General features: G+C 57.8%; 121 protein-coding genes and 4 tRNA genes (1 of these 125 cut by a window edge). 43 read left to right on the forward strand and 82 right to left on the reverse strand.

Going from position 1 to position 111,030, the window contains the following annotated elements; translation table 11 throughout:
* Window positions 1-586 carry the beginning of an aspartate:alanine exchanger family transporter gene (locus G7Y41_RS08550; protein WP_165315598.1) on the reverse strand. Its footprint begins 983 nt before the window's first position, so the window shows 586 of its 1,569 coding nt (coding positions 1-586); the start codon lies at window positions 584-586; its stop codon lies off the left edge, out of view.
* Window positions 587-655: 69 nt separating this feature from the next.
* Between G7Y41_RS08550 and G7Y41_RS08555 the strand changes: the two genes are divergently transcribed.
* From G7Y41_RS08555 to G7Y41_RS08570, 4 genes are all read left to right on the forward strand, one after another.
* Window positions 656-1,072, forward strand: coding sequence for a DUF2510 domain-containing protein (locus G7Y41_RS08555; RefSeq protein WP_165315599.1), 417 nt, complete (start codon window positions 656-658; stop codon window positions 1,070-1,072).
* Entirely contained in the window at window positions 1,069-1,755 is a 687-nt protein-coding gene (locus tag G7Y41_RS08560; RefSeq protein ID WP_165315600.1) for a hypothetical protein, read from the forward strand. The genes G7Y41_RS08555 and G7Y41_RS08560 overlap by 4 nt, the downstream gene beginning before the upstream one ends.
* Before the next feature lie 115 nt (window positions 1,756-1,870).
* On the forward strand, window positions 1,871-2,842 hold the full coding sequence (locus G7Y41_RS08565; protein WP_165315601.1) for a hypothetical protein: 972 nt from the start codon (window positions 1,871-1,873) through the stop codon (window positions 2,840-2,842).
* A gap of 47 nt (window positions 2,843-2,889) precedes the next feature.
* Window positions 2,890-3,303, forward strand: a complete 414-nt coding sequence (locus tag G7Y41_RS08570) for an RNA-binding S4 domain-containing protein (protein WP_165315602.1) — start codon at window positions 2,890-2,892, stop codon at window positions 3,301-3,303.
* A gap of 86 nt (window positions 3,304-3,389) precedes the next feature.
* Here the strand turns inward: G7Y41_RS08570 and G7Y41_RS08575 are convergent, their stop codons facing one another.
* From G7Y41_RS08575 to G7Y41_RS08590, 4 genes are all read right to left on the reverse strand, one after another.
* Window positions 3,390-6,140, reverse strand: coding sequence for an ABC transporter permease family protein (locus G7Y41_RS08575; protein ID WP_165315603.1), 2,751 nt, complete (start codon window positions 6,138-6,140; stop codon window positions 3,390-3,392).
* Between the two features lie 15 nt (window positions 6,141-6,155).
* On the reverse strand, window positions 6,156-6,905 hold the full coding sequence (locus G7Y41_RS08580; protein ID WP_165216613.1) for an ABC transporter ATP-binding protein: 750 nt from the start codon (window positions 6,903-6,905) through the stop codon (window positions 6,156-6,158).
* Window positions 6,905-7,504, reverse strand: coding sequence for a PadR family transcriptional regulator (locus tag G7Y41_RS08585; RefSeq protein WP_165216614.1), 600 nt, complete (start codon window positions 7,502-7,504; stop codon window positions 6,905-6,907). Before G7Y41_RS08585 ends, G7Y41_RS08580 begins: the two co-directional genes overlap by 1 nt.
* An 81-nt stretch (window positions 7,505-7,585) precedes the next feature.
* Window positions 7,586-8,278: a hypothetical protein gene (locus G7Y41_RS08590; RefSeq protein WP_165315604.1), complete on the reverse strand. Its 693-nt coding sequence runs from the start codon at window positions 8,276-8,278 to the stop codon at window positions 7,586-7,588.
* Window positions 8,279-8,486: 208 nt separating this feature from the next.
* Between G7Y41_RS08590 and G7Y41_RS08595 the strand changes: the two genes are divergently transcribed.
* From G7Y41_RS08595 to G7Y41_RS08605, 3 genes are all read left to right on the forward strand, one after another.
* On the forward strand, window positions 8,487-9,332 hold the full coding sequence (locus G7Y41_RS08595) for an aldo/keto reductase (protein ID WP_165315605.1): 846 nt from the start codon (window positions 8,487-8,489) through the stop codon (window positions 9,330-9,332).
* An 84-nt stretch (window positions 9,333-9,416) separates the two neighbouring features.
* Window positions 9,417-9,827 (forward strand): ACT domain-containing protein, encoded by a 411-nt coding sequence (locus tag G7Y41_RS08600; RefSeq protein WP_165216619.1) that lies wholly within the window; start codon window positions 9,417-9,419, stop codon window positions 9,825-9,827.
* 110 nt (window positions 9,828-9,937) lie between these two features.
* Window positions 9,938-11,257 carry a DUF4921 family protein gene (locus G7Y41_RS08605; RefSeq protein ID WP_165315606.1) on the forward strand — a complete coding sequence of 440 codons (1,320 nt, stop codon included), beginning with the start codon at window positions 9,938-9,940 and terminating at the stop codon, window positions 11,255-11,257.
* A gap of 99 nt (window positions 11,258-11,356) precedes the next feature.
* Here the strand turns inward: G7Y41_RS08605 and G7Y41_RS08610 are convergent, their stop codons facing one another.
* Window positions 11,357-12,670 carry a type 2 periplasmic-binding domain-containing protein gene (locus G7Y41_RS08610; protein WP_165315607.1) on the reverse strand — a complete coding sequence of 438 codons (1,314 nt, stop codon included), beginning with the start codon at window positions 12,668-12,670 and terminating at the stop codon, window positions 11,357-11,359.
* A 222-nt stretch (window positions 12,671-12,892) separates the two neighbouring features.
* Here G7Y41_RS08610 and G7Y41_RS08615 point away from each other — a divergent pair, with 222 nt between their 5' ends.
* Window positions 12,893-13,153 carry a DUF4235 domain-containing protein gene (locus tag G7Y41_RS08615; protein ID WP_165216624.1) on the forward strand — a complete coding sequence of 87 codons (261 nt, stop codon included), beginning with the start codon at window positions 12,893-12,895 and terminating at the stop codon, window positions 13,151-13,153.
* Window positions 13,154-13,195: 42 nt separating this feature from the next.
* On the opposite strand, the gene G7Y41_RS08620 is transcribed toward G7Y41_RS08615, so the two are convergent.
* From G7Y41_RS08620 to G7Y41_RS08650, 7 genes are all read right to left on the reverse strand, one after another.
* A complete protein-coding gene (locus G7Y41_RS08620; protein ID WP_165315608.1) occupies window positions 13,196-13,585 on the reverse strand; it encodes a sterol carrier family protein in 390 nt (129 codons plus the stop codon).
* Window positions 13,586-13,710: 125 nt separating this feature from the next.
* On the reverse strand, window positions 13,711-16,101 hold the full coding sequence (gene purL, locus G7Y41_RS08625; RefSeq protein ID WP_165315609.1) for a phosphoribosylformylglycinamidine synthase subunit PurL: 2,391 nt from the start codon (window positions 16,099-16,101) through the stop codon (window positions 13,711-13,713).
* Between the two features lie 51 nt (window positions 16,102-16,152).
* A complete protein-coding gene (gene purQ, locus G7Y41_RS08630; RefSeq protein WP_165315610.1) occupies window positions 16,153-16,863 on the reverse strand; it encodes a phosphoribosylformylglycinamidine synthase subunit PurQ in 711 nt (236 codons plus the stop codon).
* On the reverse strand, window positions 16,860-17,141 hold the full coding sequence (locus tag G7Y41_RS08635; RefSeq protein WP_165216631.1) for a phosphoribosylformylglycinamidine synthase subunit PurS: 282 nt from the start codon (window positions 17,139-17,141) through the stop codon (window positions 16,860-16,862). Before G7Y41_RS08635 ends, purQ begins: the two co-directional genes overlap by 4 nt.
* Before the next feature lie 103 nt (window positions 17,142-17,244).
* A complete protein-coding gene (locus G7Y41_RS08640; protein ID WP_165315611.1) occupies window positions 17,245-18,207 on the reverse strand; it encodes a phosphoribosylaminoimidazolesuccinocarboxamide synthase in 963 nt (320 codons plus the stop codon).
* A gap of 47 nt (window positions 18,208-18,254) precedes the next feature.
* A complete protein-coding gene (gene purD / locus G7Y41_RS08645) occupies window positions 18,255-19,589 on the reverse strand; it encodes a phosphoribosylamine--glycine ligase (RefSeq protein WP_165315612.1) in 1,335 nt (444 codons plus the stop codon).
* A 319-nt stretch (window positions 19,590-19,908) separates the two neighbouring features.
* Window positions 19,909-21,744 carry a phosphoenolpyruvate carboxykinase (GTP) gene (locus tag G7Y41_RS08650; protein WP_165216634.1) on the reverse strand — a complete coding sequence of 612 codons (1,836 nt, stop codon included), beginning with the start codon at window positions 21,742-21,744 and terminating at the stop codon, window positions 19,909-19,911.
* 427 nt (window positions 21,745-22,171) lie between these two features.
* On the opposite strand from G7Y41_RS08650, the gene G7Y41_RS08655 reads away from it, so the two are divergent.
* From G7Y41_RS08655 to G7Y41_RS08665, 3 genes are read left to right on the forward strand one after another with little or no spacing between them, the layout of a single operon-like run.
* Window positions 22,172-22,795: a DUF47 domain-containing protein gene (locus tag G7Y41_RS08655; protein WP_442984228.1), complete on the forward strand. Its 624-nt coding sequence runs from the start codon at window positions 22,172-22,174 to the stop codon at window positions 22,793-22,795.
* Window positions 22,796-22,798: 3 nt separating this feature from the next.
* Complete coding sequence (locus G7Y41_RS08660; protein ID WP_165216635.1) at window positions 22,799-23,863, forward strand: inorganic phosphate transporter; 1,065 nt, start codon at window positions 22,799-22,801, stop codon at window positions 23,861-23,863.
* A 16-nt stretch (window positions 23,864-23,879) separates the two neighbouring features.
* Window positions 23,880-24,392: a septum formation family protein gene (locus G7Y41_RS08665; protein WP_165216636.1), complete on the forward strand. Its 513-nt coding sequence runs from the start codon at window positions 23,880-23,882 to the stop codon at window positions 24,390-24,392.
* A gap of 156 nt (window positions 24,393-24,548) precedes the next feature.
* Here the strand turns inward: G7Y41_RS08665 and G7Y41_RS08670 are convergent, their stop codons facing one another.
* The 4 genes from G7Y41_RS08670 to G7Y41_RS08680 form a co-directional block, all read right to left on the reverse strand.
* Window positions 24,549-25,601 carry an NUDIX hydrolase gene (locus G7Y41_RS08670; protein ID WP_165216637.1) on the reverse strand — a complete coding sequence of 351 codons (1,053 nt, stop codon included), beginning with the start codon at window positions 25,599-25,601 and terminating at the stop codon, window positions 24,549-24,551.
* A gap of 130 nt (window positions 25,602-25,731) precedes the next feature.
* A complete protein-coding gene (locus tag G7Y41_RS08675) occupies window positions 25,732-28,170 on the reverse strand; it encodes an RNA degradosome polyphosphate kinase (protein ID WP_165315613.1) in 2,439 nt (812 codons plus the stop codon).
* A gap of 24 nt (window positions 28,171-28,194) precedes the next feature.
* Window positions 28,195-28,326 carry a hypothetical protein gene (locus G7Y41_RS10165; RefSeq protein ID WP_269207950.1) on the reverse strand — a complete coding sequence of 44 codons (132 nt, stop codon included), beginning with the start codon at window positions 28,324-28,326 and terminating at the stop codon, window positions 28,195-28,197.
* Window positions 28,327-28,363: 37 nt separating this feature from the next.
* Window positions 28,364-28,996, reverse strand: coding sequence for a hypothetical protein (locus G7Y41_RS08680; RefSeq protein ID WP_165315614.1), 633 nt, complete (start codon window positions 28,994-28,996; stop codon window positions 28,364-28,366).
* A gap of 166 nt (window positions 28,997-29,162) precedes the next feature.
* Between G7Y41_RS08680 and G7Y41_RS08685 the strand changes: the two genes are divergently transcribed.
* From G7Y41_RS08685 to G7Y41_RS08700, 4 genes are all read left to right on the forward strand, one after another.
* Window positions 29,163-29,235 (forward strand) — tRNA-Lys (locus G7Y41_RS08685).
* Between the two features lie 303 nt (window positions 29,236-29,538).
* Window positions 29,539-29,880, forward strand: coding sequence for a GNAT family N-acetyltransferase (locus G7Y41_RS08690; RefSeq protein ID WP_165315615.1), 342 nt, complete (start codon window positions 29,539-29,541; stop codon window positions 29,878-29,880).
* Between the two features lie 39 nt (window positions 29,881-29,919).
* Entirely contained in the window at window positions 29,920-30,291 is a 372-nt protein-coding gene (locus tag G7Y41_RS08695; protein ID WP_165315616.1) for a hypothetical protein, read from the forward strand.
* Between the two features lie 29 nt (window positions 30,292-30,320).
* Window positions 30,321-30,560, forward strand: coding sequence for a hypothetical protein (locus G7Y41_RS08700; protein ID WP_165315617.1), 240 nt, complete (start codon window positions 30,321-30,323; stop codon window positions 30,558-30,560).
* Here G7Y41_RS08700 and G7Y41_RS08705 read toward each other — a convergent pair.
* The gene (locus G7Y41_RS08705) at window positions 30,551-30,988 is read right to left on the reverse strand and encodes a hypothetical protein (RefSeq protein WP_165315618.1); all 438 of its coding nucleotides are present in this window, start codon (window positions 30,986-30,988) and stop codon (window positions 30,551-30,553) included. The two genes, G7Y41_RS08700 and G7Y41_RS08705, sit on opposite strands and share 10 nt — an antisense overlap.
* A 186-nt stretch (window positions 30,989-31,174) precedes the next feature.
* On the opposite strand from G7Y41_RS08705, the gene G7Y41_RS08710 reads away from it, so the two are divergent.
* Both G7Y41_RS08710 and G7Y41_RS08715 read left to right on the forward strand, forming a co-directional pair.
* The gene (locus G7Y41_RS08710; RefSeq protein ID WP_165315619.1) at window positions 31,175-31,552 is read left to right on the forward strand and encodes a hypothetical protein; all 378 of its coding nucleotides are present in this window, start codon (window positions 31,175-31,177) and stop codon (window positions 31,550-31,552) included.
* On the forward strand, window positions 31,542-31,955 hold the full coding sequence (locus G7Y41_RS08715) for an Aca2/YdiL-like domain-containing protein (RefSeq protein ID WP_165315620.1): 414 nt from the start codon (window positions 31,542-31,544) through the stop codon (window positions 31,953-31,955). Before G7Y41_RS08710 ends, G7Y41_RS08715 begins: the two co-directional genes overlap by 11 nt.
* 70 nt (window positions 31,956-32,025) lie before the next feature.
* On the opposite strand, the gene G7Y41_RS08720 is transcribed toward G7Y41_RS08715, so the two are convergent.
* The 22 genes from G7Y41_RS08720 to G7Y41_RS08825 form a co-directional block, all read right to left on the reverse strand.
* Window positions 32,026-32,394 (reverse strand): hypothetical protein, encoded by a 369-nt coding sequence (locus G7Y41_RS08720; RefSeq protein ID WP_165315621.1) that lies wholly within the window; start codon window positions 32,392-32,394, stop codon window positions 32,026-32,028.
* A complete protein-coding gene (locus G7Y41_RS08725; RefSeq protein WP_165315622.1) occupies window positions 32,378-32,623 on the reverse strand; it encodes a holin in 246 nt (81 codons plus the stop codon). The genes G7Y41_RS08720 and G7Y41_RS08725 overlap by 17 nt, the downstream gene beginning before the upstream one ends.
* Window positions 32,624-32,626: 3 nt before the next feature.
* Window positions 32,627-33,394: a peptidoglycan recognition protein family protein gene (locus tag G7Y41_RS08730; protein WP_165315623.1), complete on the reverse strand. Its 768-nt coding sequence runs from the start codon at window positions 33,392-33,394 to the stop codon at window positions 32,627-32,629.
* A gap of 77 nt (window positions 33,395-33,471) precedes the next feature.
* Window positions 33,472-35,220 carry a hypothetical protein gene (locus G7Y41_RS08735; RefSeq protein WP_165315624.1) on the reverse strand — a complete coding sequence of 583 codons (1,749 nt, stop codon included), beginning with the start codon at window positions 35,218-35,220 and terminating at the stop codon, window positions 33,472-33,474.
* Entirely contained in the window at window positions 35,220-35,378 is a 159-nt protein-coding gene (locus G7Y41_RS08740) for a hypothetical protein (protein ID WP_165315625.1), read from the reverse strand. The genes G7Y41_RS08735 and G7Y41_RS08740 overlap by 1 nt, the downstream gene beginning before the upstream one ends.
* An 18-nt stretch (window positions 35,379-35,396) precedes the next feature.
* Complete coding sequence (locus G7Y41_RS08745; RefSeq protein WP_165315626.1) at window positions 35,397-38,111, reverse strand: phage tail protein; 2,715 nt, start codon at window positions 38,109-38,111, stop codon at window positions 35,397-35,399.
* A 24-nt stretch (window positions 38,112-38,135) separates the two neighbouring features.
* Window positions 38,136-38,963, reverse strand: a complete 828-nt coding sequence (locus G7Y41_RS08750) for a hypothetical protein (RefSeq protein WP_165315627.1) — start codon at window positions 38,961-38,963, stop codon at window positions 38,136-38,138.
* Window positions 38,964-38,965: 2 nt separating this feature from the next.
* Window positions 38,966-42,358: a tape measure protein gene (locus G7Y41_RS08755; RefSeq protein ID WP_165315628.1), complete on the reverse strand. Its 3,393-nt coding sequence runs from the start codon at window positions 42,356-42,358 to the stop codon at window positions 38,966-38,968.
* Between the two features lie 267 nt (window positions 42,359-42,625).
* The gene (locus G7Y41_RS08760) at window positions 42,626-43,087 is read right to left on the reverse strand and encodes a hypothetical protein (protein ID WP_165315629.1); all 462 of its coding nucleotides are present in this window, start codon (window positions 43,085-43,087) and stop codon (window positions 42,626-42,628) included.
* A 104-nt stretch (window positions 43,088-43,191) separates the two neighbouring features.
* Window positions 43,192-43,698 (reverse strand): phage tail tube protein, encoded by a 507-nt coding sequence (locus G7Y41_RS08765; protein ID WP_165315630.1) that lies wholly within the window; start codon window positions 43,696-43,698, stop codon window positions 43,192-43,194.
* A 17-nt stretch (window positions 43,699-43,715) separates the two neighbouring features.
* Window positions 43,716-44,135, reverse strand: coding sequence for a phage tail terminator protein (locus tag G7Y41_RS08770; protein WP_165315631.1), 420 nt, complete (start codon window positions 44,133-44,135; stop codon window positions 43,716-43,718).
* Window positions 44,135-44,485, reverse strand: coding sequence for a hypothetical protein (locus tag G7Y41_RS08775; RefSeq protein WP_165315632.1), 351 nt, complete (start codon window positions 44,483-44,485; stop codon window positions 44,135-44,137). Before G7Y41_RS08775 ends, G7Y41_RS08770 begins: the two co-directional genes overlap by 1 nt.
* A gap of 9 nt (window positions 44,486-44,494) precedes the next feature.
* Window positions 44,495-44,815, reverse strand: a complete 321-nt coding sequence (locus G7Y41_RS08780) for a hypothetical protein (RefSeq protein WP_165315633.1) — start codon at window positions 44,813-44,815, stop codon at window positions 44,495-44,497.
* Between the two features lie 11 nt (window positions 44,816-44,826).
* The gene (locus tag G7Y41_RS08785) at window positions 44,827-45,240 is read right to left on the reverse strand and encodes a head-tail connector protein (protein ID WP_165315634.1); all 414 of its coding nucleotides are present in this window, start codon (window positions 45,238-45,240) and stop codon (window positions 44,827-44,829) included.
* Between the two features lie 256 nt (window positions 45,241-45,496).
* Window positions 45,497-46,369 (reverse strand): N4-gp56 family major capsid protein, encoded by an 873-nt coding sequence (locus G7Y41_RS08790; protein ID WP_165315635.1) that lies wholly within the window; start codon window positions 46,367-46,369, stop codon window positions 45,497-45,499.
* 73 nt (window positions 46,370-46,442) lie between these two features.
* Complete coding sequence (locus G7Y41_RS08795) at window positions 46,443-47,129, reverse strand: hypothetical protein (RefSeq protein ID WP_165315636.1); 687 nt, start codon at window positions 47,127-47,129, stop codon at window positions 46,443-46,445.
* 178 nt (window positions 47,130-47,307) lie between these two features.
* Window positions 47,308-48,945 (reverse strand): phage minor capsid protein, encoded by a 1,638-nt coding sequence (locus G7Y41_RS08800; RefSeq protein WP_165315637.1) that lies wholly within the window; start codon window positions 48,943-48,945, stop codon window positions 47,308-47,310.
* Window positions 48,926-50,494, reverse strand: a complete 1,569-nt coding sequence (locus tag G7Y41_RS08805; RefSeq protein ID WP_165315638.1) for a phage portal protein — start codon at window positions 50,492-50,494, stop codon at window positions 48,926-48,928. The genes G7Y41_RS08800 and G7Y41_RS08805 overlap by 20 nt, the downstream gene beginning before the upstream one ends.
* A gap of 12 nt (window positions 50,495-50,506) precedes the next feature.
* Window positions 50,507-51,772, reverse strand: a complete 1,266-nt coding sequence (locus tag G7Y41_RS08810) for a PBSX family phage terminase large subunit (RefSeq protein WP_165315639.1) — start codon at window positions 51,770-51,772, stop codon at window positions 50,507-50,509.
* A gap of 12 nt (window positions 51,773-51,784) precedes the next feature.
* Window positions 51,785-52,294, reverse strand: coding sequence for a sigma factor-like helix-turn-helix DNA-binding protein (locus G7Y41_RS08815; protein ID WP_165315640.1), 510 nt, complete (start codon window positions 52,292-52,294; stop codon window positions 51,785-51,787).
* 185 nt (window positions 52,295-52,479) lie between these two features.
* Window positions 52,480-52,836, reverse strand: coding sequence for a hypothetical protein (locus G7Y41_RS08820; RefSeq protein WP_165315641.1), 357 nt, complete (start codon window positions 52,834-52,836; stop codon window positions 52,480-52,482).
* 2 nt (window positions 52,837-52,838) lie between these two features.
* Window positions 52,839-53,558, reverse strand: a complete 720-nt coding sequence (locus G7Y41_RS08825; RefSeq protein ID WP_165315642.1) for an adenine nucleotide alpha hydrolase family protein — start codon at window positions 53,556-53,558, stop codon at window positions 52,839-52,841.
* 181 nt (window positions 53,559-53,739) lie between these two features.
* Between G7Y41_RS08825 and G7Y41_RS10170 the strand changes: the two genes are divergently transcribed.
* Window positions 53,740-53,868 (forward strand): hypothetical protein, encoded by a 129-nt coding sequence (locus G7Y41_RS10170; RefSeq protein WP_269207952.1) that lies wholly within the window; start codon window positions 53,740-53,742, stop codon window positions 53,866-53,868.
* Between the two features lie 43 nt (window positions 53,869-53,911).
* On the opposite strand, the gene G7Y41_RS08830 is transcribed toward G7Y41_RS10170, so the two are convergent.
* The 23 genes from G7Y41_RS08830 to G7Y41_RS08940 all read right to left on the reverse strand — a co-directional run bounded on the left by G7Y41_RS08830 (window position 53,912) and on the right by G7Y41_RS08940 (window position 64,520).
* Entirely contained in the window at window positions 53,912-54,340 is a 429-nt protein-coding gene (locus tag G7Y41_RS08830) for a hypothetical protein (protein ID WP_165315643.1), read from the reverse strand.
* Between the two features lie 135 nt (window positions 54,341-54,475).
* A complete protein-coding gene (locus tag G7Y41_RS08835) occupies window positions 54,476-55,180 on the reverse strand; it encodes a hypothetical protein (protein WP_165315644.1) in 705 nt (234 codons plus the stop codon).
* A gap of 55 nt (window positions 55,181-55,235) precedes the next feature.
* The gene (locus tag G7Y41_RS08840; protein WP_165315645.1) at window positions 55,236-55,418 is read right to left on the reverse strand and encodes a hypothetical protein; all 183 of its coding nucleotides are present in this window, start codon (window positions 55,416-55,418) and stop codon (window positions 55,236-55,238) included.
* Complete coding sequence (locus G7Y41_RS08845; RefSeq protein WP_165315646.1) at window positions 55,408-55,608, reverse strand: hypothetical protein; 201 nt, start codon at window positions 55,606-55,608, stop codon at window positions 55,408-55,410. The genes G7Y41_RS08840 and G7Y41_RS08845 overlap by 11 nt, the downstream gene beginning before the upstream one ends.
* Window positions 55,605-55,766 carry a hypothetical protein gene (locus G7Y41_RS08850; RefSeq protein WP_165315647.1) on the reverse strand — a complete coding sequence of 54 codons (162 nt, stop codon included), beginning with the start codon at window positions 55,764-55,766 and terminating at the stop codon, window positions 55,605-55,607. The genes G7Y41_RS08845 and G7Y41_RS08850 overlap by 4 nt, the downstream gene beginning before the upstream one ends.
* Window positions 55,763-56,143, reverse strand: a complete 381-nt coding sequence (locus tag G7Y41_RS10280) for a DUF4326 domain-containing protein (RefSeq protein ID WP_165315648.1) — start codon at window positions 56,141-56,143, stop codon at window positions 55,763-55,765. Before G7Y41_RS10280 ends, G7Y41_RS08850 begins: the two co-directional genes overlap by 4 nt.
* Window positions 56,144-56,167: 24 nt before the next feature.
* A complete protein-coding gene (locus G7Y41_RS08860) occupies window positions 56,168-56,899 on the reverse strand; it encodes a hypothetical protein (protein ID WP_165315649.1) in 732 nt (243 codons plus the stop codon).
* Window positions 56,900-56,911: 12 nt separating this feature from the next.
* Window positions 56,912-57,400, reverse strand: coding sequence for a single-stranded DNA-binding protein (locus G7Y41_RS08865; RefSeq protein ID WP_165315650.1), 489 nt, complete (start codon window positions 57,398-57,400; stop codon window positions 56,912-56,914).
* 92 nt (window positions 57,401-57,492) lie between these two features.
* Window positions 57,493-57,948: a hypothetical protein gene (locus G7Y41_RS08870; protein ID WP_165315651.1), complete on the reverse strand. Its 456-nt coding sequence runs from the start codon at window positions 57,946-57,948 to the stop codon at window positions 57,493-57,495.
* The gene (locus G7Y41_RS08875) at window positions 57,945-58,787 is read right to left on the reverse strand and encodes a phage replication protein O (protein WP_196819496.1); all 843 of its coding nucleotides are present in this window, start codon (window positions 58,785-58,787) and stop codon (window positions 57,945-57,947) included. Before G7Y41_RS08875 ends, G7Y41_RS08870 begins: the two co-directional genes overlap by 4 nt.
* A gap of 153 nt (window positions 58,788-58,940) precedes the next feature.
* Entirely contained in the window at window positions 58,941-59,414 is a 474-nt protein-coding gene (locus G7Y41_RS08880) for a RusA family crossover junction endodeoxyribonuclease (RefSeq protein ID WP_165315653.1), read from the reverse strand.
* Window positions 59,411-60,286, reverse strand: a complete 876-nt coding sequence (locus G7Y41_RS08885) for a hypothetical protein (protein ID WP_196819497.1) — start codon at window positions 60,284-60,286, stop codon at window positions 59,411-59,413. Before G7Y41_RS08885 ends, G7Y41_RS08880 begins: the two co-directional genes overlap by 4 nt.
* A complete protein-coding gene (locus G7Y41_RS08890; RefSeq protein WP_196819498.1) occupies window positions 60,283-60,573 on the reverse strand; it encodes a hypothetical protein in 291 nt (96 codons plus the stop codon). Before G7Y41_RS08890 ends, G7Y41_RS08885 begins: the two co-directional genes overlap by 4 nt.
* Window positions 60,558-60,806: a hypothetical protein gene (locus G7Y41_RS08895; RefSeq protein ID WP_196819499.1), complete on the reverse strand. Its 249-nt coding sequence runs from the start codon at window positions 60,804-60,806 to the stop codon at window positions 60,558-60,560. The genes G7Y41_RS08890 and G7Y41_RS08895 overlap by 16 nt, the downstream gene beginning before the upstream one ends.
* Entirely contained in the window at window positions 60,799-61,164 is a 366-nt protein-coding gene (locus G7Y41_RS10285; protein ID WP_442984229.1) for a WhiB family transcriptional regulator, read from the reverse strand. Before G7Y41_RS10285 ends, G7Y41_RS08895 begins: the two co-directional genes overlap by 8 nt.
* 63 nt (window positions 61,165-61,227) lie before the next feature.
* Window positions 61,228-61,428 carry a hypothetical protein gene (locus tag G7Y41_RS08905; protein WP_165316464.1) on the reverse strand — a complete coding sequence of 67 codons (201 nt, stop codon included), beginning with the start codon at window positions 61,426-61,428 and terminating at the stop codon, window positions 61,228-61,230.
* Window positions 61,425-61,697 (reverse strand): hypothetical protein, encoded by a 273-nt coding sequence (locus G7Y41_RS08910; RefSeq protein ID WP_165316465.1) that lies wholly within the window; start codon window positions 61,695-61,697, stop codon window positions 61,425-61,427. The genes G7Y41_RS08905 and G7Y41_RS08910 overlap by 4 nt, the downstream gene beginning before the upstream one ends.
* Window positions 61,694-61,855 (reverse strand): hypothetical protein, encoded by a 162-nt coding sequence (locus G7Y41_RS08915; protein ID WP_165316467.1) that lies wholly within the window; start codon window positions 61,853-61,855, stop codon window positions 61,694-61,696. Before G7Y41_RS08915 ends, G7Y41_RS08910 begins: the two co-directional genes overlap by 4 nt.
* Window positions 61,852-62,547: a pentapeptide repeat-containing protein gene (locus G7Y41_RS08920; protein ID WP_165316468.1), complete on the reverse strand. Its 696-nt coding sequence runs from the start codon at window positions 62,545-62,547 to the stop codon at window positions 61,852-61,854. Before G7Y41_RS08920 ends, G7Y41_RS08915 begins: the two co-directional genes overlap by 4 nt.
* Before the next feature lie 169 nt (window positions 62,548-62,716).
* Window positions 62,717-62,944, reverse strand: a complete 228-nt coding sequence (locus tag G7Y41_RS08925; protein ID WP_165316469.1) for a hypothetical protein — start codon at window positions 62,942-62,944, stop codon at window positions 62,717-62,719.
* Window positions 62,945-63,152: 208 nt separating this feature from the next.
* Entirely contained in the window at window positions 63,153-63,428 is a 276-nt protein-coding gene (locus tag G7Y41_RS08930; RefSeq protein ID WP_196819482.1) for a hypothetical protein, read from the reverse strand.
* Window positions 63,418-64,212, reverse strand: a complete 795-nt coding sequence (locus G7Y41_RS08935) for a phage antirepressor (protein WP_196819500.1) — start codon at window positions 64,210-64,212, stop codon at window positions 63,418-63,420. Before G7Y41_RS08935 ends, G7Y41_RS08930 begins: the two co-directional genes overlap by 11 nt.
* Window positions 64,213-64,274: 62 nt before the next feature.
* Window positions 64,275-64,520 carry a helix-turn-helix domain-containing protein gene (locus G7Y41_RS08940; RefSeq protein ID WP_165316327.1) on the reverse strand — a complete coding sequence of 82 codons (246 nt, stop codon included), beginning with the start codon at window positions 64,518-64,520 and terminating at the stop codon, window positions 64,275-64,277.
* Between the two features lie 77 nt (window positions 64,521-64,597).
* On the opposite strand from G7Y41_RS08940, the gene G7Y41_RS08945 reads away from it, so the two are divergent.
* The 4 genes from G7Y41_RS08945 (at window position 64,598) to G7Y41_RS08960 (ending at window position 66,192) form a co-directional block, all read left to right on the forward strand.
* A complete protein-coding gene (locus G7Y41_RS08945; RefSeq protein ID WP_196819501.1) occupies window positions 64,598-65,041 on the forward strand; it encodes a helix-turn-helix domain-containing protein in 444 nt (147 codons plus the stop codon).
* A 77-nt stretch (window positions 65,042-65,118) separates the two neighbouring features.
* Complete coding sequence (locus tag G7Y41_RS08950) at window positions 65,119-65,502, forward strand: hypothetical protein (protein WP_165316329.1); 384 nt, start codon at window positions 65,119-65,121, stop codon at window positions 65,500-65,502.
* A gap of 301 nt (window positions 65,503-65,803) precedes the next feature.
* Window positions 65,804-65,977, forward strand: coding sequence for a hypothetical protein (locus G7Y41_RS08955; RefSeq protein WP_165316330.1), 174 nt, complete (start codon window positions 65,804-65,806; stop codon window positions 65,975-65,977).
* Window positions 65,974-66,192: a helix-turn-helix transcriptional regulator gene (locus G7Y41_RS08960; RefSeq protein ID WP_165316331.1), complete on the forward strand. Its 219-nt coding sequence runs from the start codon at window positions 65,974-65,976 to the stop codon at window positions 66,190-66,192. The genes G7Y41_RS08955 and G7Y41_RS08960 overlap by 4 nt, the downstream gene beginning before the upstream one ends.
* Before the next feature lie 12 nt (window positions 66,193-66,204).
* Here G7Y41_RS08960 and G7Y41_RS08965 read toward each other — a convergent pair whose 3' ends face one another.
* A complete protein-coding gene (locus G7Y41_RS08965; protein ID WP_165316332.1) occupies window positions 66,205-67,434 on the reverse strand; it encodes a tyrosine-type recombinase/integrase in 1,230 nt (409 codons plus the stop codon).
* Window positions 67,435-67,706: 272 nt separating this feature from the next.
* On the opposite strand from G7Y41_RS08965, the gene G7Y41_RS08970 reads away from it, so the two are divergent.
* Window positions 67,707-68,957 carry a multidrug effflux MFS transporter gene (locus G7Y41_RS08970; RefSeq protein WP_165316333.1) on the forward strand — a complete coding sequence of 417 codons (1,251 nt, stop codon included), beginning with the start codon at window positions 67,707-67,709 and terminating at the stop codon, window positions 68,955-68,957.
* 74 nt (window positions 68,958-69,031) lie between these two features.
* Here the strand turns inward: G7Y41_RS08970 and msrB are convergent, their stop codons facing one another.
* On the reverse strand, window positions 69,032-69,421 hold the full coding sequence (msrB, locus tag G7Y41_RS08975) for a peptide-methionine (R)-S-oxide reductase MsrB (RefSeq protein ID WP_165216643.1): 390 nt from the start codon (window positions 69,419-69,421) through the stop codon (window positions 69,032-69,034).
* Window positions 69,418-71,502, reverse strand: coding sequence for a mechanosensitive ion channel domain-containing protein (locus G7Y41_RS08980; RefSeq protein WP_231367282.1), 2,085 nt, complete (start codon window positions 71,500-71,502; stop codon window positions 69,418-69,420). The genes msrB and G7Y41_RS08980 overlap by 4 nt, the downstream gene beginning before the upstream one ends.
* 244 nt (window positions 71,503-71,746) lie before the next feature.
* Here G7Y41_RS08980 and G7Y41_RS08985 point away from each other — a divergent pair.
* The 11 genes from G7Y41_RS08985 to G7Y41_RS09035 all read left to right on the forward strand — a co-directional run bounded on the left by G7Y41_RS08985 (window position 71,747) and on the right by G7Y41_RS09035 (window position 79,381).
* A tRNA-Glu gene (locus G7Y41_RS08985) sits at window positions 71,747-71,819 on the forward strand.
* Between the two features lie 59 nt (window positions 71,820-71,878).
* Window positions 71,879-71,952 (forward strand) — tRNA-Asp (locus tag G7Y41_RS08990).
* A gap of 27 nt (window positions 71,953-71,979) precedes the next feature.
* Window positions 71,980-72,055 (forward strand) — tRNA-Phe (locus G7Y41_RS08995).
* 274 nt (window positions 72,056-72,329) lie between these two features.
* Window positions 72,330-73,139 (forward strand): ABC transporter ATP-binding protein, encoded by an 810-nt coding sequence (locus G7Y41_RS09000; RefSeq protein ID WP_165316334.1) that lies wholly within the window; start codon window positions 72,330-72,332, stop codon window positions 73,137-73,139.
* Window positions 73,136-73,780, forward strand: a complete 645-nt coding sequence (locus G7Y41_RS09005) for an ABC transporter permease (protein WP_165216651.1) — start codon at window positions 73,136-73,138, stop codon at window positions 73,778-73,780. The genes G7Y41_RS09000 and G7Y41_RS09005 overlap by 4 nt, the downstream gene beginning before the upstream one ends.
* Window positions 73,777-74,553: an ABC transporter permease gene (locus tag G7Y41_RS09010; RefSeq protein ID WP_165316335.1), complete on the forward strand. Its 777-nt coding sequence runs from the start codon at window positions 73,777-73,779 to the stop codon at window positions 74,551-74,553. The genes G7Y41_RS09005 and G7Y41_RS09010 overlap by 4 nt, the downstream gene beginning before the upstream one ends.
* A 45-nt stretch (window positions 74,554-74,598) precedes the next feature.
* Window positions 74,599-75,522, forward strand: a complete 924-nt coding sequence (locus G7Y41_RS09015; RefSeq protein WP_165316336.1) for an ABC transporter substrate-binding protein — start codon at window positions 74,599-74,601, stop codon at window positions 75,520-75,522.
* Window positions 75,523-76,392: 870 nt separating this feature from the next.
* Complete coding sequence (locus G7Y41_RS09020) at window positions 76,393-77,118, forward strand: ATP-binding cassette domain-containing protein (protein ID WP_196819502.1); 726 nt, start codon at window positions 76,393-76,395, stop codon at window positions 77,116-77,118.
* A 16-nt stretch (window positions 77,119-77,134) separates the two neighbouring features.
* Window positions 77,135-78,565 (forward strand): hypothetical protein, encoded by a 1,431-nt coding sequence (locus tag G7Y41_RS09025; protein WP_165316337.1) that lies wholly within the window; start codon window positions 77,135-77,137, stop codon window positions 78,563-78,565.
* Window positions 78,540-78,866, forward strand: coding sequence for a hypothetical protein (locus G7Y41_RS09030; protein ID WP_165316338.1), 327 nt, complete (start codon window positions 78,540-78,542; stop codon window positions 78,864-78,866). Before G7Y41_RS09025 ends, G7Y41_RS09030 begins: the two co-directional genes overlap by 26 nt.
* Window positions 78,863-79,381: a hypothetical protein gene (locus G7Y41_RS09035; RefSeq protein ID WP_165316339.1), complete on the forward strand. Its 519-nt coding sequence runs from the start codon at window positions 78,863-78,865 to the stop codon at window positions 79,379-79,381. The genes G7Y41_RS09030 and G7Y41_RS09035 overlap by 4 nt, the downstream gene beginning before the upstream one ends.
* A 14-nt stretch (window positions 79,382-79,395) precedes the next feature.
* On the opposite strand, the gene G7Y41_RS09040 is transcribed toward G7Y41_RS09035, so the two are convergent.
* Window positions 79,396-79,569: a hypothetical protein gene (locus G7Y41_RS09040; RefSeq protein WP_165316340.1), complete on the reverse strand. Its 174-nt coding sequence runs from the start codon at window positions 79,567-79,569 to the stop codon at window positions 79,396-79,398.
* 159 nt (window positions 79,570-79,728) lie between these two features.
* Between G7Y41_RS09040 and G7Y41_RS09045 the strand changes: the two genes are divergently transcribed.
* The 7 genes from G7Y41_RS09045 (at window position 79,729) to G7Y41_RS09075 (ending at window position 89,118) form a co-directional block, all read left to right on the forward strand.
* On the forward strand, window positions 79,729-84,960 hold the full coding sequence (locus G7Y41_RS09045; RefSeq protein WP_165316341.1) for a DEAD/DEAH box helicase: 5,232 nt from the start codon (window positions 79,729-79,731) through the stop codon (window positions 84,958-84,960).
* Window positions 84,961-85,279: 319 nt separating this feature from the next.
* Window positions 85,280-85,873, forward strand: a complete 594-nt coding sequence (locus tag G7Y41_RS09050; protein WP_165316342.1) for a hypothetical protein — start codon at window positions 85,280-85,282, stop codon at window positions 85,871-85,873.
* Entirely contained in the window at window positions 85,870-86,121 is a 252-nt protein-coding gene (locus G7Y41_RS09055) for a hypothetical protein (protein ID WP_165316343.1), read from the forward strand. Before G7Y41_RS09050 ends, G7Y41_RS09055 begins: the two co-directional genes overlap by 4 nt.
* 254 nt (window positions 86,122-86,375) lie before the next feature.
* A complete protein-coding gene (locus G7Y41_RS09060; protein ID WP_165316344.1) occupies window positions 86,376-87,515 on the forward strand; it encodes an ATP-binding cassette domain-containing protein in 1,140 nt (379 codons plus the stop codon).
* A 152-nt stretch (window positions 87,516-87,667) separates the two neighbouring features.
* Entirely contained in the window at window positions 87,668-88,141 is a 474-nt protein-coding gene (locus G7Y41_RS09065; RefSeq protein WP_165216664.1) for a phage holin family protein, read from the forward strand.
* 2 nt (window positions 88,142-88,143) lie between these two features.
* Window positions 88,144-88,470, forward strand: a complete 327-nt coding sequence (locus G7Y41_RS09070; protein WP_165216666.1) for a DUF3618 domain-containing protein — start codon at window positions 88,144-88,146, stop codon at window positions 88,468-88,470.
* Between the two features lie 399 nt (window positions 88,471-88,869).
* Window positions 88,870-89,118: a DUF3073 domain-containing protein gene (locus G7Y41_RS09075; protein ID WP_165216668.1), complete on the forward strand. Its 249-nt coding sequence runs from the start codon at window positions 88,870-88,872 to the stop codon at window positions 89,116-89,118.
* Window positions 89,119-89,462: 344 nt separating this feature from the next.
* Here G7Y41_RS09075 and purM read toward each other — a convergent pair whose 3' ends face one another.
* From purM to G7Y41_RS09120, 9 genes are all read right to left on the reverse strand, one after another.
* A complete protein-coding gene (gene purM, locus G7Y41_RS09080) occupies window positions 89,463-90,602 on the reverse strand; it encodes a phosphoribosylformylglycinamidine cyclo-ligase (RefSeq protein ID WP_165316345.1) in 1,140 nt (379 codons plus the stop codon).
* 91 nt (window positions 90,603-90,693) lie between these two features.
* A complete protein-coding gene (purF, locus tag G7Y41_RS09085) occupies window positions 90,694-92,322 on the reverse strand; it encodes an amidophosphoribosyltransferase (protein WP_442984233.1) in 1,629 nt (542 codons plus the stop codon).
* A 59-nt stretch (window positions 92,323-92,381) separates the two neighbouring features.
* Window positions 92,382-94,022: an RNB domain-containing ribonuclease gene (locus G7Y41_RS09090; protein WP_165316346.1), complete on the reverse strand. Its 1,641-nt coding sequence runs from the start codon at window positions 94,020-94,022 to the stop codon at window positions 92,382-92,384.
* A gap of 7 nt (window positions 94,023-94,029) precedes the next feature.
* Window positions 94,030-94,425 (reverse strand): monovalent cation/H(+) antiporter subunit G, encoded by a 396-nt coding sequence (gene mnhG / locus G7Y41_RS09095; RefSeq protein WP_165316347.1) that lies wholly within the window; start codon window positions 94,423-94,425, stop codon window positions 94,030-94,032.
* Complete coding sequence (locus tag G7Y41_RS09100; RefSeq protein WP_165216676.1) at window positions 94,422-94,805, reverse strand: MrpF/PhaF family protein; 384 nt, start codon at window positions 94,803-94,805, stop codon at window positions 94,422-94,424. The genes mnhG and G7Y41_RS09100 overlap by 4 nt, the downstream gene beginning before the upstream one ends.
* Entirely contained in the window at window positions 94,802-95,341 is a 540-nt protein-coding gene (locus tag G7Y41_RS09105; protein ID WP_165316348.1) for a Na+/H+ antiporter subunit E, read from the reverse strand. Before G7Y41_RS09105 ends, G7Y41_RS09100 begins: the two co-directional genes overlap by 4 nt.
* The gene (locus G7Y41_RS09110) at window positions 95,338-97,263 is read right to left on the reverse strand and encodes a Na+/H+ antiporter subunit D (protein ID WP_165316349.1); all 1,926 of its coding nucleotides are present in this window, start codon (window positions 97,261-97,263) and stop codon (window positions 95,338-95,340) included. The genes G7Y41_RS09105 and G7Y41_RS09110 overlap by 4 nt, the downstream gene beginning before the upstream one ends.
* Complete coding sequence (locus tag G7Y41_RS09115; RefSeq protein ID WP_165316350.1) at window positions 97,260-97,811, reverse strand: Na(+)/H(+) antiporter subunit C; 552 nt, start codon at window positions 97,809-97,811, stop codon at window positions 97,260-97,262. Before G7Y41_RS09115 ends, G7Y41_RS09110 begins: the two co-directional genes overlap by 4 nt.
* Complete coding sequence (locus G7Y41_RS09120) at window positions 97,808-100,867, reverse strand: Na+/H+ antiporter subunit A (RefSeq protein ID WP_196819503.1); 3,060 nt, start codon at window positions 100,865-100,867, stop codon at window positions 97,808-97,810. Before G7Y41_RS09120 ends, G7Y41_RS09115 begins: the two co-directional genes overlap by 4 nt.
* A 305-nt stretch (window positions 100,868-101,172) precedes the next feature.
* On the opposite strand from G7Y41_RS09120, the gene G7Y41_RS09125 reads away from it, so the two are divergent.
* Window positions 101,173-103,653 carry a (Fe-S)-binding protein gene (locus tag G7Y41_RS09125; protein ID WP_165316352.1) on the forward strand — a complete coding sequence of 827 codons (2,481 nt, stop codon included), beginning with the start codon at window positions 101,173-101,175 and terminating at the stop codon, window positions 103,651-103,653.
* Here G7Y41_RS09125 and G7Y41_RS09130 read toward each other — a convergent pair.
* From G7Y41_RS09130 to dcd, 3 genes are all read right to left on the reverse strand, one after another.
* Window positions 103,650-104,540 (reverse strand): hypothetical protein, encoded by an 891-nt coding sequence (locus tag G7Y41_RS09130; protein ID WP_165316353.1) that lies wholly within the window; start codon window positions 104,538-104,540, stop codon window positions 103,650-103,652. The two genes, G7Y41_RS09125 and G7Y41_RS09130, sit on opposite strands and share 4 nt — an antisense overlap.
* 129 nt (window positions 104,541-104,669) lie before the next feature.
* On the reverse strand, window positions 104,670-105,959 hold the full coding sequence (locus G7Y41_RS09135) for a hypothetical protein (protein ID WP_165316354.1): 1,290 nt from the start codon (window positions 105,957-105,959) through the stop codon (window positions 104,670-104,672).
* Window positions 105,960-105,996: 37 nt separating this feature from the next.
* Window positions 105,997-106,578 carry a dCTP deaminase gene (gene dcd, locus G7Y41_RS09140; RefSeq protein ID WP_165316355.1) on the reverse strand — a complete coding sequence of 194 codons (582 nt, stop codon included), beginning with the start codon at window positions 106,576-106,578 and terminating at the stop codon, window positions 105,997-105,999.
* A gap of 174 nt (window positions 106,579-106,752) precedes the next feature.
* Between dcd and G7Y41_RS09145 the strand changes: the two genes are divergently transcribed.
* Window positions 106,753-107,592, forward strand: coding sequence for an HhH-GPD family protein (locus G7Y41_RS09145; protein ID WP_165316366.1), 840 nt, complete (start codon window positions 106,753-106,755; stop codon window positions 107,590-107,592).
* A gap of 58 nt (window positions 107,593-107,650) precedes the next feature.
* On the opposite strand, the gene G7Y41_RS09150 is transcribed toward G7Y41_RS09145, so the two are convergent.
* From G7Y41_RS09150 to G7Y41_RS09160, 3 genes are read right to left on the reverse strand one after another with little or no spacing between them, the layout of a single operon-like run.
* Window positions 107,651-109,072 (reverse strand): ABC transporter permease, encoded by a 1,422-nt coding sequence (locus tag G7Y41_RS09150; protein WP_165316356.1) that lies wholly within the window; start codon window positions 109,070-109,072, stop codon window positions 107,651-107,653.
* A complete protein-coding gene (locus G7Y41_RS09155; RefSeq protein ID WP_165316357.1) occupies window positions 109,069-109,851 on the reverse strand; it encodes an ABC transporter ATP-binding protein in 783 nt (260 codons plus the stop codon). Before G7Y41_RS09155 ends, G7Y41_RS09150 begins: the two co-directional genes overlap by 4 nt.
* A gap of 2 nt (window positions 109,852-109,853) precedes the next feature.
* Window positions 109,854-110,915: an efflux RND transporter periplasmic adaptor subunit gene (locus tag G7Y41_RS09160; protein WP_196819504.1), complete on the reverse strand. Its 1,062-nt coding sequence runs from the start codon at window positions 110,913-110,915 to the stop codon at window positions 109,854-109,856.
* Window positions 110,916-111,030: the final 115 nt, after the last annotated feature.

The following is a 111,030-nucleotide window of genomic DNA, read 5'->3' on the forward strand; positions in this document are numbered from 1 at the left end:
CGTCGCGGGTGACGCGCACAGTCACGGTGTCCAGTCCCTGACCGGCAAGCGAGGGCGTGTCTTTGGTTCCCACCCATGTCCGCGTGACCGTCATCGTGACAACAAGGATTCCCACGATGACACCGATGGGGTATCCGAAGGCATAGCCAACAGCCGCGTTGGGGTCTGCGGTGACTCGGGTCGCGGCGTCGAGCGCGGGGGCGGCGGTCAAGGACCCCGTGAAAAGTCCCATTGTCAGACCCTTGGGAAGTTCCAAGAGGTGGCCTCCAACGATTGCCACGACGGCCCCAAGGATGCAGACCACTGCGCAGGACATCAGGAGATTGGTCTGTTTGCGCAGGTCAGCGAAGAATGTTGCCCCCGCTCCGATGCCAACGGTGTACACGAAGAACGCCAGACCGATCTGTTGAACGATCTCCATTCCGTTGCCGACTTGCGGATTCCATGCCGACACCGCGAGCCCAACGAATAGGGCTCCTGCGGCACCAAATCGCAGCGGACCACAGCGGATTGCCCCGAGGATCGCGCCGATCCCCACGACAAGGAATAGCGTCAGTAGTGGGTTGCCTGCGAGTACGGATGCCATGTACTCAGCCTATCGGCTCCTGAACTTTCGGTCGTCATGCATCCTGATTTCAGGCTAGTGTGAGGACTCGTGAGTACACCGGAACGGGGATGGTATCCAGACCCCGAAAATCCCCGGAAGATACGCTGGTGGGATGGCGATTCCTGGACGACTCAGGTTGCGGATCTTCCCTCCAGCGCTTCAGCGACCTCGGTGGAGTCCTCATGGGATGGGGACGAGGACGAGGCCGCGGCTTTCCTCACGCCCGGAGGCCACGGCGCGTCACCGGTGACTCATCAACGCAGGCGCTCGACCGCAAGCACTGTCATCTGGGTTTTCGCTGTTTTTTCCCTGGTTGTTGCAGCAGCACTGTGGGGACTGTCCCTCGTTCTTGACTCTCAGATCAGTCGCGCCGAATCTGAGGAAGAAGCGGCACAGTCAGCGCTCGAAGCCGCTCAGTCTGGACTTGATGCTGTGAAACAGCAGCTAGAAAAGGAACGCCAATGAGTCGTGCCTTAGGGAATCTGCTTTTGCGGGGATGTGGCGTGCTCGTCCTCGTCACCGGACTTGGTGCGAGCCTCGTGGGAGGTGCCCGCGTTGCCACGACCTACGCCACGCTCAACGAAGTCACCCAGCGCACATCGCAGACCCAGGCGGAAGTGAGGTCACTGACGCAGGAAACAACGCAAGTCCGCGATGAGTTAGCTGACGTGTTAACAACGAAAGCGGCACATCGCTGGTGCTCGCAGATGACTCGGGAGAATCGCGAGAATCTCGCCGAATTATCTGATGCGTACGCCCGGGCTTCTGACCTTGCGCAGGACCGCACCCAGGAAACCTGTGCTGATTTAGTGGCTCTCGCACAAGCTGTGATCAAGGCTCCGCTGGAGTCACTGCTCACTCAGGAGATCACCTCATGTCGGCTAACCTCTGACGCAACTGCGACGATCACCGGGACGGTTTCGGTGCAGACCTCAGATGCGTTCTCACGGTTCACAGCGGTCGATATGTGGGTTGATGCGTTGGTCTTTGCCAGCAACGCCGACGATACCCCCATTGCGTCGACGACGGTTGAGGTGGATTCAGTTCCTCTCGATGGGACGCCCGTTGCGTGGGAGACACAGATTCCGATGAGCGTCCCCGAGGCTCGCTACTGTTCGACGAAGCTGTCGTCCTGGTGGCCGCACTAGACATCCCCCCCCGTCACCCTCAGAGTCGAGGGCGAGCAGCCCCCCGATATTCCCCACCGGGTCCACTCGGCACAGTCAGTTCTTCGCCCCCTCAAATCCGCAACGAAAGGATGCTATGACCCTCAAAGGCACGATCGGACACATTCAGCCCGCCGAGGGCGACGTTGACCGCATCGATGCGGCCCTTCGCCTCATCGTCAGCGATCCTCAAAAGGTGCTGGTCCCCGTTGAGCAGTCCTACCCTTCGGCATGTATTGACGGTCGCCCCATGATCGTGTCCCAGACGTCTGCTTCGGGGGACACCGTGACCAGTCGCGCCGCACTGCGCCCGCGCCTCGCCGGTGGGACGCTGTCAACGTGGATCGTCGACCTTTTACTCACGCGGGTTTTTCGCCCGTCATCCCTGGCATCCGCGCAGGATCTGACGCGCATCCCCGTGCAACGCGTGTCCCATGATTTCGAGCAGTGGAGCCCCTCTTGGTTGTCCATGCTCTGCTCGTCGTTGCGCGAAGCTGGGCACGACGTTTCCTGTCACAGCGCCGACGCCAGCGCGGGCGATGACTCCGGTTGCGGCGCTCTCGATTCCCTGGCCTCGATCATCGCGATCATCGGGCAAGTTCCCGACGCCGTCGCAGAGCTCATGGCGGCCTGGGGGATCCCTCTGACGGATGTTCCCGAGCAGGTGTTCACCGCGTGTTCCTCAGTGTCGTTGACTCTTCCCACGGGTGCCGATCTTGCGGGAATCATTTCCGCCTACGCGTCCACACCGATTCCCGTTGCCGCTGGTCCGCACGCAGAAGTTGCCGTCATTGCGAACCGTATTCCTCGAACAACTGTGAATCCTCAAGCTCTCCATGAGGTTCTTGGCGGGCAGGCCTTCGTTGTCGACGTGTGGGCGGCCGACGCTATCGCCGATTTCTTCCTGACCGCTCATAGCGCGGATCTCCCGCAGGGGATGTCGACCGGGGATTCTCATCGGGCAACGCGCAAGGCCATCATCGCGACTGTGTGCGCTTTCAATGCCGCTGCGGTGCTTGCGCTGTCAGGACCCCGAATGTGTGTGGGGACTCTGAGTCCGCAGATGTGACTTCGCCCCCAAGGACGCGCAGTGGTCGAGTCAACTACGATCAGAGCATGACCTCGGCTTCTCCCTCGCATCCTCTCCCAACGGGCGATTCCGTGCGTGTCGACACGTGGCTGTGGGCAACGCGGCAGCTGAAGTCTCGATCGCAGGCAACGTCGGCGGCGCGTGCCGGTCACGTCAAAGTCAACGGAGACACCGCAAAGGCCTCGCAGAAACTCCGCGTCGGTGACGAGGTACGGCTGCGGGTCGACGGTTTTGACAGGGTGTTGCGCGTCACGGGACTTCTCCTCAAACGCGTCGGAGCACCCCAGGCACGTGAATGCTACGAAGACCTCACTCCCGCTCGCTCGCGTCTGCCCTTCATTCCTGTGGCGACCCGAGAGCGCGGCACCGGTCGTCCCACGAAGAAAGAACGTCGCGAACTCGATCGCCTCCGTGGGCGCGATTCGCGGCAACGCAGCTAAGAAGAGGTCTCTGCTCACGATCCTCACGCCAGATTCACCGTTCCCATCTGCGCAGATGGTGAGTGGTGACGAGGACGAGGACGAGGCTAGTCCACCCGGCGTTCGAGGGGCCGGCGACTGGGTGTCAGCACGATCGCAACGAGAGCGGAGAGCACCGGAATTCCCACGAGGAGCGTGGCAAGAATTGACCAGGGAACCACCGGAATCATGTCACTGAGCTCGGGGATCAGCCCCGCCCTCGACACCGTGATCGTCGCGAAGAACCCGACGAATAGTCCCGAAACAACGGCCACGGGAATACAGTTCATCGCAAGAATGAGCCCTTGGAACACCGTCACCTGCTGACGTAACTCGGGGAAGGCCCCGATGACGTCAAGGGTTTCCAAGTGGGTTCTAATGTCCGAAGCCGCGAGGGTGACAACCAGGGCAATGGTTGATGCCGCTGCAATGATGGCAAGAATAGCCGCGAGATAGGGGACGAGGAATGACAGTGTCGTCGGAGAGATCACCGTGACGTCCCCTCCCGGGGATCGGGCTTCAATCATCACCTCGAAAGAGCTGGCAGCAAAAGCACTCACCGGATTGCGCAGCTCAAGCAACTGTCCCAGAGGGCGTGCCGGAACGCGGAGTTTCGTTGCCGCCTCGGGGGACAGAACCACGACGTTGAGATGGGTGAATACCTGCGCTGGGAATGTCTCTTCCATCAGGTGAATGGTCTTAGACTTTGCCTGAATGTCCGTGTGCGCGGTGCTCATCGACATTCCCCGCAGGTTCAGGGATCTCACGCGGGCTCGTCCGTCGCTGATCAGGCCGTCTTCTGGGACCAATACACCACCGGAGCGAAGCATCTGGATCGCCTGGGCTTTTTGAGCGCCCCGAGCAATTCCCGAACGTTCCAGGTAGGTTCCGTCGTCAACGACGTACACCAGGTCGAGTTCGCGCATGGGCGAGGCCTTGGCCGACAGGCTCACCGGTGTTCCACCGTTCGGGGGGATCACTTCGACAGCGTACGGTGGTCCGTCGATTCCAGATGTCCACGCCATCCCACGCAGCTCAGTCTGACTGTCAATCTGAGTGACTGCTTCGATTGAGCGGATTGTCCGTTCCTGCCGTGTCCGCATCCCTGCGACGGTGTCTGATTGGTCGATATCCGACACAAAGACCTCGCCCTGGTGGCCGAGGTGAGCGTCGGAGTTCCACACGGCGGAATTTGCCGAGTGACAGCCAATGAGCATCGCACATGCAAGGAACACCGTCGTCATCATGGAGGCCATCGCGGGGAAGGTTCGATGACCGTTGCGTACTGCGTCGCGGATCGCGATGCGGAAGCCAACGGAGACACGACGCATGCGGAAGCGCCAGCGATTGAAAAGATATGGAATTGAGCCGATGAGACCGGCCTCGAAAAGGAGAAGCCCGAGAAGGAAGACCCACAGGTTTCCGCACCACGCGGCAATGAGGATAAGGATGATTGCGCCAGATAATGCGATCGGATACCACGCGTGTCGACGGACGAGACGCGATGGGAACCATGTCCTGCCTGACATGATGCGCGCGGCGTCAATGTGTGAAGCAGAACGCGCCGGACCCACGGATGCAGCCAGTGAGACTCCAAGCGGAGTCAGCAGAGCGTGGACAGCCGGTGTCCAGTCAATAACGAAGAGACCGACGTGAAGGACCGACGAAATGATGAGCCCTGCGACAACGATGAGGAGGAGTGTTACCGCCGAGGCAATGAGTCCGATGAGTAGACCGTAGGTCAGCATCATCCACTGGCGGACCCGTCGGTCACCGCCGTTTGCCGAAATAATCGCCAGGGTCCGTGTCAAGGACCGCTGTTGAGCGGCGTGGAGGGGAGAGACCAGCATGAATAGTTCAAGGAACAGAAGTGCGAATCCCCCGATTTTCAGGGTCCGCGACCACGAGAAGTATTCCGTCCCTCCCGTTGTTGCCTGTCCGAGGCCGTTGGACAGCTCCGAGCGCGGTGGCGGGTTTGTTAGCACAGCACGGGAGACCACAATGAAGCCGAGCTCATTGAGCGATCGAACGTTTTCCCAGGTGACCGGCGTTCGGCCTTTGACGTACCAGAGGGAGTAGTTTTCGGCTGCCACCGCCATCGGATCGAGATTGAAGGTGCCGGATCCGAAAGCAAGGATTCGTTCCCCGTCGACGATCTCAGCGATCTGTGCTCGAGTGAGCATACGTTTAGGCAGTCCCCCAGATTTCACCGTTGCAGACAGATGAATCCGATCTCCCGCGGACACGTTGAGTGCGGCGGCAACGTCCTGCGAAATAATCGCCTCTCCCGTTGACAGGGATTCCCGGCTCGCCGAAAAGTCGAGACCTGGGACGTTGAGATCCCCCAGCTGAGTTGCCGAGGGGAAAACGAAGGGGTTCTCCGCGTCTTCGGTTGTCGCTGTGACATGAGATATCACGTCGACTTCGCTGATCGAATTGCTGTGCGGTAGAACGTTGAGCAGGTCCGGCACCGTGAGGTCCACGGGGAGTCCATTGCGCTGGGACGGGTCAAAATGCATCGAGGAGCGATCCCCTTGTCGCTCCAGCGCAGCTTGGAGCGCCGGGTCGCGACTGAGGAGTTCCGAGGACACCCGAAGGACCGCGGCCTGTACGTCATTGGAACGGCCCAGCCATTGGGATGAAAGAAAAAGGGGCGAATTCATCGCATCCCAGACAGTGAGGGCACCGAAGACGAGAGCGACTGGCACAGCGATGAGGAGGACGACCACGGCCGTGCGTTTCGGGTTCTTGCAGAGGTCGCGTCGGGCAATCCGCGCAACGGCGACGTACCGTGAAAAACACGAACGATCACTGCTCATCCGCATCTCCAGCCCTTATTCGCCGTGGCGGAAGCGGCGATCCATTGACTCCAGACGCAGGTTCTCAAGAGAATCACTGCTTAAACGGTCAACGAAAAGCCCATCCCGCAGGAACACCGTTCTGTCTGCCCACGCCGCATAGCGCGCCTCGTGGGTCACGAGGATTCCGCCCGCACCACGGTCGATACGCTCACGAAGAAGCCGCATGATCTGCTCTGAGTTGCGTGAGTCTAAAGCGCCCGTGGGCTCATCGGCCAGAATGATCGCCCGATCACCGACGATCGCTCGGGCGATCGATATTCTCTGGCGTTGTCCGCCCGAAAGGCGATCAGGAAACTCGTGAGCGAGATCCCCAACCCCGACCTCGTCCAGCGCCGCGAGCGCTTCTTCCCGTGCGCGGCGTCCGGGCACACCGTTGAGCTGCAACGGTATCTCAACGTTTTCAACGGCGGATAGCGACGGAATGAGGTTGAACTCCTGAAACACATACCCGATCGTGGAACGTCGAAATGCTGCGCGACGCATCGCATCCATGTCGCTGATCTTGTGTCCGCAAATGAACACATCACCCCAGCTGGGTTTTTCCAGTCCCCCAACGAGGTTGAGGAGAGTGGATTTTCCAGAACCTGACGGCCCCATGACAGCAACGAACTCTCCCGGAGCCACGGTGAGATTGATCCCCGTCAAAACGATATTCCGGGTGCGACCGTCCTCATACTCATGGCCAACATCAACGATGCGTACGAGATCCGGGGGAAGAGTCATCAGACACCTTGCGACTGCGCGATAACATCCTCAGACCAGGTCTGAGTCCGTCCCTTCGACAAAGCAAACGCCGCCCGACGTGCAGCTTCATTGACTGCACCGGATTCGATGTGGTCAAGCCAGTGAAGCTCAGCCTCGAGGTCGAAGATGTGGCGCTCAAGGATGAGCTGCCAGGCGAACTCACCCTCATCCGCACTGGCCTTGAGCCGAGTGACATCGCGCAGAGCCCCCAGCGTTGCACGACGCTGAGTCTGGATGAGACCGGCAACGTCCACAGTGGGGTCAGCTGCGGCGACAGCAAGCTTCATGACAAGCTCATCTCGCTCGGGCTGATCGCGTGACACCGGGGTGCACCACCATGTTTCCAGCAGCTCGCGCCCCGCATCCGTCAATTCGAACACCTCGGAGTCACGACCTGCGTTCGTCTCCGCATGTGACGTCACAAGGGAGTCACGTTCGAGTCGGTGCATCGTCTGATACACCTGACCGATGTTCAGGGGCCACGCCCCACAGGTCTGTTCCTCGAACCTCTGCTTGAGTCGATACACACCCGCAGGCTGCTGGGCGACAAGTGCAAGGAGGGCGTTTCTCACTGACATTCGGTACTCCATTTCACGGTGACCATCGCATGCTTGCTGATCAGTTGCGGTACAAGAGTAATTATTTTATCGAATGAATGCTCAAGACTCTTGTTGAGAACGACACGAAAATTCTTCAAGTTCTTGGAGAGCACGCATCCACGTTCCATAACGCTGTCGAACGCTCGCAAGCGACGGCACCTCCGCACGTCCGCGTTCCCGTTCACTTCCCGACCAACGTCCGTAGCCATTAAGCGTCACCGGTTCCTGCTGTCGTTGACAAAACTCTAAGAATTCCGCGAATGCCGACCGGAAACTCTCCGAGGTAAAGCGTCCGCTTCCTCGCTGACGACCAACCGGAGATACGGGGATGTCAAAGCGCCGCAGCGCATCTGCCCAGTTGCCATCACCGAGCCTCACCGCAATAGTTCGACTCCTCGGAGGCCACACCAGTGCCCCTCTGTGAGATTCCACTCGCCAACGCGCGAGAATCTCCGCCCTCGCCGCATCAATTTTCCCTACCGATACGCTCGGGCATTCTTTCACGGCCGCTGACTGACGTGCCCAGGCGATCAGTGCGAGGATGAGTGCGCGCTCGTCCTCGTCCACCCGGTTCTTTTCACACAGCGGAAGGATTGCCTGCTCGTCCTCGTCCCGACGTTCCTGCGTGCGCGCCCAGCTGACGATCTCCTCGCGCTCGGCCGCGCTCGTCCTCGTCCATCCCACAAGAAACCAGAATCCCAATTCGATTTGCTGATCCGTAAATGCCGGAACCCGCCCACTCGTTCGTGCCATAGTTTTACTCTACGCATGTACGCTCCTCGCCGCCGCACATTGGCGAGCCACTCTCATCCTCAATTCGGATTGACTCCCCATCCCCAGCGCTGCCCGCGACCCCAACGCCACCCGCGACCAGGCTAGGCCGGTGCTTCGCAGCTATCCTGAGACACAAGCCGCAGCCAGGAAACCCGCAGCCGCGTCAGCCGATCCCCCAAGGAGCCTCATGTCCACGCCGTCGATCCCGACACTGCAACTGCCAACAGGGACCCCGATCCCCCAATTCGGTTTCGGCACGTACAAAGTGACCGAGGGCGTGTACGAGGCTGTATCCCACGCCCTGTCTGTGGGATACCGTCACATCGACACCGCGCAAATGTATGGGAACGAGGCCGAGGTCGGACGAGCGATCGCTGATTCGAGGATCCCTCGCCAGGACCTGTTCATCACCTCGAAACTTAACAACGGCAATCATGAGCCCTCCGACGCACGTTCGTCATTTGATCGTACCCTCGCTGATCTTCGGACCGACTACGTTGACCTCTTCCTCATTCATTGGCCGATGCCCCTGCGATACAACGGCGATGTCGCCTTGCCCTGGCCAGTTCTCGAAGAGTTCTACGACCAGGGGCGAGCCCGCGCCATCGGGTTGTCAAATTACGAGCCCGAACACATTGATGCCGTCCTTGACATCGCGCGGATCACCCCTCACGTCTTACAGATCGAAGCGCACCCATTCTTCGCGAATAACCAGACCCGACACTACGCTCGGCAGCTGGGGATGGTCACCGAGGCGTGGTCTCCCCTGGCACGCGGACGCGCCGCATCGGACCCGACGCTGAGCGAAATTGGGAACGCGTACGGGGTGAGTGCAGCTCAGGTTGCTTTACGTTGGGCAATTCAGCGCGGGGATGTTGTCTTCCCCAAGTCCGTCACTCCCAGTCGCCAGGAACGCAACCTCGATGTCTTTTCTTTCGAGCTCAGCGCAGCCGACATCGCCCGTATTGACGCATTAGACGAGGGAGAAGAGGGGCGAACCGGTTCGCATCCACGCACCCTTAACCGCATCTAGGGATCCATTGTGCGCTGGTCAACATGTGGACCAGAAGAAGTCCCCGAAGCGACTGTGACCCCAAGTCCGCGATAGAGTCACCATATGGCTCAATCCCCGGATCTTGATTATGCATTGTCAACTCTTAAAGCAACTCCCGGAGACGAATATGTCTTCGCCCACCTCGATCACGTTCCCAGCGGAATTGATCCCTTCGCCGTCATTCACGACGACGACGGCTACACCATTGTTGTTGAGAAGTCTCAGGCCCAATCCATTGGCCTTGACGTATCAAAGACCTACGCGCAGGTCATCCTCGGCCTCGACGCGAACCTGGATTCCATTGGAATCACGGCGACTATCGCGCAGCTGATGACGGCACGCTCGATTGTTGCGAATATCATTACCTGCGTCCATCACGATCACCTCTTCGTTCAAGCTGATCGGGCGAACGAAGCCGTTGCAACCCTCACCGACCTGGCAAAGAACGCGCAGGGGTGGCTTCCTCGCGGCTAACGACGCCGCCGCAGTCACGCCCCAAGGAACGCACGTGGCGAATAGGGATCTTCGCGACGGCGGGCAAGAGATCGCAGGAAACACCGGAGGGAACGAGTAGGCTGAGGGATATGGCAAAGGAGCTTTCACGTGCCGACCGTGCGATCGTGCGATTGGCTGACGGAACCGTCAAACAGCAGAATCTCCTCACCGGAACAGAGGTGTGGACGGTACCCGGACGCGGACACCGACCACTGTCGACTCCGCATCCAGATCCAGCGCCAATCTCCGCCGATCGTCACGGTGAATTCTGCGCGTTCTGTGAGAAAAAGTATCTTGAGACACCTCCGGAGAAGTCTCGGCTGATTACGCGCGAGGACGGATCATGGGAGGAACTCTCTCACCTACCCGCCGAGCAGCTCTCCCAGACAACAGCGCAGTTCCGCCGCATCCCGAACCTCTTTGAGATCGTGTCGTACAACTACTGGCACCTCAATCACGGGCACGTTCCCTCCGAGGCAGAGCAGACCCGGATGGCGGAGTACCTCGCCTCCCCCGCCGGTTACGACCACGTCATGCGACTCGTGCGGGCTCGCCTCATGGCATCGGGATCCTCCCAGGAAGAATTCGATGCGATGTCTGATTCCCAGAGGCTCAGCCACGCCAACGGTTTCTTCTCCGGGGGACACGACCTCATTGTTGCGCGGCGTCACTACGTTGACTCAGCTACGGACAACACGCAGCTGGCAAGTTCGGGCACACTGACGCCTGAGGAACACTACTACTACACGGACTACACGGCCCGCACAATGCAGGACCTGTATTCCCTTGACCCGGCGGTGCGCTACGTCGCGACCTTCCAGAACTGGCTCAAACCCGCAGGAGCTTCCTTCGATCATCTCCACAAGCAGCTCGTGGCCATTGATGCTCTCGCCGTTCAGACTCAGGCTGAGCTTGACCGACTGCGTTCGGAGCCGGGAATCTACGATGAGATTTTCAAGGTCGGAGCCACCCGCAAACTCCTCATCGCACAAAACGATCACGCCGTTGCCTTTGCGGGCTTTGGCCATCGTTTCCCAGGGATCGCGGTGTGGCCGCTGGGAAGCCCCCGCAACCCGTGGGAAGTATCCGACGAGCAGATGCGAGGGATTTCGGACATTCTTCACGCCGCCCACGCTGCCACCGGACACGAGGTTCCGTGTAACGAAGAGTGGTATCACCGTCCCCCAACGGTTCACACGCCAATGCGGTGGCGGATCCTCCTCAAATGGAGGATCTCAACTCTTGCCGGATTCGAGGGTGGAACGCGCATCTACCTCAACACAATCGACCCGTGGCAAGTTGTTGAACGCACCGTGCCTCGTCTTCTGCAGATGCGCGAGGCCGGCCTCGTTGCCCCCATGCGCATTGGTGAGGAATGCCGCGTGACACCGGAAATGCTCCGCGATTAAGTCACCGGCAGTACCTGAGCTCTGCGTCTCTTCACCACTTTCAGCTGTGCGTCCTTCTGCTAGGCGTCGCCCGGGGCGCTGAAACGGGGTCGTTGCGTTTTAATGTGCTGCCAGTCCCCTGGCCCACAGTTCACCCCATGTGGCTGTTGCCTCAATCGCCGCGGAGTCGAGATCGCCAACTGAAGGGTCGGCCGTGAGGAACCACTGCGCGGCGGTATCGGCGCGCACGTCCTCGTTCATTGGATCGATGGCACCGGCAACGGCGAGGCTTCTTTGCGTTCGCCGAGTACTCAGCCACGCAATGAAAGACTCTGCTCCGTCACTGGCCGCAGGTCCCGATGCGACATACAGGATGCGCTTGACGCACGTCGCGGGAATCGGCGCGGCAACACTTTCGCTTCCCGAGTTATTGAGTGCGAGGGTCGCAAGCGAACGTGGCGCAACAACAAGAGGGATTGACGAGGGCGAGGCCGCATCTTCCTCGGCCCGGCTCGAATGTCCGGCGGAGTCACCCTCGGACGTGCTCAAGGCAGGTTTGTCAGATGCAGCCGTGTCCCCTAAATCTCCGGGGACCGGGGAATCGTGGGCACCGATACCCGGGGTGAGCGCCAGGCGGGTCCAATAGGCTTGAGGAATCACCCGCGCGCCGGTCCATGCTCGAATCGCATCCGCGGCGGTGGGGGTCACGGTGAGTGCGTGCTGAGCGTTCTTCACCCAGTCGTCGACTGTGCCATTCGTTGCCATCCCAATGGATTGGGTGAAAGAACGTCCAATACTTGTCACTTTCGGATCCGGAACACTGAGTTTCGGTGCGTCCGCTGCTGACAGCTCAGCAAGGCTCGTTGGCAGGGGCAGAGCATTGGCACTAAACCACCGGGAATCAGCGATGACGCACACGTCGTCTCGTCCGTAGGCAACACCGGCGAGAGCCTGCGGGAGTTCAGTGCCTTCCGGGGTCCGCGTATCCTCGGGTGTCGTTGACGCGATTGTTCCTGCGCTCGCTGCACTTCCCGCATCCGTTGCATCAAGCCCAGCGACGACATCGGCGTGAGCATGCTCCAGGTCAGCTGCCGATTCCACTTCCACCACCGACAGAGTAAATCCCGTCTCCGCTGTGAATTGTTGAGCGACTTCCTCGGGGAGGCGAGCACCACCGATGAGGGCGAGAGTGACCTCACCGTGTCCTTTGCGTGGGTGAGGCTCAGCGGATTGGCCGCTCTGTGCGCCGTCGGATCCCGCTGCATAGCCCCCGGGAAGGATCGCGTGATCAAAGGGGTTATCGGGGGCGTTCGAGGACACCGACGGGGAGCATCCCGCAACAATAAGGCTCAGGGCCGAGGCCGAGGCGCCCACACGCAGAACCGACATCGCTCGGAGGCGCTCGGCCAGTGTTTTTAGTGGTTGAGCGATCATGCCTTTGTCCTCCCTCGGTTCGGTGGTGACAATGCGCGTTGGGACAGGCGGTCGTGGGGATACCAGAGTGGGCAAACGACCGCGTCCTCGTCCCTGCCAGGCACAGTGTAGGTGGGAGCTCAGCAAAATCGGCGGATCTTCCTCGGCGTGAAGCACTGTGAGCCATATTGCGGCATGATTAGATGACGAAGTGAATTCGTTGGTATTGACGGAAGGAATATCATGGAAGATCTCGGTTGGAAGATCGCCAGTGCTGCTGCTCTCGGTTTGTCTGCCCTCGTTGCATCGAAAGTAACGGAGTTTGGCTGGAAGGCCGTGACAGGGCACGATATTCCGCGTGAAGACCAGGATGAGGCGTCGCTGGTCTCCCTCGTCCTTTTCGCTGCTGCCTCCGCCGCAGTTGTTTCCGTTGCGCAGCGTTACGCGATTCGTGGTGCGAAGAAGTGGTACGGACCGGGTAATCAGCCCGGTATCGAGGCCTAAGCGGTGTGGTGCGCGCGCACCGCACCCACCATCATCGGCCCTCTATGCCTTGTGCTCCCCGGGCACGCCGATGCCGTCGAGGGGAAGGTAAGCGGACAGGTCGGTTCGCTCCCCTGATGCCACGACACGCCCGTTTTTGGTGACTTCCGCCCAGTCGGTGTGCCCCGTGACCAATTCCAGCCACGTGTGGGGATCCGTTTCGATAACCGCCGGAGGGGTTCCCCTCCGGTGTGTTGTTCCCTGAAGAATCTGGACGGCGCCAGCGGGGGGCACGCGAACTTCAACGCTGCGGCCCGGATAGAGGATCCCCAATTCTTCGAGGGTAAAACGCACTGCGGTCGCCAGTGTGCGCCGAGCAGTGTCGTCCCCTTGCTCAACCCACGCGGCCACAGCCCTCATCCCATCGGCTGGATCAATTTTTCTCTTCGCCACGACTGATCCTTTCGCCACATCCACTGACTCCACCGCAGGCGCTCATCGCTCCTATGGCATCGCAGCGTAGGGGCGCCAACGGTTCGGGGGCCGGGTCACCACACGTGACCAGCCCCCGAACTGTTTCAGCGATGAGTGCTCTCTGAGAAGCGAGTGCGCAGCGCAGACTCCGACTGAGAACGCAAGTCCTCGATGGAGACAATCCAGCCGGTCTCGAAACCTTCCTCTGCCAGGAGGTCGGTGCCGGTCACAGCCAGCATGTCGCCACCGGTCGTTCCGATGCGCTGTGCTGTCACGCCTTCGGCTTCGGCCGCAGCAACGACCGCGGGGAGCGCTTCCTCGGCAACAGCAACGATGGCGCGTGCCTGAGATTCGCTGAGCAACTTCTCAAAGTCACCCATGCCGTCAGCGCCGGCGATCTGCGACAGGTCAAAGGAACCACCGATACCGAAACGTAGGCACGAGTCAACGAGCGTCTGAGCGAGGCCGCCATTTGACAGGTCGTGAGCTGCGCGCACGAGGGGACGACCATCGGGCCCGTCATGTTCGCTGAGCGCACGGATGACATTGCCCAGGGCAACTTCGGCCTGGAGGTCGACCTTCGGCGGGAGCCCGCCGAGGTGATCGTGAACGATGCGCGCCCACGCAGACCCATCAAACTCGTCGTACGTGTCTCCCAGGAGGACCACGGCAAGCCCTTCCTCGGTGAAGCCCGAGGGATTCGCACGGGTCACGTCCTGAAGGATGCCGAGCATACCAACAACCGGCGTGGGGTTAATTGACGAGGTCGGCAGCCCTTTCTCGGTGCCGGATGAGTTGTACAGCGAGACGTTACCACCGGTGACCGGGATCCCCAGTTCAACACATCCATCGGACAGGGCGGTCATCGCGGTGACCAACTGCCACATCGCATCCGTATCCTCGGGGTTACCGAAGTTCAGACAGTCGGTGATCGCCACTGGCTGTGCGCCAACAACGGCGACATTACGGTAGGACTCAGCCAGCGCTTGCTTCGCTCCCTCAGCCGGATCGAGCTTCGTGTACCAGCCGTTCGCGTCGGTTGAAAGTGCAACACCGAGGCCAGATTCCTCATCAACACGGATCACACCCGCGTCGTCGGGCTGAGCGAGGGCTGTGTTGCCCTGAACGTAGCGGTCGTACTGGTCGGTAATCCAGCTCTTCGAGGCCTGGTTGACGTTCGAGAGAACAGCGTTGAGATCTTCGATGAGCTTCACCGCAGTATCCGGGCGAGCCAGTCGCTTCGAGGAATCGTCCTGAAGGGCGTCCTGCCAGGCGGGGCGCGCGTAGGGGCGATCGTAGACGGGTCCGTCGTGGGCAACGGTCTTCGGATCGACGTCAACGATGCGCTGACCGAAGTGGTCGATGGTCAGGCGTCCATTTCCCGTGAGGTGACCGATGACGGCGGCTTCAACATCCCATTTGTCGATGATCTCGAAGAAACGGTCGCGGTCGTCGGGGGTGACGATCGCCATCATGCGTTCCTGGGATTCCGACATGAGGATTTCACCGGCGGTCAGCGTCGGGTCACGCAGGAGAACATTTTCGAGGTCGACGTGCATGCCCGAATCACCGTTGGACGCAAGCTCCGAGGTCGCGCAGGAAATACCTGCGGCACCGAGGTCCTGAATTCCTTGAACAACACCTGCGTGGAAGAGTTCAAGGCAACATTCGATGAGGACTTTCTCCATGAAAGGGTCGCCGACCTGCACGGATGGGCGTTTCGCTGGCATCCCGTCTTCGAAAGTTTCCGACGCGAGGATCGACGCACCACCAATGCCGTCGCCGCCGGTGCGCGCTCCGAACAGCACAACGAGATTGCCTTCACCGGTGGCGTTCGCCAGGTGAATATCTTCGTGGCGAAGCGTTCCGATGCATAGGGCATTGACCAGGGGGTTGCCCTGGTAGGACGGGTCAAATTCGGTTTCACCACCGATGTTCGGCAGGCCCAGGCAGTTTCCGTAGCCACCAACACCGGAGACAACGCCGTGGACAACGCGGGCGGTATCAGGATGATCGACGGCGCCAAAACGCAGCTGATCCATGACGGCAACAGGGCGGGCACCCATCGAGATGATATCGCGGACGATTCCGCCGACACCTGTGGCTGCACCCTGGTAGGGCTCAACGAAGGACGGGTGGTTATGGGATTCAACCTTGAAGGTCACAGCCCATCCGCGGCCAATGTCAACAACTCCGGCGTTCTGGCCCATGCCAACGAGGAGGTGACGACGCATCTCATCGGTTGTGCGGGCGCCGAATTGCTCGGCAAGGTGTTTCTTCGATGACTTGTAGGAGCAGTGTTCCGACCACATCACCGAGTACATGGCGAGCTCGGCGTTCGTCGGACGGCGGCCAAGGATGTGGCAGATCTTGAGATACTCGTCCTCTTTGAGGCCGAGTTCCTTCCACGGCATGTCCTTGGTTGGGGTTGCTGCGGCATCCTCAACGGTGTCGGGATGCTCGCGTGAAGTAGTGGGGGTGGATTCAACGGTCATGTGCTTTCCGTTCGTTTCTACGCGGGGACGAGGACGAGGGTTGGGCAGCGCTTAGCCAACAAGAGCATGAAGAACGGACTGGAAGATCTTCAGGCCTTCCGTGCCGCCGTGCCCGGCGGATGCGCCATGCTCATCGGTACTCAGCGGACCAAAGCCAGCCTCGATCGCATGCTCAGGGTGAGGCATCAGGCCAACGACGTTACCGCGGTCATTCGTGATTCCGGCGATGTCATTGGCGGAACCGTTGGGGTTGAGATCAACGTATCGAAACACAACGCGTCCTTCACCTTCAAGCCGCTCAAGCTCCTGAGGCGAAGCCTGGAAGTTTCCTTCGCCGTTTTTCAACGGAACAGTGAGGATCTCATCTCGTTCATAGAGCGCTGTCCACGCAGTATCCGGGTTTTCAACGCGAAGAACTTGATCACGGCAGAAGAACTTCTGATGATCGTTGCGAATCAGCGCGCCGGGAAGCAGATGAGATTCACACAGCACCTGGAAGCCGTTGCAGATCCCCAGAACAGGCATACCTGACTTGGCGGCGCGCACGACCTCCCCCATGACGGGAGCAACCGCGGCGATCGCTCCGCAGCGCAGGTAGTCGCCGTAGGAGAATCCACCCGGGAGAATCACGGCGTCAACGCCTCTGAGGTCTGCGTCCTTGTGCCACAGGGCAATGGACTCGCCACCTGCGAGTCGAACCGCGCGTGCCGCGTCGCGGTCATCAAGAGTGCCGGGGAAGGTGACTACACCGATTCGGGTCACTTGGTGCCTCCCGCGTAACGCGGGTCGTCCTCGTCAATAGCCTCAACACGGACGACGTCTTCAATGATCGGGTTGGAGAGAACTTCCTCGGCGGCGCGACGTGCGTCAGCGAGAAGCTCGTCGGTGACGGGGCCGTCCACGGACAGGTGGAAGCACTTGCCCTGACGAACGGCAGTGAAGCGAGAAATCCCCAGCCTCGGCAGCGCCGAACTCACTGCTTTCCCCTGCGGGTCTAGGATCTCCGGCTTCGGCATCACTTCCACGATGATTCGCCCCACGGCGTTCCTCCTTGTTTTGGTGCTTCCTAATTTCGGTGGTGGTGTTCTTGACCAACAGTCTGATGATGTCATCGCCGCCGGCTTTCGGCATGCGGTGTCGGACTCATGAGAGAACCGGCTCTGTGCCGGTAATCCTCTTAAAGGCTTCGATGTAGCGGTCTCGCGTGGCAGCAACAACGTCTTGAGGTAACTGTGGTGGCTGCTCGGAGCTGGATTTCTCCCACCCGGATGCGGGTGATGTCAACCAGTCACGCAGATACTGCTTATCGAAGCTCGGAGTTGCGTGTCCCTCGACCCACTGGTCGGCCGGCCAGAAACGCGAGGAATCGGGGGTGAGGATTTCGTCAGCGAGGACGATCTTTCCGCTTTCTGGATCGATACCGAACTCGAACTTCGTGTCAGCGAGGATCACCCCACGCTCAGCGGCAATCGATCGCGCTTTGTCGTAAATAGCCAAAGAGAGGTCGCGGAGCTTCTCGGCAACGTCGCGGCCAACCATCTGTGCGGCGCGGTCAAAGGTAATGTTCTCGTCGTGGTCGCCAACCTCGGCCTTTGCTGCGGGAGTGAAAACTGGCTGCTCAAGACGGGATGCTTCGGTGAGACCGGGGGGAAGGGGGACGCCGCATACCGCGCGCTTTTCTCGATACTCCACCAGCCCCGACCCGGTGAGATAGCCGCGAACCACACATTCGATGGGGATCATGTCGAGGGCCTTGCAGACAACCGCACGGCCGGCAACCTGCTCGGGAACATCGGGGGCGTCCGTCGCAATGAGGTGGTTGTCCACGATGTCGCTCATCTGACCCATCCACCAGATCGCCAACTGGTTGAGGATCTTGCCTTTGTCGGGGATCAGCGTCGGAAGAATAACGTCATAGGCGCTGATCCGGTCCGTTGTCACCATGAGGAGACGGTCATGCGCTGCGCGGGGCGCACCGGCGTCCACCGACGTCACGTCCTCGCTGTGAGACGTGGCCCCCTCAGCGGACGTGCTCGCGGGGACGTAAATCTCACGGACCTTCCCAGCACTCAGATGCGTCCATCCCGATAGTTCCAGATTGTCCATCGTGCTCTCCTTCACGTCCCTTGCCCCGGTGAGTCTGCGATCTGCGGTCAGCTGCGGTTAGCGTTCAGTTCCTCAGGCCACGTTGCGATATCACTGCGATGGTGTTCTCCGTCGAAGTGAATAAGCGCAACACCTTCGTAGGCGGTGCGCCGCGCATCCTCGACACTCGAACCGCGCCCAACAACGTCGAGCACGCGACCTCCCGTGTTCACCAGGCGCACATCGGGCTCGAATCCACAGCACCCCGCGGCAACATCCGCGGGATCCGAAACGATGGTTTCTCCCGTTCCTGCGTGGATCACGTGGACACCGGGAAGTGCCTCGGCCTGGGAAATCCCTGAAATTTCATGACCGGTGTCCGTTGGCCCTGGGTATCCACCGGACGCCATGACAACGGTGACCGCCGCATCTGAACTCCACACGGGAGCAGGAAGTGAGTCGAGGGCTCCCGTTGCCGCGGCGTACAGCAGCTCACCCAGAGGTGAGTCCAAGCGTTCGAGGACGACCTGAGTTTCCGGATCGCCGAAACGGACATTGAACTCAACGACGCGGATCCCACGCGATGTCATTGCGAGGCCGCAGTAGAGAAGCCCCACGAAGGGTGTCCCACGCTGCGCCATGCGGTCGACCGTTGGCTGAGCAACCGTGCGCACAATCTCATCGACAGCGTCCTCGCGCAGCCACGGCAGCGGTGAATATGCGCCCATGCCTCCCGTGTTCGGTCCCTCGTTGCCATCTGCGACGCGCTTGAAGTCCTGGGCGGGAACCAAAGGAACGACGTTCTGTCCGTCACTGAGACAGAAGAGAGACACTTCGGGACCGTCAAGGAATTCCTCAACAACCACTTTTCCACCCTCGCGCGTAAGACATGCCTGCGCGTGCGCGCGTGCCGTCTCACGATCGGAGGACACAACAACTCCCTTGCCCGCGGCCAGAGCATCATCCTTGACAACAAAGGGGGCTGCGAAGTCATTGAATGCCGCGTCCACCTGGTCAAGAGTCGTGCATGTGTAGGCGCGCGCCGTCGCGACTCCGGCCTCGATCATGACGTCTTTCGCGAAGGATTTCGAGGCCTCAAGCTCAGCGGCGGCTTTCGTTGGACCAAAAACAGGAATTCCGTGGGCGAGGACGGCATCGGCAACACCGGCGACAAGCGGGGCCTCCGGACCAACAACAACGAGGTCGACGTTCTCGCTCGTTGCACGGAACACGACGTCTTGAGGGTCAAGAGGGTTGAAAACAACGGACCGTCCCAGGGGTTCTAACCCGGGGTTACCCGCCTGAACAACAAGTTCAACGGGGTTCTGGTCGGTTGACGTACGTACGAGCGCTCGGGCGAGCGCGTGCTCGCGCCCCCCATTTCCTACGAGAAGGACCTTCACACCCATAGGCTACCTGTGGCTGGGGCCTCTCCGTGCCGCATGAGACACTTCCCGGCAGACGTCACATTTTATTGGGCACTGCCGACGGCTGTTTTTGCTCGAAAAGCGACGTTCGGCATCACTGCGGCACACCGCGAAGGTAGGGCTATAGGCCCGAACGTATGCGACATGCGACGCAGCCCCCGATTCACAAGCAGAGGGCCTGTGGCCGGGTTTCCCCGGCCACAGGCCCTCTCAGGTGAAACACCTACCCCCTCACGCAGTTACTGTCACGCACATGATGCGCGGCCGCAACCAACAATGTGGGATCGGCAGTCTCTCAGGCGCGAGCAGCTTCGATGCGCTCGCGGAACTTCGCCAGCTGCTCGGTGATCGCTGCGGGCAGCTTGTCACCGAACTGCTTGAAGTATTCTTCGGTGTCGTCCATCTCGTTTGCCCAAGCGTCGGGGTCGATCGCGAAGAGCTTCGCCCACTTGGCTTCGTCGATGTCGAGGCCATCGAGGTTGAAGTCCTCGAACTTCGGGTAACGACCGGTCACACCGTCGATCGCCTCAAGTTCGCCAGCTGCGCGGCGGACGATCCAGTCCAGGACGCGGGAGTTGTCGCCGTAACCCGGCCACATGAACTTGCCGTCTTCGTCCTTGCGGAACCAGTTGACCTGGTAAACCTTCGGGAACTTCTCGCCGAGTTCTTCCTGCATCTGGAGCCAGTGACCCCAGTAGTCGGCCATGTTGTAGCCGCAGAACGGCAGCATGGCGAAGGGGTCGTGACGCAGCGAACCGGCCTTGACGTCGGTCGCAGCGGCGGTGACCTCGGAGGCAACCGAAGCACCAATGAAGACACCGTGAGCGGCTTCGTACTGCTCGGCAACGAGCGGAACGTTCGTTGCGCGGCGGCCACCGAAGAGGATCGCGTCAACTGCAACGCCCTGAGGAGCTTCCCAGTCGGGGCAGATGATCGGGCACTGCTCAGCCGGAACGGTGAAGCGGCTGTTGGGGTGCGCAGCCTTCTCGCCGGACTCGGGGGTCCAGTCGTTGCCGTGCCAGTCGATGAGGTGAGCGGGAGTTTCGCCGTCAATGCCTTCCCACCAGACGTCGCCGTCATCGGTCAGAGCAACGTTGGTGAAGATCGAGTTGGCACGCATGGTGTCCATAGCCATCGGGTTCGTATCGTAGGATGTGCCCGGTGCAACACCGAAGAAGCCTGCCTCGGGGTTGATCGCGTAGAGACGGCCGTCGGGGCCGGGACGCATCCATGCGATATCGTCGCCCACGGTCTCGACCTTGTAGCCGGGGATCGTTGGCTGGAGCATCGCGAGGTTCGTCTTGCCACAGGCTGAGGGGAACGCAGCGGTCACGTGGAACTGCTGACCGGTCTCTTCGCGGGTCAGACGGAGGATGAGCATGTGCTCGGCCATCCAGCCGTCGCGGCGAGCCATCGTCGAGGCGATACGCAGCGCGTAGCACTTCTTTCCAAGCAGCGCGTTGCCGCCGTAGCCGGAGCCGAAGGACCAAATCTCATTGGTCTCGGGGAAGTGGGTGATGTACTTCTCGTCGTTGCAGGGCCAGTTGTCATCAACGGCGCCATCAACGAGCGGAACACCCACGGAGTGAACGGCGGGAACCCACGGCTTGCCTTCGGCAATGAGATCCATCGCCTTTTGACCCATGCGGGTCATGATGCGCATGTTGCACACAACGTAGGGGGAGTCGGAGATTTCAATGCCGAGCTGGGAGATCGGACCACCGAGGGGACCCATCGAGAAGGGGATGACGTACATCGTGCGACCAGCCATCGCACCGGTGAACTTCTCCTTGAGGATGCCCTTCATTTCCTTCGGGTCAGCCCAGTGGTTCGTGGGGCCTGCGTCCTCTTCCTTTTCGGAGCAGATGAAGGTACGGGACTCAACACGAGCAACGTCGGACGGCTTAGAGCGGGCGAGGAAGGAGTTCGGGCGCTTCTCCTCGTTGAGCTTGGTGAACATCCCGTTCTCAACCATGAGCGAGGTGAGACGTTCCCACTCTTCCTGCGACCCATCGGAGAACTCAATGGCGTCAGGCGTCGTCAACGCGGCGATCTCAGCGACCCACTGAATCACATCTTCGGGAGCGTTTGACGGAGCGGCTGCGCGCACATCCTGTTCAGTCACGGACATTTTGCCTCCTGAGGCACTCGGGATCAAAGGACGCGGATGCGCCTTTGAGGTACGTCTCAATCATCCCTGATTTTGCGTCAAAATGCGCGGGCGATTAGTCCCAAGTTCATTCATACCCAAGGAATACGCACAAATGACCACTCATCCAAAACCCGTATTCACATGCGTCAACGTCACTTCTCACCCACCGCCCCGGTCACTACCAGCTCAGAACACCGCAAGTGGGACAGACATCACATATCCGGATTCTGAAATTCATCGGTGGACATTCGGCGCACATTCTTGGGTCCAACGCACACCTCGCCGCAGTGATTCACTCCGAAGATTCTTTCTGAGACCAACAGGGAACGAAAAGTGATCTACTCTGTCCTTGCGGCTGGTGAACAGCCGGCTGGACCACTGAATTCATCGGAGGATATCCGTGCGCTTGAAAAAGTCTGAAGGCCCATCGTTCTTTGATCTATTCTCGCAGCAGGCAGCCAACCTTGTAACTGGCTCCGCGCAGCTCGCCTCACTTCTTAACGCATCCCCAACCGAACGGGTTGCCATTCGCGATCAGCTTCACGAAGTCGAACACTCCGGCGACGACATCAACCACACCATCATCCGAAGGATCAACGCATCCTTTGTCACGCCCTTCGACCGCGAAGACCTCAACCGCCTCGCATCGAACCTCGACGACTGCATGGATCACATCGACGAAGCCGGCGACCTCCTCGTTGTCTACGGAATCGGCGAAATCCCCAGTGCCGTCTCATCGCTGCTGTCCGAACAGGTGGCCATCATTGCTCGATGCGCTGACCAGACGGCCCAAAATATGCCCAAACTCAAGTCGCCGCTCGATATGCGCGATTTCTGGATTGAGATCAACCGCCTCGAAAACGAGGGCGACCTTGCCTACCGGCGCACCCTGACCGCGCTCTTCGACTCGGGCCTGGACCCGGTGACAATTATTAAATTCAAGGACATCATCGAGGTGCTGGAAAAGGCAACGGATGCCTTCGAGGATCTCGCCAACGGAATTGAGACCATCGCGCTGAAGGAGTCCTGAGCCGTGGATCTCAACCTGATCCTCGTTGTCCTCGTCATCGTTATTGCCCTGGGCTTCGACTACACCAACGGTTTTCACGACGCGGCGAACGCCATCGCAACATCGGTGTCGACGCGTGCTCTGACCCCGCGAGCCGCCCTGCTCATGGCCGCGATCATGAACGTCATCGGTGCTCTTCTGGGAACGGAAGTCGCCAAAACCATCGGCGAAGGCATTATCGACATCGCCCAGTATTCCGAATCCACCGTGACGAGCGTCCAACGCGAAGGCCTCGTCATCGTCCTCGCCGCTCTTGTGGGTGCGGTCGTGTGGAACCTCATTACCTGGTGGTTTGGGCTGCCGTCGTCCTCGTCTCACGCACTCATCGGTGGCCTCGTGGGAGCGGGTTTGGCCTCGGCAACAACCGTCAAATGGGCCGGCATCCTCGAATCCGTCATCATCCCGATGTTCGTTTCACCATTCATTGGTTTCTTCCTCGGTTTCGTCCTCATGAAAATCCTCATGTGGGCGCTACGCAGACTTCCCTACCATCGAACGATGCGAAAATTCCGTATTCTCCAGACAATTTCTGCGGCAGCAATGGCTTTGGGCCACGGCCTCCAGGACGCCCAGAAAACAATGGGGGTAATCGTCATGGCCCTCGTTGCCGGTGGCTACGGTGAACATCATCAGATTTTCGACCCGGTCACCGGAGACCTCACGATCCCCCTGTGGGTGAAAATCGCCGCGGCAGGCGCAATTTCGCTGGGGACCTATTCGGGTGGCTGGCGCATCATGCGCACCCTGGGACGCAAAATCATTGATCTTGATCCCGCGCGTGGTTTCGTTGCCGAATCGGTGTCCGCAGCCGTTCTTTACCTGTCTGCTTTCGCTCTTCACGCCCCTATTTCAACAACCCACACGATCACATCAGCGATCCTCGGTGTGGGGGCGACAAAGAGATTCTCCGCGGTTCGCTGGGGGGTTGCCGGCAACATCGTTGGCGCGTGGTTCCTCACATTGCCCGCGGCGGCAGGGGTTGCGGCTGTTTTCTTCTGGCTCATTCACTGGGTAGTTGTCGCCCTCTAGCGGGCATACTAGGGTCATGCTTTCCGTGTGTCACAGTGAATCCTCCCCCGCGTCGTCCTCGTCCCCATCATTGACGAGGACGAGCGCGCCTTCTCCTCGCCGACGCCTTAGTGTGGCGGGAGTACTTCTCCTTGCGGGAGCGGCGCTGACGCTTGCGGGGTGCTCGTTTTCATCGGTGATGAAGCTCTCCGCGGGTGACTGCATTGAACTTCCCCAAGACTCAACCGCGGTGACCGTTGACGTGCGTTCGTGCACGTCGGATCACAATGCTGAGGTGTCGAAGATTGTGTCGGTCAAGGATGACGGGGAGTTCCCGGGGGATGCGGTGCTCAATGAGCGCGCGGAAAAAGAGTGCGTTGATTCTTTCGAGGACTACGTTGGCACCCCGTACGTGACATCGGCTCTGGATGTGACGTGGCTGATTCCGACAAAGAACTCGTGGGAGCAGAATGACCGTTCCATTGTGTGTCTCGTTCATGCGATGGATCGTTCTGCGCTGACGCAGTCGGTGAAGGATTCGCAGCTCTAGGACGAGACCAACGATCAACGCGGGGAGGGAGCGAAGAACACAGGCGCTCCCTCCCCGTGTTGCGTGTGCGTGGGGACGATCTCGCATGTTTACGCAGCCGCCAGGTGTGTGGCGCTTTGGCGCGTGGACGTGCAGATTCGCCCTCGTCCTCGTCCCTTAGAACCCGAGGACATCCTTCGTTCGCGTGCCGTGGCGCTCAACGGCGAGAACGCGAGGCTCTCCCTGTGTCAACGCAACGTGAACAACGAGGACCTGAGCTGTACGCAGCCACGGACTTGAGCGAGGAAAGTGCGCATGTATGGACGCGGGAGCAGCGTCAATAAGCGGAGCGAGGCACACGGGGATCGTCGGACGATGAACGCAGATGACTGACGGCACGTGATGCGCAGTGAGCATCGACGCAATGAAATCGCGAGCATCATCGGGACGGGAATCAACCGCCCATTCGGTGAGCGCAGGAACCTCCGTGACCGAAAGCCCGGCGACACCGGCCCACGGAGCAAGAGTCTGAGCGCAGCGCTGCCACGGCGACGAATACGCTTTCTCGATGCCGAACGCGGAGAGAATATCCACCAGGTCAAACGCCTGGCGAACTCCCAGACGACTCAGCGGACGGCTCGCCTCATCACCCAGCCAGCTCTGGCGCGACTCAGCCTTCGCATGACGAGCGAGCATGAGAGTGCTCGTCACCAGAGTGCCGTCCTGCGCACGACTGAGCAGCTCCGACAGGAGCCGACGGTCCCCGCGCCGAGTAAGCAAACTCTCGGCCTTACGCGGGGATGCCCAACGGTTCGTGTCAATTTCCGAGGACGGAGCCCGGTGCACCGGGACTCGGGTTCTTCGCGGCGCCCCACCCGAATCCGATGGATCCTCCGGCATGAGGGTTCCCACCCAATACAGGACTTCTTTGGTCTGCCCCGATCCCAGGCGATAGCGCTGAGTTGTCAGCGGGGCTCCGAGGATCACGGGCAGGCCCGTCTCCTCTTCGACTTCCCGCACAGCAGCCGAAGTAATCGGCTCGTTAAGTTCAGCTTTCCCTTTGGGCCACGACCAGTCCTTGTACTTGGGACGGTGGACCATGAGAACTTCGATATCGCGCGGATCAATGACCTCACCGGGACGGGCAACACGCTGACGATCAACGAAACGCCACACCACTGCTCCGGCGGCGCGCACAAGGCGCGACGGAACGGGCGAGGGGCGAAGCATTCGAGGCACCCTCTAAGCCTACCGGCCAAAGGCCATCTCGACTCATCAACCGTCCACCGGCTCACTCGCATCTCTTCTCAAAGGCCGCGCGTCGCCCTCGTTAATGACAACGACCCGTGACGTGAGTGATCTACTCAGCGGAACGGCCAATAACGCGAGACGATGCCTCCTTCATGAGCTGAGTCTGAATGTCGTGGAGCGCAGTACCATTCTTGCCGTACTGTCGACGCTTCCACGTGCCATCCTTACGCAGCGCCCACGACGTTGTTGCCGGTGAAACCCCCGTTCGCACGAGGTTTGCAAGGTAGGAGATGTGCTCGGGATCGGCGATGCGCACAAGAGCCTCAACGCGACGATCAAGATTGCGATGCATCAGGTCGGCAGACCCGATCCACACTTCTTCCTCACCGCGCGGCCCGAAAGCATAGATCCGAGAATGTTCAAGGAAACGCCCCAGGATCGAACGAACACGAATGTTGTCCGACAGGCCCGCAACCCCGGCGCGGATCGCGCAGATCCCCCGGACCTCAACATCAACACGCACCCCCGCTTGGGATGCGCGGTACAGGGCATCGATGACGGCCTCATCAACCACGGAATTCACTTTGATTCCGATCCACGCACCCAGCCCGGCTTTCTGGCGTTCGATCTGTCCGTTGATGCGCTCAATCAGGCCATCACGGATCGACAGCGGAGCCACCAGGAGCCTGTGGAAGGTTGACCTGGGCGCATAGCCGGACAGCTGATTAAACAGGCGCGTGAGATCTTGAGCAACATCGCGATCGCAGGTCAGCAACCCAAGATCTTCGTATCCGCGAGCAGTCTTGGGATGGTAGTTGCCCGTACCGACGTGGCAGTAGCGCCGAAGCCCGTCAGCTTCCTGACGAACAACAAGCGAGAGCTTGCAGTGAGTTTTCAACCCAACCATGCCGTAGACAACGTGAACGCCCGCGCGTTCAAGTTTGCGCGCCCACCCGATATTCGCCTCCTCATCGAAACGCGCCTTGATTTCAACGATGGCGACAACCTGTTTGCCAGATTGAGCCGCCTCGATGAGTGCCGAAACAATCGGAGAATCCCCGGATGTTCGATAGAGAGTCTGCTTCATCGCCAGAACGCTCGGGTCGCGCGCTGCCTGCGTGATGAAGGCCTGCACCGAGGTTGCAAACGAGTCGTAGGGATGATGAACGAGGACGTCGTGGGAGCGGATCGAGGCGAAAATATCGGATGCGCGCGCCGACTCAAACTCTGCCAGGCCCGCAGCGGTGACGGGCACATACTTCGGATATTTGAGGTCGGTGAGTTCTAGGTCGTGGAGTTCATTGCAGAGCGTGAGGTCAAGGGGAGCGGGCAAGCTAATGACATCCGCGTGCGAAATCTCCAGCTTTTCCACGAGGAACTCACGCACGAAGGGAGAAATGGTGTCTTCAACTTCGAGGCGCACAACGGGCCCGAACTTCCGGCGAAGGAGTTCTTCCTCCATCGCGGTCAGAAGGTTTTCGGCGTCGTCCTCTTCCACCTCGACGTCCTCGTTACGCGTCACCCTGAAGGAATGAGCTTCGACGATCTCAACGCCGGGGAAGAGATGCTCCAGGTGCGCACGAACCACATCTTCAAGGGTGACGAAAGTTGCGCCCTGCTCCGTGTCGATGTAGTCCTCGGGAACCCCGCCACCGGCTACGGAATCAACGTTAATCAGGCGAGGAAGCGAGGGCGGAACCTTGACGCGAGCAAAATGTAATTTCCCGTTCAACGGGTTGCGGACAACGACCGCGAGATTGAGCGACAGTCCTGAAATGTAGGGAAACGGGTGCGACGGATCAACAGCTAAGGGCGTGAGCACGGGGAAAATTTGGCGCCGGAAGTAGCGCGTAAGCACCGACTTGTGTTCCTCGCCGAGACTATCCCAGCGGGTCAGGTGAATACCCGCATCTGCGAGCGCCGGAAGAATCTCCGTCTGAAAGCTCTCCGCTTGACGTGTTGTGAGCTCGCGGGTGCGCGCCTGGATTCCCTCAAGGACCTGTCGCGGTTCCAAACCGGAGGCGGATTTCTTCGCGATTCCCGCGGCAATTCGGCGTTTAAGGCCCGCGACGCGCACCATGTAGAACTCGTCAAGGTTTGAGGAGAAAATCGCCGAAAACCACGCGCGTTCAAGCAGCGCAAGCTGGGTGTCCTCAGATTGCTCAAGGACCCGCTGGTTGAACGCCATCCACGAGATTTCTCGGTCCCCGAAGCGTCCCTTGGGCAGGGGTTTGTCCTCTCCGATCGGCTCGGACATGTCAACGCACGGGGTCAGTGGTGGTGTCTGAGGGAGACGTTCGTTGATGTCGTCGTCGTATTCGGAGTCCTCATGTTCCACGCCAACAAGTTCAGCTTGTTCGGCTCCGCGGACAAACATCTCCTCAGCACGTGCGCTCTGCATGGATTCGCTTTGCGCATACGGAGTCGCGTACGAGGACGAGGTTGCGTACGAGGACGAGGCCTGGCCCTCGGCCTCGTCAGGCACCTGAAGTTCGGGGCCGGGCCACGATTCGTCGGGGGCGGAGAAGTGCTGTTCGTCGGTCGACATGTGTTCCCTTTCAGGGTGAGGTCGTCATCGGGGTGTTCGTTCCCAGGCGAGCACTGACGTTCCAGGACGGTCGCTGGAGTTCCAGGACGGTCGCTGGCGGTCCAGGGCGCCGAGGACGAGGACACCACCGATGACGGTCACATTTGTGACCATCATCGCAAATTTTTGAGCCCGATACGAGTATCACCGCTCACTAGTTGAGCGTTCCCACTTCCGCTTCTCGCGCAGCCGCATCAAGTTCGTCAGCGGTCCTGACAAGTGCCTGGATCCGTGTGGTCACGGGATAGGCAAGGGCATCGGAGGGGTCAACGATCCATCGTCCCGAATGGGAATGTCCGGCTGCGAGGACACGAAGAACGCGGGCTGCTGCGCTGAGAATCCAGTCGAGATCATCGTCGCTCAGATCACCGCGTAAAAGCGCGTCGACCTCGTCAATGACACTCTCAAGGAAGCGCACGGCAACGGGAGCCTCCAAGCCGGGAATGTGAGCACTCTGGCTTCCTTCGTCATAGCGACTCTGGACGTCAGCAGGGTGACGGTGATACCACGCAGCCAGCAGATAGAGCCGCCACAGCGCACCAGGGAGCGTGAACTCGGGGCTGCGCGACCACACGTGAGCAACAACATCCACTCCCTGCGAGCGCACAACCTCACGGAGCCGAGCAATCTCAGCCTCCCCGAAAGTGTCGTCTTCAACTCCGAGCAACGCCCACGCCGTCGAATGGGCAACGGCAGAAAGCTCGGCGGGATCTTCGTCACCGATGATTGCCTCCGCCCGGGCAGCGTCAAGAATCGCGGGGCGACGCGGCGTTCGTGCCTGGCTCATCACAGTTCCTGTGGTCGGTGTTTGCGGGTTGCTGCCCGCAGATGGGCTGGGCACATCGAGGCTCCCGCGCAGGTGTCAACGGCGTTTTCGAGATTCATCGGGAAAAATTTCTGCATTTACTCGTCATTCTCTTACAATAGATGAGGTCCCTGACGCTCAGGGGCTTGGGCCTATAGCTCAATTGGCAGAGCAACGGACTTTTAATCCGTGGGTTCGGGGTTCGATTCCCCGTGGGCCTACCGCAAATAAACGGCCCGGATTCAACGAAAAGTTGGTCCGGGCCGTTGCGCATTTTCGCTAGTTTCTCCCTTACTGTAGCCAATGCTGTAGCCATTGGTACCCGATAAAAATGAACCGCCGTTTACCCGTTGAGGTAGCTGGTGAGTCGGTGAGTTGGTCCGCCAATTTAGGTGTTTCCCTCAGAATGTTTGCGCACCCGGTTAATTTGTGTCAAGCATCACACTTAATGGTAGTGTTCTAGCTGTACAGATATGTCCACAGGGTGTACACTTTAGGTATCGACATTGAAAGGGGGAACGAAAATGAACATCGAGCAGACGATCGGCACCTACTACGACGAGCCAGAACTCCTTGACATTTTCACTGCCTTCGATGACGACGAAGCGGTTGGTTCTATCTACATCAACCGAGACCACAAGGTCATCATGAACATCGAGGTTGATGAGGACCGCCAAGGCGAAGGAATCGCCCGCGCGCTTTTCGAAGCAGCCGATGAAGCCCTCCGCGGGATCTACCACGCTCCGGCGTGGGCATGCACCGATGAAGGCAGGGGCTTCGCCCTGGCGATGGGCGGCGACATCATTGACGACGAGACAATGGTGGCCATCACTGGTGCGGATCTCTCAATTTTCGATATCGACTGAATTCACAAACCCCACCCACCCAAAGAAAGGCCTTTGATAATGGAACTTTCACTCGACACCACCGCGTATCTCAACGGCGAGGGCACCGCGACTCAGCAGGAGCTTTTTCAGCGTGCCGCCGATAGGATCGTCGAAAGATGGCAGTCCCGCTACCCCAATGACACCGAGCCGGGGGAGCTTGAAGCCGGAATCAGGGATGAGCTTGTGGGGGCGGCGATGTACTGCCTAGGGGACGCAACAATTGAAGACCTCGCGGCCTCAGAGCAACAAGCCCGCATGGGGTTAGAGGTGAGCGTGGATCGTCTCACCGGGGCGTTAATCGCCGCTGACATCGACGGGTTGTCAAAAGCGGAACTCACCCGCAAAACAGGCCTGGTGCGGACCACGATTTATAACCGCCTGGGCGAGTAAAAATACACTGACTACGATTGGAGAAAACGATGCCTACTTCGTATAAGTCAACGGCTGCGCAAGCCGCGTACATCCGGTCCCTTGCTTTGGAGGTTGGGGACATTGCGTTTGAGGCCGCGTATGCTGAAGCGGCGAAAGTTAATGGTAATCGTCCGTGGGGGCGGGGTACCGAGACTCATACTCAGGCCGCGAGGCGGTTGAGTAAGAAAACCGCCTCGCAGCTTATCGAAACGCTTTTGAGTATTAAGCGTGGGACTTTTCAGGACTGAGGAGCGCCTTTCGCGGTTTTGCGAAGCTCCGCCAAAACCTGCCTCAGCTGGTTCGTTGGCATCATGTAGAAACCACCGGTGAGGATCCGTTTGACCTGGAAGCCAAGGCCGATCTTGTCTGCCAGCTCATCGGCTTCGCGAATGGCTGCGTCGAGTTCAACGTCGGTCGGTAAATCCAAGATGACTCCCTGGACGAGAACGGTCTCATACCCCGGGACGGTGACTTCAGTGGTTTCCCCGTTGCGTAGGAGCGTGAAAACGACGTTTCTTAGTGGAACTTGGCTGGCTGAGTGGAAGCTCTCGCCGTTGTCGTCAACGTTTCGCTGGTCGACCCGGAAGCCTTCGACATCACCGATTTTCATGCTCAGGTCAATTATCGGCTGAGATAAGACCTGCTCGACGGTTCGTTTTACGTAGTTAATTCCCATGCTCTGACGCTACACCTACCGGGCTTCGAGTGGTGTGGATTTCGGTTTTCACCCCCACACAGCCATGTGTCACACATCACACGGTTAAACCCTCTCCCAATATGCATATTTTTATACACCTGTGTTATGCTTAAGCCATTGGAAAAGACACAGGTCTTGACCACCTCAACAAGGAGGATAGAAAAAATGGCCGGATACAACATGATGATGTGGAAATCCAACAATGCTGTCGCAGCTGAACGCGAAGGCATGGTTGTCGCCTCGAAAATCACGAAGAAATGGCTCGCCGATGCAGGGATCACCGAACCTGTGATGTTCATTAAATGGCTGGTACGTATCGGGCTTATCTCTGAAGCTGAGTGGCATCACACCTCGAAGTTCTACAACCGGGTCAACTACTACAGGGCCGAAGATATCGTCGAAGACCTCAAGCGCCTTAACGAATATGGTCGCCTCGCTGTCTTGCGTCAGATGTTTTCCGAACCCCAATGGCGCAAAGCCCACACGGAAGCTATTCGGTGGGAAATGATCCACCGTGTCAACGCTGCGAAAGATGAGGTCTGATTTGAACATTTCGTTGACACTCCGGTCGTATCGTGAGGCCCTTGGTCTCACCCAAGACGAAGCCTCACGATACGTCGGAGTCAAGCAGGCAACATGGTCACGATGGGAGGGCGGCAAAAGCCACCCCCAAGACCCCAACGGGGTGATCGACGATCTCGAAGACATCATGAATTTTCGAGACGAGATCCTCGATGAACTATGCGAGGTTGTCGAGCACAAGTCTGCTGTTCTCGGGGACCCGACGGTGACTCTAGTCACCTACCCCACGGATGAAGCCTTCCACGCCGCTAACCCGCGAGCGCGAGAAAAGAACATCCCCTCGGCTATCCATCGAAGCGCCGCGGCCATATGCGCCCACCTGGCTTCTGAAGACCGGGGGATCACCGTGCGTCTTGTCGAGTGAAAACACGAAACCCGCCCCACCCAAGCGTTTTGCCTGAGTGGGGCGGGGTTCTGTGAGTCCGCGAGCGCTGTTAGATGTCGTCGCGAATCTTCTCCGGGGGTTCTGGAAGCGGCTGAGCAAACTCACCAGGTACCAGGCTTAAAAGCCGTTCGATCAGGCGAACCAGCTCTCGGCAATACTCGATTGCCGCCCGGTACCGGGAGTCCTTGTCTTCTAGCCGAAGCTCAAGGGAATCAACCTTTTTTGTCAGCCGGTTGACTTCCTCTCGTAGCTCTTTCATCGTGGCTTTCATGACGCTGATCGCCGCGTCTTCTTTTTTCGAGACCCCGGTGAACCAGTGTCCGATGATTGCTCCGATGCCTCCGATGACCGCGACGGATATCGTCGCAATCGCCGTCACTAAGGCCACGACGATGGGCGTGTCAATCTGTGGGATCATCCCAACCACCACCTCCGGTGGTGATGGCCGTGTCTGTGCGGCGCGGGTCACCAATCGAGGTGAGGACGGATATCAGCATGGCTGTTGCCGCCAGCCCCAGGGCTTGCTTCCAGTCGAGTCCCCATATGACGGTGCCGGTGGTGATGACCGCGAGAATCGCCTGAGCGGCTGTCTTAATCGCCCGCTCCGCCACGCCGCTCCAAAACGTTTTCGACGCGTACTGTTCCATAGGTCACTTCACTTTCAATCCGATCTTGCTGGGGTCAACCCCCAGGGCCTTGAGTTCGTTCTCTGGGATGTTGGTGCCCAGGAGAGCGGCCCTAGCACAGTGGCCCCAGAAGGACTCGTTGGCTAACCATGAGGATCCGCCGATTTGGCGGGCGAATGTATTCGCGGCTTCGGCCCCGGTAAACCGGAGGAACATCCCGGGGGCGAACACCCCGTAGACGTACTCCTTGCTGCCGGGCTTTACGGGCATATGGATCATTAACATTTCTGACTGTCCTTTCCTTGGAGTGGGTGTAGAGGGTGTCGAAGAGGCGGCGGGGTGACCCGCACGGATTTCATCGGCCATGCGGGAGACTGTGGCTAACTGTGTTTTCCATCGACCCGGACAGGCCGTAGGGAAGTACTTGTCGTGCGGGTATATTGGGAGCGGCCCGTAGGTTTCACGCAGTTTTGCGATGAGCTCCGCAACGGTCCGCATGTCCCCGGGCGTCATTTCTGGGCGGCACTCAATACCTATGGTTGTGAGATTTGCTTCCCAGTTCCCTGCGTGCCAAGCGGTGTCAGCAGGGTCAACAATTCGGGTGACAAGACCATCAGAGACGATGAAGTGAGCGGAGGTTTGTGCTCCGAGTCGTGTGAGGAACGCTCGCACGCCCGCGTGGCTTTGCCCATCTACTCCCCAGTGATGGAGGACTATCGCGAGGATTCTCCGACCTTGGCGACCGGGCGTGAACGCTGGGGATCTATATTGTGTTTCCTCTCGAAAAGCCATGAAAAGTCCTTCCTTTGGTGGGTATGGGAAAGCCCCCAACACTGTGGGGGTTGGGGGTGAAACGTGCTGCTGTCGGGTTACCTCGGCGCGTAGGTCGCAGTCAGGGAAAAAGACCACCCCGAGTTGAATTCAATTCCGGAGTATGAGCCGAGGTAAAGACTTCCTGTCTTGTTGGAAACGTACATGTTTACATGTTTTGGATCGGAATAGTTGAATAAGGTCCTCGCAATAGTCGAGCCGATGATCTGTTCCCCAGAGGAGGGTCGGTATTTGTAGGGGATTACCGTGATACTGTCAACATCCCCGCCAGATTCTTGCCTGACCGCGCCTTCAATACACACCAGGCCGCTTACCTTACGGATACGCGGGGTCTGACCGTCTACGGGTACCCAACCGTCGTCTAGCGGCAGGGTTTCCCACGGTGTGGTTTCCGCCAATGGTCCGAGCGCGTTCTGTATGGCTTCTACTGCTCCTTCTAGGTCCTCTTGTGATGCTGCTCCAATGGCTTGCCGTGCCATTCGCATTTCCACGGGTGTTTCAGCTCCGAGACCACCACGCGATACCGGGAGCGTCCCAGAGGTAATATCCAAAGCGGAATGCACGTGGGACTTGCCTGCGAAAATGTTCGTTAGCTTCCTCCACCAGTAGGAAAGACCCGTAAGTGTCAGCACCTGCTCCCCAACAGGGCTGCTGTTGGCGACAACCGAGTCGATGGAAGACGTTTTGATTCCCTCAAAATTAGCCGTTGACGCGCCCACCCGCTCGAACTTGCCATTAATCCACATGAACTCGATGTAGGAGTTCCCACCAACCGCATGAGGGTCTGGCACAAAATACAGTTTCCCTGTTGTCCCGGTGATCGTTGGAACAAGCGTGTGAGCGTGGTATTGGCTTTCTTGGAGGATTTGGACTTGGAGTCCCTGCGCGGCAAGGTTATTCGCGGCCTGGTCGGCGTTATTGCGCGCTTGCTGTTCATCGCGCAGCCGCTCAGCTGTCGCGCGCGCGGCTTCAGTGCTGGCACGGGATTTTTCCTTTTTTTCCCGCTCGGACTCAGCCTCACGGCGTTGGGCTTCCGTAGTTTCGCGTGCGGTTTCCGCCAAAGCGCGTTGGGTTTCCGCGTTGGTCCTGCTTGTCTCGTTGAACCCGCGATTGTTTTCAGCCGATATACGTTGGGTTTCCGCGTTGACGCGCCCGGACTCCGCTGATGCCCGCCGGTTTTCTTCCTCCACCCGCTTAGCCTCAGCAGAAGCTCTGGATTCCTCAGCACTGGCGCGGGCACGTTCAGCGGCGCTTCGTTGTATTTCTGCCTCGCCTGCGCCTCGGACAATCGCGGCAACGGCTTCAGATTCTGCTGCGGCTTTTTCTGCTCGCGCCGCCACGGATTCATCGGCAACGAAAACTGTTCCGGCTTCGTCGTCCGCTGGGATGATGCGTCCTAGATCGACTGTCCCACCGGCGGGGGCGTGAATGTAGAACGGGGGGATACGGAGTTTCCGGCCCCTCTTGAATTCGACTTTGTACTGCCAGTCGGTGGGGTTACAGTTCGGGTCATTCGTTGCGATAACAACGATTCCGGCGCTTCCGTCTTCACCGCGTAGCACCCCTTGGGCATCGATGCGTGCTTCAAATGACGGCAGGGTGATCATCATGGGTGTGGAGCCACGGAATTGGACGCGCCTGGCGGTGGGCGTGAAAACCAAGGGCTCGTCGTCAAGAGCATATAGGTCAGGGTTTTTGTCTTGATCGGAAGAATCGGGCAGGTGTTTTGCCACGGTTCCAACGATCCGGCATTTCCCAAGATCAGCAGGGTAGGGGATGAGTGCCATTATTCTGCCTCTCGATCAGTGGTGGCCTGCGTGTTTTCAAGGTCAGAAACCCGGGCTTGTAAAGCGGTGATGGTTGCTCGGGCGAGCATGAGGTCTCGGGTGAGTTTTGATAGGTGCGCGTCGTAGGCAGCCATAATGTCTTGCGCGTCTAGTTCCACTGGTGGTGTCCTTTCGGGTTATACGGAGTAGCCGTTTGAGCGGAAGAGCTCTTTGAGGGACAAGACGTTTGGGCCGCCGAAATCGACCATTACGTCGGAATCGGTGAAATTCAGTCCTGGTCCCCGGTTTGATTTGATCGAAATACTTGGGTATGTACTGATCGATTGGCTTTTAATTTCCAAGTTTCGTGAGTTGGAAAGACGGATTGAGTTTCCGTTGAGCCAGATGTCGCTGGAGAAGTGGATTCCTGGCATTCCGGTGAAGAATTTGCCTTTAGGATCTAGGGTGAGCATCGCGGCGACGTAGTCATCCGAGGGCTTTTGCCTGTATCCCCACAAGACATAGTCACCGGTCGTGTCGATACTCATTTGCAGGCCACGAACGGTTGGGTCACCGTGTTTCGCGGAGGCATCGATGTACCCGATTTTCCTGGTGCCTTCCCACAGGCTCATTCCGTCGTCGTCGATAATAAGCTGAGTCTGGTTATTGTGGCTGAACGTGATCCGACCGTAGGCGATGCGAATACTGTCTGCGCCGGAGTTTTGCTCGACCACACCACCTTTAATGGTGTAACCACTGATCGTCCCTGTGGCACCAGTGATCGCAACCGTCTCGTTCCCAGCGTTGTCGTAGGCGTATAGGCCACGGGAGGTGATTTTGACGCCTCTGCGCGCTGTGGTAGAGGTTTGGATGACGGCCCCGTTAACGATGTAGGCATCGAGTGCTCCGGCGGCAATGTGACTGCCGGTGATTGCGTTGGCTTTGATTTTGTCTGCCGACACTGCCAAGGCTTCGAGGTGGGCGGTTTTAATTGCCCCAGGAGCGATGATTGACGCTTCCCTGATCTGAACGATCAAGTTACCCATAGGGTCACGTGCCGATTCGAGTTCTTTCCCAAGTTTTGACGCATCGTATAGGGGCCTGACTTGGGCGATTGTGTAGGAGGACCATGCTCCGATGTTTCCAGACGTGTCAACGGCCCTGACCCTGACGTAATAATTACGGTTGACATCTAGGCCCGACCGGTACCACACGAATCCGGATGCGTCTGCTACCTGCGTATCCACTTGCGGATTAGTCGTTGCTGACGTGGAGACGGCAACATCCCAGTAGGACACGTCTGGGGGCATGGCCCCACCAGTTGAGGAAAGCCCGGAGTGTTTGATGATGAGGATTCCCAGGCTTGTCGTGGCTGTTGGGGCTAGTGGTTGTGGTGGCGGCTCCTTGTCTGCTGCAAGTACATGAGAAAGCGTGGTGGACCATTCGCCCCACACGTTTTGGTGGGATTTCGCTCGAACACGGATTGTCCACCTGTCACCGGGGTAGCCACGAATGTTGATGTGGGGATTTAGCGTCGTGTAGTAGTAGGTGCGGTCACCGTTTTCTGTGACTTGCACGGAGTATTCACGGATCGCAACAGGCTTGTTGTCCACCGTGTGGGTGACAGCATCCCACGCGAGGGTCAGGATTGACGCGAATGTTCCGTTGCCTGAAGAAACCGGGTCGGATGAGGCCAACAGCCCGGTTGGGGCTTTTGGGGTTCCCGTTTCATTATGCGGTCCCCCTACGCCTGTGACGGGAGAGTTTTCTCCACCAACCATGCCGTCAGAAAGGTCTGTTGTTTTACGAGCCAGGCGTTCAAGGAACGCTTCGATACGGTCCCCTAGGGTTGCCCAGCATGACCACTGACCCGACTCGTCCATTTTCATGCCAGCTTCGATGACTCGTAGCTGCTGGCCGTTTAGAGTGACCCAATCGCCGATGTGGAAGTCCGCCCACAGGATAGGGGAAACGGGAAGCCCGGTGAGGGTCCATTCTCGCCGGTATTGCCTACGGGGTGCCTCACCGCGTTTGAGGAGTTCTTCAAGGTAGAGCGTTGCCGTGTCTTCGCGTTCGACTTGGCCCTGCTCACTCCACCTGACGATACGCCCGAAGTCTGAGGCGGCATAAGGGTTGTTTTTCTCCCATTGCTTCCCGTCTTTGCCGCGAAAGCGCGCGAGGGTGGTGAGGTCCTCGAAGGAGGTTTTCACCGGGGTTGCGTCCGCGTACTGGTCAATGAAAGCCACTGACGTGTTCTGGGCTGCCAGGCCAGCATTTTCACGGAAAACCTGTAGTTCACGCCCGTTCATACGCCAATCAACCGCGCCTTTTGTGGTCAACCATTGCAAAACCTTCTCAAAGGTCGTTGATGGTGTGAACGTGACGCGGGCGTTCTTGCCCCAGGCAACACCATTGGAGTCACGGCTTGAGGTGAATGACCACGCTAGGGAGGGAGCCCAGTCCAACCCGTATTCTCTGTCTCGCTGGCGTGCTTCACCTAGCAGCGTAGTGAGAATAGAACCGGGGGATTGCGCGGGGAAAACTCGTTTACCTTCCTCGTTGTCAGGGGTTGGTGTCGTCACGGACTCGTAGCGCAGAATCTGTGAAATCCCGATAAGAGAAACCTGGGTTGCCCCAAAGTCTTTAACCGGGTCCATATCAGCGCCCGTTGTGAAAAACCTTGCCGAAGGTGGTTCCACCCACGCGCCGTTGATACGGACAAGGAAAGCTACCTCGACCATGCCGCGCAGCCAGTCGGCCTGCGTGCTTCCAGCGGGGAGAGTGACTTTCAGGGTGGAATGGTCGTTGAGGCTTCCCGACCAGTCGATTTGTGAGATCTGGGTGACCGTGTGAACAGGGGTTGATGCCCAGGGCTTGTAAACGAGGAGTTTCACACCATCGATAGTGCTCACGAAGAAACCTGTGCCTTCCGTAGTTTAAATGAACGACATGCCCGCGTGCGCATAAACGCGACTCGACTGTGACGTTTGGAGTACCCCATCGATGTACACGTCAACTGGATATTCACCCTCTGGGGTGGGCAGGAGCGGCTGAGACTCGATGACTTGTGTCGTCAACGGCATGAGGGGGGTTTCCCACCAGGAGGGGGTTGTCTTGGGGATAATCCACGATTCCCAACCGGAAATAATGACCGCCTGACTACTGGTGATGGAACCTGACCATTCGCAGATGGTTTGCCCGTTTTGTGTGGCGCGGAAACCTTGCGCTGGTCCCTCAACACGCCACACGGGGCGCACTGGACCAGACCCGCCCTCAGCCACGCTGAGCACAGTTGAAACTTTTTCCACGTCGGGTTCACCACTCCACGAACCGTCAAGCAGATGAACAAGAAACTGGACATTAAGGAACCCAGGTGAGGCCTCTTCATCTGCGCCGCTGGCGGTCACCGTGCACCGCTGGGAGCACTCCACGCCACCAATCACCAAGGTCATTGTCGAAACCTCACCAACGCGCATGACGCGGGTTAGTTCCGCGAGGTTTAAATCCCGGTACTCCCGCAGCTCAGCTTCACGCGTGGTTCCCGCGTGGGTGATGAGGAACTTCAACAGCATTTGCGCCACCCCAAGAGGCCTACGCGCAGGCGGAGTGAACGCCCCATCGAGGGATGGCACACTTGACGTAACAATGGTGACAGGTGCTTGAGGACGCTCCCCGGTGGCGTGTAGGAGCAGCCAACGGCGATCCGGGTCAACAAGTTCCACACCGTTCATAGCCGCTCCGCGTGGCTCTTGGATGGTTCGCATTCTTAGAGTCCTCCAAAAAGACGTGCCGTGACCGCACCCTCGGACGCGGCTTCAGAGTCGGGCTTAGTGAACGCCTGCTGAATGTTCTGCGTGAAATACACGTTGGTTGACGCTGAGGCAGTGTTGGTTTTCCCTTCCACTGCGCCGTTGGCGTAGCGTCTCCCACCGCCTGGGATGTACAGATCACCGAACCTGCGGGCGATTTCCCCCATGATTTCCTGCGACCGTTTCCTCTTGGATAAGGCAAGCGGGATGTAGCCTTCCCCACCGGTTTCAGGTTCACCGAAAACACGCCATGATCCGGCAGGGACGATCTGCGCGACGTGGTTTTCCCCTTGGAAACCACCATTAGCGAAATAGTTGACCACGCCACCATCAGCCATCGTGATGCCACCTTGGTAGCCGTTGGCGACACGCTGGCCGTAGAGTCTGATGTACGCGGTCTTCCCGTTAATCGTCTGGACAATGGTGTCGGCAAGACCTGTTGCCTCGTCCCGACCGGAAATTGTGACCGTCCCGTTTGACTTATTGATCGAGATTTTCGTGTTCGTGAGAGTTTTTATGGCCTCAATCGCGTTAGCGTGAATCTTCGTCGTCCCGTTTGACTCGTTGATTTTGTTAATCATCCGCAGAAGTTCGTCGTTGGCTGGGATCTTGTTGCCGTTAATGGTGATGGTTCCGTAAGCGGTGTTGACCTCACCGATTGATGCCAAGAGGGTCGCCATAGCCGGGTCGTCTTTAGCGTTAATCGTGTATGTTCCCTCGGAAGTTTCGGTTAACTGGAGGAGTTTCATGAGGTTGTCCACCGCTGGGTCACCGTTAGAAAAGATCGTGACAGTGCCGTTCTTGTCGCTGATTTCCGCGACAAGCTTGTCGGCTTTTGCCAAGGCTTCTTTCGTGTCCGCGTCCAATATGGTGGATTTGTATTCGGGAACCAGACCGATTTTTTCGATATACCAGTCTATTTCCTTACCTTGTAGTCCAAATGCTTCGGCTTGACGGCGCAGCGTCTCAATATTCTCGGCAGTTTTCGCGTCCAACTCGGACTGTGATGCTCCGGCTTTGACCATCGCTTCCATCTGAGTATTGAACGCGTCGGCACTGTTTTTGCCTGCTTCGATGAGTTTCCGCGAAGATTCGGCGTATTCATCGATGCCGCCAGCACTGTCGCGGGTGATTCTTACACCGTCGGTGATGAGCTGGTTGAGTGCTTCTTGGGCATCGTGTGCTCGGTAGTTCGCCATAGTGAGGTCACCTTGGGCGGCGGCGCGTTTCTTTTGCACATCAATAATCGCCTCTTCCGCTTCGCGTTGGCGTTTGAGCTCATCTGTTACATTTCTGGTGGCACGAGTTTCAGCTTCTTTATCAGTAATTCCTTCCCGGACTACTTTCGATAATTTGGGATATTCGCGTATAAGGTTGCTTGTAGCATCCTGGATGTCTCTGTAACGGTCATTGAAAGGCCCCAAGGTTGTGTAGAGGTTGTTCGCCTCAGTGTTACTATCTTCGAGAACCTTGTTGTATCGTTCGGTTGCGTCAGCGTTTCCAAGAATTGCGTCGGTGAGGTCTGAGGCAACCCCTCCGAGGGATTCATAGTCTTCAATCAATCCATTTTCGTGGAGTTTCTTAGCGATCCACGCACGACTGTTTTCTGTTATCGCACCAGTTTCAGCGTCCAGTGTTTGTGCGAATTCTTCTACCTGCTGTTTTGCCTCGGCTTTGGCTGCGATAAACGCAGAGACAACGGCGGTGAGTACTGTTAGTCCAAGCCCGACAAGGTTTGCGGGAGCGAGTAATGCTGATAATGCTCCTTTGAGGCCGTGGACTGCTGCTTTTGCACCGATCATGGGCGCGGACACGTTCTGTTCGATTGCCATTTGGCGTGTGGCTGCCACGAAGTCGAAAAGGTAGTTTTTCGCTGTGACAAATCCTTTGAACGCTGTAATGATTCCAGATTTTAAGACGGTTAACGGCCCGTGGAATGCGATGACCGCTGCGACGGCGGCCAGTAGTGGCGTGGGAAGCTTTGCGATTGTTGAAGCCAGTTTTGCGGCCATTTCAACAAGTGGCAGCCCCGCCCGCATAACGTTGACAAACACTGGGACGAGCGGGGAAAGGTCGGCGAGGAATTCTCCTGCTCCTTTGGCGACGTCTATGAGGGACGGCGCGAGCCGGTTGATGAGTTCGACTGCGAGGTCTGCTGCGGCTTTAGTGGCCTGAGCAAGATGCGGGCCTGCTGGTGCGAGGGCTTGAACAAACGCGTCCCCGACTTTCCGTAACTCCGGGTGCGTGGCTGCCAGGGCCGTAACACCGGCGATAACAGGGCCGAGACCCATACCGAGCTGTCCCAGGTATGGCAGTGGCTTTAATCCCACCGCGAGGAGGGCAGTGGACACGCCCGACAGGAGTGGCGTGTATTTACCCAGGTTTTCTATCTGGTTAATCAGCCCGTGGATATTGAATTTTTGGACCTGAACGTTCACCTGCCGTAGAGCGTTGGTAATCGTGTCGAACGCTGGTCCACCCTTGGCTTTAATCTCACCCATCACGGTGGTTACATGCTTTTGCAAGGACCGCATCGTATCGGCAACAAGGTTTGCCCATACGACGGCCCGCCCTCCGCCGTTGGGGTCGATGAACGGCTCGGCTATCACAGAGCCGGTGTCACGCCAGGCTGCTTTAATACGGTCTACAGCGCCGCTCCACTGCTGCTTGATGAGGTCTGTTGCTCCACCGAACTTCTTCGTCATCCCCTGAGTGATGGCGTCCAATGCTCGGGTGGCAGAAATCTGGTTTTTTGAGATCGCGTCTTTGACTTCGGCGACACTCATGCCCATTGCTTCGCCGATGAGTTCAGCGGCGTTGACCCCGCGTTGTCCCATTTGGAGGAGGTCCTGGCCGGTGATTTTCCCTGCGGCCTGAATCTGGGCCATAACAAACACGAGGTCAGACAGCTGTTGAGAGGACCCACCGGTGGCTGCGACAGCGTTTTGTACGGCGTCGAGGGTGGGGATGACCTTCTTGGCGCTCATACCAAAGGCAAGGAGTTGTTGTTGTCCTTGGATGAACACGGATTTGGAAAACGGTGACCGCGAGGCCAGTTCGTTGAGTTTCTCCATCTGCCGGTTGACGGCTTCTTGGGAACCGAGAAGCGTTTTCAACGCGGCGCGGGAGTTTTGCTGTAGAGAATTGTAAGCGCCACCTGTTTTTAACAAGCCCACACCAAGACCAGTCGCCGATGCTGCTGCTGCGGTGAGTGTGGAGGCGATAGTTTGGCCCGCACCTTTGGCGATGCTCGCGGTTTTAGATGCGAGGGTGCCCGCGTTGTTCATGCCCCGCTTGTATTGGGTGTCGTCGAGGGTGAGGAAGAACGCGAGTTCGCCGACGTTGAACACGGGTGGTCTCCTTTATTTAATTCGGGCTTACAAGGTGGTGGGTCCTTGTGTGGGGGTGGTTGATCGCGTCAATCACAAGGGCGCGGTACTGCGGCCACGGCGCTCCTGACGTGTCCCATTCGTGGACCCCGTAGGTTTCGGCTAGGTCAGCTATGACGAGGTGCCAGTTGGTGATGATCCTCCACCAGTCAATGTGTCCACGTTCGGGCGTGTTTCCTGGTGGGGATTTGTAGGACGCATAAATTGGGGTGCCGTCTGCGCCTTGGGCTATTGGCTGGCCTTGGCCGTAGGCCGCCCATTCTTGGAGGGTTTGCGGGTCGGAGCTTTTGGGTGGGCATCCTCTTCGTGTGGGTTTTCTTTTTGCTCCTGTAGGGCGTTTTGGTAGAACAAAACGGCATCTTCGCTTCCGCCGTTAGCCCAGTAGACGATAGCCGACAGGAGGGCTGCTTCGATGAATGCTGGTGGGCACCCGTCCTGAGTGAGGCGTTCGTATTCGCCGCCGCCGAGCACGAGGTCTGCTTGTTCTTCGAGGGTTTCTGGCCATCCGGGGATCGTGTCTGTAAGGAGGGGGTCTTCTCCGGCTTGGGCACGGCGGAACTGCTCGGCTTGGAGGGATTGGAAGGCGGTAATCATTTTGCCGGTTTCCACGTTGGGTACCGGCGAGGTGATGGTCCACCGGTCTGCTTTCATTTCGAACGGCTTGGGCAGGTAGGTGGTGAGGTCAAGCATTGTGTGGTCCTTAAAAATGTTGGGGAATGTGTGGGTGTGGCCCCAAGGGAAGCGGTGTTCCCCGCCCGCTTCCCTTGGGGCCACACGTCTAACAGGAGTGTCGATCAGTCCTGGGAGGTCAGCGGGTTGACGATTTTCTTGCGTGGGCCTTGGCCTGACAGTTCAAACTGGAAGGCTCCTTGTTCGTTGACACCGGTGTTGGCTCGGCTCATTTTCACAGTCGCGACACCCTGGTATGCGTCATCCTTGTTGGGTTTACCCGAGGAGGGTTTATCATACCAACGGACTTCAACGGTGGAAAGGTTACCGTTGGCGTCAGGTTCGGTCGCGGCCTTGAGTTTTTCTACCTCAGGCAAATACGCGCCGGTCTCATCACGGTGCTGCTGAACGGTGAGCTGAATGTTCCACGACTCGCCGGTCTTAATTGGGTGGTCAGCGCCCTTATCGTCATAGGTTGCTCCGTCCACGGTCTTTGCTTCCGTGGTGGGGGCGATGACCTGAGCAAACCGCACGGCCTGCCATTTAGCTTCCTCACTTGGTTTAGCGAGGTTAACGTCGATTCCGTGCTCGTAAGAGAAACCAATATTGGTTGTGGGAGTTTCTTCAGACATGGTGTGGGGTGTTCCTTTCAGAGTTGGAGAAGTGCCTCAAAATTGTCAGTGCGTTCGTCGGCCCCCGTGTCAGTGAGGCCAAGTTGCGCTGTAGATAAATGCCGAACGCGGTCAAAAGTCAGATCCGCGCACGTCTGGTGGTGTAGGCCGTGTAAAGCGTGGACAACCGCGTCGGCTAGGGGGTCTGCGTCGTAGGGTGCGCGGGTGCGCACCTGAAAACACACTCGGATGGTGTTGTCACCGGGATTAGGTGACTGTTCGCGTGAATACGCGTTGATGGCCACCGCCTCAACTGGGGTGGGTGGGAGTCGTTTGGCGAACACCGGTGGCTTAGTCAAACTTTCGGGGTATTCGCCGTCAGTTCCTGGCCAAAACGCAATCCCAACACCTGTGAGGTAGGTCCCTACCGCGTCAATCACCATGCGTAAACCGGTCATTAGGCACCTCCGATGCGTTTGAGGTGAGCTTGGATGATCTGAGTCATGGTGTTCTTCTCATCCCTTGCCGGGCCTTCGAGGTATTTGGCTTGCCCACCCTTGGGGTGCCGGTAGCCCAGTTCCTCGTGTTGTTCGACCGCGTAGGGAGTGTCGTAGGAAACGGCTGCGGTAGTTTGATCCATGCTCATGGTTACAGTGGCGGATGCTCGCAGAATGCCCTCACGGATGGGGGCCGCCTGCTGGGATACACCGCGTAGGTGTTCAGCGGCGAGCCTCAGTCCACGCGCGGCTGCCTCCTGGGTGGCCGCCGAGGCTTGGTTGCCGCGCCACTCGAATCTCACGTGTGACAACTGGGTCTCCTATTCGAGGTAGAGCACATCATGCTCAGGCATATCTAGGCCACCAGCGTTTCCGTATGAAACCGAGATAATGCGTGCGGTCCTGCCGCTGGGAAGCGTTACCGTGGGCTGATCGTCGATACTGGTGAGGGTGGAGTGGGGTACCGCAACCTGTGCGGTTGACATCACCTCCGCGCCTTGCCTGTTTCTTACGAGCTTGAGATTTTCTGTGACGAAGCACCCTGATAGGGGTTCCCCCGAAACGGGTTTAGGCCCGTAGGGGGTTTGCTTCATCCGGTTAATCGTGATGGTGTGGACTCCGAAAATGTCGAGAACGTTCACTTTCGGCCTGCCTATCCGATCACCTGTGGGTGCTTGAGGTTCGCCCCAGCTAGACGCAAGAGGATTCGGGCTTCCAGGCACAGGGTCTCGGCGGCTTTCTCACGGTTGGATACTTTCGCCTGGAGAGTATCCGCATATGAGATGGACCCGCCGTTGAGCGAGGCCGAGGCAACAACTTTCCCTCCGGCTTGCACTCCCTCAGTAAATGGTGTGATCCCGGTATCAACCCAAAATCGGGCTTGGGTGCATACTGCGTCGATGATGACCTTGCGAGAGTCACCTTTGATAGGCGTGGACTTAGAAAGGTACTGGGCGACGAGCAGGACGGCGCTTCTGAGGTTTTCTGCTGGAACCGAAGGCGGCGCGGTAGAAAACCCGTTGTTTTCTCGCCACTGCGTGTAATCATCTGGGGTGATTGTGAGCATGTGTCCTCCAACGCGGCTGAGCGTCACCACGACCCGGTTTTATGGTGGGTAAGGACCAGAAACCGTCACCACAAAACAGGGGTGGATTGGGTCGTGGTGACACGTTTTAGTTGGCTTTTGCCTTCGAGGTCCGTTTGTGTGCGGGCTTATCCGGCTCCGCTACGGCCCCGCTGGGCTTGTCCGGCTCTGGCTTATCCGGCTCCGCTACGGCCCCGACGGGCTGCTCATGGTAGCGACGCAACAACATCCCCATGCCTCAGCCCGCAAGAGTGATGTCGAGAACGCCCTGGTCGGACAGGCGCTTAACCGCGTAGTGCATGTTCGTCGTGATGACCGTTGCGCGCTTGAGGATGTCACGGTCCATCTCCACAACAGGGCGACGCTTGTACAGCAAGCCAAGGCTGTTGCGTTTGAGGAGTACCGCGTGGTTTGCTGTCAGGCGGTTCGTCACAAACACGGGGACACCTGCGATGTCACCGATGCGGCCGCGCTGGACCACCGTGCCCGCGCCACCGGCGGAGGTTTCAGTAGAGCGAATAAACTGTTCGTCCTTCATGATTTGGGCGCGCTGCTCGGATCGGACGTAGAGTCCAGCGAATTCTTCGGGTTCCCATTCGTCGCCGAAAACGCTGATGGCATCAACGATGTTGTTCCATGTCAGCCCGCCGGTTGCCGATGCCTGGTAGGGCTTGGAGTCGGTCTTGGTGCCGTCTCGTTTTTCGATGCCCTGGGTGATGACTTCGGTTGCGGCCTTAATCAGGTCGGCGTCTACCTTTCGGGCGGCGAGGATACCGAACTGGCGTAACGCCTCATCCTGAGCGCTGCCGACACCGACAAGCTGTGCTGTGTCGGTGATTTCAACAGCCTTGCCAGCTTCCTTAATGGTCGCTCGGGAGGAAGTCTGGGTAAGAGCTTCGGTGTCCATCGGGACGTTTTCTGTCAGGTCCCCCATTTCAGACAGGAGTCCCCACTTGGGGAAGACGATGGTCTCGCCGGGCTTACCTGCGAGGGTATCTTGTGTCAGTACAGCAGGGGAAGCGCCGACGATGGCCTGGCCTTTGAAGTTTTCTCGGGCGATGTCAGCCCACACGTCGGGGCTGTAGAGGTTTTCAGAAAGTGTGGTTGCCATTATGTGTTCCTTTCATGGTCAAACCCCGATATCCGCTTGGGTCATCGGGGTTTGGTTGTGGCAGCGTGTGGGTTTAGAGCTTGTCGGCGAGTTGCGTATAAAGCTCGGTGTTGGAGGCGTAGAGCGCCTGACGCTCTTGACCGCTCATTGCTTTGAATTGGTCAAGAGTGATGTGTCCTTCGCCGCTCCCGGCGGCGTGGTCAACACTGGATTGTCCCGTCGCCTGGACGGGCTTGAACTTGGGATGCTCAGTCACGAAAGCTTTGATCGCGTCGGCGACGGCCTTGGGGTTGGACGTGTCGATGTCGGCGAGGGTGTTGTGGAAGCTGGCTGAGTCGATCAGCATGTCCGCGTCAGCGATCCCCTGAGCGGCCTGATATACAGCGAGGAGCGTTTCAGCCTTAGTCCTGGCGGCTTCGGATTGGGCGACCCTTGCGGTGAGGTCTTCAACGCTTGGCTTCTCATCATCGGTGGGGGTCAGGCCCAGTGCTTGCCCGATCTTGCGCGCGAGGTTTTGCTCGGCCTCTTCAGCGGCCTTTTGCTTGGCGTTGACCCTGTTGGAAGCGGCTTCGCCTCGCAGGTGGTGGATCATTTCATGCAGGGTTGCGATGTCGGTGGGGAGGCCTTCACCCTTGGAGGGTTTTGCTTCGCCGGTGGTGGTATCGGGTTTTCCCGATGTTTCCACGGTCTGCTGCCCCGTGTCCTGCTGTGTGGTTTCAGTGGCTTCGGTGGTGTCGCTGGTTGTGGTGGTGTCTGACATGTCCTCTTTCACTCCTGGTGATGTCGGGGACCGGGTTGGTCCTGTTTTTGGGTATAAGAAAACCCGCAACCATCAATGGTGCGGGTGGTCAATATTGTTGATTGAACAAGTTAGGCGAGGGACCCGAGGCCTGGCCCAGGATTTCTCCCTTAATGGTGGCCTGGCTGGCTTCCCTCGCCTATGAAGATAGTTTATCGGTGTGACGCAAGATTTTCAAGCGTTTTTCCTTGTCAACGATGATGAGCTTTTGTATTTCAGCCTGCCCCTTGAATCTCCTGATAATCTGCCCGGTTGCAAAATCGTCGGAGAGGCCGCAGCGGGCGAGATCAATAACCAGTCTGCCCGATTGTTTCTTGGCTCGCCTAAATTGTTTGCTAATGGTGTCTTTTCCGGCACCTTTCGGACCTTTGAACTCCCAGATTTGCCCAAACATTGTCACGTCCGGGTTCTTCACGTGGTCACCGTGCTCCTCTTTTCGAAAAGCCACATCAACACCATAAGACGCGAGCGTTTGGGCTGTCGCAAGCTCGTGCGGTTCAGGGGGCTTTGAAAGGTCTGGTGGAATAGTTACTTTTCCGGGCTTGACTTTGCCCCGCTTGGTTCGTTCAAGCTTGTACAAAGGGTCCTCAAGCGGTTTTGGTTTTTGACTTGAAGCAGGTTTTCCTGGCGCTGGTTTTGTGCGCTTGAACCTCAAAGCAGCTTTCATGTTCTGTTCGCGATAACGTAAGCGCTGCAACTTGGGATGGTCGGCTAACAGGTCGCGTATTTTGGCTTGTAGACGTCGGATTTCGGAGCGTTTCTTCGTTGCTGTCTCTGGTGTGAGCGCGGCTGCGAGTTCGCGCTCCTTCTTCCTGATTTCCCGTTCTAAGGCGCGTTGTTTTTGGGACGCGTCGTAGGTGTGTTGGTCGCCGTCTCCTCCTTTGGGGTAAGGCTTGGATACGCCTGGGAGATAGAGGCTGTAGGAGTGTTCACAATTGGGGTGGAACAAGCCTTCGGCTTTAGCTTGGTCCATTGTCCCGTCCACTCTTACGCGCACTTTTTGGTCGGGGTCAATGGTGGAGGGTAAGAGGTTGGTGCCTGTTGGGGTTTGTCCGGTAAGGGAGAGGATGGAGCCTTGCCAGGGCGCGCATTTGGAACAGGTGTAGGCGTGCCCTGTGACCATGACAAGATCAAGGCCAGAGTTGGTGAGGGTTTGGTCGTAGCCGTGGCGCATGGCCCGCATAGCTCCTGTACGGACCGCCATTTCCGCATAGGAGTCGATGCGCCAACGCCTACCCGACTTGTCCATAAAGGACTTGATTCCACGTGAGGCGAACTCTTGAAGCGCGTCCTCGGTTGCTTGCAGGCGGGTCACCGCCCCTAAAGCAACTTCGGTAACAGGTGTTGCCATCGCTTTCTGATAGGCATCTACAGCGTCCCTGAGGATCAGGGCGGGCAGGCCGGTGAGGTTTTTTAGCGTGTCAGCAGCGATAGCGGACAGGCCCGATACTGTTTGAGCGTCCAGCGTGGGGTTGATGTTGCCTGTGGCCATTTGGGCCCTGATGTCCATGCGGGCTTGGCCTTGTCCCGCATCAGCAGCCATGTCAAGAACACGCTGGGCTTGGTCGAGGACTTCGTTCCAGTCGCGGCCCAGCAGGTATTCGATGCGAGCACGAAAGGCCGCTACCTCGGCGAAACGGCGTACTGAGTACCATTTTGCGCCGAGGTTTTTCGATGCGGTTTTCGCGATTTCTAGGATGAGGCGGTCTTCGACATCTCGCACGAGGTCGGCCACGGTTTGGGCGCCGATGCGGGCGTCAATCGGATTGAGGCTCACTGTCGGTTATGTCCTCCGCGTCGGGCCTCCACGCGTCCGGGGATGCGAGCGGCTGTGATTCCTTAATGAGGGCGACTTCTGCGTCCACTTGGGTTTGGTCCCAGTCCGGGTGTGTCATGCGCACGCCTGTTTCGATGGACATCAGCTCAGCCGACCGCAAGGTGGCGGCGGTTTGTGCCAGGGTGTTGGTGGTGTCTTCAACGAGCCTGGGGAAGGTGACCGCGAGGTCTGTTGGGTCTAGGCCGGGCGTGTTGTAGACGGCTTGGTCGGTGGCCAGCATTTTCACGATTAATGCTTGTATGGCGGGTTTTTCGAGTCTCGCCTTGCGGTTCCTCGTCGTGTTGGTTTGCGCTTGGCGTGCGATAACCTCGGTTGCGGTGATGTCCGTGTCGGGAGTGTCCTCAAACGAGGCCGTAGAGTATCGGGCTGCTCGCAGAATTCGGCGTGTGAGTTCGAGGGCGGTTTGTTGGTGTTCTTGCCAACGGATTGTGAACTGTTGGGCCTGAATGGGCACGGTGTCAGCCATAGACCCGGCCAGACCTTCGAGTGGCGTAAACACCTCTTGGTCGAGGTTGAACGCTCCACCGCCGTTGTCGAAAGTCTGGTCGAGCATGTCTCGATCAGCAAACACGCGGGCCTTGCCTAGGCGTATGTCTCGCATCCATGCTGAATACACCTCATCGAGTGCGTCCATGAGACCCTCAATACCGTCAAGGTCGGAGCGTCCAAGGTTGCGGGCTTGGTGGTGGTCGCGCCACCTGCGCACGGGCGTGAGGTTGGGGACGTATTGGATGGCCAAGCCAGGGGTGATGCCGTCGGTGATGTAACCGTCCATTCCGACTACTTCGGCTAGGGGTGCGGTTACGGGGTGCTCGGCGAGGGGACGGAGCATTCCGAGGTTGTCATATGTGCCCTCGTAAAGACCGTGGAACGTGAGCCCCATACCGGCGGGGTTGAGTTCGTGGCGTTCCAAGTGGCGCAACACCCGTGACCCGTCGGTTTCAAGGACCGTCCAGAATGTGACAGCGACAAGACGGCCCCAGCGGAATTCTGGCAACGCGGAATCAGCGTCTACCGTGGTGAGGAATGGGCGATCAGCGATTGTCCGATCCCACGTGACGCGGTGGTATCTGCCTCCAAATGCTGCGCCGGTTTCTGCTCCTGTGAGGAGCTGCTCAAAAAGACCGTCGTCAATGTAGCGTTCAATCTGGGTGGTGGTGGCCTCCGAAGCTGCGGTGATTGACGGTGGGTTGGCGTACAGAAGGTCAGCGGAGGTTGCGCATAGGTCCGACGCGATGGGTACGTGGAGGTCGTTGCGTGATGGGTGGTGTTGGTCGGTGACAGTGCGTCCCCAGAAGAATCGGGACAGGAGGGCACGTAGGCCTGTGCGCCGTTGGTGGTTTCGTGTGGAGTCTGCCTGTTGGCCGTGGTAGACCTTCCAGAGTTTATCTGGGTCACCCAGCCACCATGCTTCCCATTCGGCCATTTTTGTGGTGATGGGTTGCCAGTTTTTCGGGGGCCAGGGCGTGTTGTTTGCGGGGAGCGGCACCTAGGGCCTCCTTCATGGGGTGTGGGTGAATCTATGGGCGGTATCGTCTACGGTTCTGCGCCACAAGCGTTCGGTGGTTGCTAGGGCGTAGCGTGCTGCGTCGAGACTGTGGTCGGCGGTTTTGATGGGTTTGTCTGTTCCGGCTGCTTGGGCTTTGGGGTCCCAGGAGTAGCCGGGGGTTTCCTTAATGAGGCCTTGGCAACGGTTGGCGATTTTGAGCCACCCGGCGTTTAGTCCGTTCGCCATGAGGCGGATCCCGTAGAGGACGTCGTTGTTAGCGTCGGTGAGGCCCCATGCGCCGTCTTGTTTGAGTTGGACCTTGAAGCTCGCGGCGGCGGGGTCAACGATGATTCGGCGGGGTTGAACATCCATGCGTGGCGCGTGTGTTGTGGTGTGGAGCCAGTTGAGCAGTGCTTGGGATTGTTCGGCGTCGGTCCATGTTCCGTGACCTCGGTTGGTTGAGTCGAGACGCCATTCGTCAACAAAATAGAGGATGCCGTCCTCGCCCATAGCTAGGATCAGTGCTGCTGTGGGGTTTTGTGTGCCGTAGTCGATACCAACGGCGTAGGCGTTGACCATGCGTGGTAGTTCGTCCCATTCCACCACGTGTTTTTCCGGGTCCCACATGTCATAGACCGCGCCTTCGGCGGACACCCATTCGCCTTGAATGAAGCGGCGGTACCACAGGCCGGTGAATTCTTTCTTCTTGGCCGCGATGTATTCGGGGGTAAGACCCGGATTATCGTCCATTGTGAAATGGTGGAAACCCCAGTCTTGAAGAACATGAGCACGGTCAATGTAGTTTGTTTTCAGCCAGTGAGCCGGGGAATCCGGGTTCGTGGTGGCGAAAAGCCTTGCGTCTTGGACTGAGAGGCGGCCAAGAAGTTGGACGAACATTGCTTCAGGTAGGAGTGTTGCTTCGTCAACGTATGCGCCTGCAAGGGTGAGCCCACGGATTTTTGATTCGGCTTGAGCGTCGTTAGCGCCAATGATCCACACCCACCGGCCCATGATCTTTACCCGATCAGAATTCAAACCGTATCCGCCAATGGCTTTAGGTTCGATCATGGCGATCACGTCAAGGACGTTGCGGATAATCGTTATTCGAGTTTTGCCAAGGATGGCCACAGGGCCATGCGGAGCTGAAGCCAACCATGACAGGAAGCTCATGATGCTGATGATGGTTTTACCTGAGCGGATAGCACCATCCCAAAGGGTGAAATGATCGCGGCTCGTGGAGGCATCCCACGATTTGATTTGCTTAAGGGACAGCTCCACCTGTCGTCCCCCTTAGTCGTCTTTTGCGATGCGTTCCAAACTGGTGGCAAGCAGTTGTTTAAGCATGGACGCAGTTTCAGCAGTATCGTCTTGAGCCTTAGGAGCTTCAACACCGTGAAGCTTCTCAATCCGAGTCATGATGTTGATGACACGGTCTACAGCGAACAAGTCACCTTGGAGGGCCTGGGCGTAGCAGACGTTGAGCATCTCGTCGTACCTTGCCAGTTCCAGTGTGAATACCTGGTCTGCGTTTTCTCGAGTGATTTCTTTAAGCGCATCCTCAATATAGATGTGAGCTGTGGAAACACTGATATGCATTTCCTGAGCAATTTCCCTGTATGTGCTTCCAGCGATACGGTATTGCAGGGCTTCGTTCATGCGTTTACGACGATGCTCAGTGATACGGGTTTTCGTTGGCGTGCTGGTTTTCTTCTTGTTTTTACCCATGTTGCGCTCCTGGCGTTTGTCATGGACGGGGCGCCCCCCTTGGATGGGGTGAGCATCCAGGGGGGGCTGTTTCATTACACCGATCCAGAGGTGCTTCCAGATGAATGCGACCTTGAGAATCGATTACGAACGCCGGACATGGCACGGCGGATCGCTCGGCCCGCTCTTCGGAGTGCATTTCGCATGGTGAGGGTTCCTTTCTCATGAGAAAACCCCAACACCGGGATGGTGTTGGGGTTGACTGTGGGGTTGTGGTGGGGTCAGTAGCTGATGCCCAGAGTGTCGGCGAGCTGCTGACCGGTTATGTACTTGTCCGGAGCGTTTCGGCCAGTCATTCCAATGGCTTTGAGGAATCGTTCTTTTTCTTCGCGGTCTTGGAATGACACGCAAAACCAATACTCAGAATCGGTTGCCGCTATGAATCGCTTTTTCTCATTCGCGGCGCGCTCACGGTAGCCCTCTTCAAGTGCGGTGAGTTCACGGGCAGCATCCTCTTCGAGGCTGTCGGTGTATTCGACATTGGCGAGTGGGTCGGGTGTGGGGTCTGATTTTTTGGTGCGACGAACGATTTTCTTTGATTGCCTGCCGGCGGTGGCGGGCTTTTTGATGATCGCCATTGTCAGTTGGCCTTCCGGAGGAGTTCGAGTTCTGCTAGGGGGAACCAGTCGAGTATGCGTTGATAGTCGGTGGGTGCGTGTCGGGAGAGTGGTTCAATGAACCTGTAGTCGATGCCGTCGAAAGACCTACCGAACCACTCATAGTCGATGGGGAGAGTGATGTTGTGACGCTCAATGATGTCGAGCACTTCGGATTTAAGCCAGTCAGCTATGGGTGAAACTTTGTGATTGTTAGGTTTCATGATCCCATGCCTAGAGAGCGATGCGCGACGAACGATGCTGTCTGCTGCGCGCACGCCGTCGGCGATCCATGTGTCTGTGGGGAGGTCCAGGTCTTGCTTGATGAGATCCCAGAGTTGGGAGTATTTGACTTCTGGTAGCTGAGCGGCTTCGATGACTGCGAGCCGTTCGGGGGGTTGGAAAACAAAGTTGTTAAGCCATCTGTAGAGGCTTGGGTGTGGGTAGAGGTGGATTTTTTGTCCGAACACGCCTTCGAGGTCATTGATGGTGTCATGAATGAAATCGAGGGTCCGCTTCCCGTCACGGCCTGGGATGTAGTAGAGGTAAGCCATCTCAAAGGGGACGGCTTCTTCTTGGAGCGCGAGCGCGGTTGCGATAGCATCTTTTCCAAGACTCATCGAGACCAAAACGGTGCGGCCCTCTTCTTTGAGACGCTTGCGGATTTCGGTGGAGGGTGGTTGGCCTTTGATTGTGGTAGTCACTGTTACCCCTTGACTGTTGGTGGGGAGTTCACATCTAATTGTATACCTATCTGAGTATACTTGCAAGATTATTTGTCACTTACTTACACAAGTGTGCATATAATCTATAGATGTGAGTCGTAAGGAAACGTTAAACCAACTGCGAGCAGTAGCTCAACAACTAGAGGACCAGCGTGCGTTAGTGAAACTAAGGAACCGTCTCATCCTTGAGGCAAGAGGCGCAGGTGTTTCGTGGAACGACATTGCGCGAGCCGCTGGAATGAGTAGGCAAACCGCTCAGAACATTGGACAAAAGGAACAGAAAAAGTAGCCCCGGGTGTTCCGTCTGGGAACCGGGGGCCGTCCGTGTGGTGTTAGGTTGTTTTCTTGCCGGATAGTTTAAGTTTTTCTACGTCGGCACCGAGTGTTTGGCACCGTTCGAACGCGCGGTTCTGGCTTAGTTCGAACGCTACCCCAAGGTCCTCATCTAAATTTCCGGCACCGATTTGGTGCATCATGCGCAGGCTTTCATACAGTTTTGGGTCATCTGCTTGTGCAACAGCATCCTTGAGGTTTGTATCGTAGTAGGTGAAGGCACTTTGCAGGTTTTTTTGTTCTTCTTTGTATGGCTTGCCTGCGTCTTTTTTATCTAATACGGCCTGTAGTTCGACCTCGACGATGGTTTGTCCGGTTTTGAGTAGTTCGCAGGCTTTTTTGTCGCCTGATGTAGCTGGGCTGCACGCGGCAAGCGTGAAGGAAAGGGCGAGGGCTGAAGTGGTGATAAGCGCAGGTGTGCGTTTCATGCCTTGAGTGTAGCTGCCGCATAGTGCGCTGGTGTGGGAAACGGCCAGTCTGTTGCCCAAGGCCCTTGTGGTGGGGTGCTGGGTGGCTGGCCGTTTGTTGTATGTGGAGACACTTTGTCCCTACGAATGGGGACACTAGCACATTTTTTGCATGAGTGCGTTGATTTCGGCGAGGTCGTATCCGTGCGTGTTGCGGGTGATTTTTCCGCGTTGTGCCCATTTTTTGAGGCGTTCCCTGTTGAGGTCGGGGTAGATGTCGTGGATTTCTGTTGCTGTCAAGATGACGCCGGGTTTGGTGATGATCCTAGCTGCGTCTTTGCGGTAGTTGTTGAGGGTGGTCCAGGTGTGGCCGCGTGGGCATTCGAGGGGGCCTTCTGCGCCGCGTCGGGTTTGTTGTTGAGTGACTGTTTCCATGCAGCCGCGTGTGGGGCATGGGCCGATGGTGCGCGGTGTGTGGCCGGTGAGTCGTGCTGTGCGGGCGTGGAGCAGTGTTAGGTCGTCGGTGAATGATTCCCAGTCTTTCCAGTGTTCAGCCAGCCTTGGGGCAGCATTGGCGAGTGCAAGCAGGGGATGGGACGTGTAGCTGGTGAGGTCGGCGCATTCGGCCCAGGTGGTGGCCCATGCGGTGATTTGTGCGTGGGTGCGCAGGGCTGGTGCGCCTTCGTCGGGTGCGTCGAGGATGGGGGCTAGTAGGTCCCCAAGATCGCGGTGGGTGTGGGGTGTGTGCGTGTTTGGGGTGCCTGCTCTAGGTGATAGGAGAGTGGTGGCGGCGTTGGTGAGTAGGGGTGCCCACTGGTGGAGGTCGTGGAGCATGTGAGCCGCGTTTTTTGGTGAGGTCATTCGCGCATTCTCCTAAAAGGTCGAACGTGTGTTCTATTTTACCGGGGTGTGGGTGTTATTCGTCGTCCCACGTGGGCGAGGGCTCCGGGTTGGCGGTGAAGCCGAGTATTCGTGGGGTGGAGTCGTGGTTGGCGTGTTCGACAAGGGCTTCTGAGCCCGTGGGCTGTGGTTCGATTTCGGGTTCGGTGGTGTTGGGGGTGATGGTGAACCCGAGCGTGAGTTGGAGCTTAATTTTCATGAGGTTGCCTGGGGGTTTGCTGCTGTTGTGAAATGGCGGTGAGCCTGTCGATTTCTTCAAGCAGCACATCAATAAAGCCGTAGGCGTTGTCTTTGAGTTGTTGTTCTGCTTCGAAACGGTCGTAGGCAGTCGTGGTGTTGATGCTGGAAGCTGTGGCGTGTAGGTGTCTAATGAGATCGATGGTGGTCATTTAATGTCCTCCTCTGTCCACACGGGCCCATCGGGTACCCACGTGCTGTCACGATCATCAGCCGGTTGCATCGCGAGGAAAACGGTGTTGTCGTTGATACGGACCGCGTCGTTTCGGCTGGCTAGCCATTCGTCGATCGTCATGTTTGGATTGGTCATGTGTTGGCCTCTCTAAGGAGTGTGTCTGCGTGACATGGTTGGTTTGGTGGGCACCAGCAGGCGAGGTCGTGTCCTTGTAGTGGTGTGAGGTCCATGTTGTGCCATGCGCACGTGTGGCAGCCTGTGTCGTATAGGAAGGCTGCGTGTTCTAGTGCCTGAGTTTTTGTGGCGAAGAATCCTTCCCATGAGAGAAGGCCCCATTCGTTGCATGGGCCTTGTACACACCAGGCGCCGATATGCTCCCGTTCAACGACATGCGGGTTACCCCACTTGGTCCCCCTTCCCACGTACACGGCTTTGTGTGGGTTGCCTTGCCCGCATGTGCAGTCGGGCATCCGCCAGCCTTTGCTGCGTTTGCGTTGGATGCGTTGTGGCATGTTCGCCTTTTCTTAGTGTTCGGGTTACCGGTCTTTGAGGTAGTCGTAGCGGTCTTGGTCGATGATGATGGTTGATTTGTCTAGGTCGATGGATGCGAGGAAGGCGATGAGGCGCATGTATTCGTCGTTGCGGTAGGGGTATTGGGCGTATGCGTGGTGGCCTGTGCCTTCGTACTTGTGGCCGTGTTTGGTGAGGTGTCGTTCGCATGACTTCCTTGTGAGGAAGAACTGTTCTTCGCGGTAGCGTTGGGTGTTTCGTACGGGGATGAGGCTGGCATCGATGCCGTTGTCTCGCGCGTAGCTTCTGAGTTCGGTTAAGGATTTATATTCACCCAAAACGCTTTTTTCTAGGTATAAGCTCTTTTTGAGTTGGTTGAATTCGTGTGGCTGGTTGTCTGCGAATCTTTGTGTGTCGTCGAGTGAGTCGAATTCGATGGGGTCACACTGGCAGTATTCTCCGCATGAGCATGGAAGTCCCATGTTGAGGCCTGTTTCGTCGCATGATGTTTTGTAGATGAGATCTACAGGGTCATGTTCGGCGAGGAGTTGAATGAACTTGTCTGGCGTGTATTCGTCGCAGTCGTCAATGAATACGTACTCGTCTGCTTCTTCTTCGGGGCATGTTTCTTTGGTGTCGTATGCGATGACGTATACGCCGGGTTTGCGTGTCCAGTCGATTTTTGCTCCGTTGTTGATGTCGTCGTTGAGTTCGTTTTGGAACTGTGGGAACCATTCGGGAAGGTTTGTTGTTGTCATGGTGTTGTTCCTTTAGAAGGGTGGGTTGTCGTAGTTGAATGCGTTTTGTTGGGGCTGTTGGGCGGGCTGTTGGGCTGGCTGTGGGTCGTGTCGCCAGGGGTCGTTTTGGGTGCCGCCTGCTGGGGGTTGGTGTTGCACATACCCGGTGTTACCGGTTGGTTGGTTTTCGCGTGGGATTTTTCCGAGGAACCGGGTTGCGATGAGTTCGAGAGCCACGCCTGGTGTGCCGTCTTGGCGGGTGTATTCTTCGCGTTTGAGGGTGCCTGTGACGGTGACTTTGTCGCCTTTTCGTAGGGTGTTGGTGAGGGTTTCGGCTTGGGGTCCCCAGATGACGGCGCGGATCCATAGGTCGGCTCCTTGGTTTTCCCATTGTTGGGTGTTTTCGTTGAAGCGGCGTGGCGTAGCGCCGATGTTGAGGGTTGCGTAGGGTTTGCCGTTTTGGGTGTATTTGAGTTCGGGGTCTTGTCCGAGGTTTCCGGTGGTGGTGGTTGTTGCGCTCATGGTGGTTTCCTTCCAGGTTGTCTGTATGCGTTTTTGAGGGACTTTTAGAGGTGGGATGGTGTGTGGGTACCTTTGGGGTCTGTTTGTGCGTCCTAGCATGGCTGTGGGGCCGGATTCGGGGGTGTGAGCATTGGGGGTGACATCCCGATTGCATGCCATGCGTGTTTCTCGGCTGTCTCACGGTCACTCCCGTCGCCTAGGGCTTTGATCGCCGCGCGCCGCCACGCGACAGCCGCCAAGGGGTCATCCTCCAAGCCGTCAGGCGTGTCCAGCGGGCGTGTTTGGAGAGCTTTATCGATCCGATCCGCCCGTGTTGCACGTTCGGCATCCGTGTCGCCTTGGAGGGCTTGGACGAGGTGACCGACGTGGAGGAACCCGGTGAACGTTGCGAGCCTGTCAGTCGCGGCTTTGAGGTCTTCATCCGTGGCTTCAGGTACGACGTTGGCGATGACGTTGGCCCATTCGCGCCACATTTCCGGTTCCACGGTGACCTGGCGGCGAAGCTCTAAGGCGCGGAGGGTGTTGCGCATTCCGGTTGCGGTAATCACTCGTCGTCACCTGCTTCCAAGAGTCGTTGGTGGGCTTGGTCCCAGGCTTGAGCTTCGGCAATTTCCCGTTCGTACAAGGCCGCTTGGCGTGACTGGTGGGGCTGGGTGTCGCGTTCGGCTTGGAGGCGGAGCTGCTGGTATTTTTCCCGCAGCTTCGGCATTGAGAGCACGTTCGCTCGCCAGAAATCGTTGTTTTCTACCCAGGCGATAGCGGCGTGAATGTCTGCTTCGGGGATGCTGTCGCGGTCGAGCATGAGTCGGGCGGAGGTCTGCCAGGTTTTGGTGATGGTGGGGGTTTTGCCGGTACGCCGGTTGACGCTTTGGGCCATTGACTGGCAGATGCGGTCCACGTCGTCGCGGGCTGGCTTGTCGATCTCGGACACGTTAGAAGCGTTAGCTTCTAACTTCCTCTGTTCCTCTGTTCCCCTGTTCCTCTGTTCCCCTGTTCCTAAGGTGTAATTTGCATGAGGACTCACTGAATACTCAGTGAGTGTCGCGTTTTCCGCATCAGGACGCGGAAAACGTGGCTTTGATGGCCTGTTGATCTTTTGGTGCTTCTCCCACGTGTTGATGTACACGTAAGGCCTGTTTTCGACCCTGTATAACGTGATGAGATTTGATGAAAACAACCGCATGAGTCCTCCATGAACCCTCACTGAGGACTCACTGAGTGTGTCAAACGGGAATAGGCTCGCTCGAATCAATTCCTCCTCACCGCGCCCAACACCGTTGTCGTCGACGTAGGACCACAGGCCGATGAATAGCAGGCGGTCTTCGATAGGAAGGCTTGAAATGTCTGGTGAGGTCCAGAATTCGGGTTTAATTGTCCTGATTCTCATGCCGACGATCCCTCCTGACCGACTGGTTGTTTTCTTGTGGGTTTTTCGGTGACAGGCACCTGTGTGGCACGCGGTTTTCCCACGGGATAGGGGACCATGCACCACACCAGGGACACACATGACCGCGTATACGCGGATACGGCGGCTTCCTCATCAAAACACCACCCCCTGGCGTATCACCGTGACGCGCACGCCCGGTCCCGACGGCTCTCCGAAAGGGTTTGGGGGCTTGCTTGGTGTCGTCTTTGCCCAACGTTTCGACGAATACCAGCCGATAATCCGAGAATCCTCAGCCAGGACCCCACCCTTGCATGCCAGCGCGTCACCAACGGCGCGTTGGAGCTTGTCCAAGTCCGGTTTGACTGCGGGAATATCCTTAAACCTTGAAGTTTTTGGTCGTGGAAGATAAAAGTCGGCAACAACGATCACCGGTTCGTCTAATGGGAACGACCATCCTTCTTTCCCAGCGGCGAGAACAGCGATGTCGCATATTTTATGCCTCCACCCGTTTAGCCGGGGATTGTCGTGCGTGATCCGTGGTTTCCCAGACCGTGTTTTCCCCACATACTTCGTGGACCCCTCAGGTACTGGAACTCCCGGAACAAAGAATTGTATTTGCCCGCTCATGGTTGCTCGTCTTCAACGATTTCCGCGTCCACAACATCCTCGTTTTCTTCGGGGGACGGAAAACTGTTAGCGATCGCCTTGAGTTCATCCAGGACCTTTTCGAGGTCTTGGCTTGGTAAGTCGCGAACAAACGCGGTTTTCCCACTCACGCGTCGTACGAGGGCTTTGACGGCATCGGGTTTGAGTTGGAGGTACTCCACGACCTTGTAAATGGATTCGACCAGGCGTTGACGGTCCTGGTCTTCACCGTCTTGAGCTGGGGCCTGCGGGGTGGAGACGGGAGTGTGCTCCACCTGAGGGTGGTCCGTGTTATGGGGTGGTTGTGACCGGTCCACACTCACAACATTCCCATCCTCATCCACATCAGCCCCCAGCTCCTCAGGCGCGTAAATCAACCCAAATAACGCGTCGGAGGCTCCCTGGCGACACACCTCCGTGATCGCCCGAGACCTCAGCATCTGCATGGGGTACTGCGTCCACGGGCCTTTACGTCCCCACAACCCCGCTTCGGTGGCTTTTTGTGGAGTCCACGTAACCGTGAACATAAAATCAGGATCATCACGACGAATCAGGATCGCAGTCACCCGGTCACCTTCTTCACGGACCCTAAGCGTGTGCCCAGCCCTACGCACCACAGCAGCCATGAGATCAGCCGACATCGTTGCCTTACCGTTAATCACCGCGATACCCTGCAAGGCTTGAATAGGTGGAATCCCCAACGCCGCACCGGTTTCAATCGCGACCAACACATTTGCGGGTTGACGTTGAAAATGCGAAGGAATCAACCCAGACCCAGCAAGAACCTGCGCGTAATTCATCCTCGCTTTAATCGCGTCCGGGGCCATTGACAATACAATCTCGTTGGATGTCATTGTGCATCACCATCAACCAAGGTCGCAGCTTCCAACAAAGCGGCGGATGTGATGAACTCTGCGAGTAGGCGGGTTGATTGGTCTTGCGTTTGGGACACCCGAAGCGAGGGCTTACGCTCAACCAGCGTGTCTTCTAAACCGTCGGGCATTTCCCCGCCAGCATCCTCAACAATCGCCCGTAGATTATCCTTGCCCGTGAACCACTCAGGGAACTCAACCGACGGCCTCCCGTGATGGTCAATACCATGAGCCTCACACCACCTGGCGAAAGCTACCGGGTCAGACACCACAAGCCCCCAACAAACGACGGCTTTGACAAGCTCACGGTCGCAACCGCGTCCCCATCATCAGTGGTTGCGATCAACCGTTCACCTGGGGTCATGGCTGTTTCTGCCAAATAAGTTCTCGCCTGAGACTCTGCTTCCCGTATGCGGTCTTTAATGAGCTTCGCTACGGCCAGCGTCCGCAGAGCCATTGTTGTGTTCGCCCGCGATAAACGCGGTAGCTTTTTATCATTCATTTTCAGGTCCTTTTTCTTGTGGATTGTTTTTCGATACGTGTCTCCCGAGGCTATTAAAACCTCTCGCCCGCGGTGTTAACCCACCCCAAATCCCAAACGGTTCGTCGCTGTCAATCGCCCACTGACGACACTGGATACGCACCGGGCATTGAAGGCAAATCGCGATGGCCTCTAGGGCTTGATGTTTTTCCGCTAGGGTTGGAAACCACCTATCCGAGTCGACATACGTTGCGCACAACGCACGGTCTGTGACCGATGCCGGTGGGAGCTTCGTGAAATTCACCCCTCGCCCCTTCCATTCCTTCTTATTTGTCTGCGTAAAACTCATACAACCAGTCAGGGTTTTCCACGGGCCCATCCTCGTCGAGAATGTCCACAGGGTCGGGCTCCTCGTAATAGAAGCCCTCCCGATACAGGCCGGTCATTTCCGACCACCCCCGCTTTGGTATTGGGCCTGGTTTTCACGCGCGGCAATCGTCAACTCATCCGCCATCACCAACGCCTCCGCGCAGGCAAGCGTCAAAGGGAACACGCCCTTAGGGGTGTGGATTTTGATGCACACCTGATCCTCCAGGTCGCTGTGGATGTTGATGACGTTTTCGCTCCAATAATCAACAATCACCAGTCCGACTCCGTTTCCAATTCGTCACGAACATCGGTGTTCCTAAGCTCCGCCCGCAGGTACTTGGTTTTGTCTTGTATCTCGATGACCCGCCGTCGCATCTGGGAGAGACGATCAGAGAGAAGATTCCCCCGGGGTATTGAATTGTGGGCATCGCCAAGTTCTTCCCGTACCTCGTCAAAGAGAGAAATCGTGTTGTTAACGAAACCCATAGCGTTTCTTATATAGGTCTCGATGCGGGCGACTTCTGCGTCGGTGAGTTCGTTCATCGCTGGTTCTCCTTCGCTTCGACCCAAATCATCCGCGCACCCTGGGCATAGAAAAGCAACGCTGTGATAACCGCTATTCCAAGCGGGACCGCCTCAGCTGACGCGATGAGCCACCCGGCGAGAACAAAAACATATGCGCCAATAGCACGGGCGCTCATGAAACATCGCCCCCTCGTTCAGGCTCCACATTGGGTCGGATCAGCCGATCAACCGCCCCCGAGTGATAGTTTTCGTGGGCACGTGCAAGCTCAATAAAGGCTTTAAGAACCGGGCGACGACGCTCAACTTCTTCACCCAAGGCTTCGGGCCAGTCTTCATCGGAAGAAATGATCTTTTTCAAGTTCTCCAACGTTCCCAACCAGCAGCCGAATTTTAATCTCCAACCCCCTCTAGTGGGGTAGAAAAATACGTCCACGGATGGGGTGGAGTTGACACAAAGGCAGTACCAGTTCGTCCCCGTTAGGTGCGCATAAGCTAAATTCGCGTCTTCCAAGTTCGCGTCTCTCAGGTTCGCATAGCTCAGATTCGCACCTCGCAGATCCGCATAGCGAAGGTCCGCCTTTTGTAGCCTCGCGCCTTGCAGATTTGCTTTGAATAGATATGTATTTTGTAGCTTCACGCCTTGCAGATTTGCGTTGGCCAGGTCTGTATAAGACATATCCGCATAGCGAAGGTCCGCACCGCTCAGTTTCGCACCTCGCAGATCCGCATAGCGAAGGTCCGCATTACTCAGGTCCATGTATCGCAGATCCACATAGCGAAGGTCCACGTTTTGCAAGTCCGGTCGCCCACCATTTTTTCGAGCCAAATTAACTATCTGAAAAACATCCTCCCGATTCACCGCCGTCACCTCTTTTCCCTACGGTGCTTGCCGGTGCCTCTCACGACGACGTGAAACACCCTGTCGTCCCGTCGCCTTTCACCCCGATGCCTAGGCTGGTAATCTTGGTTTTGCATTGGTAACCCTCCTTTGGGTTGTCTGACCCCTACCCGGATGCCCCCAGGTAGGGGTTGGATTTTTAACGGTCCGCGAGCGCGGCCCGCCATTCAGCGGCGGCTTCAGCTGTGATGTACACCCGCTGTTTCCCGCCACTCGTGATCTTGGCTTTCAACGGCGGGTAGTTTTTCGCCGTCCCGTTGATGCATTCCCACACGGTTGTTTTCGAGACCCCGTGCAGGTGGGCGAAGTCATCAACGCCCATCATCAGGGGGCCGTGCATCACGACGACCTGTGCTTGGGCTCTCACTGTGTAACCTCCCTAGTTCTTCTTCGGTTGCTTTCCTCGTCTCGACCGGCCAGTCATATCCGTCGTCGATCTCGCCCGGACTGACCTTGTAAGGGTGGTAGCCTGGTGGCCAGACGTTTGGGGTTTCCCAGCTCTGCCACGCGCCACGCCACGCGGCCCTGTGAGCCTGGCCCTTTGGGGTTCGTGCGTTGTCGATAATCACGCCGCATCACGCCAAAAAATCTTCGGGGTCAAACACGCGATCATCCTCATAATCAGCTCGGACACGCTCTTCAAGAAGCCGAGTTGAACCGTGGAGAATCAACGTCAAATCACGAACCCGATAGTCGTAACGACCGATCCGGACCCTTCGCCAGACAAGGTCATGACCTTTCTCCTCAGACAGATACCCACCCTTCTTGTGGGAATACACCCTGCCGTCAGGAGCAACGAGATACGCGGGGTCATGCGGGAAAGCAACGTGGGTAGTGAGGTCAGGCAGCATCAGTGTCTCCTTCAATATCTGCTGGGGTGATAGTCACGCCGAAATGACGGGCTAAGGCATCAAGGCCCTTAGGGGTAACTCGGATTGTGTGTGCGGCGTGCTCAACGCCGGTGTGCTGGTCACGCCAAGTCGTGGGGCGCAAACGCAGGAGTCCTCGGTCTGAGGCGGTTTGGTAAACCCGCCAGTGGCGGTGGCCTTTGGGCTTGTAAATCCATTTCAACGCTTCGAGGGTGGCGTGCAGGCGGTTTCTCCCGGTCTTGGCCCCAGCACGGTTTAACGCTTGCGCGGCCTGAGTGACGCTGTAGTCGCCCTCAGCGTTGAGGAAGTTGTCGAACTGGCGGGCTTTGGGCGCAAGCTCCACAACTTTCGTTTCTGCTGTGATGGCGCGTTGCTGTGCGGCGGCAAGTGTGGCTTGGGCTTCGATGAGTGCTCGGGCCATGAGTTCAGGTCCGGTGAGTTCGACGAGGGGGTTGCCGTAGGAGCCGGTTTTACGAATCGTGGGGAGAACCTCGTGCGTTACCCAACGCTTGAATGCCTTAGCCTCAGGCTTGCGGCTTCCCAGGATGAGGGAGTAAAGACCGGCCTCGGAAACTGCGTTGAGGTCGTGACCCTCATTTGAAATGAGGGTACGCTCGTCATCGTCCAGACGAGTCATAGCCTGCGACGGGTTCCCGATTTCCAGGATGCGTGCCACATCGGCTGCGACGAACCACGGTTGTCCATCAGCTCCCGTGAGAACTCGGACGCTGCTACCCTTGTAGTTGAAGGGCATCAACTCGTTCATGATTTTCCTTCCCTTTCTGGTCCCGGCTGTAGCCTCAGCCGGGACTGTTGCTTTCTGTCGACTCACGCTGAAGACTTTTCGATGACTGGCGGTTCCGTCAGTAGGACTCCTAGGGGAACGTTGAGCCATTGCGAGATGGTGTCGAGGTCATCGAGATCGAGGGACACTTCCCCAGTCATTCGACGTGAAGCCGAGGATTGTGAGATATTTAGAGTGAATGCGAGATCGTTACTAGTTTTCTTCTGTCGGCTCATCTCGGCCCGGAGAGCACCAGCAGCGACTTGTGCAAGTGGGTTTCTATGACTCATATGGGTTACACTAACTCACATGGGTTAGTTCTGCAAATCATGGGTATTTTGCGCGTGTCGCAGGTAAACTTATCTGCATGGAACACAGACCAACTTCATTGCTCCACAGATGCGTATCCGCCCAAATCAGGGCATTGATGGCGGCTCGTCGCGTCTCCGGAAAATCGCTCGCCGAGCAGATCGGGACCAGTCAGAACTATGTCGCTAAGCGCCTCCGTGATGAAGCAACCTTCACACTGGATGATGTCGAAAAAATCATGACGACTGTTTTCCACAGCCCTCACGTGACCACGGCCGATTTCATTCTTGATGCTTATGAGCGGAACATCAACGACGTTTATACCGACGAGGAGCGGGACGAAGCCGGAAACGGAGGTATCTATCCCCTAGAAACCTATTCCCAGGACACGATCACCCCAACCCTCAAGATGGCGGCGAAACACGACGCGAGGACCCAGGAGCTGCACCACTCCGACGTAGGCGAGGAATCCCAGGTTCCGCCTGATGAATGGTATGACTAAACAAGAAAACGCCCCCACCAATAGGCGGGGGCGTTCCGATGTCCGCAGATGCAAGTGGGGGCCACTACGCTATATCCGTGAAAGCCCCAACCTACATGGACCTCCTCTATCAAGCGCGCCGAGAGCGCGTGGAGGTCGTACGCGCCCATTTAACAGGCGCCGCCGGGTTGTGGGATGCCGAGACAGGGACGATTTATATCGACTCCGCCCTGTCAGACGCAGAAGCCGCGCCCGTTTTGGCTCACGAGCTCATCCACGTGCGACGAGGAGATACCTGCTCCCAGTCCGAGAGAGCGGAGCGGCTGATCGACGAACGAGTGGCCGCTATGTTCGTTGAGGTTGACGGATACGCCTATGCTGAGCAGCTATATCCAGGTGATGCTGTATCTATTGCCGATGAGCTGAGCCTGCCAGCGTGGGTTGTGGAGGCGTTCCAACGCGCCAGGCTGAAAGCCTCTTGAGGTGCTGTGTGATTGTGTGAGGATAGTCATAACTATATTTATCCTCTCACCTTGCAAATAATGAAGTGAGAGGGTATAATTATTTTCAGAAAGGAGGTGATGAAAATGATTGACCAAATCGCGCACCTGCTCGAAGGAACCGGCCTATTCCTCACCGGAATCGCAGCACTAATCACAGCCAGCAAAGCCGGACATAGCAGGAAGCGCAAACGCAAATAAGCGAAACCCCTCCCGACTAAACCAAGTAGCCGGGAGGGGCCTCGCCCCTCACTTTACGACACCCACAGAAAGAGCATCAACTATGAAACGACAACAACAAACAACCTTCTACTACGCGGCGGGCGCGCTTGGCCTATGGGCCGTTAGTCATTACATCCTCCACCCCACAGGCATGGGCCGCCTTGGACTCGCCGTCGGCATCCTTGGTCTCGGGATTGCTGCGCTCGTCTCTGCCGTACGAAAGGACGCGGCATGACGACGCGGTTCCTCTCCCTCCACGGGGTTGCAAATCATCTAGGGCGGGCCTATTCGACGCTACGCACCTACCAGCGCGACGGGCGACTGCCTGACCCTGACGCGATTATCGGTCAGGGTCGGAGCGAAACCTACGGGTGGTTACCTGAAACCATCGACGCGTGGCAGGCTTCGCGTCCCGGTCATGGCGGCCGCCCGAAAAAATATCGGGAATAACCTATATCAGCCCTACGCTTCTAACTGTAAGGATGATGCGACCTTCTCCAACGCCTTGCGGGCCATCTCCTGCGACGCGTGCTGATAACCGCGTGTCGTCATGATATCTGAGTGCCCCATGATGGTTTTGATAATTTCGGGGTCCACGCCCGCGGCTAGGAGCAGCGTTGCTGTGGTGTGGCGAGCCTCGTGGAGGACATAGTATGTGTGGTTCTCCTTGTCGCCGGTTTTCCATACGCCCGCCCGATCTTGAAGGGTTTTCCACGCGTCACGGTCCTCCTTGCCTGACCTTGGCATGTCGAGGTCTCCATCCCGATGCCAGACGAGGCCGAGTGTTGACCGTGGCTGCCCTGCAAGCGCGGTTAGCGCAGACCTCATCCACGGAACTAACGGGATAACACGGTATCCGGCTTTCGTTTTCGGCCTCACCAGGTGGTATGAGCCGATCAGTTGTCGGCACTCATAGTTCCGCGGCTTGATGAAGGTTCCGCGAGCGCGGTCCTCGTAGGGGAGTTCTTGGAGCTGCCATGAGATGTCAATCGTCCCGGCCTCTAGGTCCACGCAATCCCATGTGAGACCGAGGACTTCGCCTTGTCTCATGCCTTGCAGGAGGGCCGCGACCCAGCGCGCGGCTTCCAGATCCGACTCAGCTTTTTGCAGGAGCTTCACCGCGTCCTCGACGGGGATAGCGGTCCGATCGTTCACTGACTTACCCGGGGCGGGCGCTTTGAGTGTGCGTTCCTGGACCTGATGACCTTCAAGTTGGGCGGTTTTGAGGATGCGTTGGAGCAGTTTTTGCGTGGCGGCGGCGTGCGTTGTCGAGCATCCGCCTTCGTCGATCATTTTGTCGGTGAGCAGTCGCAAATCAGCCGGGGAAACGTCGCGTAATTTGCGTCTTCCGAGAACAGGGATGATCCACCGGGTGCATCTGTGAAGTTCGGAGGTGTAGGAGCGTGGCCTGAGGGTTTTTTCTTTCATCGCGAGGTACTGTTCTGCCCATTTTTCAACCGTCATGTTCGCTCGGACGCCTTCGGCTGTGTATTCACCTGCGGCGATTTCCTTGCGTTTGGCAACCAGTTTCTCCCACGCCCTGTCTTTGTCTTTCGAAGAGACAGTGATCCTGCGGCGCTTGCCCTTGGAATTGACTCCGGCTTCGAGGACCCCAACCCACATCCCGTCAGAGGCCCGGAGGTAGAAGGATCCTTCTCCGTGGGTGAGTTCGTATTTTTTTCTGCGTCCCACTGGTCCTCCAAATTTACTGTAGCCATTACTGTAGCCATTTATATGGTATTTTAGCGGTATCGTCAAGACCTAGGAATGGCGGAATTATGCGGAAAACTCACTCCCATGCTACCCTAAACAGCGGACTTTTAATCCGTGGGTTCGGGGTTCGATTCCCCGTGGGCCTACCATAACTTTTCCTTGGTATTTCAACATATTCTCCGTTCTTCTCGGTGTCGCCGCATCATGTTGAACGGCTGTGATTCACAGTGCGGAATGGTCGAAGGGAAACGATGGGTATCGCTCGGACGTCACATGATTCAGGCTCCATCACAGGCAGCACCATCAGCGTGTCGCTCCTCGTCACCCTCGCTCTTCAGAGTGCGATTCCTCCATTTGCAACGGACATGTACACGCCGGCATTCCCGGAGATGACTGAGAATCTCGCCACAACTTCAGCTCTGATCGGGCTGACATTAACAACCTTCTTCCTCGGATTTGGTTCAGGACAGGTCATCGGTGGCGCGCTGTCGGACCAGCTCGGGCGTCGTCGGCCGATGATTGCCGGCGGATTGCTCGCTCTCGTGGGATCGGTGGTGTGTGCGTTTTCTCCGCACATCGCCGTTCTCCTCATTGGCCGCTTCTTCCAAGGTTTCGGAGGGGGATGCGCCGCAGCCGTTGCTCGCGCAGTCCTTGTTGATCTCACCTACGGCCACGTCCTCGCCCGGATGATGTCACTTCTTCAAGCACTCACTGGTTTAGCCCCGATGATTGCCCCAATTGCGGGTGGACTGATCGTCACGTATTGGCCGTGGCGCATGGTGTTCTGGAGTCTCGCGCTGTTCACCCTGGTCATGTCGGCGTGCGCATGGAAGTGGGTTCCCGAGTCCCTTCCTAGCGAGTCTCGGCACACGGGTGGGATCCCCCGGTTCTTCCGAGGTGCGGCTCATGTTCTTCGGACCCGAACTTTTGTTGGCTTCATGCTGACGTCGGTGATGTCGTCGTTTTGCATGTTTGGGTATATCTCCAACGCTACCTACGTCCTCCAGGGTCACCTGGGACTGTCCCCCATTGCCTTTTCGTGGATTTTCGCCGGGAACGCGCTGTTATCGACGCTGCTCGCTCTGGTGAATGTGCGCCTCATCGGACGTTTCGAGCCGCGTCATCTCATTCAATGTGGGCTTATCCTATCCGCAGCCGGGGTGATTATTTTGCTCCTCTCCGTGGCGGTGTGGGGCTTGCCGTTGATTCCCACGTGCATCGGTTTCGCCGTCCTCATGAGCGCCAACGCCTTTATCTTCGGTAATTCATCGGCGCTGTCGCTCGGTGAAGCACGCGAGAACGCTGGGACTGCCTCGGCCGTGCAGGGGCTTCTCCAGTCGTTAGCGAACGGACTGTCGGCTCCTTTGGCAACCGCCGGCGGTGATTCTTCCGCCTGGCCGATGATTCTCGTGATGATCGGTGGCTCAGTGGGAGCATGGTTGGCGTTTTGGCTGATCACCCGTGGCGGGAAAACGTCGCATCCGGCGGCAACGCTTCGCTGATTAACCCGTGATCGTGTGGCGACGCTTCCCTCATTGCCCCGTGATCCGGCGGCGACGCTTCCCCGATTACCCCGTTATTCGCCGCGGGGAGTGAATCTCAGCGCAACGGAATTCATGCAGTACCGCAGGCCCGTGGGCTGGCCGGGTGCATCGTCGAAAACGTGTCCGAGGTGCGACTGGCAGTTGGCGCATCTCACTTCGGTTCGCACCATCCCGTGCGATGTGTCCGTCAGCTCCGTGGTTGCCCCCGGCTTGGATTGGAAGAAACTCGGCCACCCGCACTGAGAGTCGAACTTTGAGGTCGCGTCGAAGAGTTCCGCGCCACAGGCTCCACACAGGTACGTGCCGGGCCGCTCTTCGTTGAGAAGTTCTCCGGTGAACGGGCGTTCTGTTCCCGCCTCGCGCAGGACATGGAACTGCATTGGTGTGAGAAGTTTGCGCCATTCGTCGTCGCTGCGTGTCATTTCGGGGTCTCCTTCGTCGTGATTTTCGGCATGGTCTTCGTCGCTGTGACATCGTCCGTGACCTGCACTGCTGTTGTCGAAGCCACCTCCGCCTGGCCATCGGCACCGATTTTTTCGGAATTGTCGGTCGCTGAACCGCGATCACTGACCTGATCCTTTTCACCGGAAGCATCCCCGGCTGATTCGCGTTCAGCTTCTTCCATGTCACGTCGGATTTCTTCCGCTTGACGTCGAGCCTGCTCAGCCTGACGTTTAGCTGCGGCTTGACGCTCAGCAAGCACTTCCTCGCCCGGCCCAGAGAAAATCTGGGAACGTTCTTCAGCGTCGGGCGATCCGGAGTACAGGCGCTCACCCTTTCCAGCGATCGTCCTCGTCAGGTCGTCTCGTGTCTGCACGGCATCCTTCGGTGTGTCCTGCGGACGAGAGTCCTTCCCGGGTGCGCTCTCCGCCGACATATCCTGTGCGGACTCACCTGTTCCTTCAGTTCGGGGTGTTTCGGGGGACGAGGACGAGGCTGGCGTTCCTCCCGTCGAAGATTCCGCTGTCTGAGGGGCCCCCTCGATGAGTTTCATCAGCGTGGTCTTACTCATGACCACTGTATCTGCCGAATCGGACGTTGACCGCTGGGTCCCTTCGGCAAGATCGCGTCGACGTTCTTCCATTGCTCGACGGCGAGCACGTTTGGATTTGCGGCGGGCAGCAACAAGACGTGCGGCGTGAATGGCGTCCTCGCCCTCGTTCTGATCGGCCGGCCATACCGGGATACCACGTGAATCTCCGGTGTCATCGGCAGGCGGCTCTGTCGTCGACGTTCCTCCCCCGATCGGGTGAAGCGATGTGTGGGAGTCGTCGTCGGCGATATGTGAGAGTTCTTGAGCGAGGGATGCAAGTTTCTCTCGTGATTCGTCTTTTTCGATGGTGATCGTTTCCTGACGCTGGTAGCGCGAGGCGGGGCGTGCCCACGGTTCCTCGTTGACCACCCAGGAGACCAGCTGTTCGCGAATAAAGCAGCGCAGGTCCCACAGGGATCCGGAATCTTTCGCGGATACGAGGATCCGCACGGTGACGGTCATGTGATCTGAATCCGTCATCTGAACAGCCCAGGTTCGCCCATCCCACAGGTCTGTTTCTGTCAGCAGCTGTTCCACTTTCGACCGGATCAGTGTCATCGGTGCCGCCCAGTCCAGTTGGAGCGTCACGGTTCCCAGCTGTCGAGTTTCACGTCTCGTCCAGTTCTCGAACGAGTTCGACGTGAAGTATGTGGATGGCACGATGAGTCGGCGTTCATCCCAGATGCGCACAACAACGTAGCTGAGCGTGATTTCTTCGATCGCACCGGAAGCTCCCGCGGCATCGGCCACGACGACGTCACCAACGCGGATCGCATCGGTAAACGCCAGTTGCAGACCCGCGAATACATTCCCCAGGGTTTGCTGGGCAGCAAGACCGGCGATCACTGAGATCAGGCCCGCAGACGCCAGGAGTGTCGTCATTGCCTGGCGTGCCGCCTCAAATGTCGAGAGGATCGCAACCGCCCCAACAATGACGAAGACCACTTGAATAAGTCGTCGGACAACCTGCGCCTGTGTTTCGAATCGTCGAGCTCGTCCTCCGTCGGTGGCTTGCCGAAGGTTCGCGGCGTCTTGGAAGATCCAGCTGGCCCGGTAGCCGATTGCCGTCAGTCCGGCGATACCTGCGATGAGAATGATATGAGCCATCGTCTCGACGAGGGCGCCGTTCGACCAGTCCGATAGCTTGGTGTTCCGCAGCGCAAGCTGCAACCCAACCCATGCGCCCCACACCATGATCGTCAGGTACAGAGGGGTTCGGATCCGCCTGATCAACGCAAGACCGATGCGCCACTTCCGCACGGCTCGTTTGAGCACGGCAACGAGGATGGTAGCGATAAGGAATCCCACGATGATTCCGCCGACGCTCCACAGAAGCAACGACGCAATGTCGAGGGCATTTTGGACCGTCTCCTCAGCTGCACCTGACTGCGGCATATCCGTTGCGTCTGCACGCACCAGTGTTGCCACTCGTGCGGCGCTCATCGTCGCCATCTTCGCAAGAAACTCCATACGCTTAAGCCTAGGGGGTCTGAGTGGAACCTTCCTGAAAAGCTGTGGGTATTGCCTCGATCTTTCTCATGCATGACTCGTCTGCGATCGGCGGCACAGGTCACGCATCAGCAGCGATCCCAACAGTTTTCCTGTCCACATCGTCAACGGTGAGCAGCCTCACTCTTCATCGTTTTGCATCTGAGCCCATACATTGCATATGCTCTTATCCGTCCTCGGACGCCGGTAAGGCGGCCAAGCACTGGCCCCCATCGTCTAGAGGCCTAGGACACCGCCCTTTCACGGCGGCGACACGGGTTCGAATCCCGTTGGGGGTACGCTCCACGGTTCGGATGTCGAAACGTGGAAATAATTCAATAGGTCTTACCTGTTGTAAGGCCCCGTAGCGCAGTTGGTTAGCGCGCCGCCCTGTCACGGCGGAGGTCGCGGGTTCAAGTCCCGTCGGGGTCGCCGACCAGATCGGTCAGGTCCGGTCAAGGCTCTGTAGCTCAGTTGGTAGAGCGTTCGACTGAAAATCGAAAGGTCACCGGATCGACGCCGGTCGGAGCCACCAGTATCAAACGGCTTGGAATCAACAAAAAGTTGATCCAGGCCGTTTCCGCACATCAAGTGAAAACTCGGCCACGACCGCAGGCCCATAGGTCAATCCGTGTTGGTTTTTATGGCGTTCGTCCTCGTTCCCTGAGCACCCACGGCGCAGGTGTTTTACGCTTTGAGGAACTAAACGCAGGAAGAACACGATTCTTTGCTGATTGTCCTTGATGATCTGCGGGTTCGTTGACTATTCGGCGACGACAGCACGACGGACAACACATGGGAGCAGACGAATGATCGAATTCTCGTCAGTGTCCAAGACCTATCCCACCGGCAATGTCGCGGTCAAAGATTTCTCGTTGACTGTGCCCTCCCACGGCTTCGTCGCCCTCGTCGGCTCCTCGGGATCCGGGAAGACGACCCTCTTACGGATGGTCAACCGCATGGTCGCCCCCACCAGCGGTCGGATCCTCATTGACGAGGACGATGTGGCCTCGCGCGACCCCATCGAATTACGTCGCTCTATCGGGTACGTGTTGCAACAGGGAGGGCTCCTTCCTCACCGGAACATTCTTGACAACATCACCACTGTTCTTCGTCTCAAAGGCACGCCCAAGAAAGCAGCCCGCGAACGCGGAATGGACATGCTTGAACTCGTTGGTTTGGATTCCTCATGCGCCACGCGATACCCGGGTGAGCTGTCCGGCGGGCAGGTTCAACGGGTCGGTGTGGCGCGCGCACTCGCTTCGCAGCCCAACATCATGCTCATGGATGAGCCTTTCGGGGCAGTTGATCCGATTGTCCGTCGTGAACTCCAAGATCAGCTTCTCGCAATTCATCAGCGTCTAGGAACAACAATCCTTTTCGTTACACACGACATTGACGAGGCCTTCCGTTTGGCCGACACCGTCGTCATTTTGTCTTCCGGGGGGAAGATTGAGCAGGCGGATACCCCCGAGCAGATCCTCACTCGACCCGCCAATGACTTCGTTTCACAATTTGTTGGATTGTCCTCAAATGACCGAACAATTACCACGCAGCAGGTCGACAATCAGACTATTGCCTACGACTCGTCGGGCCGACCGCTGGGGGTTGTCCGATGAAGTGGCTGGCGTTGAACTGGCCAATGACGCTTCCACTGCTCGTGCAGCATCTTGCTCTGGCCCTCCCTGCCATTGTCTTCAGCGCGATTATCGCTGTGCCAATCGGACGGCTCGCCCATCGTCACCCTCGGCTCGGTCGTCCCCTGGTATCGGCAACAACGCTGCTGTACGCGATTCCCTCGTTGCCCTTGCTCATCATTGTTCCATCCCTCTTTGGCACCCGGTTGCGCTCGGGCGCAACGATGATTATTGCGCTGACGATCTACGGTGTATCCCTGATGGTTCGGACAGCGGTCGACGCCTTCGCGTCCGTGGATCAGTCCGTCCTCTCAGCGGCAACAGCTCTGGGGTTTTCACGTCGATCACTCCTGTGGAAAGTTGAGCTCCCGCTCGCTCTTTCGGTGATGATTTCCGGTTTGAGAGTTGTTGCCATGTCAACGATCGGACTGGTGACCATTGGTTCACTCGTGGGGATTCACAGCCTCGGCTCTCTCCTGACCGATGGGTTCCAACGCGGGATCCTCGCAGAGGTGCTCACCGGGATCGTCCTGACCGTGCTCCTGGCGTTCGTCGTTGACGGCATCCTCGTTCTCATTGGCAAAGTTCTCACGCCGTGGGCACAGACGGGAGGGGCGCGATGAATCTCCTCGTTGATGCGTGGGGCTGGCTCATTGATCCGCAGCACTGGGTTGGTGACTCGTCCATTCCCCTGCGACTCGCTGAACACATTGCCGTGAGCTTCGCAGCCATTGTCATTGCTTCCGTCGTGGCGATTCCACTGGGTATTCTCATTGGACATACCAAACGTGGGGGCTCAGTGATCGGGGCGATGACGGGTGCCGCCCGGGCACTGCCCACTCTCGGTCTGCTCACCTTGGTCGGCCTGTGGCTGGGAATCGGTGTTGGTGCTCCACTTGTTGCGCTTGTGGTTCTCGCGATTCCCTCCGTTCTTGCCGGTGCCTACTCCGGGGTTGAGTCCGTTGACCATTCAACTGTTCAGGCCGCGCAAGCAATGGGATTCACTCCCCTGCAAGTTGTCGCTCGCGTTGAAATTCCACTGGCCAGTCCCTTGATCATCGGTGGACTCCGTAACGCAACGGTTCAAGTTATCGCAACAACGACGCTGGCCGCGTACACCGCCAACCTCGGCCTCGGGCGCTATCTTTTCGCTGGCCTGAAGACCCGGGACTATTCCCAGATGCTTGCCGGATCACTCCTGGTGACCGCACTTGCCATCATTGCGGAGATCGTGTTCTCCCAGCTTCAACGACTCGGCGAACGCAGGGCTCACCCTCGTACACCCACGAAGGACCTCAGCAGGGGCCATTCAATTGACGAGGACGCCCCAGCCATCACTGATCACATGCAGGCAGAGACGCAACCCCCGCGGGCGGGCACCCCTACACCGGCATGAAAGTTCCCACGCTGTGGGATGATGAGGCGAAAGGACATCACAGAGATGAACAGTCGAAGCGCTCGGATTGTGCTCACCGCCCTCGGCGTGACCTCAGCCATCGCATTATCAGCCTGCGCCAGCGCGGATCCTCTTGCTGAAGAAGGAGACGCCTCGTCCTCGTCAATGACAAATCAACCCATCGTTGTTGGCTCCCAGGACTACTACTCCAACGAAATCATCGCGGAAATCTACGCGCAGGCCCTGGAAAACGCCGGTTTCACCGTTGACCGGCAGATGCGCATCGGGCAGCGCGAAGTTTACCTGCCAGAGATTGAGGCCGGACGCGTCGACCTCTTTCCCGAGTACACCGGGCCGTTACTGAAGTATTGGAACGACGCGGCAACGGCAACGCTCAGCGACGACGTGTATGACGCTCTGGTCAATACCGCGTCCGAGGGACTGTACGTGTTGGATCAGGCTCCCGCGACCGATCAGGATTCCTACGTCGTGACGCAGAAGTTTGCCAAGCAGTGGAATCTGACGAGCATTGCTGACCTGGCACAGGTGACGACACCGCTGGTCATGGGTGCAAATTCCGAGGCAGAGAACCGTCCCAACGGTCCCAAAGGGTTGAAGAAAACGTATGGGGTCACCGCGTCGTTCACGCCGATTGAGGACTCCGGTGGCCCGCTGACCGTCAAAGCGCTCACCGACGATGAGATCCAGCTGGCGATTATCTACTCCTCCGACCCGTCGATCAGCGCAAACAAGCTGGTTACGCTGGAAGACACGAAGGGGCTCTTCCTCGCGTCACACGTGGTGCCGTTGGCTTCCATGAAAATTTCTAGCGAGGCCGCAGCCGTCATCAATTCGGTGTCTGCGAAGCTGACCTCCGAGGAACTTCTTGCTCTGAATTCCCGCAGCATCAGCGAGCAGTTGCCTGCGGGAACAATCGCTAAGGACTGGCTGGCTGCACAGGGGATGTGAGCGGGGCCTGGATATTCGGCGCTGCCAGGCTGTGGGGTTGCCTGGGCTTGATGCGCTTGCTCAGGGATGAACGAGGACGAGGCCTTTACAGGACGAGAACGTCACAGCGAATTCTTTCAGTGTGACGTTTCGGCGCGAATCGGGCGAATTTTGGCTCGCTCTGAGACGTTTGCGTAGCAGCGAATTGTTACGTTGTCACATATTCGACCAAGCAGTGTCTTACGCGAAGCAAACTTCCACCACTTTGCAGAATCAACGAGGACGAGGCGCCTCACCTGACCGCCGCAATGCGTTGCTCTAACTGCGCGGATGAGCTGTAGTTCTGTGGCGCGGTCTGCACTCTTTTACGAGAGATGACCGGAGCCAAAGCCGGGACTCTTCATACCAATATCGTCTAGGACGAATCCACCGAGCAATCCGAAAATGTTGCTGACCAGCCAACACGCTCCCGCGAGTTCGTATCCATGCGAACAAAGAATGAAAACCTATTGACTCGTAGTTACCCACAAGATATTGTGAGGTAAGGCTCACCTAGGGCCTAGGCAAGCGAGAGAAAGAAAAGACCATGTTGCTTGCACAATCGCAGAACAGTGGTGGCTTCGTCAGTGAGAGTTTGATACGTGCACATATGGCGATGGTCAGAGCTAGTCGACACGTGACTGATAGGTTCGATGGCCTACTGCTCAGGTACGACGGCTGGTTCTTAGTCCTCATGGCCGTTCTTCTCACAATCGCTTTTGTGGTAGCAACAGCTTTAGCCATCTGGTGCGTCACCATCCAGGGTAAGCGATTCACCGGAAGATGGGAATGGGGACAGTGGTACGTCTCGGTCTGGGCTGAATGCAAGTAACTACGGTGGAAGATTCTGGAATGATGACTACGGGCAACGAGGAACAAGCGCTCAACATACAGGGCTTATCTTTTGGATACACGAAAGCGCATGAAGTCATCAAGGATCTTTCACTTTCCGTCGGTTTTGGGAAAATCACCGGTCTGATCGGACCGAATGGATCGGGAAAGTCAACGCTCATACGCTTGGCCGGTGATCTTCTCAAACCGCGAGCAGGAGAGGTGAGCATCTGTGGCGCACCGAGTAACACTAAGGAAGCGAAGAATCAATCAATTCTTCTTGCATCAAATGACTACCTACCTGAATTCTTAACAGGCCTAGAGTATCTCCGGTTCATCCATCACATGTATGGAATGGAATGTGATGTTCATGAGGTTCAACGACTTTTCAGTCGCTACCAGATGGAGCATCGCTGGGATGATCTGATGGAGGACTACTCGCATGGGATGCGGAAGAAAGTTCAACTCATCGCTGCTTTGCTCGTTTCACGCCCGCTCACGATGATCGATGAGACTCCGAACGGAATAGACATTGAAGCTCTCATCAACTTTGAGATTGATATCCGTAACATGGCCCGAAAAAATCATGGTGTACTCCTGTGCACCCATGACTTCTCGATGCTGGAAAGGATCGCGGACTTCATCGTTCTCATGAGTCATGGAGAAATCCTCGTCCACGAAGAATCTCAAGCGCTAGTGCAAGCACATGGCTCTATAGATGCTTTCGTCAAGGCCCAGCTCTCTTAGCGGCAGGATCACCCCAGTGAATGGTAATACACTCAGGCTTGTTCGCTTTCTATTCCTGTTTTTCAGTCGTCGACTGTTTGTGCACAGCGCCATGCAAGCAAAATATTCCAAAGTGCTTCTATTGGCAGCTATCGCAGCATCCTACGCCGGATTCTGCGCACTCACCTTCATCGTTGTCAGCGGCATGGTGATCGATAGCGAGTCCACAACGCTCATCGCCCAAAGCATTTCCCTCACTGTAGGACTATGGGTCTTACTATTTTTCATCGTTATACGTGTTCTCTTCATGAAGGCAGATAAGCTCATTGAACTGACCCACACACTTCCGGTGACGAATAAACAACGAATCCTCGCGTATACAGTCTTCGAAGCAATCACCGTATTATCCTGCGTCGCATTAATGACAGGCCCGTTAACAATTTCGGTGACAATACATAGCGGTAGCGGAATATTTTCTGAAATCTGTCTAGGAATCATCGGCCAAGCAGTGGTTCTTTACCTCTTACTGGACATTCTCTATCTTAGCTTTGACAGATTACTCCAGATTCTTCATATAGCGAGATGGCGCAGCTTTCTCATTCCCTGCTTATTCGGAGCCATCTTCTTTGGCGCTTACGGATACGCCCAACGTGAGTCAACCAAATTCCTCAACGCATTCTATGAAGGTCACACCTACTACGGACACTCCCGACTTTATGTCCTCATCTATGACCGACTTGGATTCCCGGCCGCGGCAGGAGCTCTTCTTGTTTCGGTATCGGTTGCGATATTAATGATCCTCCTCGTTGCACCGAACCAACACTCACGCTGGAAATACTTCTTCAGAATCCCGCTTGGAAATTCTGCCAGTCTCTTCACTTTTCATCTAAGAGCCGTCGTACGTAGTGCAGAGTTCCTACTAGCAACAGCCTTGGTCATCGCCTTATCTGCGATCGTACTCGGGATACCTGGATACTACCCTCCCTACTGGTTGGCGATCATCTCCCTCCAGGCAGTCTATGCGATTCCCACCACCGAGGCCCTGCGCAAAACGTATCGACACCGATTAAGCCCCTCCCAATCGTATATCTATCTCGCTGCACCCTATATTTTAGCTGAATTAGCAATAGCCATTCCGGTATTAGCCATGAGCGCAATCAACGGACTCACCTTCGCAGAAGCAGGGAGGACAATCTTCATTTGCTTAGTTACACTTGTTGCGGCCCTCGCAATCAGTATCTTCTTTCCAGCAGAAAAACATCACCCATTTTCCGTCTTAATCGGGATGATGAGCGCCCTAGCGATTATACTCTTAATTGCTTTTACCATTTTAATTTGGCAAATTCCTGACACTATGACGATTTTCCTATGGATAGCCATTAGCGGAATATGTATATTTTACTCAGTGCTGGGTATTGGTTCAACACAAAGGAGAGAATACTATGCAGATCTTCAAGCACGTTCTTAAATCACTGACTTTAGCGTTCATCGCCACTGCCGCCCTTTCAGCGGCGACAGTCATTGCCTTAATGTTTACGAAAGGCAAAGAAATGGGTCATCATGTAGGACTTTTCGGGAGCTTGTTCTTCGACGCCCACGAAACCCAGACAGGATCTGTCATGGTCGGTGTTGGTGTCGAGAACACGTGGACACTTACTTTAGTCTTCCTCGCGATATTTATCGTATCCAATGTATTCTTCACTATTTTATCAGCATTACACGACAGGAAGAGATTCTTGGAACAACGTGCGGCGAATACAGTCGAGTGAAAGCATCGATGGTATGGAGTAACGTGAGACATGTGCTCTATGGATTCCTGAAAGCTTACACTTTCCTTTTGGTAGGGGGTGCACTCATTTCAGGAGGAATGCTTGCCACACCTATGTATTGGCACAACACCATGATATCGGATTTAGGTGTCGCTTTTACAAAACACCTTTATCTCGGTCTTGTGGCAGGGTTCCTCATACATGAAACAGCCCATGCAATCTTTATGTCTGTAACGATGCACAGTCTTCAGTGTATTCGCATCGAGTCAACCTTCGCACGGTTTTCACTTCATGCCGTCGGGAGTAGTACTGGGCGCGGTATTTTCCTTACAGCAGTAGGCGGTCCAATGAGCGCAGCTTTATTCGGAGTGTTGATGCACTTAACGCTTCCGAATTTCGACTTGCTTGGGTGGTACGTCATCCACTTATTTAATTTGCTTCCTTTATTTGGAGACGGCAAAGCGGCGATCTTCGGGATCAGACACTGGCGCTCTGTAGTTGATCTGGGCAAGTGATCCACCCAGCCATCTCACGATGGCTTAGCTCTGGCTGCCTTCAATTCCCGCAGCATCAGCGAGCAGTTGTCTGCGGGAACAATCGCCAAGGACTGGCTGGCCGCACAGGGGATGTGAGCGGGGCCTGGATATTCGGCGCTGCCGGGCTGCGGGGTTGCCTGGGCTTGATGCGCTTGCTCAGGACTCATAAGGCGCAGCCTCTTTGGGATCTACGAGGACGAGGCTCCTCACCTGACCGCCGCAATGCGTTGCTCTAACTGCGCGGATGAGCTGTCACTTCTTTTTGGATGCGCCGACCGTATGGACAACAGGCACACGCGGCTGCTCAAACCATGCACAATGGATCCATGTCTGACCCTCGTGAAGCCGCTGCGATGACGCTCTCGGCTGCTGAAGATTCATCCTCCCAGGAACCCGCTCATAAGGCGGAAACGGTTGATGCGCTTGACGCAGGACGAACAAAGGTTCAATCCGCGCTCGCCTTCGACGATCTGCTTCAGCAATACCGTGACCTGTCCGATTCGGAACGGATGAAAGGGAATCTCTTCGAGCAGCTGACTCGCCAGTATCTGCTGGGCGACGCGCAGATGCGTCGGGAGTTCGCCAGGGTCTACCTGTGGCGAGATTGGCCAGGGAACCGAGGATTGCCGGATACTGGCATCGATTTGGTCGCAACACTGAGGAACCCCGACGGTAGTGAAGCCGAAGACCAGGCCGTCGCCATCCAATGTAAGTTCTACGCGCCCGGGCACCGAATTCAGAAGAGTGACATTGACTCTTTCCTCTCTGAGTCAGGCAAGAGTGGCTATGTTGGACGGATCATCATTGAAACAACGGGCGAGGAGTGGTCATCGAACGCCCGTAACGCAATCGAAGATCAGCAGATCCCCGTTCAGACGATCGGCCTGACGGATTTCCGCAATTCCGATATTGACTGGGCGACGTATTCATTCCAGGCACCGGACTGTGCACCGGAGATGCTTGAACGCAAGCAACTGCGCTCGCACCAGCGCGCCGCGATTGACGATGTCTTCGCAGGATTCGAGACTCACGACCGTGGAACACTGGTTATGGCCTGCGGCACCGGGAAAACCTTTACATCACTGAAGATCGCGGAACGCCTGGCAGACGAGCAAGACGGACACGCTCAGGTTCTGTTTATGGTTCCGTCACTTGCATTGATGTCCCAAACCCTGGGTGAATGGGCGGCGGAATGCTCCATAGATTTCCACGCGTGGAGTGTGTGCTCCGACATTAAAGTCAATCGCAGGCGCGCCAGCCAGGATGACATCGCGGATATTTCCGTTACTGACTTGAAGATTCCCCCGACAACAGATCCGGGTAAGCTTGCTCGCTCTCTCGCTGCGGCCGATAGTTCGGAGGGGTTGCACGTTGTTTTCGCAACCTACCAGTCGATCGACACACTCATCGAAGCCCAGCAGATCGCCGGAGACACGTGGACAGACTTCGACCTGGTGATCTGCGATGAGGCACATCGCACGACGGGCGTAAAGATCAGTGGCGAGGACGAGTCGTCTTTCACGAAGATTCACAACAACGACCTGATTCGCGCGGACCGCAGGCTGTATATGACAGCAACTCCTCGCCTCTTTAAGTCCGAGGTCAAGGCTGCTGCAAAGGAACATGACGCGATCCTCACGTCGATGGATGACGAGGCCGTGTACGGTCCGGTCTTTCACAAGTTGGGTTTCGGTCAGGCGGTATCGTTGGGCCTTCTCACCGACTATAAGGTCGTTGTTCTGGCGGTTCCCGAAGACCAGATCTCGGGGATCTATCAGGACCAAATTGCTCAAGGTGGCGAGCTCAACCTGCCAGAACTGGCGAAGCTTGCGGGCGTCTGGAATGCACTGGCGAAACGCAAGAACGGCAGCTTCGATGTGTCCTATGGTGACGATCTAACCCCGATGCGTCGCGCCGTCGCGTTCGCGAAGGACATCAAGACGTCGAAGTGGGTGGCAAGCGAGTTCCCTGACCTTGTGCGTACGCATCTTCAGGACCTGTCGAACGACGAGGATTCGGACAACTTGGGTATCGAGGCCTATCACGTTGACGGAGGAATGAACGCCATCGTCCGTGGTGAGCGCCTGGATTGGCTCAAAGAGGAAGAAGTCACCCCCCCCCCAGCGCCTATTTGTCGCATCCTGACCAACGCCCGCTGTCTGTCTGAAGGAGTTGATGTTCCCTCCCTCGACGCGGTGATTTTCCTTAATCCCCGCAAGTCTCAGGTCGATGTCATTCAGGCCGTCGGCCGTGTCATGCGCAAGGCTCCGGGTAAGGAGTTCGGCTACGTTATTTTGCCGATCGCTATTCCGGCAGGTATTCCACCGGAGAATGCCCTGGCCGACAATGAACGGTACCGGGTGATCTGGCAAGTCCTTCAGGCCCTACGCGCACACGATGACCGCATCGACGCAACAGTCAATTCAATCCAGTACAACACCTCGGATCCCTCGTCCATCGTTGTTGACATTGCTGATTTCTCATCGAAGAAGCCCGCCGAGGATCACTTCAGTGGTGAAGCGCATGACCATGACGACCCGACCAGCAAAAACCCGACCGATCCGTTGCAGCCCCAGCCGATTCAGGGGCAGTTCATCTTCTCTCCCATCGAGTGGAAAGACGCTCTCTATTCGAAAATCGTTAAAAATGTCGGTGATCGGCTCTACTGGGACGATTGGTCGAAGGATATTGCAGACATCGCCACCCGGTACATTGCCCTCATCGACCGTCTGCTTGAAGATCCCGTGCACCAGGACGTCTTCGATCGCTTCGTCCGGTCGTTGCGACAGATCCTTAACCCGTCGATTGACGGTGCTCAGGCCGTTGAGATGCTCGCCCAGCACATCATCACGAAGCCGCTCTTTGACGCGATGTTTGACGACCAACAGTTCACCGCAAAGAACCCCGTGTCGCGTGCAATGCAGGCGGTATTGGATGTCATCGGATCGAATGAGATGTTTGTCCGTGAACGCCAGCCTCTGGAAGCTTTCTACACGACGATGGTCAACCGGATCCGGCAGATCGATTCGATTGCAGGGCGTCAGCAGATCATGGTCACGCTCTATGACAAATTCTTCGCCAAGGCTTTCCCTGATATGGCCAGCCGTCTAGGGATCGTCTTCACTCCGGTTGAAGTGGTTGACTACATTCTCCACTCAGCAAACGACGCATTGAAAAAGCACTTTGGTAAGACCCTGGGTGACCCGGGTGTTGAACTGCTCGAACCCTTCCTAGGCACAGGTACCTTTATTTCCCGTTTGCTCTCCTCTGGGATCATTCCTCCTGAGCAGTTGGAGCACAAGTATCGCAACGAGATCTTCGGTAACGAGATCGTTCTGCTCTCCTACTACATCGCCTCGATCAACATCGAGGCCGTGTACCGCCAGATCCGTTTAGCACAGGGATATTCCGACGAGTACGTGGAATTCACAGGTATCAGCCTGACAGACACATTCCAGCTCACCGAGGACCGCGATGTTATTCCGGGTGTTGGCTTCGACTTTGCAGAGAACATTGAACGCCTTCAGCGTCAACGTCAGGCGAACATTCGCGTCATTATTATGAATCCGCCGTATTCCGCGGGGCAGCGCTCGGCGAATGACAACAATCAGAACCTCAAATATCCACACCTGGACACGATGATCGAGCAGACCTACGTTGCTCGATCATCGGGGATAAACAAGAACTCGCTCTACGACTCGTATTTCCGCGCACTGCGCTGGGCAACCGAACGCATCGGTGATGAGGGGATCATCGCCTTCGTCTCGAATAACTCGTTCCTTGATGGAAATGCCGCCGACGGAGTGCGTCTGACCTTCCAAGATGAGTTCAGTGACATTTATCTGCTCAACCTTAAAGGGAACGCACGCACCCAGGGTAAACGGCGAAAACAAGAGGGAGGAGGAGTCTTTGCGGAAGGGGCGCGAACAGGAATTGCGATTACCCTCCTCATTAAAGATCCAACGCACGAAGGACCCGCGCGCATTCACTACGCGGAGGTCGACGACTACCTTACGCGAGAGGACAAACTTCGTGAGCTCGAAACCGCGCGCAGTATATCGGAAACATCATTCCGGCTACTCACACCCAACGAGCATGGGGACTGGTTGAGTCAGCGCGACGAGTCATTTGCAACATTCCAGGCGATTGCCGACAAAACAACAAAGGGAAAGAGTCAGACTCCAACGATTTTTATTCAATTCTCAAGGGGACTCGAGACCTCTCGCGACGCATGGTGCTATAACTTCTCCCACGACGATGTCATGGAGAATATGCAACGGATGATCGCGAACTACAACGCCGAAGTCGAGGCGGGGCACACGCGAGATTCCGCTTCAACGGACAGTACTCGCATTTCATGGAACGACAAGCTCTATGCAGATCTGAAGAAACGGAGACATCATTCGTTTGTTCCACAGGGGACTCGCCTTTCGCTCTACCGTCCTTTCACCCGCCATACAACTTACTTCGACCAACCTCTCAATAATCGCGTCTACCAGCTTCCGCATATCTTCCCAACTGAGCAGCATCCGAATCTCGCAATCACCTCTTCATTGGCGGGAAGTAAACCATTCATGCCCCTGATGGTTGACGTCCTACCAGACCTGCATCTCAATGGGGATGCACAGTGTTTCCCCCTCTACACATGGGAGAAAATCAATGACGGCTCCGAGCTCGCAAAAGCACTGAAGATCGGCGATATTCCAGGAACCGCAACTACCTCAGATTCCAATGCTTCAGGAAGCCAGCATGCGCTCGACATTCTTTCCGTCATGGAACAGGCAGATGAGGGCGACTCCGTCCTCGTCAATGAGAAGAACGCAACCCCACCCGCTTTCGATTTCAACCAACCCATCGCGGACCAAATCCCCGAAATTCTCAACGGTTACCGGCGGCGCGACAATATCACCGACGCAACTCTACTGGCGTACCGCGCGCACTACGCGGACGAACCGACCCCAGCGGGAGAAGAGATCACCAAGGAAGACATCTTCTTCTACGTGTACGCACTGCTCCACCACCCCTCCTACCGCGAGCGTTACGAGGCCGACCTGAAGAAGATGCTCCCGCGAATCCCCCGCGTCCCCGGGTTCTGGGAATTTGCCAATATCGGCCGCGAACTGGCCGCGCTGCACGTCAACTACGAGACCGTCGAACCCTACCCTCTGAGCGAGGAATGGTCTGTCGACGCTCCCGAGGACGAGTGGGCGCGCTACCGCGTAGAGAAACCAAAGTGGAAGACCAAGGTCGACCCGACGCGCTTCGTGTACAACGAGTTCCTCACCTTCAGCGGCATTCCCGCGAGCGTCAACGACTACCAGGTGGGCGGGCGGTCACCGCTCGAATGGGTCATCGACCGCTACAAGGTAACCGTCGACAAGAAATCGCAGATCCGCAACGATCCGAACGACTACTTCCGAGAGGTCGACAACCCGCATTATTTAGCGGACCTCATCAAGAGCCTCGTTACGGTGTCCTTGCGGACCACCGAACTCACTCAGGCACTACCCGAGCTCATCATCGAGGAGACCGATCGCCCTAGCGTGGATAAGCACTGACGCTCTGTAGTTGATCTGGGCAAGTGATCCACCCGGGCATCTCACGATGACTTAGCTCTGGCTGCCTTCAATTCCCGCAGCATCAGCGAGCTGACGCCTCAAGTTCCAGCGATCGCCCCAACACGAAGCGTCGTCGTCCGCCCAACAGCCCATTTCTCATTCATCGAGGCGGACGTGCCGCGTGTGCATACACACCACCTATCCCAGTTTTGTCCCGTCATTCCTCAATGAATAGATCCCAGTCTATGAGATCGACCTTTTCTTTATAACGCTTAGCCGGTATCCTCATCTCTCAATGAGACCAATGGGGGTAAGATTCATGAACTCAACTATTCTGACGCATATTTCTCGTGGCACAATCGCGGGAAGCACTGCGCTATCGCTCATGTTTGCCAGCGTTGGAGTTGCTTCAGCAAGCGCAAGTATTGCCGAAGAAGGACATCCGATTGTTGCGAAGAGTGCTGAAACCTTTCCTACTCCTTCGCCAGCAGATATACAATTGTATGGTACTTCTGACCCCGAAACCGTTTATCTATTAAATCAGATAAGTGAAGGATTTAAGGAGCAAGGCGAAAAAGGATTCTACCAAGAACTAGTAGTTAGCAATCCCTCACCTGGCGAAATTACGCCACAGAGCTGGAGCACCTTCGCTAGCTGCGTAGGAAATGGTCTAGCTGCGAGTTTTGGGATTGATATTCTCAAGCGCGCTTTTAATCATGAAGTACGAAATGCACTCAAGTCACGGCAGTGGAAAGTCGCATCATCCATCATATTCCGTAATCTCAATAAATATCTTGGGAAAAAGGCCGCTCAGATTATTATTAAAAAGATTGCTGCGAAAGTCCTGCCTGGTGGCTTACCAGGACAGATTGCTTGGCTAGTCGCAAAATGTGGCGTGAAGGAAATCTGGTGAACAACGTGCCACGAGGGAAGCAAAAAGAACCGAGCAATGTTCGCGCTTTGATTGTAACGGTTGCCATTCTCCTGCTGGTGCCGCTTCCATTGGCGTTATGTTTGGCAGGTACGGAATGGTTATTCCAGGGAGGTTCCGGAGTTCCAAAGGAGTTTGTCTTTTCATACTTATTCGGATTACTTACACTGCTTGCAACAATCATCGTCGTCAAACTAAGAGAACGATTCGGCAAGGACAAGAAGAAGTAATTCGCTCTCAATTTATTGGGTTTGGGGTTTTCACGCGCTTACCTCGAGCGGTGTCATCCCCGGTTGTGAGCACACAGGGTTCCAGACACACGGGGTTCCAGAGACGAGTTCGCGGATCTCGAGCCGCACAGGTGTAAGCCTCCTCACCACTCGAATCAGCCAATTCAGCGCCATATTCAGCTTTCGTATGACGACTTCGCCCTCGTCAACACAGACGTTGACCAAAACAGCCCAGTTCCTGAAACAATGGAGGCATGACGCTCTCCCCCGCATCCGCTGATCCACTGGCGCAGAAGAAACCCTGGTGGAAGTCGAAGCGCGCCTTTTCAGCCCCCGGCCCAGGAGGTGAAGTTCGCTTGTGGATGCGGGATGTCACCTGCGCGGACACGAACACGCGCGCACAGGTCTTGTCTCAGGTGACACGGGGTTTCCGCAGGGGGACTGTCACCGTCCTCGTTGATCAGACGGGAACACATGCCCGCGCACTTTTCAACACGATCACCGGGCTGACCACGCCGGAATCCGGAGATGTCCAATTCTCGAAGCCTCCACGCCCACAACGCAAGTCCGGGCGTACCGGTGCGATCACTCTGATCCTGGAGTCCACCCCCGTTGATGCTGCGCTCACCGTCAGTCAGAACACCTATTCGGCGTTGATGTCGGCTGGTATTGCTGCCGACCTCGACGCCGTGTCGGACGCGTGGTCACTCACCGGTCTTCGCGATCACCTCGACACCCACCCCCTCGCGCTCACTCAGGGTCAGCGAGTCAGCATGCACATCGCCCGCGGCCTGGCACTGAGTTCAGACATCTTCCTCATCGACTGGACAGCCTTTGACCCACTGTCGTGCGAGGAGCGACGCGCCCTCATCGATATGCTCCTCGCCGTGGCACGCCGGGGCGCAACGGTCGTTGTCTCAACGCGACAGCTGGCTGACTTTGATCGGGCTCACCGGGCGATCCTCCTGCTCAACGGCCACATTTATGCCGACGTTGCCCCGCCGGATATCGCGGTGTTCACCGCCCTGCTCGATGAGATCCCCGCCGATCCGACAACCTTCCTCGGTCCCATTCCCCAAGCGTCATCTCCCACCGATTCCCCTGAAACGGGCATCGACACGCAGGAAGAACACCTCGCAGAAACAACGCCGTCAGATCCCGTTGATGAACCGGCTACCAAGGACCGTCCCTTCCACTTCACAAAAGTCTCTGAGTTCGTTCCCAGCCCCGAAGAGCCTCTAAGTCCCGTCGACGGGTCCGTCCTCGCCCCCCAGGTTCCTCCAATTAACGAGGACGAGCAGCCGAATCCAACAGGCGACCCCGTGGATCACCTGGTCGATCAGGCGCGAAGGATCCTTTCCGACCTCCCCGGTTCCGTCATGCCTGACGAGTAACATCATCAGGAATTGACCCTCCACCTCGTAAGGATCAGGGCGTCAACACAAAAATTTTTCCCCACTCCAATGCAGATGATGCCACAACGTGAGAAACTGGGACGAACGCAAGAATGTCCTATCCCTATCCGACTTGGAAGTGAGCGCACTCGATGACTTCACCGTCTTCTCCCGCCGCGCCCAATGGTGAGCACACCTCCGCTCATCGCCCGGCGACCCAGATTTCGACCGAACCCGTCATCGAGAAACCGCAGTCCTTCGGTGACCTCGTTGCCTCCCTGTCTCACCAGATCTCAACGCTGGTCAACGGGGAAATCGAGCTGACAAAGCTCAAACTCAAGGCGAAAGTCACCAGCATCGGTATCGGTGGCGGTTTACTCGCAGGTGCCGCCGTTTTCGCGCTCTACCTGCTCGGATGGGTGTTCCACACGATTGAGGTGGCTATTGCGGTTGCCCTTCCCCAATGGGCTGCGGCGCTCATCGTCACCGGAATCATCCTCGTCATCATCCTCATCCTCGCTCTTCTTGGCGTGAAATCACTCAAGGAAAGCAAGAAACACCAGCCCAACCCAAAGGCTGGTATTGAAAAGAGCGTCGACGCAGTGAAGAAAGGACTGGAAAAGTAACAATGGCTCAGAACAAAGCCAGCAACGATTGGAACGCTCACGTCGCCGATCGCACGGAAGAACAGATCCAGGCCGAACTCGCCGCCACACGCGCAGAAATGTCGAAGACGGTGAATGAACTCTACGCTCGGGTTCAGCCCCAGTACATCGCCGCTCAAACGAAGGACGCAGCAATGTCCAAAGGCAAAGAAATCACAGAGACCGTTCAGCGAACCGTTAAGGACGCTCGCGCAGGCGACACCGATGCTCTGGTCAAAGTCGGGGCGGTTGCACTCGGTGTGACAACCGTCATCGCACTGATCGTTTTGAGGCGTCTACGTCGTCACTGACCTCAGGGATCCAAGCGCCGGGCGGAGAGGTACGAAGCGGGCACGTCTTTGACGTTCACGCCAGGAATCAGAGCCTCGGGGCGGGGTCTCATGACCTCGTCACTTGTGGTCCGCTGCGCGCTCCGATGCCCGGTGTGGCCTCACTGATCCGGCCGTTTCATCCGAGCCCGATTGCGTCCACGATCACCGGGGTCATGTGATTCACATTGACGTATCTTTCGCGTGTTCACGCGAGAAATCTCGCGCACGCCACGTCACGGGATCACCTGAAATCGCCTCGTCATATGGTTGGGTGAACAGCGACCCGCACCAATTAGGTATGATGGTCCCACGACACATCTTGAAAACCCAGGGCACCGCCTTTGAGCGGACCCGAAGAACGCGGAGGGGGTCGACGCCATGGGGCGCGGCCGTCAAAAGGCTAAGCAGACGAAGGTTGCCCGTAAGCTGAAGTATTTCAGCCCTGATACGGACTTGGACGCGCTTCAGCGTGAACTCGCCGGAGCCAGCACTCAATCCCCCGAATACAGTGACGACGAAGACGACGCGGAAGAGGATCTCTACGCCAAGTACGCGGACTTCGCCGAAGAGGATGACGACGACAGCGACGTCATCCTCGACGAAGAGTTCTGGACTGGGTCGAAGTAACCTGAGGTGACGGATCGTTCCGTCGCCTCCCACCCGTATTCATCCGCGTGCCACCGCGGTTGATTTCGCATGCTCATTTTGTCGCGCATGCGGTGGAACCATGCGACGGAACGGAACGTGGAACAGTGATGCCAGGACTACCCCGCGAAAGCGGCGGTGTCTGCGTCCACCTAGCGCCTGCCCCTGGTGGGCACGCCGCTTATGCCGTCGGGCGACTTAGGGTAGTCCACCTAGCGCGCTTGAGGGGCAGCGTCCGCACGAGGCGAACTGAGAATAGCCTGGCTGCGCCGCGCTCATCGCCACAGGCGTGCTCGGGTATGGTCCACCCCAAAGCGCCTGAGCGATCAGCCGATCCGGTACTCCCCGTGCAGTAGGACACCACCGGCCTGCACTCCCTTAGTTCCACTGATCAGACGACCATCCACCGAGCCAGCCTCAAGCGCAGCAGTTGAACGAATCGTCCCCAGCTCCCAGGCGTCAACACCGGCTTTCTTCACTGAGGCGATCACGGCATCCGCTGATTCAGCTCCCACAACGGCAACCATGCCAACCCCCAGGTTCAGAGAATCTTCAAGAGCCTCCCACGTGATGTCTCCACCTCGACGCACCCAATCGAATACGGGAGGCACGATCCACGAGGACCGATCGGCAGTTGCCGTCAATCCCAGGGGAAGCACCCGAGAAAGGTTAGCCCCCAGGCCTCCGCCAGTGACATGCGAGTAAGCGTGGATACCGGTCGCCCCGGCCTCGACTCCGAATTCCTCGATGAGGTCAAGGCAGAGCTTGGTGTACAGGCGCGTCGGCTCAAGAAGTTCTTCACCCAGCGTTCGCCCGAAGGAATCAACGTGCGCATCCAATCCCAGGCCGGTGCGCGCAACCACGGAACGCACCAGCGAATAACCGTTAGAGTGCAGCCCGGAAGAGGCCATCGCAATGACAACGTCTCCGTCGCGAACACGCTCAGGCCCCAGAACATACGGCGCGTCAACAACGCCCGTGGCGGCACCTGCGATGTCGTAGTCATCTGCTTCCATGACACCGGGGTGTTCCGCCGTTTCACCGCCGATGAGCGGGGTCCCCGTGGCCTCACAGGCGCGGGCGATACCCGTGACGATGGACGCGATCTTTTCGGGAACAACGTGTCCGCACGCAATGTAGTCAGTCATGAGGACCGGGCGAGCACCAATGACGACGATGTCATCAACAACCATTCCCACGAGGTCCTGACCAATGGTGTCGTGAATATCCATCGCCTGAGCGATTGCGATTTTCGTTCCCACACCGTCGGTGGAGGTCGCGAGCATCGGTTGACTCATCCCACGCATCGCCGAGGCATCAACAATTCCGGCGAATCCGCCGGTCGCTCCGATAACGGTGGCGTCGTGCGTGCGGGCCACCGCGGACTTCATGAGTTCAACAGCCCGATCACCTGCCGCTGTGTCTACTCCTGCCGACGCGTAGTCGAGGGGGGTCGTGTCGCTCATGGGTGCTCCTTTGGGCGGGTGTCGGATCGGGTAGTGAACGGAATGTCGGGTAGTGAACGGAATATCGGGTGATGTGAGGAATACGGAAGGGCTAGCAGGCCGTAGCTCCGGGAGTCCCAGGAATCGGCGTGCCCTTTTTAATGGGTTCAGGGTATTCACCGGTGAAGCATCCCAGGCACAGACCTGTTCCCTGCCGCGTCGCCTCCACCATGCCGTCCATCGACAAGAATGCCAACGAGTCGGCACCAATTGACTGGCGAATCTCGTCAACGTTCATGGATGAGGCAATGAGTTCAGCGCGCGTGGGGAAGTCAATGCCGAAGAAGCACGGCCACAGCACGGGCGGCGAGGAAATTCGCACGTGAACTTCGCCAGCACCGGCCTCGCGCAGCATCTTCACCAGAGCCCGCTGGGTATTGCCGCGAACAATGGAATCGTCAATCACAATAAGGCGTTTGCCTTCAATGATTTCACGCAGCGGGTTGAGTTTGAGTCGAATACCCAACTGCCGCAGAGACTGCGTCGGTTGAATAAAGGTTCGGCCAACGTAGGAGTTCTTCACGAGCCCCTGTTGGAAAGGAATCCCGGATTCCTGCGCGTAACCAATGGCCGCTGGATTACCAGATTCCGGGGTCGGCATAACGAGGTCGGCCTCGACAGGACTTTCCCTCGCGAGGATCGCTCCCATCTCTTGTCGGGCCGCAACGATGCGTCGTCCACCGATCGTCGTGTCGGGGCGCGCAAGGTAAACGTACTCAAAGACGCAGGTGGACGCCTGCGTGACGGCAAAATATCGGGAATGCACGCCGTTGGAGTCGATGGAGACTAGTTCCCCCGGCTGGATTTCGCGAACGAATGTTGCCCCACACAGGTCAAGAGCGGCGGTCTCGGAAGCGAGCACCCACCCGGAGTAGAGACGCCCGAGGACGAGGGGCCGGTATCCGTGGGGGTCGCGTGCGCCGTACAGCGTATTTTCATCCATGAAGACCAGGGAGAATGCGCCCTTGAGTCGCGGCAACACTTTGAGTGCCGCGGGAATCAGCGCACCACCTTCAGCCGTATTCTCGGGCATTTCCTCATTGACGAGGGCGGACTCGCCTAAGTCCCCCGCGTTGTTTTCTTGCGTCAGGCCTGAGTGATCAGGAGTCTGCTCGACGGAGGCCGCGGTGACGGAGCGAGCGGGACCGACGTACGGGATAGGACCGGGAATGTGCTGAGCAAGACCAAGGAGCGCCGTAACAATCGACGTATCCGTTGACGCCCCGTGCTCAAAATTGTCGTCCTCGGCAATTGACGCGGCGAGTTCACGCAATTCTGTCGTGTTGATCAAGTTGCCGTTATGGCACAGCGCAAGTGTTCCGGCACTTGTTGGCCCCAGGGTTGGCTGAGCGTTACGCCATGTATCTGCTCCGGTTGTTGCGTAGCGAACATGGCCGAGGCCGATGTGCCCTTGGAGTCCCTGAAGTGTTTGTTCGGAGAACACCTGGTTAACCAGCCCCTGATCCTTGTACACAAGGATCTGTTCCCCATTTGACGTCGCAATACCTGCCGACTGCTGCCCGCGGTGTTGGAGCGCGTAAAGCGAAAAGTACGTGAGTCGTGAAACATCTTCACCGGGTGCCCACACACCGAATACACCGCAGTGATCGTGTGGATGGTCGTCTCCGAAGATTTCGACGTCGGAAAGTGCGTGGTCCATATTCTGCGAGACTGAAGTCACGCCTTCACCTTCTCATATTGCTCAATATGGATACCAATAGATCGGGCGTGACGTTCATATCACTCTCCCGGCCACATGAATTCAACACGCCTGGCTGCAACGTCTGCACGCAGCAATTCGACCTCGGTCTGCGCCCCCACAGGCAGCTGATCGTCCACAGTTCGGGCAGTCACGGGCGCAATGACGGCCGGCTCATTGAGCATCACTTTTCCACGTTGAGGTGTGGAACTGTGGACAATGACACTGCGGAACAGCTCGCCCTCGTACCCGATGAGGAGCTTGGCACTAATTGCTCCCAGCGATTTCTTCTCCGCAGCTGAGGCTCGCTGCGCCGCCCTCGTCATCATCGGGGGAATCGACTCAATCGATTCCCTCACCCACGCAGGAATCTCTCGTGCCTCATCGTGGGCGAGGCAGATTTCCAGGGACCACCGGTCAACGAGTCGTCGAAGTGGGGCGGTCGCATGGGCATATTCCGCAGCGATCGCGGTGTGGCGGATCTGAGGGTCACCCGGTTCGGGGAAGTCGGTGAGCACCATATACGATGCGCCCCGGTACAGGCGCATTGCTTGGATGAGGAAGGCTGTGTGCGCGGGAATCACCGGATCCAAAGAGGGAACCAGCTGAGCGTAGGGTTCGTCCTCTTGCCAAAGAACGCCGAGGAAGTGAGCAACGGCCCGTAGTCGTTCAATTTCCGCATCGGGTGCTGGGGGAACGACCCGCAGAATCCCCAGACCAGCGTCACGCATTTTCGCCGCAGCGCAGATTCCCGTCAGCAGGGAAATCTGTGCGTTCCATTCTTCAACTAGCGTGTTTGCCCTAAACCTCAGGGCATAGTGTGATCCGCCATCGGCGTCGGGGATCCTGACGATCTCCTGCTCCGGAGTTGGAGCGGACACTCCTCCGCGAGCTGTTTCTCTCGCGCGGCGTTTCGTCCCGATCTCTTCAAGAAGGGGGACGAGGTCGAGCGGCGCTCCCCTGAGTGGACGGTTCTTCAGCCGGGCGTCCTCAACCTCGTCGTAGGAGAGTTGGGCGCGTGGGCACACGAAAGCGCGGGTGACATTGGCGCAGACAACGGCTCCCGTGGGTGAGAGTTCGATCTGCCAGACACAGGCCGGAGCGATCTGTCCTGGAAGCAGAGAGGCCGCTCCTTCGGAGAGTTCTGGCGGGTGCAGCGGTGTTGACTGATCTGCCATGTACACGGTGAGGCCGCGTCCTCGGACCTCGGTGTCGAGAGGACTTCCCGGTGGAACAAATGTGGCTAAAGAGGCGATGGCATAGGTCACCAGGAAGCCTGAGTTCGCCGGATCCTCCCCCGGTAAGCGAGCCAGGTGAACAGCCTGATCGAGGTCGCGTGATCCCCGAGGGTCAATGGTGACAAAGGGGATTGCTGTGGCATCAACGCGAGGGATTGCCCGCCGATCAAGGTCGGGGAACTCGTCCTCGGAAATCACACAGTCCACTGTGGGGAGGTCGTTGAGACGGTAAATGTCGCCAGCGTGAGAGTCTGCTGTATCCGGTGGTGGCCTCAGACCCGCGAGCGCAACGCACTCGTCCCACTGGATGCTTGCGCGCTGAGCCTGCCTGATGACGTCGTCGGGGAACTGGGAGGGAATCTCAAGTTCTGCACGAATGTCCTTGAGTACCGGAACAAGCGAGGAGTCGTCAACGCTCAGGCGGAAGCGGTTGAGTTGAACCATAGCGTTCTCAGTCGCGGGGACTGGCCTCCGTATCGTCGTGTGGAGCCGAATCAAAGTCGCGGTAAGACTTCAGGTCTGCGGCGAGGTCGTCAACGCTTAGATGCGCCTCCGGGATGGTTGCTCCAAAGCGTTGCGTCCGGTCGATCGCGCGAGCGATAAGATGCGATCCAACGGGCGCAGTGATGATCTGAAGCGCCACAATGACAATACCGATGAACACCCATTGGATGTCCCACATCTCCACGGCGATTCCCGCGAGGATGAGAACCATGCCCAGAAGCTGAGGTTTCGATGCCGCATGCATGCGGCTCCACGGGTCCTTTAAGCGGACGAGGCCGATCGCTGCAATCAGTGTGAAGAATGCACCGGCGAGGATGAGCAGTGCCCCGATGACTGTGTTCATTGGGCTTCCTCCTCGGCGCGAAGCAGCTCGTCGATCTCGGCTTTCGCTGCCTCTTCCTCGCGCATTTCTCGCTGAATCCGAGCTTCCTCCTGGGTGAGGATTTTCTTCTCATGGGGTTTGTCGCGGCGCACAAAGCGCGCGAGAACCACAGGCCCAAGGAAGCCCGTCAACGCCAGCAGGATGAGAGCAACGGCGAGGTCGGCTCGCACCCACACAACAATCATCACAGCAAGGAGGACAATACCGGAGGCCGTCAACACGTCATTGGCGATGATTCTGTCCAACTGTGTTGGCCCGCGACCGATGCGCACCAGGGCAAGTAACGCCGCGGCTGTCGCGAGAATCGCGGCGAGCGCGTGAAGAACATCGGGGGTACTCATCGGGCATTCTCCCGGTCTCGCATGGATTCAGTAACGGTACGCGGTGCCAGAGCACGGAGGATTCGCGCTTCTTGGCGTTCCGTTTGGTCACGCACGCCCTCGGGTCCACCGGCTCCGTCGAGATCAAGAACGTGGAGGTACATTCGTCCACTCGTGCGATCAATATGAACAACGATCGTCCCAGGAATAAGCGACGTCATCGCCGAGAGGATTGTCACGTGCACGGGATCATTCGAATGCAGGTCCACCCGGACAATTCCCGTGGTCGGCTCTTTTCCTGCCAACACGATCCAGGCAACATGGAGCCCTGACATCAACGCATCCCAAAGGAAACGCGCAAGAAGAATCATCACCGATATCACGCGAACAGGCCACCGCGTGCCCACGCGCGGCATCGGGAACAGTATCTGAACACCGAGGGAGACGAGGATGCCCGACACGATCGTCAACGGGGAGACGCTGTTAAACACCAGAAGCCAGACAATAAGGAGCCACACGCTGAGTGCAGGTGAAATCCTGCTGAGGATTGTCTTCATTGCCCATCACCTACCCGCATCTGCTCTGGGAGGAACTGCGGGAGAAGAACGCCGACATTCGTTATGCCATCATCCGTTGTCTCCTGGGCTGAGGATTGGGCGGATTCCGTTGGGGACGCTCCATCGGAGGGGAAGGGGGTAACGGGAAGGAAATGCGTGCGTTGCGCGTCGGGTTCCCCTCCCTCGGCCTTCGTCGTGTTCGCTGGATCAGGGGTCTGAGGCACGGACTGCGTTCCCCCGGATTTATCTGCTGACGTTCCTATTCCTCGACCGTCGCTGCGTAAGACTGCCTGAATGTAAGGAGTTCGCGCCATCTGGTCCGAGGCCGCCCGAGTCACGTAATCCCAGATGGGCCCGGATGCCACCGCCATGAGAATCTGAATCCCGATGAGGACGCCAACAACCGCGTACATCACGCGTGAACTGCTTGAACGAGTCAGTTCTGTTTCCGTGCGTGACGCCCTCGAAGCCCGGCGTGACCTCTCAGCAACCGCAACGTGGACGTCGCGGACGCGATCAAGCTGGCGCTGGGCGCCTTGGCGGATTGCTTCGGGCGCACCCGGACGAACAACGACGCTGGTCAGGGCAGAATGTGAGTCTTCTGCGGTCTGCCAGAATGCGAGGTTCCACCACTTTGTCACCGCGTACAGCGTGAGGAAGGAGGTGAGTATTCCAGCGCCAAGGAGAATCCACGCCTGTACTGTCCCTGCTTGCGCGCTGGCCTGAGCCAAGGCGAGTTTCCCAACGAAACCTGTCAGCGGCGGAATCCCGACGAGGTTAAATCCGGCAACAAGGAACATCACGGCGATCACCGGGGCGGTGCGATAGAGGCGCGAGAGGCGACTCAACGACGTTGTTCCCGTTGCACGTTCGATGAGTCCGCAGATCAGGAACAGTGTGGTCTGCACGAGAATGTGGTGAGCCGCGTAGTAGATTGCCGCCGCGAGACCCCATTCGTTGACCAGGGCAAGACCCCAGATCATGAAGCCAATGTGGGAGACAAGAGTAAAAGACAGCAGACGCTTGATGTCGTCCTGGGCGATTGCACCGAGGATCCCCAGAAGCATGGTCGCAACGCCGATCACCGTCAGTAACGTCGACATGCGTCCGCCCGGGAAAAGCAAAACCTGGAGGCGGATGAGGGCATAGACCCCGACTTTTGTCATGAGTCCAGCAAAAACGGCTGTGACCGGGGCCGGAGCCGTGGGGTAGGAGTCTGGCAACCATGCCTGAAGAGGAACAACCGCAGCTTTGATTCCGAAGGCGGTGAAGAGCACCGCCTGAATCATCAGTGACGTTCCCGGGTCAATTTCGGGAAGACGCTGCGAGAGCTGCGCCATGTTCACCGTTCCCGTTGCTGCGTATGTCAACGCAATTCCGGCGAGGAAAAGCACCGATGAGAACAGCGAGACCACGACGTACACGGAGCCCGCACGGACTCGTCCTCGTGTCGCACCCATCGTGATGAGGACGAAGGATGCCGCGAGGAGGATCTCGAAACCCACGTAGAGGTTGAAGAGGTCACCTGTGAGAAACGCGTTGGACACGCCCGCTGACAGCACAAGGAACGTGGGGAAAAAGACGGCGACCGGAGCTCGGGGGTCATCGTCAATTGCCGACTGTGCAAGTGAGTAGATGAGAACGCCGAGGGTGACGATCTGGGAGACAACGAGCATCGTGGCGGCCAGTCGGTCAACGACGAGGGTGACTCCAATGGGCGCAGCCCAACTGCCCGCATCGACAACGATGGGCCCGTTATTCACCGCAAAAGCGAGGATTACCGACACAACTGTCGTTGTTGACAAAACAATAAGCGACAGCACCCTCTGGGCAATCGAGCGTCGGCCAAGAACGAGGGCGAGCCCCGCCGCAAGCAGGGGAAGCAGCACCGGAACGGGAATTAACCACGAATACTGTGTCATGCGTTTCTCCCCCGTTCTTCTGAGTCTTCTTCACGATTCTCAGCGCCGGGGCGCCCCTTGCGTGCCAAGCGATCAGACTGGCTGCCGTGGACCGTCCCCTCAAGATCCGGTGCGTCCTCGTCATCCTTGTCGTAGTTAATTCCCGCGTCCTCGATACCCGTGATGGCTTCGTCGGCTTCGATTTCGTCAACGGCACGATCGGCGAGCCAACGATCTTCAATATCGTCAACAACCTCATCGTGTCCGGTGAGTTTCCACTGCCGGTACGCCAGAGCGAGGCCGAACGCAGTGGTCCCCAGTGAAAGGACAATTGACGTCAGCATCATTGCCTGCGGAAGCGGATCAGCCACAGTTGCTGGATTTTCTTGGCCGAGCAGCGGTGGTCGCCCCGCCGCCCCACCTGAGGCGAGGAGGAGGACATTGACTCCGTGGGTGATGAGACTCAGGCCAATAAAGATCCGCGTCAGTGTGCGTTCAAGGAGAAGATAGACTCCGCCGCCAACAAGGACTCCGGCGATCAGAAGAATAACGAGCGAAGGGAAGTTCATCGGCGTGCTCCCGTCCCTCGTTGCCCTACTGCCCCAAGGGCACCGGTTTCGCTGTTTTCTCCGCTGACATCGAGGGGGTGTGCATGTCGGTCTGCGGGCTGTTCGATCGGTGCAGTCTCGATCCCAACGTGATCGGAAGCGGGGACCCCACAGTCTGGGATAGGTGAATGACGGTCAATTTCCGCGCCCGTTGCGGAGATCAGGTCAAGGATCAACCCGATAACGAGGACGTAAACGCCGATGTCAAGAATCATCGCTGTGGTGAAGTGGATGTCGCCGAGAATCCCCAGATGGAGATCGACAGCCACTGATTCAAGAACGGTATTGCCAAAGAGCACGGGCGCGAGGGCTCCCGCACCCGCGATGAACAGGCCAAAACCCATGATCCGACCGGGAGAAATCGGCATGGCTTCACCCAGTTCGTGACGCCCACCCGCCAGGTAGCGCACAACGAATGCGAGACCGGCAATGACACCGCCGATGAATCCACCACCGGGGTTGTTGTGGCCAACGAGAAGAATCCACACGGACAGAACAAGCATCGTTGGGAAGAGGAGGCGTGCAACGACCTCAAGAACGATCGAGCGTTCGGAAGTTGGGAGGGCTTCGGCTCCGCGAAGGAAGGGAACGCGGCGCACTCTGCGGCGCAGAGGGCGAGCATCGGCATCACTGGCGGCGCTTCGAGCGGGAGCCCTGTCGATACGGCCCGATCGTGAGCGCACATAAATCAGCGATGCCACACCGGTAGCAATGACCAGGAGCACCGAGAGTTCTCCCACGGTGTCCCATGCTCGCATGTCAACGAGGATGACGTTGACGATGTTGTCGCCTCCACCGAATTCCTGTGCCTCGTTCGCCATGATTGCCGACACGGGTTCGTGAATGCGGGCAGAAGATGCGTAAATTCCCGTGAGGACAACGCCAAGACCAACGGTCACCGCAATTGCGAATCGCCACCAGCGGTTGTGTGCGAGCGGACGGTCGGAGAAGAAACGCGGAAGCCTGCGCAGCACCAGAACGAAAATGACGATGCTCACGGCCTCGACAACGATCAGAGTGAGGGCAAGGTCCGGTGCCCCTTGAGATGCGAAGAGCAGAGCAACTCCCAGGCCAACTCCTCCCAGGGAAATCGCCGCACGAAGCCGGCGACGTGAACGCACGGTCTCAACGGTTGCAAGGAAGATGATCAGGGCAATGAGTACCTGGAATCCCGAGTCTGCGAAGCGCACAACGAATACGCTCGGCGGCTTCATGATCATGGCCCCGGCGGTCAGGGCACTCAGGGTCACGAGGATCGTCGACAGGTCCCACGGGAGCGAGCCTCTCTGCGTCAACCGCGTCACGCGTGCGGCAACGATCTCAAGTTCCCGCATCGTCCACGCATACATATCAGCGGCTGCAACGGGAACCGTCCAGCGTTTTTGCCAGACCTCAACCCTCTGTGCGGCAACGGCGAGCAGAGCTGCCACAGCGAAAATCCCCAGCGTCGTTACAGCGGGAATCCACCCTGACCACCACGCGAGATGGGCGTGTCCGGGTAACCCGGTTGACACCTGGGCGAACGTTTCCTCAAGCGGCCGAGGGGCGAGGCCGAGAAGCGCACCACAACTTAAGAGGACGATCGGGGCGTACATGAAGAAGGGGGTCGGTCGGCAGTCGTGGACGCGAGGCGACTGTGGCCACGTCGGATTAGCCACTCCGATCGGCGTTACCGAACGCACACCGAAGGCCCCCCACCATGCGCGCCAGGAGTAGGCGGCGGTCAGAATTGATCCGCAGACAACAACACCCAGGGTGACGAGGTCGAGTGCCCGACTACTCCACGCCGCTGCGCTTCCGTCAAGAAGTGCGCTGATCAGCGCTTCCTTCCCCAGGTATCCGGTTGTCAGCGGCACTCCGGCCATCGACAGCGCGGCAAGTCCAGCGGCGGCGGCGAGGACGGGTTTGCGTCTTCCCAATCCCGAGAGCTTGGAGATTTCTCGGGTTCCGGTTGCGGATTCGACGGCGCCGACCGTGAGGAAAAGCGTCGACTTGAAGAAGGAATGTGCGACGAGCATCGTCATCCCCGCGGTGAGTGCACCCGCGCTTCCTTGGCCGACGGTCGCGGTGATGAGCCCCAGCTGAGAGACCGTCCCATAGGCGAGGACGAGTTTGAGGTCATCCTGTTTGAGGGCCCGCCATCCCCCCAGGAGCATTGTTATCAGACCAACGGCAACGACCAGCGGCGACCATACGGGCACCTGCGTCATTCCCGGGGTGAGTCGAGCAACGAGGTAGACACCGGCTTTAACCATTGCGGCGGCGTGAAGGAATGCGGACACGGGGGTTGGTGCAGCCATTGCGCCGGGAAGCCAGAAGTGGGCGGGAACGAGAGCGGATTTGGAGAAAGCTCCCAGGAGGATGAGCACTCCAGCAACGATGCACAGGGGTGAGGCGACATCAATTCCCTGTGGTGTGTCTGCCGATAGGGAATTCACGAGCTGGGAAAAACGGTACGACCCTGCGGGCATTTCACCGATGATGACGAATCCGGCGAACATTGCCAGGGACCCGAAGGTTGTCACGGTCAGGGCTTGGCGAGCAGCCACCCGGGCGGGTCGACGGTCGTAGTGGTGTCCGATGAGGAGGAAGGAGAGGACTGACGTTGCCTCCCAGAAGATGTACAGGCCGATCGTGTGATCTGTTTGGACAACTCCGAGCATCGCGCCAGCGAAGGCCGTGAATACCGCGGAGAACCTGCGCAGCCCGTGAGCGCTGTGGGAAAAGTAGCGCGAGGCGTACACCATGACGAGTGCGCCGACGGTCCCAACGATGAGGGTCATCACCCAGGACAACACGTCCATCCTCATGGGGAGCGTCATACTCAGCCCCGGGATCCACCTGAGTTCCTCGACTATGGGGTCTCCGTTGAGTACCTGCGCGGAGTGAAGGAGCGCGTACCCTGCGGCAGATCCGGGAACGAGGGCGAGGACCGCGAGCGCGTGACGCCCGAAGGCTCTGACAAGGAACGGTGCAAGAAGTGCACCACATATATGCGCGGCGATAATAGCCAGCATCAAGTTCTCCTTGGCAGTCGTCGGCTTCGATAATTTTACAAGCCCACACGGACTCCCGCGCGGGCTAGTTCCGGCACCCCAGTGCTTGTCCCGGATGTATTCACGCAGCTCTTCCGGGGTATTCCGCGCTAATCCCGCGTGAGTATCCGCCGCCGATCCCCCAAAAAATCGTACGCTGGTTTTCAGTGAGTGAACATTGATGAGGACGTCGATAACTACCTGCGGCTCCCAGGAATCCGAGGCGGCCGTGGGCATTGAAGAAGTGAGACAATGGCACGCAGGTGCACAACACGACGGAGGTCCCGATGGCCACACCCACGCTAAGCGTTGTCTGCTGGGTCTTTTCGCTCTTCGCCACACTTTTTGCTGTCATCGCCTTTGCGCGCGGCATTGCTCACATGTGGCGGCAGGTCGCTGCCGGCACCCCCACGCCAGGTCGGCTCCGTCCCGTAGGCACACGCCTGTGGTCAATGATCACCACGATCCTCACGCACCGGGAGTTCCACGGGCGCCCGTGGGTCAAAGCGGCCCACTGGCTCGTGATGATGTCTTTCCCTCTCCTGTTCCTCACGCTCATCACCGGGTTCGCTCACCTGCGTGATCAGACGTGGGCACTACCTCTCATCGGGCATTTCATCGCGTGGGAATGGCTGACGGAGTTCTTCGCGTGGGGTGGATTCCTCGGCATCATCACCCTGATGGTGATTCGCACTCACGCAGGCCACGGATCGATCGCCGAAGCGTCGCTTTCGGCGTCCTCGTCCCCGGACGCGGCTCACAAGAAGAACAGCGAATCACAGGAGGCGGCCTCGTCCTCGTCCCCATTCCCCCGCGACGGCTCACCCCGGGGACTTGCCTCGCGCTTCCTCGGATCAACCCGCTGGCAGGCTCGCTTCGTTGAATGGGTGGTACTCATTGTCTGCGGGTGCGTCATCGTTTTGCGGGGCCTTGACTACGCGCTCAGGTCGCTCCTTCCCGGGCACGAGGCGCTCGCGTCCCTTGGGCATTTCCCGCTGACCGCGTGGATCGGCTCACTTGTTCTCGGTGGCGTCGCTGATGCCGGGACTGATGGCGTCACTGTCCTCGCAAACGCTATCGTCCTCGTCTCCACGCTGAAGATCATCACGTCAATGGTCTGGCTCATGGTCGTGGGGGTGCAGACAACAATGGGGGTTGCCTGGCATCGCTTCATTGCGCTGCTCAACCTGTATGCGCGTCGCTTCCCAAACGGCCGCAAATCCCTGGGGGCGGCGGCTCCCATGCATATTGGCGGACGTCCCGTGACCTCACCTGATGACGTTGACGATCTGCCCGAAGACGCGGTCCTCGGCGTCGGATCAATCGCCGACCTGTCCTGGAAGGCGCGCGTTGATCTCTACTCGTGCACGGAATGTGGGCGCTGCCAGGAGCTATGTCCGGCGTGGAATACGCAGAAGCCGCTGTCACCGAAACTGCTGATTCTTGGTCTGCGCGACCACATGGAATCCGTGTCAAATAAAGAAGTGTCGGCCCTTGACCTGGTTGACGGCCAAATTCCCGACGGCGCTACCGATGGAATTGATCCGGGCGATGTGCGCGTCATTGATAAAGGTGTCGAGCCGATCCCCCATTCCTTTGATGTCCTCACGGCCCTGAGTTCTTCGGGGGCAACGGGCCCCAACGGGGTTGCTGATCTTCCCGAACCGTTGGTTCCCGGTGTTGTCTCCACCGATGTTTTATGGGACTGCACGATGTGCGGGGCGTGCGTTGAGCAGTGCCCCGTCGACATTGAACACATTGACCACATCCTTGACCTGCGCCGCCACCAGGTCCTCATGGAATCGGCCTTCCCTAAGGATCTGGGTCGAGCATTCCGTGGGATGGAAACAAAGGGAACACCGTACAACCAGCCGGCGCGTAAACGCATGGACTGGGCAAAGAATCTCGACTTCGACGTTCCCGTCATTGGCGAGGACGTTGAGTCCGCTCAGGACGTTGACTACCTGTTCTGGGTGGGTTGCGCTGGGGCCTACGATGACAAGGCAAAACGCACAACAGCTGCGGTTGCGCAACTGCTCCACATTGCCGGGGTGTCATTCGCGGTTCTCGGCTCAGGTGAGTCCTGCACGGGCGACCCGGCCAGGCGCGCCGGAAACGAAGTTCTTTTCCAGATGCTTGCAGCCCAGGCAATCGACACTCTTCACGAGGCGAAAGCTCAGGCAATCGTGGTGTCCTGCGCCCATTGTTTCAACACGATCGCCGGTGAGTTCCCCGAACTTGGAGGAACCTTTGACGTCGTGCATCACACGCAGCTCCTCAACCGCCTCGTCCGCGAAGGACGCCTCACTCCCGTTGCTCCCGCAGATCCCACGCAGGAGGACTCGCAGGGACGCCCCCTCCACGTGACGTATCACGACGCCTGTTACCTGGGTCGTCATCACGCGGTGTATGAACCGCCTCGTGAACTTGTGTCCTCGTTACCCAACGTCGAGCTCGTGGAAATGCCACGCAACCACGACCGGGCGATGTGCTGCGGAGCGGGAGGCGCTCACGCATGGTTTGAGGAGTCGCGCGGCATCAGGATTGCTGACGCGCGATACGCCGAGGCAGCAGCTACGGGAGCCGATGTCATCGCAACGGCATGTCCGTTCTGTTCTCAGATGCTCGGTTCCGCAGCGGGCGCGTCCGCCGGTCTTGTGAGGTCCGAAGGTGAGGCGCACGCAGAAAGCACCTCGGGGCCCGTTGTTGCTGATGTTGCGGTGATGTTACTTGACGCGGTGACGCGCAGCGCCAAGCCCCGCAGCTAGGCCCGCCTGAAGAGGCTTGCAGCTAAGCGCACGCGCTGGCCGAGGGAAACAATGGGGTGGATCAGAGCGTTCCAGGCGACGATCCCGATGACACCGGCCGCTGCCCCGCCGACAACGGATCCGATGGCTCCAAGGAGAGTGCCTGTTCCGGTGGCAATCGCCAGGGCGGCAACGCTGATGGTGAGGACCGTTGCGCCGAGGACGATGCTTCCCAGGTGCCATGAGCCAACACGGTCGCCGCCAGTATCACCCTCGTGTGATCGCAGAATGGAGACGAGGACGACGGCAAGGGCAACGGGGAAGGCAACGCGCGAGAGGAAGAAGGGCACGCTCCCAAACGTCATCAGGTGAAGAGTTCCCGCGATCACCCATCCAACCCACATGGGGACGATGAGCTGCGACACGGGGAAACGAACGCCGAAACCACGGATGAGCGCGTAGGCGCCACCGAGGATGGGGATTGCCCCGACGAGGCTGAGCAGCACCGACACCAGCGTGTTTGCTCCGGCGAGGACATCCGAGCTCGTGAACTCATGCGCACCGGTGATTCCAGCGATCGAGGACACCGCAGGAACATGCACCGCAACCGTCCCTCCAATGACCACGCCAACAAGAGCGACCAGAGCCACCCAGACCGGCAGAGTCAACGTTGACATGCGTCTGACCGGCTGGGCCGTCAGGTTTTCTCCAAGGGACGAGGACGAGGCTGCTTGCCGGTCAGTGGGCGTGGAAACGCGCTGGCTGGCGCTCTGGGTAAATCGCACCCCCGATTCCGGTTGAGCATGGGGAACGTCCTGGGTGTGCGCGCTTGAACGGAAAGGCGCGTCGTCGTCCTCGAAAATTAATTCGACTTCACGAACGTGTTCACCGCGGGGTTTTTCCATCATTGTCGCCTCCTCAAGTGCTGCACTCATTCCACCGAAATACACTGTGAGTTTGCTGAAAAGACGACGATGATGCACCGTGAAGCGCGGATTTTTCACTCTCCGCGTAGAAAATCCTCGGCGAGAAGGCACCTACTCCTGTTCGAGCCCCACGAGGAATCCGTCCTCGTCAATGACGCTCCCCCCGACGAGAGACACAACGATCCCCGCCGCTTTCTCAATATCAGCTGCCGAACGGGCGCGATCTAGTCGTGCCGTCCGCGACAACCCGGTGACAGGAACGTGATGTGTTCCCCCGGGAAGCCACCGGATCTGATATTCAATAATCACGCCGGTTGTCCATGACTCCCACCGGAGGACACGCGGGGGACTGGGAACTGTCCGCACCTCGATGATCATGTCCGATCGGTTCCCCACCGGAGACTTCACCGCGTAGCCGTCAACGATCTGCGGTTTCGGTTCCTGCGCATTCCGGGCAATTTCGGCCCTCATTCGGGCGATCTTTGTTTCAATGTCCTCACGAACCGGACCGAGCGATGCGCGCAGCTCCCGGACTTTCTCTTCCTCACGTTTAAGCATGTATGCCGTCGGGGACGCGCTCGCAGATTCCTCTTCTCGAACGTCGTGGGCCTGTGGGAACTCTCGTCGGATGGCTGTCAGAAGGTCCTGGGGCTCGATCCACCTGGGTGCGTACACGAAGAGTGAAACCGCTGAATCCGGGTCCGATGCGAAGATCTCACCTGACCCGGCGATCCGCAGGGCCCCACCCAGACGCCGACTCATGCGCGTCAGCGCCAGCAGCACGCGGTATTCGATTCCCGAGGGCATTGCATCGGGGAACGCCTGTGACAGCGGGCCCGCTTTGAGCATCGCCTCGGTGGGTGCCTGGCCTCGCACAGTTGGACAGTGGAGGATCCAGGCTGAGGTGTGAATAGCTGCGGAGCCCAAGGCTGCGCGCGCCTGGGAGTCCACGGCCCACGGTCCTTGAAGATGCGCCGACGAAGTCAAACGCAGATCCCCCGGTCCGATCCATCCGGCATCATCCCACATGGATACCGCGAGCGCTTCAATTTCCGCTGCCTCGACCTCGCTGGGCAGAAGGAAAAGATGATGCTGATCTCCAACCTTCGGGTCAATGGGACGCGCATCTTCGAGGATCGTCAGGTTTGCGGCGATCGACGCAGTTGCGGGGATCTGAGCAAGCTGCCCCGTATGGTCCACCCCGAAGGAGGTGTCGAGTGGATCAAGACCGGTAACGGCCGTAAGATTCGTGTGCGTGAGGGTGTGGAGACTCTGCTCGGCCGCGGAATCTCCCCGATGTGCGGGGTCCTGCCGGCGCTTGAGCTCCTGGGCGCGTTCCATCCGCTCTTTCATCGAGCGGCGCGTCGGGAAATTCCCCCCGGGACCCGTTGCTTCAGTCATGCGTTTCCCCAATGATCGTGTGCGTGATCATCGTTGATTAGTGATCAATACGCGTACGCGCGAAACGCAGGTGCGAACGCGAGGCAGTGGGACCGCGCTGGCCCTGATAATGGGAGCCCAAACCAGAGGAACCATAGGGGTTTTCAGCCGGAGATGACAGGTCAAAGAAGCACAGCTGCCCCACTTTCATTCCCGGGTAGAGGAGAATGGGCATGGTCGCTGTGTTCGACAACTCAAGGGTGACGTGTCCGGAGAATCCGGGGTCAATGAAACCGGCGGTCGAGTGGGTGAGCAGTCCCAGGCGTCCCAGAGATGACTTACCTTCAAGCCGGGCGGCAATGTCATCGCCCAGCGTCACGCATTCGTAGGTTGCTCCCAGAACAAACTCACCCGGATGCAGAACAAAGGGTTCATCGGGGCCAACATCCACCTGGTGAGTGAGGTCGGACTGGTCCGCAGCCGGGTCAATGACGCTGTAGCGGTGATTATCGAAGAGTCGGAACAATCGATCGAGTCGAACGTCGATACTCGCCGGCTGAATGAGGTCGCGGTCCAGAGGGTCAAGCCTGATCCGACCACGGTCAAGGCTTGCACGAATATCACGATCACTGAGCAGCATGTGTTGCATTCTTTCACATCCCCCAACCTGCGGCACCCCGGTTCCACTCGGCATATGACATGTTCGGCCCATTACCCTTGAGCCGTGACTTCCGCCCCCGATTCTTCGCTGACACCTGATCGCTTCGTCGAAGCCCTGACCCGCTGGTATCGCGTGCACCGGCGTGACCTCCCGATGCGTCGTGACGATGTCTCACCCTGGGGGTCTGTCGTTTTCGAGGTGATGAGTCAGCAAACACCGATTCCCCGGGTTCAACCCATCTGGGAACGATGGATGATGCTGTGGCCAACGCCGGCTGATCTCGCGGCCGCAGACACCTCCGCCGTCCTCGTTGAATGGAAGACCCTCGGTTATCCTTCCCGCGCTCTTCGGCTCAAAGAGTGCGCCGCGGCGATCAGTGCGCGTCCCGGCGGGCAAGTTCCCGCCGACATTGAGGAACTGATGTCACTTCCGGGGATCGGCCCGTACACGGCCTCGGCTGTTGCTTCTTTCCAATTCCATGCGAGGGTCCCCGTCCTCGATACGAATGTTCGTCGCGTGTTCGCGCGGGTTCTTGACGGCCAGGAGTTCGCCCCTCGTGGGGCACCAACGAAAGGCGAGATTGCTCGGGCCACGCATTTTCTTCCCGAGGACGGGGCTGCGTGCGCCCACTGGAACGTCGCCATCATGGAGTTCGGCGCAATCACCTGCACTCAGCGACGCCCTCACTGCGATTCATGTCCCATACGTTCAGCCTGCCAGTGGGCGCACCTGGGGTTCCCTCGTGCTGAAACCCGGCCCAAAGGGCAGGAGTGGAAAGGCACTGATCGTCAGGCCAGGGGGCGCGTCCTCGCGGCGCTTCGTTTGCTTCACGAGGACGGACAGGCCCATCCCTCCATGACGCGGGCCGAAGCGCTCACCGCGGCAACGCTTCCCGGTGCCCCGCCCGACCAGGCGGCACGCGTTGTTCACGGTCTCGTTCGTGACGGGCTGCTACGCCACGACCCTGAAACGCTGCGGTATTCACTTCCGTAGGCGCGTCATCTCACTGCGCCTGGGCAGGTGCTCCTGAGTACCGAATTGCGTCTGATCCTCAGTAACGAATTGCGTCGATCGGCTTGACACGAATCGCGGCAACCGCGGGAATAATGCCGCATAGCGCGCCGATTGCCGTGGCAATCCCCACGCCTGTCAGCGCCGCCCCAACGGGGAATGCCGGCATGTCTTGGAGGACGATATCCATGTTTTCCAGGGGGAGGAAACGCAGAATGATCGCCGCCATCGCAACGCCGAGGACACCGGCAACGAAGGTTGCAACAACCGATTCCATGAAGACCGCGAAGAATACGCGTGTAGCTGATGCCCCCATTGCTCGGCGAATACCGATCTCGCGAATACGTTGACGAACCGTGACGATCGCGACGTTGAGCAGTCCGAGTGCCCCGAGGAAGATGACGATTCCACCGATGACCATGATGATCTGAGAGGCGGCCCGTAGCTCTTCCCGACCGCCATCCCAGCCGTCTCCGCCATAGACGCTCGCAGTCCAGCCCTCACCCAACACGGCAGAAACAGCTTGCGGAATAATCCGGCGTGCCTCTTCTTCCTGCTCGGGCCCAACCCAGACGAGCATCTCGGTCTCAGGTCCCGTGTAGCCGCCATATGCGTGCCCTTCGATTCCCATTCCGCCCCCCGCGTCGGAATGGGACGACATCTCAGACTTGACGTACTGCCACGCCGTGTAATCGACGTACATTGAGGGAGACTCCCACTTTGATTTTGCCTCAATGATGCCGACAACCCGGAAGGGTGTGGCCTGGGGGTCTGTCCCGTGCAAGATGATCGGGTCTTCAATGGGGCTGCGCCCCAGCATGTCCCAGAGAATCGTGTTGATGACGATCGGGGTGACCCGCTGGTCTGCGTCGTTTGGTGAAATCCACCGCCCTTGGCTCAGGACGGTTCGGAAAATCACCTGATAGTTCGGGTCCACAGCCGTCACCGTGGTGGGCTGGTAGCCATACTCATTCTTGACCACGGGACGCCCTCGAAACTGTCCGCTCTGGTTGGCACGCTGAACCTCCGTGAAATCAACGGAGGACCCAACACTTCGCGACCAGTAGGGAATGGCAAATCTCTGAGCAACAGTTTCCATCGCATGACCAATGGGATCGTGGATCGTGCCGTCGGGCGGCGGGAGGGTCCCCTCGTCACCGGCCGCGTGCTCGCCCTCGTTCCTTTGCGAATCAGCCGATGTCACAGGCTCTGTGGAGGAATTCCCCTGCTGATCCGACGAATTCTGGCTCACAGAGACGTGGAGGGTCACTTCACGTCCGTCGGCGGCTTCCATTCTCTCCATGTTCGACTGAACCGTCAGGTCTCCCAGTGCGATGACCGTCGTCATTGCGGTGACCGCCGCAACAACTCCCACGAGAGACAGGATGACGCGTGCCTTTTGTACTTTGACCTCACCCCAGGCTTCAACCACAGCCCCGGCGATTTCATTGAGGATTCTCATGCGTCCCCCTCCTCGGCGACATTCGCGGGCGCAATGGCCAAGCCATCACCCGGGATCGCTCGCCTGTCAGCTCCGCTGACGACGATGCCGTCGTATTGCTCAATGGGCGTGAGAACGCCCTGCCCCAGTTCGTAGACACTTTGCGCGCGGGCGGCAACGTTCATGTCGTGCGTAATGACGATGAGGGCGGCGTTATTTTCTTTGACAACTTCTTCGAGCAGGTCCATAACGGTACGACCCGTATCGGGGTCAAGCGCGCCCGTTGGTTCGTCAGCCAGGATGATCTTCGGTTGACGCACGAGGCATCGGGCAATTGCGATGCGCTGCTGTTCACCACCTGACATTTCCGTGGGGTAGGAATCCAAACGGTCCCCCAGCCCCACCCGTTCAAGCATCCGGGCCGATAGTTCACGTCGTTTCCAGAAGTTGCGGCCCGAGGCATACAGCAGCGGAACTTCAACGTTTTCCAACGCGGTTCGGGCATTGAAAATGTTGAACTGTTGAAAGACGAAACCGAAAATGTCGCCGCGCATCCGTGCGCGCTGCCCTTCGCGCAGGCGAACAGCATCGCGTCCTTCAATCTCGTAGGTGCCCGACGTTGGACGATCAAGCATCCCAATGATGTTCAGGAGCGTCGATTTGCCCGTTCCGGAGCGACCCACGATTGACACGTGCTCGCCGGCCTCGACACTGAGGTTGACGCCGCGAAGAATGTGGAGGTCCTCGCCGTCTGGAAGTTCAACGGTTCGAGTGACGTCCTTAAGCTCAATGAGCGGCATCGTTATGCGTCCCCTTCGCCGGTGGAACCATCCCCCATCATGTTCGGATCATCGGGAACTCCATCTCCGTCAAGATCTTGCCCGCTGGCCGAAGGCGTGAATTCGAGGATTTCTTGGTCTTTCTTCAAGCCCTCGGTAATTTGGACGAACTTGCCGTCCGTGAGTCCAAGGGAGACGGGGTGTTTTTTGGGTTCACCTCCGTCGGCTCCGGGCAGGTACACGTATCCGGTGTTGTAGCGTCCCTCAACGGCTGAGATCGGCACAAGGAGAGCATCCTTGACCTGACCGGCAACGATGTCGATCGTCGCCTGGAGCCCCGGGAATACTTTCTGATCCGCGGGGATGGCGCATCGGGCTTTCAGCGAGTCGCTCGTTGACCCCGACCCATCACCCGCATTCGGCGAGTTCGATGTGTGGGGCTTTGGCGAGACGATGGCTAACCCGGAGCAGGTGAAAGGCGCGGGCCCGTTCTTCACCGTGATCGTTGCTTCGGTGGGTGCTTGTTCAAGACGGTACATCTGGTCAGCCGACAAAGTAGCCACCGCGGAGAACGTCGGCGGCTGAACCGAAGCGACGGTATCCCCAACGGAAAATGTCTGACCAACGAGGGCACTGAGGGAGATGGCTCCCGCCGAGGGCGCGTAGACGGTCTGGTAGGAGTACCAGGGCTGTCCGGGGGTGACGTTGACGTTTCCGTCCTCGTCAGTAGTTTCTGTGTCTTCTCCGGGCATTTCCTTGCGGAGTTCAAGGACGGGTGCTCCAGTTTGGACGGTGTCACCGTTAGCGACGTACACGTGGGAGACCTCGCCGGCAAGGGTTGCTTTCACTTCGGTGGGGGCATCCGCTTCGATAGTTCCGTTGAGCGACACTGTGTTCGTGATGTCTCCCGTTGTTGGTGTCACCGTGAGCTGCCCGTAGTCTGCTGAGGGGTCGAGGGGGTCCGAGGCATCATCGGCGGATCCCCCGGGGAAGAACGCGAACTTAATGAAGGCGATCGCGATAATGGCGAAAATGACTGTTTTCAGGATGTTAAGGACATTCGCTGTCCGAGTTTTGACGGCCATTCCGCCTCCCTTGTTCTGTGGTGTCTCGCATGACGCGCGCCGCTTTCAACCTGCCGCCTGCCCGTTACCGGCCTTTCACCTGGCGATTTTCGGGCATCGTCTTCTCGCCGATCTC

Source organism: Schaalia sp. ZJ405, assembly GCF_011038885.2.
In the GTDB taxonomy this organism is placed as follows: domain Bacteria; phylum Actinomycetota; class Actinomycetes; order Actinomycetales; family Actinomycetaceae; genus Pauljensenia.

Excerpts from the sequence above, each read along its gene's own strand:
- dcd (WP_165316355.1), bottom strand. The coding sequence starts at position 106,578 with ATGCTGCTCAGTGATCGTGATATTCGTGCAAGCCTTGACCGTGGTCGG.
- G7Y41_RS08850 (WP_165315647.1), bottom strand. The coding sequence starts at position 55,766 with ATGACCAATCCAAACATGACGATCGACGAATGGCTAGCCAGCCGAAAC.
- G7Y41_RS09090 (WP_165316346.1), bottom strand. The coding sequence starts at position 94,022 with ATGGTTCAACTCAACCGCTTCCGCCTGAGCGTTGACGACTCCTCGCTT.
- G7Y41_RS08915 (WP_165316467.1), bottom strand. The coding sequence starts at position 61,855 with ATGAGCGCCCGTGCTATTGGCGCATATGTTTTTGTTCTCGCCGGGTGG.
- G7Y41_RS08720 (WP_165315621.1), bottom strand. The coding sequence starts at position 32,394 with ATGATCCCACAGATTGACACGCCCATCGTCGTGGCCTTAGTGACGGCG.
- G7Y41_RS08640 (WP_165315611.1), bottom strand. The coding sequence starts at position 18,207 with ATGGACAATCTGGAACTATCGGGATGGACGCATCTGAGTGCTGGGAAG.
- G7Y41_RS09010 (WP_165316335.1), top strand. The coding sequence starts at position 73,777 with ATGAATCTCCTCGTTGATGCGTGGGGCTGGCTCATTGATCCGCAGCAC.
- G7Y41_RS09000 (WP_165316334.1), top strand. The coding sequence starts at position 72,330 with ATGATCGAATTCTCGTCAGTGTCCAAGACCTATCCCACCGGCAATGTC.
- G7Y41_RS10165 (WP_269207950.1), bottom strand. The coding sequence starts at position 28,326 with ATGATGGTCACAAATGTGACCGTCATCGGTGGTGTCCTCGTCCTCGGC.
- G7Y41_RS08590 (WP_165315604.1), bottom strand. The coding sequence starts at position 8,278 with ATGGCACGAACGAGTGGGCGGGTTCCGGCATTTACGGATCAGCAAATC.
- G7Y41_RS08845 (WP_165315646.1), bottom strand. The coding sequence starts at position 55,608 with ATGACCACCATCGATCTCATTAGACACCTACACGCCACAGCTTCCAGC.
- G7Y41_RS09060 (WP_165316344.1), top strand. The coding sequence starts at position 86,376 with ATGACGCTCTCCCCCGCATCCGCTGATCCACTGGCGCAGAAGAAACCC.
- G7Y41_RS08875 (WP_196819496.1), bottom strand. The coding sequence starts at position 58,787 with ATGAGAATCAGGACAATTAAACCCGAATTCTGGACCTCACCAGACATT.
- G7Y41_RS08735 (WP_165315624.1), bottom strand. The coding sequence starts at position 35,220 with ATGGCACTCATCCCCTACCCTGCTGATCTTGGGAAATGCCGGATCGTT.
- G7Y41_RS08570 (WP_165315602.1), top strand. The coding sequence starts at position 2,890 with ATGACCTCGGCTTCTCCCTCGCATCCTCTCCCAACGGGCGATTCCGTG.
- G7Y41_RS08665 (WP_165216636.1), top strand. The coding sequence starts at position 23,880 with ATGCTTTCCGTGTGTCACAGTGAATCCTCCCCCGCGTCGTCCTCGTCC.
- G7Y41_RS09070 (WP_165216666.1), top strand. The coding sequence starts at position 88,144 with ATGGCTCAGAACAAAGCCAGCAACGATTGGAACGCTCACGTCGCCGAT.
- G7Y41_RS08945 (WP_196819501.1), top strand. The coding sequence starts at position 64,598 with ATGGAACACAGACCAACTTCATTGCTCCACAGATGCGTATCCGCCCAA.
- G7Y41_RS08670 (WP_165216637.1), bottom strand. The coding sequence starts at position 25,601 with ATGCTTCGCCCCTCGCCCGTTCCGTCGCGCCTTGTGCGCGCCGCCGGA.
- G7Y41_RS08580 (WP_165216613.1), bottom strand. The coding sequence starts at position 6,905 with ATGACTCTTCCCCCGGATCTCGTACGCATCGTTGATGTTGGCCATGAG.
- G7Y41_RS09105 (WP_165316348.1), bottom strand. The coding sequence starts at position 95,341 with ATGAAGACAATCCTCAGCAGGATTTCACCTGCACTCAGCGTGTGGCTC.
- G7Y41_RS08880 (WP_165315653.1), bottom strand. The coding sequence starts at position 59,414 with ATGAGCGGGCAAATACAATTCTTTGTTCCGGGAGTTCCAGTACCTGAG.
- G7Y41_RS08600 (WP_165216619.1), top strand. The coding sequence starts at position 9,417 with ATGGCTCAATCCCCGGATCTTGATTATGCATTGTCAACTCTTAAAGCA.
- G7Y41_RS08970 (WP_165316333.1), top strand. The coding sequence starts at position 67,707 with ATGGGTATCGCTCGGACGTCACATGATTCAGGCTCCATCACAGGCAGC.
- G7Y41_RS08595 (WP_165315605.1), top strand. The coding sequence starts at position 8,487 with ATGTCCACGCCGTCGATCCCGACACTGCAACTGCCAACAGGGACCCCG.
- G7Y41_RS08760 (WP_165315629.1), bottom strand. The coding sequence starts at position 43,087 with ATGCTTGACCTCACCACCTACCTGCCCAAGCCGTTCGAAATGAAAGCA.
- G7Y41_RS08885 (WP_196819497.1), bottom strand. The coding sequence starts at position 60,286 with ATGACATCCAACGAGATTGTATTGTCAATGGCCCCGGACGCGATTAAA.
- G7Y41_RS08895 (WP_196819499.1), bottom strand. The coding sequence starts at position 60,806 with ATGAATGATAAAAAGCTACCGCGTTTATCGCGGGCGAACACAACAATG.
- G7Y41_RS09120 (WP_196819503.1), bottom strand. The coding sequence starts at position 100,867 with ATGCTGGCTATTATCGCCGCGCATATATGTGGTGCACTTCTTGCACCG.
- G7Y41_RS08830 (WP_165315643.1), bottom strand. The coding sequence starts at position 54,340 with ATGAAACGCACACCTGCGCTTATCACCACTTCAGCCCTCGCCCTTTCC.
- G7Y41_RS08940 (WP_165316327.1), bottom strand. The coding sequence starts at position 64,520 with ATGAGTCATAGAAACCCACTTGCACAAGTCGCTGCTGGTGCTCTCCGG.
- G7Y41_RS09065 (WP_165216664.1), top strand. The coding sequence starts at position 87,668 with ATGACTTCACCGTCTTCTCCCGCCGCGCCCAATGGTGAGCACACCTCC.
- G7Y41_RS08860 (WP_165315649.1), bottom strand. The coding sequence starts at position 56,899 with ATGACAACAACAAACCTTCCCGAATGGTTCCCACAGTTCCAAAACGAA.
- G7Y41_RS08815 (WP_165315640.1), bottom strand. The coding sequence starts at position 52,294 with ATGAAACAGCCCCCCCTGGATGCTCACCCCATCCAAGGGGGGCGCCCC.
- G7Y41_RS09115 (WP_165316350.1), bottom strand. The coding sequence starts at position 97,811 with ATGAACTTCCCTTCGCTCGTTATTCTTCTGATCGCCGGAGTCCTTGTT.
- G7Y41_RS08770 (WP_165315631.1), bottom strand. The coding sequence starts at position 44,135 with ATGACCGGTTTACGCATGGTGATTGACGCGGTAGGGACCTACCTCACA.
- G7Y41_RS09160 (WP_196819504.1), bottom strand. The coding sequence starts at position 110,915 with ATGGCCGTCAAAACTCGGACAGCGAATGTCCTTAACATCCTGAAAACA.
- G7Y41_RS09125 (WP_165316352.1), top strand. The coding sequence starts at position 101,173 with ATGGCCACACCCACGCTAAGCGTTGTCTGCTGGGTCTTTTCGCTCTTC.
- G7Y41_RS08560 (WP_165315600.1), top strand. The coding sequence starts at position 1,069 with ATGAGTCGTGCCTTAGGGAATCTGCTTTTGCGGGGATGTGGCGTGCTC.
- G7Y41_RS09030 (WP_165316338.1), top strand. The coding sequence starts at position 78,540 with ATGCAGATCTTCAAGCACGTTCTTAAATCACTGACTTTAGCGTTCATC.
- G7Y41_RS08585 (WP_165216614.1), bottom strand. The coding sequence starts at position 7,504 with ATGTCAGTGAGAAACGCCCTCCTTGCACTTGTCGCCCAGCAGCCTGCG.
- G7Y41_RS09015 (WP_165316336.1), top strand. The coding sequence starts at position 74,599 with ATGAACAGTCGAAGCGCTCGGATTGTGCTCACCGCCCTCGGCGTGACC.
- G7Y41_RS08765 (WP_165315630.1), bottom strand. The coding sequence starts at position 43,698 with ATGTCTGAAGAAACTCCCACAACCAATATTGGTTTCTCTTACGAGCAC.
- purL (WP_165315609.1), bottom strand. The coding sequence starts at position 16,101 with ATGACCGTTGAATCCACCCCCACTACTTCACGCGAGCATCCCGACACC.
- mnhG (WP_165316347.1), bottom strand. The coding sequence starts at position 94,425 with ATGAACACAGTCATCGGGGCACTGCTCATCCTCGCCGGTGCATTCTTC.
- G7Y41_RS08615 (WP_165216624.1), top strand. The coding sequence starts at position 12,893 with ATGGAAGATCTCGGTTGGAAGATCGCCAGTGCTGCTGCTCTCGGTTTG.
- G7Y41_RS08650 (WP_165216634.1), bottom strand. The coding sequence starts at position 21,744 with ATGTCCGTGACTGAACAGGATGTGCGCGCAGCCGCTCCGTCAAACGCT.
- G7Y41_RS08840 (WP_165315645.1), bottom strand. The coding sequence starts at position 55,418 with ATGAAAATTAAGCTCCAACTCACGCTCGGGTTCACCATCACCCCCAAC.
- G7Y41_RS08710 (WP_165315619.1), top strand. The coding sequence starts at position 31,175 with ATGGCCGGATACAACATGATGATGTGGAAATCCAACAATGCTGTCGCA.
- G7Y41_RS09110 (WP_165316349.1), bottom strand. The coding sequence starts at position 97,263 with ATGACACAGTATTCGTGGTTAATTCCCGTTCCGGTGCTGCTTCCCCTG.
- G7Y41_RS10285 (WP_442984229.1), bottom strand. The coding sequence starts at position 61,164 with ATGGGCCCGTGGAAAACCCTGACTGGTTGTATGAGTTTTACGCAGACA.
- G7Y41_RS08930 (WP_196819482.1), bottom strand. The coding sequence starts at position 63,428 with ATGCTGCCTGACCTCACTACCCACGTTGCTTTCCCGCATGACCCCGCG.
- G7Y41_RS08910 (WP_165316465.1), bottom strand. The coding sequence starts at position 61,697 with ATGAACGAACTCACCGACGCAGAAGTCGCCCGCATCGAGACCTATATA.
- G7Y41_RS08675 (WP_165315613.1), bottom strand. The coding sequence starts at position 28,170 with ATGTCGACCGACGAACAGCACTTCTCCGCCCCCGACGAATCGTGGCCC.
- G7Y41_RS08750 (WP_165315627.1), bottom strand. The coding sequence starts at position 38,963 with ATGCGAACCATCCAAGAGCCACGCGGAGCGGCTATGAACGGTGTGGAA.
- G7Y41_RS09075 (WP_165216668.1), top strand. The coding sequence starts at position 88,870 with ATGGGGCGCGGCCGTCAAAAGGCTAAGCAGACGAAGGTTGCCCGTAAG.
- G7Y41_RS08700 (WP_165315617.1), top strand. The coding sequence starts at position 30,321 with ATGCCTACTTCGTATAAGTCAACGGCTGCGCAAGCCGCGTACATCCGG.
- G7Y41_RS08680 (WP_165315614.1), bottom strand. The coding sequence starts at position 28,996 with ATGAGCCAGGCACGAACGCCGCGTCGCCCCGCGATTCTTGACGCTGCC.
- G7Y41_RS08725 (WP_165315622.1), bottom strand. The coding sequence starts at position 32,623 with ATGGAACAGTACGCGTCGAAAACGTTTTGGAGCGGCGTGGCGGAGCGG.
- G7Y41_RS09150 (WP_165316356.1), bottom strand. The coding sequence starts at position 109,072 with ATGAGAATCCTCAATGAAATCGCCGGGGCTGTGGTTGAAGCCTGGGGT.
- purM (WP_165316345.1), bottom strand. The coding sequence starts at position 90,602 with ATGAGCGACACGACCCCCCTCGACTACGCGTCGGCAGGAGTAGACACA.
- G7Y41_RS09050 (WP_165316342.1), top strand. The coding sequence starts at position 85,280 with ATGAACTCAACTATTCTGACGCATATTTCTCGTGGCACAATCGCGGGA.
- G7Y41_RS08610 (WP_165315607.1), bottom strand. The coding sequence starts at position 12,670 with ATGATCGCTCAACCACTAAAAACACTGGCCGAGCGCCTCCGAGCGATG.
- G7Y41_RS08690 (WP_165315615.1), top strand. The coding sequence starts at position 29,539 with ATGAACATCGAGCAGACGATCGGCACCTACTACGACGAGCCAGAACTC.
- G7Y41_RS09130 (WP_165316353.1), bottom strand. The coding sequence starts at position 104,540 with ATGATGGAAAAACCCCGCGGTGAACACGTTCGTGAAGTCGAATTAATT.
- G7Y41_RS08820 (WP_165315641.1), bottom strand. The coding sequence starts at position 52,836 with ATGGCGATCATCAAAAAGCCCGCCACCGCCGGCAGGCAATCAAAGAAA.
- G7Y41_RS09135 (WP_165316354.1), bottom strand. The coding sequence starts at position 105,959 with ATGACTGAAGCAACGGGTCCCGGGGGGAATTTCCCGACGCGCCGCTCG.
- G7Y41_RS08835 (WP_165315644.1), bottom strand. The coding sequence starts at position 55,180 with ATGACCTCACCAAAAAACGCGGCTCACATGCTCCACGACCTCCACCAG.
- G7Y41_RS08695 (WP_165315616.1), top strand. The coding sequence starts at position 29,920 with ATGGAACTTTCACTCGACACCACCGCGTATCTCAACGGCGAGGGCACC.
- G7Y41_RS09040 (WP_165316340.1), bottom strand. The coding sequence starts at position 79,569 with ATGAGTCCTGAGCAAGCGCATCAAGCCCAGGCAACCCCGCAGCCCGGC.
- G7Y41_RS10280 (WP_165315648.1), bottom strand. The coding sequence starts at position 56,143 with ATGCCACAACGCATCCAACGCAAACGCAGCAAAGGCTGGCGGATGCCC.
- G7Y41_RS08785 (WP_165315634.1), bottom strand. The coding sequence starts at position 45,240 with ATGCTCACAATCACCCCAGATGATTACACGCAGTGGCGAGAAAACAAC.
- G7Y41_RS08730 (WP_165315623.1), bottom strand. The coding sequence starts at position 33,394 with ATGGCTTTTCGAGAGGAAACACAATATAGATCCCCAGCGTTCACGCCC.
- G7Y41_RS08960 (WP_165316331.1), top strand. The coding sequence starts at position 65,974 with ATGACGACGCGGTTCCTCTCCCTCCACGGGGTTGCAAATCATCTAGGG.
- msrB (WP_165216643.1), bottom strand. The coding sequence starts at position 69,421 with ATGACACGCAGCGACGACGAATGGCGCAAACTTCTCACACCAATGCAG.
- G7Y41_RS09155 (WP_165316357.1), bottom strand. The coding sequence starts at position 109,851 with ATGCCGCTCATTGAGCTTAAGGACGTCACTCGAACCGTTGAACTTCCA.
- G7Y41_RS08980 (WP_231367282.1), bottom strand. The coding sequence starts at position 71,502 with ATGGAGTTTCTTGCGAAGATGGCGACGATGAGCGCCGCACGAGTGGCA.
- G7Y41_RS08795 (WP_165315636.1), bottom strand. The coding sequence starts at position 47,129 with ATGTCAGACACCACCACAACCAGCGACACCACCGAAGCCACTGAAACC.
- G7Y41_RS08705 (WP_165315618.1), bottom strand. The coding sequence starts at position 30,988 with ATGGGAATTAACTACGTAAAACGAACCGTCGAGCAGGTCTTATCTCAG.
- G7Y41_RS09145 (WP_165316366.1), top strand. The coding sequence starts at position 106,753 with ATGCGTCGTGACGATGTCTCACCCTGGGGGTCTGTCGTTTTCGAGGTG.
- G7Y41_RS09045 (WP_165316341.1), top strand. The coding sequence starts at position 79,729 with ATGTCTGACCCTCGTGAAGCCGCTGCGATGACGCTCTCGGCTGCTGAA.
- G7Y41_RS08565 (WP_165315601.1), top strand. The coding sequence starts at position 1,871 with ATGACCCTCAAAGGCACGATCGGACACATTCAGCCCGCCGAGGGCGAC.
- G7Y41_RS08865 (WP_165315650.1), bottom strand. The coding sequence starts at position 57,400 with ATGAGCGCAACAACCACCACCACCGGAAACCTCGGACAAGACCCCGAA.
- G7Y41_RS08715 (WP_165315620.1), top strand. The coding sequence starts at position 31,542 with ATGAGGTCTGATTTGAACATTTCGTTGACACTCCGGTCGTATCGTGAG.
- G7Y41_RS08790 (WP_165315635.1), bottom strand. The coding sequence starts at position 46,369 with ATGGCAACCACACTTTCTGAAAACCTCTACAGCCCCGACGTGTGGGCT.
- G7Y41_RS09020 (WP_196819502.1), top strand. The coding sequence starts at position 76,393 with ATGATGACTACGGGCAACGAGGAACAAGCGCTCAACATACAGGGCTTA.
- G7Y41_RS08955 (WP_165316330.1), top strand. The coding sequence starts at position 65,804 with ATGAAACGACAACAACAAACAACCTTCTACTACGCGGCGGGCGCGCTT.
- G7Y41_RS08605 (WP_165315606.1), top strand. The coding sequence starts at position 9,938 with ATGGCAAAGGAGCTTTCACGTGCCGACCGTGCGATCGTGCGATTGGCT.
- G7Y41_RS08575 (WP_165315603.1), bottom strand. The coding sequence starts at position 6,140 with ATGAGCAGTGATCGTTCGTGTTTTTCACGGTACGTCGCCGTTGCGCGG.
- G7Y41_RS09100 (WP_165216676.1), bottom strand. The coding sequence starts at position 94,805 with ATGAGTACCCCCGATGTTCTTCACGCGCTCGCCGCGATTCTCGCGACA.
- G7Y41_RS09005 (WP_165216651.1), top strand. The coding sequence starts at position 73,136 with ATGAAGTGGCTGGCGTTGAACTGGCCAATGACGCTTCCACTGCTCGTG.
- G7Y41_RS08935 (WP_196819500.1), bottom strand. The coding sequence starts at position 64,212 with ATGAACGAGTTGATGCCCTTCAACTACAAGGGTAGCAGCGTCCGAGTT.